We start from the raw sequence: 115,343 nt of genomic DNA, 5'->3' as shown, positions 1-115,343 counted from the left end.
TCCCATCACTGATGAGGACAATGTCGGCACCTTGTTTGAGAAATTAGCGATTGTTGGTCGTGACTTGCTTTTGGATACCCTGCCTGCTTATATTGCTGGGGAGATCAAACCTGTGGCTCAGGACCCAAGCCAAGTCACTTTCTCGCCAAATATCAAACCAGAGGAAGAAAAGTTGGACTGGAATAAGACCAACCGTCAACTCTTCAACCAAATCCGTGGGATGAATCCTTGGCCTGTTGCCCACACTTTTCTCAAGGGTGATCGCTTTAAGATTTATGAAGCCCTACCAGTAGAAGGTCAGGGAAATCCAGGTGAGATCCTCTCAATTGGCAAGAAAGAATTGATTGTCGCAACGGCTGAAAATGCTCTGTCTCTTAAGCAAGTGCAGCCAGCTGGCAAGCCTAAGATGGACATCGTATCCTTCCTCAACGGGGTTGGACGTACATTGACTGTAGGAGAACGATTTGGTGACTAAAGTAGAAACGGCTAGAAGTCTAGCTCTAACAGTGCTAGAGAATGTTTTTGTCAACCAAGCATACTCCAATATTGCCTTAAACAAATACCTCAAGGGGAGTCAACTCTCAGCACCAGACAAGGGCTTGGTGACAGAGATTGTCTATGGAACGGTAGCCCGTAAACTGACTCTGGAATGGTACCTGTCCCACTTTATCGAAGATAGGGATAAGCTAGATAACTGGCTCTATATCCTGCTCCTTCTTAGCGCCTACCAACTTCGGTATCTAGATAAGGTTCCTAATCACGCTGTAGTCAATGAAGCGGTAGAACTAGCCAAAGCCCGTAAAAAAGGCACTGAAAAATTGGTCAACGCCGTCCTGCGTCGTATCTTACGAGAAGGCTGGCCAGACATTGACAGTATCAAACGCAAAAACAAGCGTGATTCCATTGCTTATTCTCTCCCAGTTTGGCTAGTATCTAAGCTCAAGGAAGAGTACGGGGAAGAGCGAGCACAAGCCATCTTTAAAAGTCTCTTGGTACGCAACAAGGCTAGCATCCGGGTGACCAACTTGAGCCGAAAAGAGGAAATCAAAGCCTTGTTAGAGGCGACTGATTCCCCTTTGGCTGCCACTGGTCTGGTCAAGGAGCAAGGACACTTTGCGGGACATGATTTGTTTTCGGAGGGTGCTATTACCATCCAAGATGAGTCTAGTCAACTGGTTGCTCCCACTCTTGATTTACAAGGCGATGAGCAGGTTCTAGATGCCTGTGCCGCTCCGGGTGGGAAAACAGCCCATATGGCTTCTTACCTCACATCCGGTAAGGTGACGGCTTTGGACCTTTATGATCATAAGTTGAACTTGATCCAAGAAAATGCGGAGCGTTTAGGTGTGGCAGATCGAGTGCAAACGCAAAAATTGGATGCCAGAAAAGTGCATGAGTTTTTCGGTCGGGACTCTTTTGATAAGATTTTAGTAGATGCTCCCTGTTCTGGGATTGGACTTTTACGTCGCAAACCAGACATCAAATACAATAAAGAAACGGCAGATTTCACGTTCTTACAGGAAATTCAGCTGGAAATATTAGGTAGTGTTTGTCAAACGCTACGAAAAGGTGGTATAATAACTTATAGTACCTGTACTATTGTCTCTGAGGAGAACTTTCAAGTCGTTGAGGCGTTTTTAGAAAGTCATCCCGAGTTCGAGCAGGTTAAACTAGAACACGAATGTAAAGATATCCTGAAAGATGGCTGCATCCTGATTACTCCAGAATTGTATGGAAGTGATGGATTCTTCATTAGCCAATTTCGCAAGATATCAGAATAGGAAGGAACTGACACAATGGAAATAGCATTATTAACAGATGTTGGTCAGAAACGTACAAATAATCAGGACTATGTCAATCACTTTGTCAACCGAGCAGGACGCACTATGATCATCTTGGCTGACGGAATGGGAGGACACCGTGCAGGAAATATCGCTAGTGAGATGGCGGTCACAGACCTCGGTGTGGATTGGGTGGATACCCAAATTGACTCAGTCAATGAAGTTCGTGAGTGGTTTGCCCACTACCTGGAGATTGAAAATCAAAAAATTCATCAACTAGGTCAGGACGAAGCCTACAGAGGCATGGGAACAACGCTAGAAGCTGTTGCGTTTATTGACAACCAAGCCATCTATGCTCATATTGGAGATTCTCGTATCGGTTTGATTCGTGGAGAAGAATACCACCAGTTGACGAGTGACCATTCCTTGGTCAACGAATTGCTCAAGGCTGGTCAATTGACTCCAGAAGAAGCAGAAACTCATCCTCAAAAGAATATTATCACCCAGTCGATCGGACAAAAAGATGAAATCCAGCCAGATTTTGGGATGATTACACTGGAGTCAGGAGATTATCTCTTGCTCAATAGTGATGGTTTGACCAATATGATTTCAGCAAGTGAGATTTATGATATCGTAACCAGCGATATTTCCCTAGCAGACAAGGCGGCAACCCTCATTCGCTTCGCTAACAATGCAGGAGGTTTAGACAACATTACGGTTGCCCTTGTTTACATGAACGAGGAGGCGGCAGAATGATCCAAATCGGCAAGATTTTTGCCGGGCGGTATCGGATTGTCAAGCAGATTGGTCGAGGAGGCATGGCAGATGTTTACTTGGCCAAGGATTTGATCCTAGACGGGGAAGAAGTGGCAGTGAAGGTCCTGAGGACCAACTACCAGACGGACCCGATTGCTGTGGCACGTTTCCAGCGGGAAGCGAGGGCTATGGCGGATCTGGACCATCCTCATATCGTTCGGATAACAGATATCGGTGAGGAAGATGGCCAACAGTACCTGGCTATGGAATACGTAGCAGGACTTGACCTCAAGCGTTATATCAAAGAACACTATCCTCTTTCAAATGAAGAGGCGGTTCGGATTATGGGACAGATTCTTTTGGCTATGCGTTTAGCTCATGCTAGAGGAATTGTTCACCGAGATTTGAAACCTCAAAATATCCTCTTGACACCAGATGGAACTGCTAAAGTTACTGACTTTGGGATTGCAGTGGCCTTTGCAGAGACGAGTCTGACCCAGACCAACTCGATGCTGGGTTCGGTTCATTATTTGTCACCTGAGCAAGCGCGTGGTTCAAAAGCGACCTTCCAGAGTGATATCTATGCAATGGGGATTATTTTCTATGAAATGCTGACGGGACATATCCCTTATGATGGGGATAGTGCGGTTACGATTGCCCTTCAGCATTTCCAGAAGCCACTTCCGTCCGTCATTGCTGAAAACCCATCTGTCCCTCAGGCTTTGGAAAATGTTGTCATCAAGGCAACTGCTAAGAAATTGTCTGATCGCTATCAGTCTGTTTCAGAAATGTATATGGACTTGTCAACTAGCTTGTCTTATAATCGTCGGAATGAACCGAAACTGGTCTTTGACGATGCGAGTAAGGCGGATACGAAGACTTTACCTAAAGTCCCACAAAGTACATTGACCTCGATTCCAAAAGCTCCGGCGCAGGAAGAACGTCCTCAGTCAAAGAAATTAACCCCAGAGCAAGCACCTACGCAAAAGCCAACTAAAAAGCGGAAGTTTAAGGCTCGCTATATGATTCTTTTGGCTAGTCTTCTATTAGTTGCAGCCTCTTTGGTCTGGATTTTGTCAAGAACACCAGCAACGATTGCTATTCCTGACGTAGCTGGACAAACCGTTGCAGAGGCTAAGGAAGCTCTTAAAAAATCCAAGTTTGAAGCCGGTGAAGAAAAGTCAGAGGCTAGTGATACCGTAGCAGAAGGACGTGTTATTCGAACGGATCCGGAAGCTGGTAGTAGACGAAAAGAAGGAACCAAGGTCAATTTGATCGTTTCTTCTGGTAAGCAATCCTTCCAATTGAGCAATTATGTTGGACGCAAGTATACAGATGTCGTAGCCGAACTCAAGGAGAAGAAGGTTCCTGAAAATCTAATCAAGATGGAAGAGGAAGAATCCAGCGAAAGCGAACCTGGCACCGTCCTCAGACAGACCCCTGCTTCGGGTTCGACCTATGATCTCTCAAAAGCCACTACGATTACCTTAACAGTGGCTAAGAAGGTGACTAGTGTCAGCATGCCGAACTACATCGGTTCAAGTCTCGAGTTTACAAAGAATAACTTGACTCAGATTGTCGGTGTGAAGGAAGCAAATATTGAGGTTGTAGAAGTATCGAATGCTCCTGAAGGAACGGCAGAAGGAACTGTTGTAAGTCAAACGCCAAGAGCAGGAGAACAGGTTGATCTTGCAAGTACGCGTATCAAACTTTCCATCTACAAACCAAAAACACCACCGTCAACTTCATCCTCTAATCCTGCCCAACGTGGGAACCAAGGTTCTTCTACAGCTCCAAATCAGGGAAATCAACAAGGAAACACTCCTTCAACTAGTCAATCAAATAGTGAAGGAACCCGTGAAAGTTCTCGAGATTAAACGAATCTTTGTCATGATTTCATGACAAAGATTTTTTTTCATTGATTTTTGTGATAAAATATAGGAAGCAGAAAAGGAGGAGAAAATGGACGAATCGAGAGAGTTGAATGCCGTCATTGATGTGATTATGCTAGCTGGAACCATTCTCTTAAAAAGCGGTTCGGAGATTTATCGGGTTGAGGACACCATGATCCGTATCGCTCATTCACAGGGAATAGTGGATTGCAACGTTCTTGCCATGCCAGCAGCTATTTTCTTTTCTATTGAGAATACCAATATTTCTCGTATGAAACGGGTAACTTCTTCCTCCTACAACATCGAAAAAGTCTGCGATGTGAACCAAGTATCACGGGAGCTTGTCGGAGGGCAGATCGATCTCTCTACGGCTTTTGAAAGGCTAAAGGAAATCAGAAATCAAGCTCTTCCTTATACCAAGTTCCAAGTGACTATTGCAGCAACCCTCAGTGCCCCTTTTTTCTCGATTATGTTCGGGGGGAATACCTATGATGCTTTTGGTGCAGCCATTGCGACCTTACTTGGTTTTGCTTTTTCTCTCTATGTAGAGAAGTTTGTCCGCATTCCTTTTGTAACCGCCTTTGCGGGTGCCTTTGTTTTTGGTTTGATTGCCCAGTTCTGGGCCCGCTATACAGGGTTTCCTTCGACGGCAGACTTGATCATAGCGGGAGCGGTCATGCCTTTTGTTCCAGGGATTGCTCTGACAAATGCGGTTCGGGATATCATGACCAACCATATCAACTCTGGTATGAGCAAGATGTTTGAATCCTTGCTCATTACCCTCGCTTTAGGGGCCGGCACCTCCGTCGCCCTGGTTTTGATGACATAAGATGACTCTAACAAGTATTTTACTCCAAGCAGTGGCGAGTTTACTCGCCATTATCACCTTTCTAATCGTACTAAATGTTCAGCGCTCCATGCTCCTACCTGGTGGTGTTCTGGGAATGGGTGTCTGGCTCCTCTACCTCGTGCTCAAAGAACCAACCAATGTTATTGTTGCGACCTTTATTGCGGCAGTGGTTGGTTCTTGCATCAGCCAAATTTTAAGTATCATCTATAAGACGCCAGCAGTGGTCTTTGTCTTGGCCATTCTTGCCCCCTTGGTGCCCGGTTATCTATCCTATCGAACGACAGCTTTCTTTGTGACAGGCGATTACAGTCATGCCCTTACCAGTGCAACGCTAGTAGTTATGTTGGCTCTGGTCATTTCTATCGGGATGGCAAGTGGAACGGTGATTTTAAAGCTCTATTACTACATCCGAAAACAGAGAGGGATCTCCTCCTAAGGCTGTCAAAGCAAAGACTTGATTTGTTGAATCAAGTCTTTTTTCTCTCATTTGTTCCTATTTGTGATAAAATAGAATAGAACGATTTTTTACAATGAATGAAAAAACAGAGGTAAATATGACAATCGGTATTGATAAGATTGGTTTTGCGACCAGTCAATATGTCTTGAAATTACAAGACCTAGCAGAAGCAAGAGGAGTTGATCCGGATAAATATAGTAAGGGTCTCTTATTAAACGAAATTAGCATTGCACCATTGACTGAGGATGTTGTCACCTTAGCTGCCAGTGCAAGTAACTCTATTCTAACAGACAAAGAAAAAGAAGAAATCGACATGGTCATCGTGGCGACCGAGTCAGGGATTGACCAGAGTAAGGCGGCGGCGGTCTTTGTTCACGGTCTATTAGGTATTCAGCCGTTCGCTCGCAGTTTTGAAATCAAAGAAGCTTGTTACGGAGCAACAGCTGCCCTCCATTATGCCAAGTTACATGTGGAAAATTCTCCAAAGTCCAAGGTCTTGGTCATCGCCAGCGATATTGCCAAGTATGGTGTAGCGACTCCAGGTGAACCAACTCAGGGAGCTGGGAGTGTGGCGATGTTGATTACGCAAAATCCGCGTACCATGGCCTTTAACAATGATAATGTTGCCCAAACGCGTGATATTATGGATTTTTGGCGTCCGAACTATTCAACCACTCCTTATGTAAACGGCTTGTACTCAACTCAGCAATATCTTGACAGTCTTACGACGACTTGGGATGAATACAAGAAACGTTATGATTGGACTATGAATGATTTTGCGGCCATCTGCTTCCACTTACCTTACCCTAAGTTGGCCCTAAAAGGCTTGCGCAAGATGATGGATAAGACTTTGTCTCAGGAAAAAAAGGATAGTCTGCAAGCAAACTTTGACAAATCCATTCTCTACAGTCAGATGATTGGGAATATCTACACAGGTTCCCTCTTCCTAGGTCTCCTATCTCTTTTGGAAAATGCAGAAAATTTGAAGGCTGGAGATAAAATTGTCCTCTACAGTTACGGAAGTGGAGCGGTTTCAGAGTTCTTTAGTGGAGAACTGGTTGAAGGCTACGAGGCCTACCTTGATAAGGATCGCTTGAGCAAACTCAAGCAACGTACAGCATTGTCTGTTGCAGACTATGAAAAAGTCTTCTTCGAAGAGGTAGAGTTGGATGAATCTGGTTCAGCCCAGTTTGCAGGTTTTGAAAATCAAGACTATGCCTTGGTTGAAATTGTCGACCACCAACGCCGTTATAGCAAGGTTGAAAAATAATGAAGTTAAGTTGGAATGGATTTTCTAAAAAATCATACCATGAGCGCCTTGAGTTGCTGAAAGCTCAGGCGCTCCTTAGTCCTGAAAAGCAAACCAGTCTGGAGCAGGATGAACAAGTTAGCTTGGCAGTTGCAGATCAGCTGAGTGAGAATGTAGTGGGAACTTTTTCTCTGCCTTATTCTGTCATTCCAGAGCTTTTGGTGAACGGTCAGGACTACACAGTTCCCTATGTGACAGAAGAACCCTCAGTGGTTGCTGCGGCCAGCTATGCAAGTAAAATCATCAAGCGAGCAGGTGGCTTTACTGCTCAAGTACATGAGCGCCAGATGATTGGTCAGGTAGCCCTTTATCAAGTTGCTGATCCTGAACAAGCGCAAGAGAAGATTACCAGCAAGAAAGCGGAGCTCTTAGAACTCGCCAATCAAGCCTATCCGTCCATCGTTAAACGTGGTGGCGGGACGCGTGATTTGCATGTAGAGCAGATCAAAGGTGAAAGAGACTTTCTCGTTGTTTATCTCCATGTCGATACTCAGGAAGCCATGGGAGCCAATATGCTTAACACCATGCTGGAAGCCTTGAAACCAGTCTTAGAAGAACTCAGTCAGGGACAGAGTCTTATGGGAATTTTGTCCAACTACGCGACCGATTCTCTGGTGACTGCAAGCTGTCGTATCGCCTTTCGCTACTTGAGTCCCCAAAGGGACCAAGGACGAGAAATTGCGGAGAAAATAGCTTTGGCTAGTCAGTTTGCACAGGCTGATCCCTACCGAGCAGCTACTCACAATAAAGGGATTTTTAATGGTATTGATGCCATTTTGATTGCCACTGGTAATGACTGGCGTGCCATCGAAGCTGGGGCCCATGCCTTTGCCAGTCGAGATGGACGCTATCAAGGCCTTAGTCAATGGACACTGGATATGGAAAGAGAAGAATTGGTCGGTGAGATGACCCTACCCATGCCGGTAGCGACCAAGGGTGGCTCAATCGGTCTCAACCCACGTGTAGCTCTCAGTCACGAACTGCTGGGAAATCCTTCTGCCAAAGAATTAGCTCAGATTATCGTGTCTATCGGTCTCGCCCAAAACTTTGCGGCCCTCAAAGCCTTGGTAAGTACGGGCATCCAGCAAGGCCACATGAAATTGCAGGCCAAATCCTTAGCTCTCCTAGCAGGTGCTAGTGAGTCCGAAGTTGCTCCTCTCGTTGAGCGCCTCATCGCAGATAAAACCTTTAACTTAGAGACAGCCCAGCGTTATCTCGAAAACTTAAGATTGTAAAAAACTCAGACAAATCAGTCTGAGTTTTCTTGTGCTTATAGTCAATGAAAATCAAAAAGAAAACTAGGAAGCTAGCTGCAGGCTGCTCAAAGCACTGCTTTGAGGTTGTAGATAAGACTGACGAAGTCAGTTACATATATCTACGGTAAGGCGACGCTGACGCGGTTTGAAGAGATTTGCGAAGAGTATTAAATACTTTTTCCTGGTAATAGGGTGACTGGTAAGAAGTAACCAGTTGTCGCGACTTCCTTACCTTCAATCTTCTGCAAGAGGAGATCAACAGTGAGTTGGGCAATCTCTTTCATAGGTTGCTTAATCGTTGTCAAATGAGGATAGTAGTTCTCGATAAAGTAGGTCCCATCATAGCCGATGACCTTGAGCTCTTCAGGAACAGAAATTCCCAGCTCCTGAGCGATTTTGATAACCAAAATGGCTGTCAAATCATCTGAAGCAAAGATGGCATCTGGTTTCTGATGAGTCAAGATATTCTTGATTTCCATTTCTTTTCTGACGGGAGAAAAGTCACTCGAAACATTGATAATAGGCGCTTTCGGGAGAACAGAGGCAAAGCCAGCATGGCGCAGTCCAGTCGGTGAGTTAGAGTTATCATTTCCTGTAATCATGATGATAGACTGGGCGCCTGTCTTAACCAGAGTTTGGGCAGCGAGGACCCCGCCACCGTAGTTATCAGAGGAGACGACAGGGATGTCTGGCGATAGGTTTCGGTCAAAGGAAATAATCGGTGCTGTCACACGATTGTAGTCTTCGATTCCCAAGTTGTGACTTCCAGAAATGATACCGTCTACCTGATTAGCCTCCAGCATTTCAATGTACTCCCGTTCTTTTTCAGAATCGTGCTCGCTGTTACAGATGATGGTCTTGTAGCCATTCTTGAAGAGCTGGTGTTCCAACTTGTCAATCAACTCCGCATAAAAGACATGACTGATGTTTGGGAAAATGAGTCCAATCAACTTGGCAGATTTTCCTTGGAGACTTCGAGCCAGATTGTTGGGCTTGTAGCCTAGTTCTCGCATGGCTTCATTAACCTTTTGAATGGTTTTCTCAGATAGATAACCCTTTTTATTGATGACCCGTGAGACGGTAGTAGGGCTGACGCCTGCAAGTTTTGCGACATCAGTTAGTTTTGCGACCATAATCTAATTCATAGTAAGTTCCAGTTGGGTTTCCAGACTTGATGAGGATCCCATTTTGGTCCGCATGTGGGAAGACACGACCAGAAAATACTTTTTCTCCTTTATTGATGAAAATTTCAAAGACTGAGTTGTCGATGAAAATTGTAGCAGTAGTAGCCTGATTATCGATAGGGCAAGAACGAGTCGTCCCAAATTCTTGGGCATACTGTTCTCCAGCCTGGCTACGATCCACTGTCACTTGACCATTAGCAAGGTCAAAGTTGATGGAAAGTCCCTTGCCTTCTTTATCAGCAAGTAAGACAATCTCGCTCTGGCTATTGGTCTCCAAGTTGAGCTCGAGTTCATAGGTGTTATTGGTTTGAGCACGATTTGAAAAGGGTTCTTCAGAGACACGAAGTTCTTTGACGGCTGAGACAGGATATTGGTAGAGTTTGCCATCTTTGATAGTGAGTTCTTTGACCAATGAGAAGGTTCCTTGGTGGTCAAAACGATCAGATGGGTAAGAAACATCTGGTAGTCCAAGCCAACTTACTGCCAACGCACGTCCATCTGGAGCGTTGAAGGCTTGAGTTGCATAGGCTTCGAAACCATCGTCTAGATTATGAAGTTGAGACACATCTACCATTTTAGCATTTTCAGGATCAAAGGAAGCCCCGATTTTGTACATGTTTGGATAGATATTATCATAGTCTAGAACTTTTTTATCCAATCCTTGTGGACAGTAGAGAAGGACAGGTTGCTCGCCTACAAAGACCAGATTTGGGCATTCCATCATGTAGGCAGTGCGATCGTTAGCGAAGTCAAGGTCGCCAACTGCTTGCCAGTTTGTGTAGTCGTTGTCCACAGCCTTGTAGAGACGGACGAAGCCTTTTTTCTCCAAATCCTGTCCACCGACGATAGCATAGTATTGACCTTTGAAGTTAAAAATTTGCGGGTCGCGGAAGTGGTCAGTAGAGTCAGATGGTTGGTCAATCAAGATCTTGTCAATTTTCGTAATCTTACCATCTTTATCCATCAAAGCACCAATCTGGTATGGGTGACGAATCCAATTTTCATCACGGACATTTCCTGTATAGAATAGGAACAAGTTATCGCCAAATTGCATGGCAGAACCAGAGTAGGCACCGTGGCTATCTAATGGAGTATCAGGCAAAACTTTGACTCCAGTTTCTCTAAAGTGCACCAGATCATCACTTTCAAGCTGCACCCAAGACTTCAAACCATGAGCTGCACCAAAGGGGAAGTTCTGGTAAAAGAGGATCCATTTGCCATCAAAATAAGAAAAACCATTTGGGTCGTTGAGAAGCCCTGTTTTAGGCTCGACATGGTAATGAGTATGCCAAGGAGATTGTGCCATCTTTTCCTTGATTTGCTTGATTTCATCATTAGACCAATCTTCATAGCGTCTGTAACGGCGCTCGGTTGTCCATTCCATTTTATCTTTCCTCCATAAGTTCTATTCTATTATTAATAGTAAACGTTTTCGGCAAAAAAAGCAAGTCTTTTATGTTAAAAAAGAGGAAAAAATGTCAAACGATTGCCATAAAATAAGCGAAAGAAATTGAAAAAATTTTCACGAAAAAATGAAAGGAATTGAAAAACAAAAGCTTTGAATCCTCTAATTTAAGGATATTTTTATGAGTAAATAGAAGAACTCAGTCAAAAACTGTCATAAATGGATATAAAGAAGAGAAGGATAATAAAAAATCTGCAAAACGCTTGACATATTTCTAAAACATGATAAAATAATAGTCGTAAGGGTGGATAAAATCGCTTTCAAACAATAACGAAATTTTATATAAGGAGATTTTTGCAAATGAACAATCAGGAAATTGCAAAAAAAGTCATCGATGCCTTGGGCGGACGTGAAAATGTCAACAGTGTTGCCCACTGTGCGACTCGTCTTCGTGTCATGGTCAAAGATGAAGGAAAAATCAATAAAGAAGTGATTGAGAACTTGGAAAAAGTTCAAGGTGCGTTCTTTAACTCAGGTCAATACCAAATCATCTTTGGTACAGGTACAGTTAACAAAATGTACGATGAAGTTGTTGCACTTGGTTTGCCAACATCATCTAAAGATGACATGAAAGCAGAAGCTGCTAAACAAGGGAACTGGTTCCAACGTGCTATCCGTACTTTCGGTGACGTTTTTGTACCACTTTTGCCAGCAATCGTTGCTACTGGTTTGTTTATGGGAATTCGTGGTGCTATTGTTCAAGATCAAGTTTTGGCTTTGTTTGGAACAACTGCAGAAGCCTTTAAAGCAACAAACTTCTATACTTATTCAGTTGTATTGACAGATACAGCCTTCGCCTTCTTTCCAGCCTTGATCTGTTGGTCAGCCTTTCGTGTATTCGGTGGAAATCCTTTGCTTGGTTTAGTCTTAGGATTGATGATGGTTAACTCATCCTTGCCAAATGCTTGGGCTGTTGCTTCAGGTGATGCTCAACCAATTATGTTCTTCGGCTTTATCAAAGTTGTCGGATATCAGAACTCAGTTTTACCTGCTTTCTTCGTCGGATTGACCGGTGCGAAACTTGAAAAGTGGCTCCGTAAGCGTATTCCAGATGTATTAGACTTACTCCTTGTACCATTCTTGACTTTCTTAGTAATGTCTATTTTGGCCTTGTTTGTCATTGGACCTGTATTCCATGAAGTTGAAAGCTACGTCAAAGTCGCTACTGTTTGGTTGCTCAGTCTCCCAATGGGTCTAGGTGGATTAATCCTTGGTGGTGTTCATCAGGTCATCGTTGTTACAGGTGTCCACCATATCTTCAATCTATTGGAGTCTAACCTTGTTACTTCTACAGGTTCAGATCCTCTTAATGCTATTATTACAGCAGCTATGACTGCTCAACTTGGAGCAACTCTTGCTGTCGGTGTGAAAACAAAGAATCCAAAAATTAAAGCTCTTGCCTTCCCGGCTGCACTTTCTGCTGGACTTGGTATCACTGAACCAGCTATTTTTGGTATCAATCTTCGCTATGGTAAACCATTTATCATGGGGCTTATCGCCGGTGCTGCTGGTGGTTGGTTAGCAAACATTCTAGGTTTGGCAGGTACTAGCTTTGGTATTACGATCATTCCTGGAACACTTCTCTACATCAATGGTCAACTTCTCCAGTATATCTTTATGGTCCTAGTAACAACTGCCCTTGGTTTCGGATTGACTTATGCTTTTGGTTACAAAGAAGAAACAGAAGCGGCAGAAGAAACAGTTTCTGAAGAAGCTACAGAGGCAAATGAAGAAATTTCAGTAGCTCCTCAAAATGAAACAATCCAAACTCCAATTGTTGGGGACGTAGTTGCTCTTGAGAATGTTAACGATCCAGTCTTTTCAAGTGGTGCAATGGGACAAGGAATCGCTGTAAAACCAAGCCAAGGTGTGGTTTACGCACCAGCTGATGCAGAAGTATCGATTGCCTTTGCCACAGGACATGCTTATGGTTTGAAGACAGCTAATGGAGCTGAGATCTTAATCCACGTTGGTATCGATACAGTGACTATGAACGGTGAAGGCTTTGAACAAAAAGTTGCTCAAGGCGACAAGGTCAAAGCTGGTGACGTTCTCGGAACTTTTGACTCAAGCAAAATCGCTGCTGCAGGTCTTGACGACACAACAATGGTTATCGTGACTAATACAGCAGACTACACTTCTGTGACACCAGTCGCAAGTGGCTCTGTTGTCAAGGGTGATGCTATCCTCGAAGTGAAAGCCTAGTCCTCTTCGAAAATCAAATCTAAAAACAAAACGAACAAATATCATGTTTGTTCGTTTTTACTTGGATGGTAAGATTTACAGAGGAAAATCTAAAATATTGAGAAATCTAGCCCTTTAAAATGTGCTATAATAGAGAAAACAAAGATAAGAGGTTTATCATGACAAAATTATATGGAAGCTTAGAAGCGGGCGGTACAAAGTTTGTCTGTGCTGTCGGAGATGAAAATTTTAACGTTGTAGAAAAAACACAGTTCCCTACAACAACTCCAATCGAGACCATCGATAAAACCATCGAGTTCTTTTCAAAATTCGATAATCTTGCAGGCCTTGCCATCGGTTCCTTCGGTCCCATCGATATCGATAAAAACTCAAAAACCTATGGCTTTATCACAACGACTCCAAAACCTCATTGGGCAAATGTAGACCTACTTGGTGCCCTTCGCCGCGCCCTCAACGTGCCAATGTATTTCACCACGGATGTAAACAGCTCTGCTTATGGTGAAGTGGTTGCTCGTAACAATGCTGGCGGTCGTATCGAAAACTTGGTCTACTACACGATCGGTACAGGGATCGGTGCAGGTGTTATCCAACGTGGTGAGTTTATCGGTGGTGTCGGTCACCCTGAAATGGGTCACTACTATGTAGCCAAACACCCAATGGATATTGAAAAAGAATTCAACGGTGTTTGTCCATTCCACAAAGGCTGTTTGGAAGGCTTTGCGGCTGGTCCAAGTCTCGAAGCCCGTACAGGTGTTCGTGGTGAAAATATTGAACTCAACAACTCTGTCTGGGACGTCCAAGCCTACTATATCGCTCAAGCTGCTGTCAACGCTACCGTGACGTTCCGTCCAGACGTAATCGTCTTTGGTGGTGGGGTCATGGCCCAACAGCACATGCTGGACCGTGTGCGTGAGAAATTCACGGCTCTTCTCAACGGCTACCTACCAGTACCAGACGTGCGTGACTACATCGTGACTCCAGCAGTTGCTGGAAATGGTTCTGCCACACTTGGGAACTTTGTCCTTGCTAAGAGTGTCGCAAAATAAAACAAAGAAAACATCCGCTTGGGAAACCAAACGGATTTTTCTATTCTCAAAACATCTGCCAGAAGAAATCAATAATATAGGTCAAACCATAAGTATAAACCACTAGGGTAAAAGGCTTGGTCAAAATGATGATGATCATATAGCGCTTGAAGGTCATCTTGGTCAGTGCTGCCAGCATGCAGAGAAAGTCAGCTGGGCTAACTGGCCAGATCATCATAAAGATAAAGAACCGTTCGAAACGATTGCCCTTATCTAGCCAGCCTATGTATTTGTCATAGGTGCGCTTGCTGACGACGGACTGGACAAAGGCAGCTCCGTAGAGGCGTACAAGGTAAAAGATAATGGCACAGCCAATCACGATACCGATATAGTTATAGATAGTCCCGATGATGTGGCCGTAAATAAAGACCCCAGCCACTGAGGTCAAAGCTCCCGGAATGATCGGAACAACGGTTTGTAGGATCTGTAAAAAGATAAAGAGTGGAGGCCCCCAAACCCCAGCTTGCTGGATAAAGGCCGATAGGGTTTCCTTGGACTGTAAAACACCCGCCTGATAGGCCCAAATACAGAAAATCAAGGTGCCGACTCCCCCGACGATAGATGAGATATTGATGACTTGCTGTAGAAGGGGAGAAACAGCTTTCATTTGCTTATCCTGTGACATGTAAACTCCTCATAGATAGTATGATACTACTATATCATATTTTGGGAAGAAAAACTATTTGGATTATCTGACTGGTGAAATAAGTGTGGTAAAATGAGAATAAGAAAATAACGGTATAGAATGAGGGGGTATCATGTTAGGTTTAAACTTTAAAGGAAGCTGGCGCCAATACCAAAAACAGGTCTTGGATCGTTTTCAGGACTATCAAGCAGACGGTCATGTTCATCTAGTGGCTGCCCCAGGGTCTGGAAAGACAACCATTGGTATCGAGCTAATCGCTCGTTTTGGCAACCCAGCCCTCATATTAGTTCCGACTGTCACCATTCGTGAACAATGGGTAGATAGGATCCAAGCTGCTTTTCTAGAGGATGGTCAGAGACTTTCAGACCTCGTTTCCCAAAACTTAAAGGAGATGAAAGCGTTAACAATTGTGACCTATCAGGCTTTTCATAGTGCCATGAACCAACTTCAATCACAAGAAGATGGAGAAGCAGAGGATTTTGTGGGGTTTGATTTGCTTGCAAGCCTAAGAGCTCAGAAAGTTGCGACTCTTTGTTTGGACGAATGCCACCACCTGCGCAATGAATGGTGGAAAAGTCTGGAAGCCTTTCGCAAGCAGTATGGACCGCTGAAACTCATCTCCCTGACAGCGACACCACCTTATGACAGCGAGCCAGAACTCTGGGAACGCTATATCCGTATGTGTGGGGAAATCGATCAAGAAATCACGGTACCTGAACTAGTAAAGGAAGACACTCTTTGCCCTCATCAGGATTTTGTCTATATGTGTTCACCAACAGCTGAAGAGGCGGAACGTCTCAAACGGTTTGAGGAGACTAAGTGGGACTATATTCACCAACTTATAGTCGATCCTGATTTTCAAACATTTGTAGCAGGGTCTAAGGTCCTCAAAGGGGATATTTCATCTGATTTTCTCTTAGAAGATCCCAAGTACTTGTCTGCTATGTTGATTTATATGCATTCTCAGGGGTTAACGATTCCTCCCTCTTTACAAAATTTACTGGGAACCCAGAAGCTTCCAGCATTGACCTCCTACTGGCTGGAGACGCTGTTACAGAGCATGCTCTATCAGACGCCAGATTGGTATGATGATTCGGATGCATATAGGAAAAAGATAGAGGCTGACTTAAAGGCGCGTGGATTGGTGGAAAAGCGTCAGGTTTATCTGGTTAAGTCAAAGGCTTCCGATCAGCTTTTAACCCAATCTCTGGGGAAATTGTCTGCCATTGCCGATATCTTCTTGACAGAGTATGAGAGTCTAGGTCAGGAACTGAGACAGTTAGTACTAGCTGACTATATTCGCAAGGATTTTGCTAGTTATCTGGGAGATGATCAGGCGACTATTTCTCAGTTGGGGGTTCTCCCTTATTTTGAAAGCATTCGTCGAAAAGCTCAGGAGCAAGAGATACCTGTGTCTTTGGCTGTCTTGTCAGGTAGTGTCGTTATTTTGCCTACCGATGTGACAGCAGAGTTGAAGGAACTCTTGCCTCAGGTTCCTCTTAGTTTCTCATCTATTGGTCACTTGGATCCAAAAGATTATGTGCAGGTTGGTTTTCCTAGCTCAGCTAAGGGAATCGTAGCGGCAGTGACGGAGCTTTTTCAACGAGGGCGGATTCAAGTCCTAGTCGGAACCAAATCTCTCCTCGGAGAGGGTTGGGATGCTCCTTGTGTTAATTCCCTAATACTCGGAAGCTTTGTGGGGAGCTTTATGCTAAGTAACCAGATGCGTGGGCGTGCCATTCGTATCTGGCCGGGACATCCAGAAAAGACCAGCAACATCTGGCATCTGGTAGCCGTTCAAGCGCAAGCACTTATCACTCTTCCTGGTGAGGAGCCTAGACCAGAGAGCAATCAGGATCTGCAAACCTTGTCGCGACGGATGGAGCATTTTCTTGGGTTGGCTTATAATCAGGAGAGTATTGAGACCGGTTTGGATCGTTTGGATTTTCCAAAGCCCCCTTTTAAGAAAAAGCAAATTAGTGAGTACAATGAGCGAGTTAAGAGTCTCTCCAAGGATCGAGCAGGTTTGAGACAAAAATGGCAAGATGCTCTCGTCGTAGCGGATCAATTTGAGATAGTTACAGAAGTCGCAACCCCAAAAAAGAAAATCCCAGTCATGCTATTGCTTGATGCATTAAAATGGGTTCGCATGTCATTGCTCTTGTTGGCAGTAGATTTGTTGGTCTTGCTATTTAGACTGAGACTGCTCGGTGTTTGGTGGCTTACGGTAGCCTGTCTCCTCTTTCTAGCTTTTGCTACATCACGCTATCTCCTCTATAAAAGCCCCTATAGGCGTATGCAATTCCTTGGTGAGCAGATCCGAAAGGCTCTGCTAGATTCGGGGCATCTAGCGGATGATCAATCCCGTGTTCATGTAGAGGAGGACAAAGAAAACTATATGGTTTTCGCCTATCTCAAGGGAGGAAACATGAGGGACAAGGAGCTGTTTGTGCAGACTGTGGGAGAATTCTTTGCTCCAGTGGACAACCAGCGCTATCTCTTGAAGGCGGATAAGGTCCGACAAGGTCAGTCACCTTACTATGCCGTTCCTAGTCTTTTTGACAAGCGCAAGGAAGAAGCACAGAAATTCCTTGACTTTCTGACGCCAACTATCGGACGTTATCACCTCGTCTACACACGAACAGAGGCCGGACGGCAAATCCTTTTCGAAGCTCGTATCCAAGCTCTCTCTAACAAAAACGACCGTACCTTGACTAAGAAGAAGGTTAAAAGTCAGTTGGAGTAGGGGAAGTAAAATATTACCCCTCTAGAAAATAAAAAAGCAAAGGGAGAAAATATGGCAGATACTATTTTAATTTTAGGTAATGGTTTTGATATTGCTATGGGGCGAAAGACGAAGTATACCGATTTTATTGAATTTGAAAAACAATTATTCTCTAATCCAAATGAGGAGTTACTGAAGTTCCTAAAAGCTAAAAATATTAGTATTGAGAAATACAGAGATAATTTATATTTGAAATTTATTAATGAGAACAAAGATACCCTTGGAGATAATTGGTCTAATCTTGAAATCATGATTTCGCAACTTGTAGAATCAATTATGTATTTTAGGGAGAATAATGATTTACTTTTTCAAATTGCACCTGTAAATCAATTTTGGGTACTTGAAGATAAATTAGAAAGAGAAAAGAATTATAGTTCAAAAGCATTTGTTGCGAGATGTTTTATTTCCTTGTATAAAGAGGAAGACTGGAGTTCTTTAGAAAGAGAAGTTGCACTTGAAAAATTTAATAATGAATTTATCAGGCAACTTGATTTATTAATTGAACTTTTAGAAATCTATCTGTCTTATTTGGACTACCTTGATTTTGAGGTTCAAGGGCTTAAAGCAAGTCCAACAGCTTTAGATGCAGTATCGGATCTATCAAATTCCTCAGTCCTAAACTTTAATTATACCAACACATCAGGTCGTCTCTACGGAACTTCTGAGAAGAGAACTCATTGCATACATGGGCGAATTGATTTAATTAGAACTTTCAGTCGAATCAATACGATGGTTTTTGGAATTGAGGATAAAGAAAATGATGTTAACAGTGATTTAATTCCCTACCAGAAATATTATCAAAGAGTAGTAAAAGAAACGGGAAATGATTTTGAAAATTTTTTTAAACGAACTTTCTATGATATAGATGACGAATTCGGAAGTCAACTTCCAAATTCAAAGAATATCATTGTTTTTGGACACTCGGTTGACCCTTTGGATAAGGAAATATTTCAAAAATGTTTTGCATTAGCAGAAAATGGAAAGTATGATTATAGATTTATTTTCACTTATTTTAATGATTTAGCAAAACGTTCAATTATTAAGAATCTCGCAATCATCCTTGGTAAAGAAAAATTGATAGAGTTAACAGGAAAACGTAATATTGTATTTATAAAGAGTGATGATAAGGATGGTATGAAAGAAGTTCTACTACCTTAATAAAGTTAAGAATAGTTTATAGCCCACTCGCTCTAGTCAGGTCGAGTGGTTTTTCTTGAAATATGATAAAATAGAAAAGATAATACATTTATTTAATAAGGAAAGTAAAAATGGCAAGTAAAGAAAATGCAGAACGCAAGGAGCTGCATCGTAAAATTTGGGCGATTGCAGACGATGTTCGTGGAGCTGTAGATGGTTGGGATTTTAAACAATATATCCTAGGTATCCTTTTCTATCGCTTTATTTCAGAGCACATGGCAGACTATTTTGACCGTGCTGAGCATGAGGCTGGCGACTTAGAATTCCGTTATGCTGACTTAAGTGACCAAGAAGCTGAGCAAGATTTCAAACCAGGTACAGTTGAAGATAAGGGATTCTTTATCCTTCCGAGTCAATTATTTGAAAATGTCGTCAAGAACGCCTCGCAAAATGAAAATTTAAACGAAGACTTGGCCAATATTTTCCAAGCTATTGAGAAGTCAGCGATTGGCTTCAAATCAGAAGATGATATCAAAGGTCTGTTTGATAACTTGGATACCCGAAGCAACATCCTTGGTGGAACTGTTCCAGAAAAAAATAAACGCCTTTCTGATATTCTTAATGGTATCAATAGCATTAACTTTGGCAATTTTGAGGAAAATGACATTGATGCCTTTGGGGATGCTTATGAGTTCTTGATTTCTAACTATGCTAGTAATGCAGGAAAAAGCGGGGGTGAATTTTTCACACCACAGACAGTCTCTAAATTACTAGCTCGCCTAGTCATGGTCGGTAAGGACAAGATTAACAAGGTGTATGACCCGACATGTGGTTCAGGCTCTCTTCTTCTTCAAATGAAAAAACAATACGAAGATCATATCCTAGAGGGTGGTTTCTTTGGTCAGGAAATTAATATGACCAACTATAACTTGGCTCGTATGAATATGTTCTTACACAATATCAACTACAATAACTTTGATATTAAGCGAGGAGATACCCTCTTAAATCCTCAGCATTTGGAAGAGAAACCTTTTGATGCTATCGTTTCTAACCCTCCGTATTCTGTCAAATGGGTGGGAGATGGAGATCCAACTCTGATAAACGATGACCGTTTTGCGCCAGCAGGGAAACTAGCTCCTAAGTCAAAAGCTGACTTTGCCTTTATCATGCATAGTCTCAATCATCTGTCTAATAAAGGTCGAGCAGCTATTGTTTGTTTCCCAGGCATTTTCTATCGTGGAGGTGCTGAAAAGACCATTCGTCAGTATCTAGTAGATAACAACTTTGTTGAAGCGGTGATTGCTCTTCCAGACAATCTCTTCTTTGGAACTTCTATCGCAACCACGATCTTGGTTTTGGCGAAGAATAAATTAGAAAATAAAACTCTCTTTATCGATGCGAGTAAAGAATTCAAAAAAGAGACCAATAACAACGTCTTGACGGATAGCAATATCGAGCATATAGTTGAATTATTCTCTAATTATCAAAATGTTGACTATAAATCTGCTCTTGTTGATAATGAGGTGATTGGCTCAGAGCAAGATTACAATCTATCTGTCTCAACCTATGTCGAACAAGAAGATACACGTGAGAAGATTGATATTGATGAGCTCAATAAAGAAATCGCAGAGACTGTGACAAAGATTGACCACTTGCGTGCAGAGATAGATAAGATTGTAGAGGAATTGAGCCATGGCAAATGATGTGATTCTCTATAGAACAGATGACGGCAAGTCTGCGATTGAACTCCACTTGGATAATGGAACGGTCTGGCTGACCCAACAAGAACTAGCCGAGCTCTTTCAAACCTCTAAGCAAAACATTAGTAAACACATCAAGGCGATTTTTGAAGATGGTGAATTGGATGAAGCAGTGGTTGTCAACTATCAGTTGACAACCACTCGTCACGGTGCAATAGCTGGTAAAACTCAGTCAAAAAAAGTCGCCTACTACAATCTGGATATGATTTTAGCGATTGGCTACCGTGTGCGTTCCCCTCGTGGAATCCAGTTTAGACACTATGCTTCGACAGTCTTGAAAGAATATCTGATTAAGGGCTTCGCTATGGATGATGAGCGCTTGAAAAACTTGGGTGGAGGCTCTTACTTCAAAGAACTTCTTGAGAGAATCCGAGACATCCGCTCTAGTGAAAAAGTCTTTTATCGTCAGGTCTTGGATCTCTTTGCTACATCAAGTGACTACAATGCAAACTCACCAGAGGCAAAGAAATTTTTTGCGACGGTGCAAAACAAGATGCATTACGCTATTCACCACAATACTGCGAGTGAACTCATCTATAACCGTGTCGATAGCGAAAAGGAGTTTATGGGCTTGACCACTTTTAAGGGAGACCTTCCTACTCTATCTGAAGCAAAAGTTGCCAAGAACTACCTGACAGAAAGGGAACTCCGTGGACTTAATCAGCTTGTATCAGGATATCTCGATTTTGCTGAAAGACAGGCAGAGCGAGAAGAAGTCATGACTATGGCGGACTGGGTGGCTCACGTAGATCGTATCCTTCAGGCTACGGGGGAAGACTTGCTAGCTAACAGTGGTTCTATCTCTCGTGAACAGATGAAGCAGAAGGTAGATAAGGAATATAAGAGCTACCAAGCCAAAACCCTCAGTCAAGTTGAAAAAGATTACCTCAAGGAAATCAAAAGCATTGAAAATCTAGCCAAGGAAGGAGGTAAGTGATGAACATCCTAGAAGAAATCCAGAACTGTCCCGTTGAGTGGAAAGAGTTGGGGGAAGTAGTAGATTATGAACAACCAACCAAATATATTGTATCAAGTAAAGCTTATACTGACAGTAATGAAATTCCTGTTTTAACTGCGGGACAATCATTTATTTTAGGCTATACAAATGAAAAAACCGGTATTTATCAAGCTAGCAAAACCAATCCTGTTATCATTTTTGATGATTTTACTACATCAAAACAATGGGTAGATTTTAAATTTAAAGTAAAATCATCAGCAATGAAAATGTTAACGATAAAAGATGAATTTGAAAACGAAGTTTTATTACGCTATGCATGGCATTATTTGGGTACAATAACTTATAAACCAGATCAACATGGTAGACAATGGATTGGAACTTATTCAAAGTTTCTCATTCCAATCCCTCCTCTAGAAATTCAAGAAAAAATAGTTCAAACACTTGACAAATTCACTGAGTATGTTACAGAATTGACCTCAGAATTGACCTCACGTAAAAAGCAGTATTCTTATTATCGAGATAAACTGTTATCTTTTGAGGATGAGGTCTATCAGGTTGAGTGGAAGAAGTTGAACGAATGTCTAAAAAAAGGAAAAGGAACTAAAATTACAGCTAGTCAGATGAGATTACTTCACAAAGATGGTGCGCCAATCCGTATCTTTGCAGGAGGAAAGACTTACGCTGATGTGAACTATGGAGATATTCCCGATAAAGATATTCATACAGAAGAGGCAATTGTTGTAAAATCTCGTGGAATTATTGATTTTGAATACTGCACAGAACCATTTAGTTTTAAAAATGAATTTTGGTCATACAGTTCAGACAATGAAAATATCAACTTAAGATACATTTATCATTACTTAATTCATAATAAAGAACATTTTCAAAACATCGCTAATAATATGCAGATGCCACAAATTTCTAGTAATGATACTGCAAAATTCAAAATCCCAGTTCCATCTCTCGAAATCCAATCCCGCATTGTTGAAGTTTTAGACAACTTTGATACGGTTTGTCATGACTTGAACATCGGACTTCCCAAGGAGATTGAACTACGCCAAAAACAGTACGCATATTTTAGAGAAAAACTCTTGACATTCGTCGCCGAAGGCGAGTACACTGAGAGTAGAGTAGAGTAGAGGAGTGGGACAACTCTGCAATTATCAAACTTTTACAGTGGGTATTTGGTCCAATTCGAGTGAAGTTGGGACAAGTTGTCAATTTACAACGCGGGAAACGTCTTGTGAGACAACAATTAGCTACTACAGGAAGTTTTCCAGTTTATCAAAACAGTTTGACGCCCTTAGGATATTATACCGAATCAAACAGAGTGAAAAATACTAGCTTTGTAATTTGTGCAGGGGCGGCTGGTGAAATTGGGTATAGCGCTATGGACTTTTGGGCAGCAGATGATGTCTACACATTAGAGACGTCAGATAATATTTCTGATAAATTTATTTACTATGTCTTGGTAAGTAAGCAAGATAGACTCAAATCGCAAGTTCGAAAGGCAAGTATTCCGAGATTATCTAAGGATGCTATTGATAAAATTACTTTTTACTTACCATCCATTACAGAACAAGAAAGAATCGTCTCTACCCTTGACAATTTCAATACTTTAACCAACTCTCTTTCTGAGGGTCTTCCGAAAGAAATCGAACTGAGACAGAAACAGTATGAATACTGGAGAGAACAATTATTAAACTTTACTAGATAAATTCTTTAATCATTTTGAGATAGAATCTCAATTAAAACAAAAAAGGAAGCATGCAATGGTTGATTATTCAAAAGTACATGAAGTAATTGCGGAAACAAATGAAGGGATTCTCTTGGCTGAGTATCAACCAGAGTATCGCACGGATAGAGAATTTCAGTCTGAGGCAGATTTGGAAAATCAGTTAATTTCTGATTTGGTCAATCATCTCAACTATGAACGCTTAAATATTCATACACCTGAAGAGCTCTTAGCAAATGCCAAGGTGCAAATTGAAAAACTTAATAAGGTGACTTTTTCGGATGCTGAGTGGGATCGCTTTGTAGTAGAGTATTTAGACTGCCCCAATGAAGGATTAGTTGAAAAAACTCGAAAAATTCAAGAAAACTATATCTATGACTTTGTCTTTGACGATGGACGGATTAAGAATATTTTTATCATTGACAAGAAGAATATTCATAACAATAGCATGCAGGTCATCAACCAGGTGACCCAAGTGGGTAGTCATACCAACCGCTATGATGTGACCATTTTAGTCAATGGTCTACCGTTAGTTCAGATTGAATTGAAGAGACGCGGGGTTAGTCTAAAAGAAGCTTTTGAACAAATTCATAGATATAGCAAGGAAAGCTTCAATAGCGAAAATTCTTTATACAAATACATTCAAATTTTTGTCATTTCTAATGGAACTTATACACGCTACTTTGCAAATACGACAGCTCAAAATAAAAATCATTATGAGTTCACTTGCGAATGGGCAGACCGTAAAAATAAAACCATTCACGATTTAGAAGACTTTACTGTCACTTTCTTGAGTAAGCGAGTCCTCTTGGAGGTCTTGACCAAGTATTGTGTCTTTGATGCTGATAATACCTTACTCATCATGCGCCCTTATCAGATAGCAGCAACAGAGAGTATCTTGCGCAAGATTCATTCATCTAATGAAATGAAGAACTTTGGCACTATCAATGCTTGTGGCTATATCTGGCATACAACGGGGTCGGGAAAAACTTTGACCAGCTTTAAGACTGCGCGCTTGGCAACAGAGTTGGACTACATTGACAAAGTGATATTCGTCGTTGATAGAAAAGACCTTGACTATCAGACCATGAAGGAATATCAAAAATTCCAGCCAAATTCAGTTAATGGTAGCAACAATACAAAAGAGCTCCAACGCAGTATCGAAGAAAATGATGATCGAATCGTTGTCACAACCATTCAAAAGTTAAACAAGTTTATAACAGCAAATCCAAATCATGAAATCTATGCTAAGAAATGTGTCTTGATTTTTGATGAGTGTCACCGTTCGCAGTTTGGGAAGGCGCAAAAGCGTATTAAGAAGGCTTTTAAACAGTATGCTCTATTTGGCTTTACAGGAACACCGATTTTCCCAGAAAATAGCTTGACGGGTGAAACGACACAAGAAGTTTTTGGCGAACAACTTCATAACTACGTTATCACAGATGCTATTCGAGATAAAAAAGTATTGAAGTTCAAGGTTGACTATAACTATATCAAGCCTGAAATCAATAAATATAGTGATGCTGAAAAAGCAGTTGGTCAAGAGATTGATGAGAAGAAACTCAAGAAGATGGAGAAGGAGCTCCTTTTGCATCCAGAACGGATAGCAACCATCACTGAGTACCTGTTAAGAGTTTATAATGACAAGACGCGTCGGAGTAAATATTACACTCATAAACAAAAGAAGATGCAAGGTTTTAACGCCATGCTGGCTGTACAAAGTATTGAAGCAGCAAAATTATACTATGACGAACTCCAACGACAACAGGCATGCCTACCCGAAGCTAATCGCTTGAAGGTTGCAACCATCTTTAGCTTTGCACCCAACGAAGAACAGTCAGCTTATGGGGAAATTCAAGATGAAGAGCTAGAACCTCAAGATACAGCTATGCCTCTATCTTCTAAAGAGTTTCTGGCTAAGGCAATCTACGACTATAATCAAATGTTCAAGACGAACTTTTCGACAGATGGCAAAGAGTTTCAAAATTACTATCGTGATCTTTCTAAACGAGTTAAGTCCAAGGAAGTGGATTTACTGATTGTAGTGGGTATGTTCTTGACAGGATTTGATGCTCCGACCATGAATACTCTCTTTGTCGATAAAAACCTTCGTTATCATGGATTGATTCAGGCATTCTCGAGAACCAATCGAATTTTTAATAAGGTTAAGCCTTTTGGGAATATCGTTTGTTTCCGTGATTTAGAAAAGGCTACGCAAGAAGCTATTAAGACTTTTGGAGACACAAATAAACTTGAAATTATCTTAGAAAAAAGCTTTAATGAATACATGGATGGTTTCGTGGATCAAGTAACGGGTATCGAGGTCAAAGGCTATACTGAAGTCTGTCAGGAAATTCTGGAAAGATTCCCGAATCCGCAGGAAATTGAAACAGAGCATGAGAAAAAAGAGTTTGTTAAGCTCTTTGGTGAGTTGCTGAAGCTTGATAATGTTCTTCGAAATTATGACGAATTCCAAGAAATTGACAAACCTATTTCAGAAGGTTATCTTCAGGATTTAAGAAGTGTCTATGTGGAAATTCGAGATGAATTTTTGAACCTTAAAAACTATGAAAAGACCAAGGATTTGGATGTCGACCTTTCAGATGTTGAATTTGAAATCGAACTCTTAAAAACAGATGAGATCAATCTAGACTATATTCTGGCATTGATTGTTGAGAAATCGAAGAATTCTGAGTCTAAGGAAGTAATGAAAGCTGAAGTTAGTCGTGTGATTCGTTCTAGTATCGATATTCGTGCCAAAGAAGAGTTGGTTATTGGATTCATTAATGATACTGATTTAGCGAGTCTGAAAGACCATGATGGGATTATCAATGCTTTCTACGAATATGGTAAAGAACGCAAGAAAATTGCGATTCACGACCTAGCTGAGTCTGAGAAACTTGTAGCTGATTATCAATTATTCATCGACAAATCAATTCAACGAGGTTATGCTGAAAACAGTGGGACTGATTTGGATTCGATTATTCCACCAACTTCTCGTAGACAGGGAGCGCGTGAACGGAAAAAGCAAGAGGTTTTACGTAAGATTCAGTTGTTAGTAGAGACATATTCAGGTATTTAAGGATTGTCAAACAAGGTTTACTAGAAAAATCAGGCTCTACAAAAACACTCATAATTCGCTCATTTTTAAGATATAACTTTGTTTCCATATTTCCTGGAAACTGATAGAAAGTAAGGAGAAACATGGAACAAACTAACCAAAAATCCCAATGCCAACAACTCTGGGCTAGGAACAAATACCTCGTTTTGAGCCATTCTAGCAATATTTACAATGAGATTCGCCAATACTTGAAGAATGAACAGGTGGAGGTGAGTCAGGTTCAAGAGATGATTGACCGTGCCTGTCAAATCCCAGAACACAGGGGTCAGGTTTGCAATGCCTTTCAGCATATTTGGGGCTATTTCAAAAAGAAAGCGACAGATGCTGAGCGAAAGGACTATATGCTCTTGCTGGATCGCTACCGCTTTGGTCAGGCTTCCAAGGAAGACTTAGTCGCTAAAACTCGAGAGTTGCTTGAACACTATCCAAATACCTACTTGCAACATTCGACTTTACTGAAAGGAGACCCCCATGAGACTTTGGCATGAGGCTTTGATTTCACAACTTCCCCGTCCTCAGCTCCTAGGGCAACACCGAGAGTGCTGTGCCCTGCGTGGTAATGGCTGGGGCAGAAAGCATGCGACGGTGGACTATGTCTTTACCCACTCGCCTTATCGTCTCTATGCTTATCATCGCTTGATCATGGAGGAGATGGCGAACCGTGGCTACAAGGTCAGTCCAGAGTGGTTGGACAAGGACTACCGTGGTAAGACTTGTCCTTCTTATCAAGACTTAGCAGAGGAGAAGCTAGGTAAGCCCATCTATAGTGAGCATGATGCAGGATACTATGAGGAATGTCTGGCTAATCTCCGTGACAAGGGGATAGAGTTGGAGTAAGAGTCAGGATTAGCTCCACATTATAACTCTTCTCGTAATTTTTTCGAATAATAAAGATGAGACCTTTAGAATGATTTTAAGGTCTTCTTTTTAAGAGTGTTGGGATTTATTTTTAATAACTTTTGAGTTCTATTTATACGCTAAGTGCGAACGAAGTGAGCTTTTTGAGGATATTTCCCGCTATAGTGGTATTCTAGATAATAATTTATTATTATCTAGAACGGAATTTTTGAGACATTTTGGCTCAAAAATTAGGAATGAAATTACGAAGTAATTTGCTTCCGTCCGCACTTTTCAAGGGAAATATCAAAAATACCAAAGGAAAATCAACCTATAGTCTTTTCTAATAACAAACCATAGTCACTTATAAGAATTACCAATAACGCATTTGAATAGTCTAACTGAAATACCGCTATAAAACAGGTAATACAAAGGATTTGAGGCACTGTTCTCAAGTCTTTTTCTTTTGTCTAAAAGAGAGATATAGTTTCAAACTATATCAAAGCCTAATTTTTTACAATTATACAGGCGCTTTCTTTTCTGTTAAGATAGTTTCAACAACAATTTTTGGAGGACACATCATGTCAACTACGATCATCGGTTTCCCTCGTTTGGGTGAATTCCGCGAATTAAAATTTACAACTGAAAAATACTTTAGAAAAGAAATCTCAGAAGAAGAACTCCTTGCCGCAGCAAAAGACTTGCGTGCTAAACACTGGAATATTGTCAAAGATAAAGGCATCACTGAAATTCCATCAAATGACTTTTCTCACTATGATAACTTCCTAGATGCAGCCTTCCTCTTCAACGTGGTTCCAGCTTCTGTTCAAAACTTGGACTTGTCTGACTTTGAGCGCTACTTTGCTTTGGGACGTGGTTACCAAGGTGAAAAAGGGGACGTTCGTGCCCTTCCGATGAAGAAATGGTTCAACACTAACTATCACTACATCGTTCCTAAATTTGAAAAAGACACTCAAGTCAAATTGGCTGGTCATAAGATCTTTGATGAGTTCCAAGAAGCAAAAGAACTTGGTCTTAACACTCGTCCTGTCCTTGTAGGTCCATTTACTTTCCTTCAATTGTCAGACTTTGAAGAAGGCGTGAAAGCAGAAGACTTCGTAGACAGCTTAGTGGCTGCTTACCAAGAAGTTTTTGCAAAATTGGCTGAACTTGGTGCGACTCGTATCCAATTGGACGAAGCTGCTCTTGTCAAAGACTTGACAGAAGAAGAAAAAGCGCTCTTCTTGAACATTTACAACAAGCTGTTGGCTGACAAAAAAGGTCTTGAAGTCTTGCTTCAAACTTACTTCGGAGATGTTCGTGACGTATATGCTGACCTTGTAAACTTGCCAGTTGACGCTATTGGACTTGACTTCGTTGAAGGCAAGAAAACTCTTGAACTCGTTAAAGGTGGTTTCCCAGCTGACAAGACTCTCTATGCAGGGATTGTCAATGGTAAAAACATCTGGCGCAATAATTACGAAAAGAGCTTGGCTGTTCTTGAGCAAATCCCAGCTGAAAACATTGTCTTGACAAGCTCATGCTCACTTCTTCATGTGCCATTTACAACTGCTAATGAAGAATTTGAACCAGCTATCTTGAACCACTTTGCCTTTGCGGTTGAGAAATTGGATGAGATCCGTGATTTGGATGCTATCCGTAATGGTCAAGGTGAAGAAGCTCTTGCAGCCAACAAAGAACTCTTTGCGGCTGAGCGTGTGGGTGAAAATGCTGAACTTCGTTCTCGTATCGCTGGATTGACAGATGCAGACTACACTCGTTTGCCAGCCTTTGCAGAACGTGAAGCTATCCAAGAAGAAGCTTTCAAACTTCCAGCTCTTCCAACAACAACTATCGGTTCATTCCCTCAAACTAAGGAAGTTCGTGCTAAACGTTTGGCTTACCGTAAGGGTGAATTGTCACAAGAAGAATATGACACTTTCCTTGCTGAAACTATCGACGAATGGATCAAATGGCAAGAAGAAGTTGGATTTGACGTGCTTGTACACGGTGAGTTCGAGCGTAATGACATGGTTGAGTACTTCGGTCAAAACTTGTCAGGTTACCTCTTCTCTAAGAATGGTTGGGTACAATCATACGGTATGCGTGGGGTTAAACCACCAATCATCTGGGGCGATGTCACTCGTCTCAACCCAATCACTGTCAAATGGTCTAGCTACGCACAAAGCCGTACTGACAAACCTGTTAAAGGTATGTTGACTGGGCCTGTTACCATCCTCAACTGGTCATTCCCACGTGAAGACATCTCTATCAAGGATTCTACTCTTCAAATTGCCCTTGCTATCAAGGATGAAGTTCTTGACCTTGAAGCTGCAGGTGTGAAAATCATCCAAATCGACGAGGCTGCTCTTCGTGAGAAATTGCCACTCCGTCGTAGCGACTGGTACGAAGACTACCTTGACTGGGCTATTCCAGCCTTCCGCTTGGTACACTCTACAGTAGCGCCAGACACACAAATTCACACTCACATGTGTTATTCAGAATTTACAGATATTATCCCAGCTATTGACAACATGGATGCGGACGTTATTTCCTTTGAAGCAAGCCGTTCAAACCTTGAAATCTTGGACGAACTCAAAGCGAAAAACTTCCAAACAGAAGTGGGACCTGGGGTTTACGATATCCACTCTCCTCGTGTGCCAAATGAAGGCGAAATCGACCACACAATCGAAGCTATCCTTGCTAAAGTACCAAGCAAGAAAGTTTGGATCAACCCTGACTGTGGTTTGAAAACACGTGGTATTCCAGAAACAAAAGAAAGCTTGATCCGCCTTGTCGAAGCTGCTAAAGCTGCGCGTGAGAAATTGTAAGATTCGATTTCTCTCCATACAATGGTTGTTCAAAAAAATCAACTAGAAAAGGTTATTACATATGTCACGCCAAACACCGTCACTCTCATTTGAAGTGTTCCCTCCAAACCCAGCTGTGGGTAATGATAAAATTATTTTAGCCTTGCAGGATATGCGGGAGCTGACACCGCACTTTATCAGTGTGACCGCCAGCAATAATAAATTTAATATCAAGGAAACAACGGTTCGTTTGGCTGACTTTATCCAGAATGACTTGGCGATTCCCACTATTGCCCACTTGCCAGCTATCTATCTGACCAAGGACAAAGTTGCTGAAACCATTGCGGACTTGGACAAGGTTGGGGTACAGAAAATCTTGGCCCTGCGTGGAGATATTATCCCTGATGTGGAGCCACAGAAGGATTTCCGCTACGCAACGGACTTGATCGAGTTCATCAAGGAACAAGCCCCTCACTTTGATATTGTTGGCGCTTGCTATCCAGAAGGACACCCTGACTCGCCAAATCAGATCTCGGATATTCAAAATCTCAAGAAGAAAGTGGATGCAGGCTGTTCAAGCCTTGTAACGCAGCTTTTCTTTGACAATGAGCGTTTCTACGATTTTCAAGATAAGTGTACCTTGGCAGGGATTGATGTTCCTATTCATGCGGGGATTATGCCAATTCTTAACCGTAACCAAGCGCTTCGTCTCTTGAAGACTTGTGAGAATATCCACCTTCCACGTAAATTTAAGGCCATCTTAGACAAGTATGAGCATGACCCTGAGTCGCTCAGAGCAGCAGGACTTGCCTATGCCGTGGATCAGATCGTGGACTTGGTGACCCAGGATGTCGCAGGTGTGCATCTCTACACCATGAACAATGCTGAAACAGCCAAATACATCCACCAAGCAACCCATGCCTTGTTTAATCATCAGTCTTTAGGGTAATTAATTCTTTAACCACTGAGACGACAGCTTTTTATTTACATGCTTTTAAATGAAAAATGACAGTTACGAAAGCCAAAGAATTTGCTAAATAAAATATACAACAAACCATTCCTCTTTTCATGGGGGAATGGTTCCTTTTTAATAGAAAAGCCCGCACTTTTTAAGAAAAATATGATAAAATAGACTCTGTACGTACTTGATACAAAGATGAGGGTATAAAATAATACAATGCATTCAAACTGCAAGGTTTAGCGACACGAGCGAGTCAAATCGATATTATTTGACAAGGGAGTTAGTAAAGCATTTAGCTAATCGCATGATAGCGATTAGCGTGAAAGGTATAGATGCTTTAGCATCAAACCTTTCTAATGATTTGTATCCTGTGTAACTGAACACGCCTACAACTCTGTGGAAAAAGATAAATCTACCTAGGAGCAGTCGCTCCGTCGTTCGATTTCCTATTTTCCTTTGAGTTGCTTAACGGCTTAGTATCTTGTGTAATTGAACCCGGCCGAAAAGCTGTGTAAAAAAGATAAACTGTCTTGTCTTCATCGAAGACTTCGTCAGTTTCCTATTTTTACTTTGCTTTTTACGTCCTTAGTATCTTGATAGTTGAACCCGGGCTAAATCCCTAGTGAAAAAGATAGATTTCCTGGTGTGCATCGCACACTGCGTCAATCTCCTATTTTCATACGGGATTCTTTACGCCCTTTGTATCCTGATTTTTGTAGGCAAGGCGTATAATTTCATCAATCCAAAGGGGATTAAAATGACAAAACAAGTGTTTCAAACGACTTTTGCGGGTCGCGAGTTAATCGTAGAGACTGGTCAGGTTGCTAAGCAAGCAAATGGCTCTGTTGTCGTGCGTTATGGTGAGTCAACTGTCTTGACTGCGGCCGTTATGTCTAAGAAAATGGCAACTGGGGATTTCTTCCCACTTCAAGTCAACTACGAGGAAAAAATGTATGCAGCTGGTAAATTTCCTGGTGGCTTTATGAAACGTGAAGGACGTCCTTCAACAGATGCGACTTTGACAGCGCGCTTGATTGACCGTCCAATCCGTCCCATGTTTGCGGAAGGTTTCCGTAACGAAGTGCAAGTGATCAACACCGTGCTTTCTTATGATGAAAATGCCTCTGCACCAATGGCGGCTATGTTTGGTTCATCTTTAGCGCTTTCTATCTCAGATATTCCATTTGACGGACCAATCGCTGGGGTACAAGTAGGCTATGTAGATGGCCAAATCATCATCAACCCTAGTCAAGAACAAGCAGAGCAATCTCTTCTTGAATTGACAGTAGCTGGTACCAAGCATGCCATCAACATGGTTGAGTCTGGTGCCAAAGAATTGTCAGAAGAAATCATGTTGGAAGCCCTTCTGAAAGGGCACGAAGCAGTCAAAGAATTGATTGTCTTCCAAGAAGAAATCGTTGCCGCAGTCGGTAAGAAAAAAGCAGAAGTGGAATTGCTTCATGTAGATGCTGACTTGCAGGCTGAAATCATCGCAGCCTACAACAGCGACCTCCAAAAAGCGGTTCAAGTAGAAGAAAAATTGGCTCGTGAAGCTGCAACTCAAGCAGTTAAAGACCAAGTGACTGCTGTTTACGAAGAAAAATATGCAGACCATGAAGAATTTGAACGAATCATGCGTGATGTGGCTGAAATCTTGGAACAAATGGAACACGCTGAAGTGCGCCGTTTGATCACAGAAGACAAGGTGCGTCCTGACGGGCGTAAGGTCGATGAAATCCGTCCTTTAGATGCGCAGGTTGACTATCTTCCTCGTGTACATGGTTCCGGTCTCTTTACTCGAGGACAAACTCAAGCCCTTTCAGTTTTGACCTTGGCGCCAATGGGTGAAACTCAAATCATCGATGGTTTGGATCCAGAGTACAAGAAACGCTTTATGCACCACTATAACTTTCCTCAATATTCTGTAGGGGAAACAGGTCGTTACGGTGCGCCAGGTCGTCGTGAAATTGGTCACGGTGCTCTCGGTGAGCGTGCTCTTGCGCAAGTATTGCCAAGCTTGGAAGAATTCCCATATGCGATTCGCTTGGTAGCAGAAGTATTGGAATCAAACGGTTCTTCATCTCAAGCTTCTATCTGTGCGGGAACTCTTGCCCTTATGGCTGGTGGTGTGCCAATCAAGGCGCCAGTAGCGGGTATTGCTATGGGTCTCATTTCAGATGGAAATAACTACACCGTATTGACAGATATCCAAGGTTTGGAAGATCACTTTGGAGATATGGACTTCAAGGTTGCAGGTACGCGTGACGGGATTACAGCCCTTCAAATGGATATCAAGATCCAAGGGATTACCGCAGAAATTTTGACAGAGGCCCTTGCCCAAGCCAAGAAAGCCCGTTTTGAAATCCTTGATGTGATCGAAGCAACCATCCCAGAAGTTCGTCCAGAATTGGCTCCAACTGCTCCGAAAATTGATACCATCAAGATTGATGTCGACAAGATCAAGATTGTCATCGGTAAGGGTGGAGAAACCATCGACAAGATTATCGCTGAAACAGGCGTTAAGATTGATATCGACGAAGAAGGAAATGTGTCCATCTACTCTAGCGACCAAGATGCTATTAACCGTACCAAAGAAATCATCGCTGGCTTGGTTCGTGAAGCTAAAGTCGATGAAGTTTACCATGCTAAGGTTGTTCGTATCGAGAAATTTGGTGCCTTTGTCAACCTCTTTGATAAGACAGATGCACTTGTGCACATTTCTGAAATGGCTTGGACTCGCACCAACCGTGTCGAGGACTTGGTAGCTATTGGTGATGAAGTCGACGTTAAGGTTATCAAGATTGATGAAAAAGGCCGTATCGATGCCTCTATGAAAGCTCTTCTTCCTCGTCCTCCAAAACCTGAGCACGATGAAAAAGGTGAAAAGGCTGAACGCCCTCACCGCCCACGTCATCAAAAGGACCACAAACCTAAGAAAGAATTTACAGAAACACCAAAAGATTCAGAATAAGAAAAGGAGAAATGTATGGGATGGTGGCGCGAAACCATTGATATTGTAAAAGAAAATGATCCAGCGGCACGCAACAGTTTGGAAGTTTTGCTGACTTATCCAGGTGTCAAGGCCTTGGCGGCCCACCGTCTCTCGCATTTTCTCTGGAAGCATGGCTTTAAGCTTTTAGCTCGTATGCACAGTCAGTTTTGGCGCTTTTGGACGCAGATTGAGATCCATCCAGGTGCTCAAATAGAGTCAGGTGTCTTTATCGACCATGGTTCAGGCCTGGTGATTGGAGAGACAGCGATTGTTGAAAAAGGCGTTCTTCTCTATCACGGAGTGACTCTTGGTGGGACAGGGAAGGATGTTGGCAAACGCCATCCGACTGTGCGTAAAGGAGCTCTCATATCGGCCCATGCCCAAGTCATCGGACCGGTAGAAATCGGTGAAAATGCCAAAGTCGGTGCTGCTGCAGTAGTCGTGGCAGACGTACCTAGTGATGTGACAGTTGTCGGTATTCCTGCTAAGATTGTCCGTCTTCATGGCAAGAAAGATGAGCCGGTTATTCATGAGGTTGAAGAAAAACGAGAGTACTACGTCAATAAACTCGAACATGCTAGAGAAGCTAGTCACAGGTCTTCTGGTTTGTAGAGAGTTGTAATGCTTTAGGTAGGAGGTTAGGTAAATGCTGTTAGAAGAATTCGAAAATGTACCTGCTGTTATCGAACCAACTGATCGAAGTATTCGTGGTGGTGGAGAAATTTGTGATACGATTATTTTATCTTTTAATGGAGAAATCGTTGAACGAGTGAAGCAGTTTGAAGGTGTTTATGAAGCTGGCTATCTAACCAATCTAAATGGCAAATTCCCATGGTATATCTATGAAAAAGAAGGGAGAAAGGTAGCAGTTGCTATGGCTACTATTGGAGCCCCAATGGTTGTAGGACTCTTAGAAGAACTCAAGGCAAGAGGATTTAAGAACTTTATTGTTTTGGGTTCTTGCGGAGTTTTAGATCAGTCTATTCAGGCAGATAAAATAATCCTACCAAGTTCAGCTCTACGTGATGAAGGTACAAGTTACCATTATGCTCCTGCTAGTGATGAGGTAGCTTATGACGAAACTCTGCTCTTAACCATGGAAGAGGCTTTGAATAAATCTGGTATTGAGCACATTCGAACAAAGGCTTGGACTACAGATGCTTTCTATCGTGAAACAGCCGATAAGGTCAAACGTAGACTAGCAGCAGGTGCGACTGTTGTGGATATGGAAGCCTCAGCAATTATGGCTTGGGCACAATTTCGACAAGCCAAGGTTTATCAGTTTTTCTACACGGCTGATTATGTTGACTATCACAATCATGAGTGGGATGCAAGACATGAAGAAAGAAAAGCAGATGCTGTGACTTTTTTTGAGATAGCATTAATTATTGCTAGAGAGTTGGATTGAAACTACTCTCTACTAATAAGTAAGAAAGGAGACAGTGAGTGATTAAAATCTATGACACTATGTCTCGTGATTTGCGAGAATTTGTTCCGATTGAGGACGGCAAAGTCAAGATGTATGTTTGTGGGCCAACCGTGTACAACTATATCCACGTGGGGAATGCCCGTTCGACGGTGGCTTTTGATACCATTCGTCGTTATTTCGAATACCGTGGCTACGAAGTTGCCTATATTTCCAACTTTACAGATGTAGACGATAAGATTATCAACCGTGCCAAGGAAGAAGGTATCACGCCTCTGGAGGTTGCGGACAAGTACATCGCTGCCTTTCGTGAGGATGTGACAGCTTTAGGCGTGAAACCTGCGACTCGTCATCCGCGGGTGGTGGAGTTTATGGCTGACATCATCCGTTTTGTCGCTGACTTGATTGAAAAAGGTTATGCATACGAGAGTCAAGGAGATGTATACTTCCGCGTGGAAAAATCTCACAACTATGCTAAGTTGGCCAATAAAACCTTGGAAGATTTGGAGCTGGGTGCTTCAGGTCGGACAGATGAAGAAACGGCTCGCAAGGAAAATCCTGTGGACTTTGCCCTCTGGAAAGCTGCAAAACCAGGCGAGATTTCTTGGAACAGTCCTTGGGGACCTGGTCGTCCGGGTTGGCATATCGAGTGTTCGGTTATGTCAACAGAGATTTTGGGCGATACCATTGATATTCACGGTGGTGGAGCTGATTTGGAGTTTCCTCACCATACCAATGAAATTGCCCAGTCAGAAGCAAAAACAGGCAAGACTTTCGCCAACTACTGGATGCATAATGGCTTTGTCAATATCGACAATGTCAAGATGTCTAAGTCCTTGGGTAACTTTATCACAGTGCACGATGCTCTTAAAACTCTTGACGGACAGGTACTTCGATTCTTCTTTGCGACTCAGCATTACCGCAAGCCTATCAACTTTACGGAAAAGGCAGTGCGGGATGCCGAGACCAATCTCAAGTATCTGAAAAACACTTACGAGCAGCCATTTTCTGGAGCTGTAGATGCTGGGGAGTTGCAAGCTTTTAAAGATAAGTTTGTGGCAGCCATGGATGAGGATTTCAATACGGCAAATGGGATCACAGTCGTCTTTGAAATGGCAAAATGGATCAACTCTGGCAACTATGATGCAAGTGTTAAGGAAGCTCTTGCGGCTATGTTGGAAGTCTTTGGAATTGTCTTTATCGAGGAAGTTTTGGATGCAGACATTGAAGCCTTAATCAAAAAACGCCAAGAAGCGCGTGCTAATCGTGACTTTGCGACAGCTGACCAAATCCGTGACCAATTGGCGGCTCAAGGAATTAAGCTCCTTGACACCAAGGATGGAGTGAGGTGGACTCGTGATTGATGTCAATCTCATTAACGGGATTGCGCTGGCTTTTGAAGGGGATGCGGTTTATTCCATGTATATTCGTCGCCACCTCATCCTCAAAGGCATGACCAAGCCCAATAAACTCCATCAAGAGGCGACCAAGTATGTCTCAGCCAAGGCTCAGGCTCGCCTGATTGCCCTCATGTTGGAGGAGCAAGTCCTGACGGAAAAAGAAGAAGAAATCTACAAACGTGGTCGCAATACCAATAGCCACACAAAGGCTAAAAATGCTGATGTGGTGACTTACCGCATGTCTACAGGTTTTGAAGCAGTGATGGGCTATCTCCATCTGACTGAAAATGTGGAGCGTCTAGAAACCTTAATTTCTTGGTGCATCCAAAAAGTGGAGGGCTAGAATATGATTGCAAAGGAATTACAAGACTGGTTTCCTGAAGCTCAGATTTCAAATCAGCCAGTAGAGAAACCGGGCTATCTCACTCTCCCTTTAGCTTCTCAGCAGTGGATTTTACTGGAGGAAGCTGGGCTCAGCGAGCGTGAAAAGCAGCTGGTTGCCCTTTTGACCCAGCAGGAGCAGGCCCGTTCGCTCAATCCTTGGTATCCCTATCTGATTGAGGGGAAGGGGCAGGCACCGCAAACATTTAAAAAAATTCAGCTGGTTTATTGCCATCTTTCCTATTCCCAACAAGAAAATCTAGCCTCTTGGCTAGACATGATGCAAACTCTCTTTCCTAACTGCCAGACAGTGTTACAGGTCGGTGCTCAGGATTATGTTTTCGTGCTTCAACAAGATAAGTATACCTCTGTACGAGCTATTTTAAGTGATACGATTGAAGCGGTTGAGTATGACTTTGGTCTTCGTCTGTCTATCATGTTGGGGCAGGTCTGGTCACAGACAGGACATCAAGCTCTATCAGACTTAATCAAAGCGGAGCGGGACTTGTTTAAGACTTGGTGGCGTCAAGGTCATCAAGGTGTTCATACCTTTTCACAACTCTATCTTTGGAGTATGGGAGAAAGACTAGTGGATCTGAGGGTTATTAAAGAATGCCTGCATCAGATGATCTTGGACCAGGACCAGATTCAGGAAATTATTCTTTCTCTTTGGGAAAACAGTGCTGTCTTAACCAAAACTGCCCAGCAACTCTACCTGCACCGCAATTCTCTCCAATACAAGATTGATAAATGGGAAGAATTAACAGGGCTTCAGTTAAAAGAATTGACAGATTTGACCTTATGTTATCAGTTGATTTTACCAGATATTCTCTAAAGTTTTGTGCAAGTTGCACAGAACTTTTTTATTTTTTTGGTCACCTTGCCATAGAAATGTAAAGCGTTTTCATTTATAATAAGACTATCAAAAAATAAAAGGAGTTCACCTTCCATGGTAGAATTAAATCTTAAAAACATTTACAAAAAATATCCAAATAGCGAACACTACTCAGTTGAAGACTTCAACTTGGACATCAAAGACAAAGAATTTATCGTTTTCGTAGGTCCTTCAGGATGTGGTAAATCAACAACTCTTCGTATGATTGCTGGTCTTGAAGACATTACAGAAGGTACTGCATCTATCGATGGCGTGGTTGTCAACGACGTAGCTCCAAAAGACCGTGACATCGCCATGGTATTCCAAAACTACGCTCTTTACCCACACATGACTGTATATGACAACATGGCTTTCGGTTTGAAATTGCGTAAATACAGCAAAGAAGACATCGACAAACGTGTGCAAGAAGCTGCAGCAATCCTTGGCTTGAAAGAGTTCTTGGATCGTAAACCTGCTGACCTTTCTGGTGGTCAACGTCAACGTGTTGCCATGGGTCGTGCCATCGTCCGTGATGCAAAAGTGTTCTTGATGGATGAACCTTTGTCAAACTTGGATGCCAAACTTCGTGTATCAATGCGTGCTGAAATTGCGAAGATTCACCGTCGTATCGGAGCTACAACTATCTACGTAACGCACGACCAAACAGAAGCGATGACACTTGCGGACCGTATCGTTATCATGTCAGCAACTAAGAACCCTGCTGGTACAGGTACTATCGGACGTGTAGAACAAATCGGTACTCCTCAAGAAGTTTACAAAAACCCAGTTAATAAATTCGTAGCAGGATTCATCGGAAGCCCAGCTATGAACTTCATCAATGTGAAATTGGTTGGTAGCGAAATTGTTTCAGACGGTTTCCGTTTGAAAGTTCCAGAAGGAGCATTGAAAGTTCTTCGTGATAAAGGCTACGAAGGAAAAGAATTAATCTTCGGTATCCGTCCAGAAGATGTGAATGCAGAACCTGCTTTCCTTGAAACATTCCCAGAATCAGTTGTCAAAGCTACGATCTCAGTATCAGAATTGCTTGGTTCAGAATCTCACCTTTACTGTCAAGTTGGTAAAGACGAATTTGTTGCAAAAGTGGATGCTCGTGACTACTTGCAAACAGGTGCGACAGTTGAACTTGGATTTGACTTGAACAAAGCACACTTCTTCGATGTAGAAACTGAAAAAACAGTCTACTAAGATAAATAAAATAACAAAGCACTGCAGAGTCTCTCTTGCAGTGCTTTTTCTTTTAATTGCTTAGGTTAGGCATGAAAACAGGCTTTTCTAGTTTTAATATTCTTAAAAAAGTGATAAAATGGTAGGAAGAATTGGAGAGTATAGATGCCGAAAGAAGTGAATTTGACGGGCGATCAGGTAGTCGCTTTAACGAGAGAATATTTAACAAAGGAAGACGTTGCTTTTGTACAAAAAGCTTTGATTTACGCAGTGGATTGTCATAGTGGGCAGTTTCGCAAATCTGGTGAGCCCTATATTATCCATCCTATTCAGGTGGCAGGAATTCTGGCCAAGCTCAAGCTGGATGCCGTAACTGTTGCCTGTGGTTTTTTGCATGACGTTGTTGAAGACACAGATGCGACACTGGATGATCTGGAGAGAGAGTTCGGTCATGATGTTCGGATTATCGTTGATGGAGTGACCAAGCTCGGTAAGGTTGAGTACAAATCACTCGAGGAACAATTGGCTGAAAATCACCGCAAGATGCTCATGGCCATGTCAGAGGATATCCGTGTTATCTTGGTTAAATTATCGGACCGTTTGCACAATATGCGGACTCTCAAACACCTTCGAAAGGACAAGCAAGAACGGATCTCCAGAGAAACCATGGAAATTTACGCACCACTTGCTCATCGTCTAGGGATTTCCAGTGTCAAGTGGGAGTTGGAAGATCTATCTTTCCGTTACCTCAATCCAACTGAGTTTTACAAGATCACCCACATGATGAAGGAAAAACGTAGAGAACGAGAGGCTTTGGTCGACGAAGTCGTAACCAAGTTGGAGGACTATGCTACCGAACGTAATCTCAAAGGGAAAATCTATGGTCGTCCTAAGCATATCTATTCGATCTATCGCAAGATGCAGGATAAGAAGAAACGCTTTGAGGAAATTTATGACCTGATTGCCATTCGCTGTATCTTAGATACCCAGAGTGATGTCTATGCCATGCTGGGTTATGTGCATGAACTTTGGAAACCCATGCCAGGCCGCTTCAAAGACTATATCGCCAATCGTAAGGCCAACGGTTACCAGTCTATCCATACGACCGTCTATGGACCAAAAGGGCCTATTGAATTCCAGATTCGGACCAAGGAAATGCACGAAGTGGCTGAGTACGGGGTAGCAGCTCACTGGGCTTATAAGAAAGGCATTAAAGGGCAGGTCAACAGCAAGGAATCTGCTATTGGAATGAACTGGATTAAGGAGATGATGGAGCTCCAAGACCAGGCTGATGATGCCAAGGAATTTGTGGACTCTGTTAAAGAAAACTATCTGGCGGAGGAGATTTATGTCTTTACTCCTGATGGTGCAGTTCGTTCCCTTCCGAAAGATTCAGGACCGATTGACTTTGCCTATGAAATTCATACCAAAGTCGGAGAAAAAGCGACTGGTGCCAAGGTCAATGGCCGTATGGTTCCACTGACAACCAAGCTCAAGACAGGGGATCAGGTTGAAATTATCACCAACCCCAACTCTTTTGGTCCGAGTCGTGACTGGCTCAACATGGTTAAGACCAGCAAGGCGCGCAACAAGATTCGTCAGTTCTTTAAAAATCAAGACAAGGAATTATCTGTTAACAAGGGCCGTGAGATGCTGATGGCCCAGTTCCAAGAAAACGGCTATGTAGCCAATAAGTTTATGGACAAGCGTCATATGGACGAGGTCCTTCAAAAGACCAGCTACAAGACAGAGGAAGCTCTCTATGCAGCCATTGGTTTTGGAGAAATTGGCGCTATTACCGTCTTTAACCGATTGACCGAAAAGGAACGTCGTGAGGAAGAACGCGCTAAGGCCAAGGCGGAGGCAGAAGAGCTTGTCAAAGGTGGCGAAGTTAAGGTTGAAAATAAAGAAACCCTCAAGGTTAAGCATGAGGGCGGTGTCATTATTGAGGGAGCCTCAGGTCTCTTGGTTCGGATTGCTAAGTGTTGTAATCCCGTGCCGGGTGACGATATTGTTGGCTACATCACCAAGGGGCGTGGCGTGGCTATTCACCGTGTGGACTGTATGAACCTCCGTGCTCAAGAAAACTACGAGCAACGTCTCCTTGATGTGGAATGGGAAGATCAATTCTCAAGCAAGGAATACACTGCCCACATCGATATCTATGGTCTCAATCGTACAGGGCTTTTGAACGATGTTTTACAGGTTCTCTCAAACACGACCAAGAATATCTCGACCGTTAATGCTCAACCAACCAAGGATATGAAATTTGCCAATATCCATGTCTCCTTTGGTATTTCCAACCTCTCTACACTGACTACAGTCGTGGATAAGATTAAGAGTGTGCCAGAGGTCTACTCTGTCAAACGGACCAATGGCTAATTCTCCCCTCAGTTACTAGAAAGGCTATTATGAAAATCATTATCCAACGGGTTAAAAAAGCCCAAGTGAGTATCGAAGGTCAGGTTCAGGGAAAAATCAAACAGGGGCTCTTATTACTGGTCGGTGTTGGCCCAGAGGACCAAGAGGAAGATCTGGACTATGCTGTAAGAAAGCTTGTCAATATGCGGATTTTTTCAGATGCAGAAGGTAAGATGAATCTGTCTATTAAGGATATTGAAGGGGAAATCCTTTCTATTTCTCAGTTTACCCTCTTTGCAGATACTAAGAAGGGCAATCGTCCAGCTTTTATAGGAGCAGCCAAGCCGGATATGGCATCAAACTTCTATGACGCTTTCAATCAAAAACTAGTACAAGAAGTGCCTGTTCAGACAGGTATCTTTGGAGCGGATATGCAGGTGAAGCTGGTCAATGATGGACCGGTCACCATTATCCTTGATACAAAAAATAGATAAGAAAACCAAGCCCAGTCGGCTTGGTTTCTGTTTAGAAACAATCGCATAAAGAAATGTGTTTGTCGTAAAAGTCTGGATAGTTTTCTCTTAGGTGGCTAGCCGTCAGATAATAAAAAGTAGAATGGCAAGAAGTGACGATTGGCATAAGAGAGGAAAATCGCTGAGAATTAGTGAAGGCTAAAAGGACAAATAATAGAAAATCAATGGTGAGAACCCCTAAATAGTAGAAGCGAATCTTTTTATTGATTTGAGGATAAATCTCAGGGAAATGATGTTTGAGTCGGAAGACCAAGCGAGACAACAGTAGTCCCTGAGCGAGGACGAAAATAAAACCAGAGAGCAGGAGCCAGTCCAAAGATGCCTTGGGTCTAGTGGTAAAAAATGTAAATAGTAGCAAATCGGAGACTGCAATGGCTGCGAAGTGTAGTCTAAAGAGCTTTTTCATAGGATGACCTCCCTCTTTTATCTAACTTCATTTTACACCAAACGAATGGGAGTTACAACTAACATAATAAAAAATCCCTGAAAGGAACTTCTTTCAGGAATAAGGGGTTAGTTGATTTTTTCGACATAGAGTTGTTTGGCGATATCGAGACCAACTTGGAAATCTTCACCTTTGTTGACCAGTGTAAAGGTATTGGAAAAATTATCAAACTGCTTAACTTGGAGTTGGTCACCAATATGAATCTCATACTTTTCTAAGTATTTGAGCAGATCAAAGCTATCGTGAACCCGAGTCAGGAGGTAGGTACCGGCTTCTTTGGTCTCTGCTAGTGGTAAGTTGTTGATTTCGACCAAGGGCTCTCCCTTGGCTGGGATGGTTCCTCCGTGGGGGCAGGTTTTAGGGAATCTCAGTAGTTTATCCAGTCTCTCTACGAAGAGATCGGATACAGTGTGCTCTAGGACCTCAGCTTCTTCGTGGATCTGGTCACTGGTATAGTCGAGATGGTGAACTAGAAAGACTTCAATCAATCGGTGCTTGCGATAGAGTTCTGAGACCAGTTTGAGGCCAATATCTGTCAATAGATAGCCGTTCTCCTTATCCTTGAGGATGAGATTCTCACTTTTCATGCGTTTGATCATCTCTGTTACGGCAGGTGGAGAGACCTGCATACGGGCAGCAATTTCTTTATTGGTAATTTTTTGCATCTCCGTACCGATTTCATAAATACATTTTAGGTAGTCTTCTTTATTTGGCGTCATTCGTTTCCTCGTGTCTTTTCTCTCCATCTAGTATATCAAAAAAAGCTAGATTTCTCTAGCCTTCTGCCCTAATGGCTTTGATTTTAGTCCAGTTCTTTCACTGCAGCAATAGCAGCTTCAAAGTCTGGTTCCGTGTTGATGTTATCAACGTATTCTACGTAACGGATGACATTATCAGTGTCGAGAACAAAGACAGCACGTGCAAGGAGATGCCATTCGTTGATCAAGAGGGCATAATCGCGCCCGAAAGAATGGTCAAAGTAGTCTGAAAGCATGATGGCATTGTCAAGGCCTTCAGCCCCGCACCAGCGCCCTTGGGCAAATGGTAGGTCCATAGAAACAGTAAGAACGACGGTATTATCAAGGTTGGCAAGTTCTTGGTTGAATCGACGTGTTTGCGTTGAGCAGATACCAGTATCGATAGAAGGGACAACACTCAAAACTTTTTTCTTTCCATCAAAGTCAGATAGTGTTTTTTTAGAGAGATCGGTTGTAGTGAGAGAAAAGTCAAGTGCCTTGTCTCCGACTTGCAGTTGTTTACCTGTAAAGGTTACAGGATTTCCGAGAAAAGTGGTCATGAAACTACTCCATTCTTTTTTCTTTTATTTTACCGAGAATTGTCAGATTTTTCCAATGATTTGACTGGAAATTAAGAGATAAAAAACGCCTGTTCACGTGAGAACGACGTTTTTAATGGATTACTTAGACAAACCTTCAGCAATCTTGTCAAGGTTGTATTTCATCATGCTGTAGTAGCTGTCGCCTTCTTTGCCTTCTTCAGCGATTGAGTCAGTAAAGATTTGTGCGTAAATCGGGATGTTTGTGTCTTGTGAAACAGTCTTCATTGGACGGTCATCGACACTTGATTCAACAAAGAGGGATGGAACTTTTGTTTGGCGAAGTTTTTCAACCAAGGTCTTGATTTGTTCCGGTGTACCTTCTTCTTCCGTGTTGATTTCCCAGATGTAGGCACTTGGAACTCCGTAAGCTTTAGAGAAGTATTTGAAGCATCCTTCGCTGGTTACGATGAGTTTCTTTTCAGCAGGGATATTGTTAAATTTTTCTTTGGCTTCTTTGTCTAGTTTATCTAGTTTTTCAGTATAGTCTTTGAGATTTTTTTCGTAGAATTCCTTGTTGCTAGGATCTTTTGCAATCAGCTGTTTAGCGATATTTTTAGCATAAATCATCCCATTTTCAAGGTTGAGCCAAGCGTGTGGGTCTTCTTTGCCTTTTTCGTTTTGGCCCTCAAGGTAGATGATGTCTACGCCGTCACTAACTGCAAAGTAGTCTTTGTTTTCAGTTTTCTTGGCATTTTCGACCAATTTTGTAAACCAAGCATTGCCACCTGTTTCAAGGTTGATACCGTTATAGAAAATCAAATCAGCTTGAGAGGTTTTCTTAACGTCTTCAGGAAGTGGTTCGTATTCGTGTGGGTCTTGACCAACAGGAACGATACTGTGAAGATCAATCTTGTCACCAGCGATATTTTTGGTAATATCAGCGATGATTGAGTTTGTAGCAACAACTTTTAGTTTTTGACCAGAAGCTGCATCTTTTTTTCCGCTAGTACATGCGACAAGTGCAATGACGGAAAGAAAGAGTACAAGCAATGTACCTAATTTTTTCATTAGATTCCTCCAGAAAGGGTCTCCCCTTATTTATTGATTTTTTTATGTTTCAGTTTCAAATATCGTTGTTTTGGAGCGATAAAGAAGCTGATGAGAAAGAAACTGGCAGATGTGAGCACGATGCTCGATCCTGCTGCAAGATTGAAGCTATAGCCGATAAAGAGTCCCACAACAGAAGCAAGGGCTCCGAGACTTGATGAAAGGAAAATCATGCTCTTTAGGCTATTAGCATAAAGGTAAGCCGTCGCAGCTGGGGTGATCAACATGGCCACGATAAGAATGGTTCCGACACTTTGCATGGCAGTGACTGACACAAGGGTCAAGAGCACCATGAGCAGATAGTGGTAGAAATTAACGGGCATTCCCATTGCTTTAGCCAGAAGCTCGTCAAAGGATGTAATCAATAGTTGTTTAAAGAAAATCCCAATAATCAAGAGAATCAATGCCCCCATACCAATGGTAATCCACATGTCCGTATCTTGGACAGCGAGGATATTCCCAAAAAGGATATGGAAGAGGTCTGTCGAACTCTTGGCAACACTAATCAAGATGACACCTAAGGCTAAGAAAGATGAAAAGGTAATACCAATGGCAGTGTCACTCTTGATGATGGAGTTTCCCTTGATGTAGGTAATGATGATGGAAGCCATCAAACCAAAGATAATGGCTCCAATAAAGAAATCAATTCCCAGGATAAAGGAAAGGGCTACGCCAGGCAAAACTGCGTGAGAGATGGCATCCCCCATGAGAGACATTCCGCGTAGTATGATAAAACATCCCACGGCTCCAGCAACGACTCCGATGACAATAGCTGTGATCAAGGCGTTTTGTAGGAAATGGAAATGTTGCAATCCATCGATAAATTCTGCTATCATAGGTCACCTCCATTGAAAAAGAGTTTGCTACCGTAGGCCTTCTTAAGATTGGCTTCGGTAAAGGTTTCTTTAGTCGGACCAAGGTCTATTAATTCTCGATTGAGAAGCAAAACTTGATCGAAATAATGGGGGACTTTGCTGAGGTCATGATGGACGATGAGAACTGTTTTACCAGCTTTTTTAAGGTCTCTCAGCGTGTTCATGATAATCTCTTCACTAACCGAATCAATCCCGACAAATGGCTCATCTAGAAAGATGTAGTCAGCTTCCTGCACTAAACAGCGGGCAATCAACACACGTTGAAATTGTCCGCCTGAGAGCTGGCTGATTTGGCGATCAGCATAGTCTGAGAGCCCAACGATTTCAAGTGCATCTGCCACTTTTTTCCAGTGGCTTGCCTTTAAGGTGTGAAAGAGTGGGATGGATGGATAGAGTCCCAGAGAGACGCATTCCTTGACCTTGATAGGGAAATTGTAGTCGATATGGATCTTTTGCTCGACATAGGCAACTCGATGTAAAGATTTCTTGAATTCTTTGTCATCGAGGAAGGCCTGACCTTCATGTGGGATAATTCCCAACATACTTTTTAATAAAGTTGATTTTCCAGCACCGTTTGGACCAATAATTCCGGTAATAGTTGGTCCGTGGAGCACTAGTGAAATATCCTTTAGTGCCAACGTTTCTTTGTAGGAGACACTGAGGTTTTCGATACGTATCATACAGTTGTATTCCTCCTGCCTTTTAATATACCTTAAAAAAAAAATTAAGTCAAGTTAATTTTTGAAAAATTTAAAATAATAACTGAAAAATGAGAGACCATTTTTAATTGCATTCTCCTGTGTTTTTTGCTAAGCTAGGAATAAGTGAAAAAATGAAAGCGAGAACAAGATGACACGTTATCAAGACGATTTTTATGATGCAATCAATGGCGAATGGGAAAAGACAGCTGTTATTCCAGCTGATAAATCTCGAACAGGTGGTTTTATTGACCTTGATGAGGAAATTGAAGAGTTAATGCTGGCAACTACGGACAAGTGGTTGGCAGGAGAGGATGTCCCAGAGGATGCTATCCTCGCAAACTTTGTTAAGTATCATCGTATGGCACGTGATTTTGATAAGAGAGAAGCAGAGGGGATTAAACCTGTCCTTCCTCTACTCAAGGAATACCAAGACTTAGAAAGTTTTGCAGATTTTACCAGCAAACTAGCAGAGTTTGAACTAGCTGGTAAACCAAACTTCCTTCCATTTGGTGTTTCACCAGACTTTATGGATGCCAGAACCAATGTTCTCTGGGCTAGTGCACCAGGAACAATCTTGCCAGATACAACCTACTATGCTGAAGACCATCCTCAACGTGAGGAGCTCTTGACTCTTTGGAAGGAAAGTACAACGAATCTACTCAAAGCCTATGATTTTTCAGATGAGGAAATCGAAGATTTGCTAGAGAAGAGATTGGAATTGGACCGTCGTATAGCAGCAGTTGTCCTTTCAAACGAAGAAAGTTCAGAATATGCCAAACTCTATCATCCATACGCTTATGAAGATTTCAAGAAATTCGCCCCTGCCCTACCTTTGGATGATTTCTTCCAAGCCGTTCTTGGGCAAGTGCCTGACAAGGTTATCGTAGATGAGGAACGTTTCTGGCAAGCAGCAGATCAGTTTTATAGTGAAGAAGCTTGGCCTCTACTCAAAGCAACCTTGATTTTAGCTGTGGTGAATCTTTCAACCAGTTATTTGACAGATGAGATTCGTGTCCTGTCAGGTGCTTATGGTCGTGCTCTTTCAGGTGTTCCAGAAGCTCAGGACAAGGTCAAGGCAGCCTATCACTTGGCTCAAGGTCCTTTCAAGCAGGCTCTGGGTCTCTGGTATGCGCATGAAAAATTCTCCCCAGAAGCAAAGGCAGACGTAGAGAAAAAAGTAGCGACCATGATTGACGTTTATAAGGAACGTTTGGCTAAGAATGACTGGCTGACTCCTGAAACGCGCGACAAGGCCATCGTCAAACTCAATGTTATCAAACCTTATATTGGTTATCCAGAGGAATTACCTGCCCGCTACAAGGACAAGGTAGTGGATGAAACAGCTAGTCTTTTTGAAAATGCCCTAGCCTTTGCGCGTGTGGAAATCAAGCATAGCTGGAGCAAGTGGAACCAGCCAGTGGATTACAAGGAGTGGGGTATGCCAGCTCATATGGTCAATGCCTACTACAATCCTCAGAAGAACTTGATTGTCTTTCCAGCTGCTATTTTACAGGCTCCATTCTATGATTTGCATCAGTCGTCTTCAGCCAACTACGGTGGTATTGGTGCTGTGATTGCCCATGAGATTTCCCATGCCTTTGATACCAATGGTGCTTCTTTTGATGAAAATGGTAGCCTCAAAGACTGGTGGACTGAGAATGACTATGCTGCTTTCAAAGAAAAGACTCAAAAAGTTATCGACCAGTTTGATGGTCAAGAATCTTACGGCGCAAGGATCAACGGAAAACTAACCGTGTCAGAAAATGTTGCCGACTTGGGAGGGATTGCTGCGGCCCTTGAAGCTGCCAAGAGAGAACCAGACTTCTCAGCAGAAGAATTCTTCCACAACTTTGCTCGTATCTGGCGCATGAAAGGCCGTCCAGAGTTGATGAAACTCATGGCTAGTGTCGACGTGCATGCACCAGCTAAACTCCGTGTCAATGTCCAAGTGCCAAACTTCGATGACTTCTTTACAACCTATGATGTCAAAGAAGGTGATGGTATGTGGCGTTCACCAGAGGATCGTGTGATTATTTGGTAAAACAAAAACCAAGGATGATTGTCCTTGGTTTTTTACTTGCTAGAAAAAGGGGTTAAAGGTCTTTTCGTGAGCAATGGTCGTAGCTGGGCCGTGGCCAGGATAGACATCGTAGTTAGGAAGAGTAAAGAGCTGGGACCGAATACTATGGAGAAGTTGTTCCAAACTACCAGTAGGAAGGTCTGTCCGTCCAATGGTTTCGCGGAATAGAGCATCTCCCGTTAAGACTAGATGGGCATCAGGAAAGAGCAAGGAAACACCTCCGATAGAATGGCCAGGTGTTGGCAATACCGTAAAACGGAATTCCTCAAGCTGGTATTCTTGATGAAAAACAAAGGTGTGTTCTGCAGGTTTGCAGATGACATCAGCCATATCATCGTGACGAGGTAGGCCAGAGAGATTGTCTACAGGAGTATAGAGCCAGCTGGCTTCACTTTCTGCTACATAAACTGGGGGATTTCCAAAAGTATCTCTGACCAAGTCAAGGCTCATAATATGGTCGTAGTGGGTGTGGGTCAGGAGAATCGCACAGACGGGTTTGTTGATTTTTTCGATAGTTTTGCGAATAGCTTCCCAATGGCTGCCAGGATCGACCACAATCAGGTGTTGGTCTCCTTCTAGATAATAAGTATTTTCATAGGCAACGGGGTTTACGGTTTTATGGATTTTCATACTGGCTCCAATCTCAAAGAATCTACTCAACTAAGTATAGCATAGAAGAGAGAAATAAAGTAAAAAGAAAGTCCCTCTTTTTTATTAGAGGGACAAGGATCTTATTTAAACTTGAAACCTTCGTAAATGAGTTTTGCCTTGGGATTCTTTTTCTTAATCTGCTTAGCAAGGGCCTTCATCATAGGTAGAGGTCCACACATATAGACAGTAGTCTGGTCAGGGATTTCTTCTTGCTCCAAAGTCAGGTATCCATTTTCATTACTATCGACCAGATACAGGTCAAAGTTAGCATTTTGACGGGCATATTCACGAAGTAGATCTAGGTAGACAGCATTTTCCTCTCCACGGAAACTATAGTAGAAGCGAACGTTTCTGTCTAGGATAGGATGCTCTCGGATATAAGAGATGAAAGGTGTCATTCCAATACCACCTGCGATCCAGATTTGCTGCTTTGAACCATGTGCCATAGTCATATGCCCATAGGCTCGATCGACAGCAACCTTGCTACCAACTTGAAGTTTGTCATAGATATTCTTGGTGTGATCACCAGAATTTTTAATTGTAAAATAAAGAGTTCGTCCTTGTCCTCCTGAGATGGAAAAAGGGTGTGGAGCAGTCTCAAAACCTTTCTGGAAAATTTTTAGAAAAGCAAATTGTCCATATTCGTAGGTGAAAGGATGACTGAGTTCTATTTCAATTTCAGTTGTATCGTGGTTGAGGTGTTTGATTCCTACGATTTTTCCAAGATAGGTGAAACCGACCTTTTGATAAAGGAAAATAATATAAAAACCAGCAAGCAAGCCTAAAATAGCATAGATTCCAAAGATAAGACCTAGGAAACTAAAGGAGAGGAGACGATTTCCCATGATCATCAAAACATGAAAGAGTCCAAAGATATAGGCTAGATAAACCAATCGATGAATCCATCTCCAAGCTTCATACTGGATGTATTGTTCTAGATAGGCAACCAGAACAATGCTGATAAAGATATAGATAGCGATATTTCCAAACTGGGCAGCTAAATGCGAACCCCAGAGACCTCCCATGCTAAAGTTGTGTAGGGTTAGTAGGAGAATAGATAGAAAAGCGGTGAATTTGTGAGCTAGATACATCTTTTCAAGTCCGTTAAACCAAGCCTCAAGCAAGGGTAAACGGCTAGCTAGTATAAAAGTAAGTGAGAGGGTAGTAAGAGCTAAACCAGGGATTAGAAACTGACTAGCGCCTGAACTGAGCCAAGCTAGGATAGTCAGAAGCATACTAAGTCCGATAAATAAAATACCTTTTAATGATTTCATAGTAGATGTCCTTTCATAGATTAACTTACACCAGATGTAATTATGTTTGTTACAGTTTAACAAAAAAAGAATTTATCGTCAAGGTTTAGGATTTAGGTTACCTTTTCTGACCCTTTTTTCTAAAAAAGCCAACGAATCGGGTGATTCATTGACTTTCTAAACTTAACGATTTTTCCAAGCTTGGTAGCGAGTGTCGATCAAGAGTTGGGTTAGGCGTCCCATGGTTTCTCTTTCTTCGGGAGTGAGGGATTGGGCTTGGACAAAGAGATGGTGAACGTGTTCAATGACCTTGAAGGAAGAAAGATCGTTGATAGAGGAGATGCCCGCATCGAGAATGATTCCAAAAAAGAGGTCAAAGTAGAGCTGCAGTTCTTCGTCAGGAACTGTTTCAACCCATTCCTTGAAGGTTGTATCGACTTGCTGACTATCACTGTTGGTCTCGTCTAGTTGGACAAAGTGTTTGTCTTCAATCTGCCAACTAAAGGTATCGTGCTGGGCGATACCACCCAAGGCAGTGCTTCGAACGACGATTTTTTTGTCCGGAATTTCCAGCATCATCCCGATAATAGAACCTTGTGGGACAAATATTTTCGTTCTTTCCATCATGTTTTGATAGCCTGGTGTTTCGGTTAGTTCCTTGTGAAGGCCAGGGGCATCAAAAGTATAGATAGCGATAATGTTTTTCTGCAAGTTTGGATCAAGTTGACTGGCAGCATAGACGGCTAGATTGCCTCCTTTTGAATGCCCTGCTAGAATAACCTTTTGGTTAGGATGTTGGGGAAAAAAGTCCTGTAAATACTGGAGGGCATGTTTTTGAGCTGGAATTTCCTTCATATAGGTCATATGGAAATCTTCTTTCCAACCGATGATACTGTCATCAGTTCCGCGAAAAACAAGCAAAAAAGTATCGAGACTGATACGATAAGTCATAGCCGCAAACTGTTTTTGCAATTCAGGATCAATATCATTGATAAAATTTGATAGCTTGCAATTTTTAAAGCGTTTGTGTTGAGAGAGTTGATCCAACAACTGGAGGCGGTTTTTATTGGTCAACATCGTCGTGTCTCTAGGGATTTGTGGTGCTAGATCTATGAGACGCTTTGCTTCTTGGGCAACTACATCATCAAAAGGAAGATAGGTTAATTCAGTCAAGGCAAGAGCATCTAACTCGTTCATGGGAAGGTCATAAAAGGAATCGTATGCTACATCATTCAAGTAGTCAAAAATATTGGCCATAAAAGCTCCTTTCTCTATGTTTATCCTATCACATTTACCTAGAATTAGCTAGTAGGCTTGTTAGATTTTGCTACACTGCTAGCGTGCTGATTCAAATACAGCTTTGCGTTTTATCCCATTAGAAAATCTGTTATAATAATAGAAAAAGGAGGAGCGCATGCACAAGATTTTACTAGTAGAAGATGACCAAGTTATTCGACAACAAGTTGGGAAACTGCTCTCTGAGTGGGGATTTGAAGTCGTTTTGGTAGAAGACTTTATGGAAGTGTTGAGTTTATTTGTTCAGTCGGAGCCTCATTTGGTCCTCATGGATATCGGTCTGCCTCTTTTTAATGGTTACCACTGGTGTCAGGAGATTCGCAAGATTTCCAAGGTGCCCATTATGTTTCTGTCTTCGAGAGACCAGGCGATGGATATTGTCATGGCGATCAATATGGGAGCAGATGACTTTGTGACCAAGCCATTTGATCAGCAGGTCCTCCTTGCCAAGGTTCAGGGCTTGTTGCGCCGTTCCTATGAATTTGGCCGTGATGAAAGTCTGCTAGAGTATGCGGGTGTGATCCTCAATACCAAGTCTATGGATCTGCACTATCAGGGGGAAGTCCTGAGTTTGACCAAGAATGAATTTCAAATTTTGCGGGTTTTGTTTGAACACGCAGGGAATATCGTGGCGCGTGATGACCTGATGCGGGAACTCTGGAACAGCGACTTTTTCATCGACGACAACACCTTGTCTGTCAACGTTGCTCGTTTGCGTAAAAAATTGGAAGAGCAAGGTTTGGTTGGATTTATCGAAACCAAGAAAGGGATAGGATACGGACTGAAACATGCTTGATTGGAAATCATTTTTTCTAGCCTATCTGCGCTCTCGCAGTCGCGTTTTTACCTATATTTTTTCATTAGGCTTTCTCGTCCTTCTCTTTCAGTTTTTATTTGCTAGTCTAGGATCTTATTTTCTTTATTTTTTGCTGCTCAGTAGTTTTTTGACTGTTTTATTTTTGGTTTGGGATATTTTTGCAGAAGCTCAGGTTTACCGGCAGGAAGTGCTCTATGCTGAAAGAGACCCAAAGTCTCCTTTGGAATGTGTGCTAGCGGAAAAACTCGAAGAGCGTGAGTCTGAATTGTATCAAAAGAAGTCAGAAGCCCAAAGTAAACTGACGGATTTGCTTGACTACTACACCTTGTGGGTTCATCAGATCAAGACCCCCATTGCGGCTAGTCGACTTTTAGTGGCAGCAGTTTCTGATCGGGAGGTCAAGCAGCAACTGGAACAGGAAATCTTCAAGATTGACTCCTATACCAATCTGGTGTTGCAGTACCTGCGTTTGGAGAGTTTTCACGATGATTTGGTATTTGAACAGGTTCAAGTGGAGGACTTGATCAAGGAGATGGTTCGTAAGTATGCTCTTTTCTTTATCCAAAAGGGACTGACGGTCAATCTACATGACCTTGACAAAATCATCGTGACCGATAAGAAGTGGCTGTTGGTCGTCATTGAACAAATCCTCTCAAACAGCCTCAAATATACCAAGAAAGGTGGACTAGAGATTTATATGGAAGGCCAGGAGCTCTGTATCAAGGATACGGGAATCGGGATTAAAAACAGTGATGTGCTCCGAGTCTTTGAACGTGGCTTTTCAGGATATAATGGTCGCCTAACCCAGCAGTCATCTGGACTTGGACTTTACCTATCTAAGAAAATTTCTGAAGAACTGGGTCACCAGATTCGTATTGAGTCTGAGGTTGGAAAAGGAACGATAGTGCGGATTCAGTTTGCTCAAGTGAACTTAGTCCTTGAGTGAGAAGAGTAGATAAGAGCCCAGGATAAGACAACTGGGCTTTTCTATCTTTAACTGTGTATCCTAGTAAATTATTTTATCTACTATAAACAAATCTCTGAGGGATATGAAGACCACGAACGAAAAGGTAGGTCTAGATCAAAAGCAGATTAAGCGAACCATTAACAAGCAAATCTTGACAGTTTTCTTCCTTCCTGTAATTTTTGCATTTCTCCATTGGCTTTTGCTTATCATATGCTTAGTTTAGTTCTCAAGGTCATTGAAGTAGTCGATGATACCATGAGGTTGACGATAACTTTCTCTATCTGTTCAATTGATAGATTTCTTCAGAGAAAGACTGTAAAATTTTTGATATAATGCTAAGGATGGACTGACGGATAATTAAAGGATAATTTTCAAAAGAATAACAGGTGAGAATTAAAAATATGTAAGATTGGACAGAAGTCTCTCTACCATCATCCATGCAGAAACAAGATTATATGAAATAAAAGGAGTAACCAATGACCGGAAACTATTCAACACGTGAATACCGTGAGAAATTATATGATGATCTTCATGTTCGATTAAGAGATACAGTGATTTTGATGTGTGCGATTTTTATTGCCTCTATCGGCCTAAATATGAATTCAACAGCTGTCATTATTGGAGCCATGCTGATTTCCCCTCTTATGACACCGATTGTTGGACTGGGTTTTGGTTTAGCTATTTTTGATACCCGTTTAATCAAACAATCCCTAGAGGTTTTATTTACTCAAGTATTGGTCAGCTTGCTTGTCTCGGCTCTGTATTTCTGGATTTCTCCCTTATCTTATGAAAGTAGCGAATTGATTGCACGAACCTCTCCAACCATTTGGGATGTTCTCATTGCTATTGCTGGTGGGATAGCAGGCGTAATTGGTTCAAGGAAAAAAGAAGCAAACAATATCGTGCCAGGAGTAGCCATTGCAACAGCTCTGATGCCACCTATCTGTACTGCAGGCTATGGTTTAGCTAATGGAAATGTACGATTTTTATTTGGAGCTCTCTATCTTTTCTTGATCAATTGTGTCTTTATCATGCTAACCAACATTGTTGGAACAAGAATTTTGATGAGGAAATCTCCCTTAAGTTCATTTAAAGAGCTAAATATTAAAATGAGAATTGGGTTGATATCCTTGATTGTATTATTGGTTCTTCCAGCCAGCTATTCAGCAGTCACTCTGACGATAGATCAAGCGCGAAAAGAAGGAATCAAACAGTTTGTAGGAAAAGAGTTCGCCAATCATACGGTCATTAATCAAGTCTACAAGTCAAGGAACAATGAATTGGTCTTGACGGTTGTTGGAGATCCGATTTCAGAAGAAGAATTAGAAACGCTCCACCAAAAACAAGCCTCTTACGGTATTCAATCTGTTCAATTGAAAGTCAATCAAGTTCATAATTCGACAAAATTAGATAGTGAGACGACCAAGGAATTTTATGAAACCATTAACAAGTATATCGATCAAAAACTCTCTGAAAAGGATTCACAAAAAGAGCTCGTAAAAGAAAATGAAGCAGATAAGGATTGAGGATATTGACCTTATCTAACTCATGAAAGCAAATCTTGTGTGGTGGTTTGGTCAATCACTACTAGCTCGGGTTAAATAATACTCTTCGAAAATCAAATTCAAACCACGTCAGCGTCGCCTTACCGTACTTAAGTACAGCTTGCGGCTAGCTTCCTAGTTTGCTTTTTGATTTTCATTGAGTATAAAATATAAAAAGCAACAGCTGAAATAGTTGTTGCTTTTTCTGGCTCTGAAAAATGTTTCTCAGACTGTGATTGTTTTATTTCTCAACGCGTGATTTGTTGGCGATATCAGCTAGGATAGCTTGAACAAAGTCATCAACTGAGACAGTTTGTGTTTCTTTTTGGCCATAGCGACGAACATTGACTGTTCCGTCTTCCATTTCCTTGTCTCCAACGATTAATTGGTAAGGAATTTTGCTGGTTTGAGAGGCACGGATCTTGAACTGCATTTTTTCATTGCGCTCATCTACGTCTGCACGGACACCACGGTCACGGAGTTTCTTAGCAACTTCCCATGCGTAGTCCACATGTTTTTCGTTAGAAACGGGGATGAGGGTTACTTGGTGTGGGGCAAGCCATGTTGGGAAGGCACCCTTGTAGTTCTCAATCAAGATAGCTGTGAAGCGTTCCATAGTTGAGATAACCCCACGGTGAATCATGACTGGACGGTGTTCATCACCATCTGCTCCAACATATTTGAGGTCGAAGCGTTCTGGAAGCAAGAAGTCAAGCTGGATAGTAGAAAGGGTTTCTTCTTTACCGAGGGCAGTTTTAACTTGGATATCCAATTTTGGTCCGTAGAAGGCTGCTTCACCTTCAGCTTCGTAGTAGTCCAGTTCCATATCATCCATAGCTGCTTTCAACATGCGTTGTGCATTTTCCCACATCTCATCGTTGTCAAAGTATTTGTGTTTATCTTCTGGGTCACGATAAGACAAGCGGAAACGATAATCTGTCAAATTAAAGTCTTCATACACGTCGATAATCAATTGAAGAATTTTCTTGAATTCTTCCTCAATTTGTTCTGGAGCTACAAAAGTATGGCCATCATTTAGGGACATTTCGCGTACACGTTGAAGGCCTGTAAGGGCGCCAGATTTTTCATATCGGTGCATCATGCCAATCTCAGCGATACGGATTGGTAATTCACGGTATGAGTGTACATGGTGTTTATAAACTTCGATATGGTGAGGACAGTTCATTGGGCGGAGGACAAACTCTTCACCGTCTCCCATGTCCATAGTTGGGAACATATCTTCACGGTAGTGATCCCAGTGACCAGAAGTTTTATAGAGTTCCACTGAGGCAATTGGTGGAGTGTAAACATGTTGGTAGCCTGCAGCGATTTCCTTGTCAACAATGTAGCGTTCCAATTCACGACGGATAGTTGCTCCGTTTGGTAACCAGAATGGTAAACCTTGTCCGACTTCTTGTGAAATCATGAAGAGGTCAAGCTCTTTACCGAGTTTACGGTGGTCACGTTTCTTGGCTTCTTCACGCATTTGAAGGTAGTTCTTCAAGTCTTTCTTGTCAAACCAAGCTGTGCCGTAGATTCGTTGCATCATCGCGTTGTCGCTATTTCCACGCCAGTAGGCACCAGCTACGTTGAGCAGGTGGAAGATTTGGATACGACCTGTTGATGGGACGTGAGGACCACGGCAGAGGTCCACGTATTCGCCCTGACGGTAGATAGTCAAACCGCCTTCGTCTTCTGAGTGTTCTTCAATCAATTCCAATTTGTAAGGGTCGTTCTTGAAGATTTCACGGGCCTCGTCCTTAGTCACTTCTTCGCGGATTGATGGGAAGTTTTCTTTAACGATTTTCTTCATTTCTTCTTCGATACGAGGCAGGTCTTCATTGGAGATTTGACCAGCTTGGTTGTCGGTATCGTAGTAGAAACCATCTTCGATAGCTGGACCAACACCTAAGTGAATGTCTGGGAAGAGGCGACGAGCTGCTTGGGCAAACAAGTGAGCAGCTGAGTGGCGCAAGATTGGCAGAGCATCTTCGTGATCAGGCGTCACGATTTCGATGCTTCCATCTTCAGTGATAGCACGAGTAGTGTCGATGAGTTTGCCGTTAAATTTACCAGCCAAGGCTTTTTTTGATAGGGAATTGCTGATAGATTGGGCAATTTCAAAAGTAGTAACGCCAGATTCGAATTCACGAACAGCGCCATCTGGGAAAGTAATCTTAATCATGGTTTTCTCCTTATAAAGTTTTTATTAGCCTAGTTATGATGAAGGTGCCTTTGAAATATAAATAGAAATTCCTTTTGATTTCTTCGTTAATAAATCAAAAAAACGACATCCTCAAAAGGACGTCGCAACGTGGTTCCACCTTCATTTATGTTCCTCAAAAAAGAGGGACACCTCAGATTGGCTTTAACGTAGCCACCGTTTTATGTTTGCATAAAAGTCAGTAGAGTAGTATCAGTTTAGGCTTTCTATGCGTTTCCAGCAACCACGCACTCTCTAGTAGAAAGGGACTAAGTGACTTGTCTCTATGCATTATTATAGCATGATTGCGAGAATTTTCAAGGTTTTTGTATAATTTTTTTGTTTTTCTCTCTTTGGAAGACATGCTTGATACCCATGCCAGCAGCCAAGCCAAGTAAGGCAAAGAGTTCATAGGCTAGGAAGTAAAGCAGGATGAACTCACCAAAAGTGATGATGGTAAAGCAAAAGACCAGACCAATACCAAGTAGCCACCAAAGTGAGAAACGAAATCGATAGCTATAAAGTAGCGATACGATAAAGGTTACTAGGGGAGAAAAGAGGAGAATGTTATAAATGTAAAGTCCCTTCAGCGTATAAGAATCAGATATCAGCAGTAAAAGCAACTCATAGAGGGGCCAGTAAAAGAAGAATAGAACAAGGTAGTATGGAATATACTTAAGATATTTCCGCATGGCAATAGTCCTCCAATCTGCAAAAATTGAGAGATGTTGAAGACCACATAATCCTAAATGAAGGGAAACTCTCTACTTATATTATAGCACGTCTCGGAAGCCTTTACAAGTTAATCCAGTGAGTAGTGATAGGGATCTTTTCGAGTGTTTTCTGCTATAATACTAACAAAAGAAGTAAGAGGAAAAGAGGAGAAAGGATGACGAAAATAGCAGTTCTTTCAGACATACATGGGAATACGACAGCCTTGGAAGCTGTACTGGCTGATGCTAAAAAGGCAAAGGTAGATGAGTACTGGCTTTTGGGGGATATTCTTATGCCGGGAACGGGACGTAGAAGGATATTGAATCTTTTAGCGGCTTTGCCTATTACTGTAAGAGTTCTTGGTAATTGGGAGAATAGTCTCTGGCGAGGTTTGCATCGTAAGCTAGATTTGACAAAAGCTAGTCATCGCTACCTCCTACGTCAATGCCAGTATATATTAGAAGAAATCAGCCCTGAAGAAATCGAAGACCTCCACAATCAACCCATGCAAGTTCATCGTCAGTTTGGTGATTTGATGGTGGGAATCACTCACCATCTCCCTGATAAAAACTGGGGTAGGGAGTTGATTCATACGGGAAAACAAGAAGATTTTGATAGATTAGTGACGGAACCGCATGCCTCCATCGCAGTATATGGTCATATCCACCAACAGTTGCTTCGTTATGGGAGTGATGGGCAGTTGATTCTTAATCCGGGTTCGATTGGGCAACCCTTCTTTTTAGATGCGGGATTACGTAAGGACCTGCGGGCTCAGTATATGATTTTAGAGTTTGATGAAGCAGGTTTGGCTGATGTTGATTTTCGACGAGTGGATTATGATGTAGAAGCTGAATTGCAGTTGGCTAGGGATTTAAAGCTCCCCTATTTCCAGGTCTACTATGAAAGCTTGGTAAATGGGATTCACCATACTCATAACCAAGAACTTCTGTATGAGATTGCCCAAGAACAGGGGCATGATATTGAGTTGGATGCATGGTTAGATAGTAGTAATGATTGACATGACATCAAAAAGGGGTATAATGGGTATGAGAAGAGAGATGATGAGAATCTCAGGTGAAAGGGGAACAAAATGCAAATTTCAAGTCGATTTACCATTGCGACCCATATGCTAATTATCATTGCTATCAAGGGACAGGAAAGCAAGGTGACCAGTGATTTTCTCGCAGCTAGCGTTGGAGTTAATCCAGTCATTATCCGTAAGACTTTGTCGCAACTCAAAAAAGCAGGATTGATTTCAGTTGCTCGTGGGACGGGTGGTACCGAAATTATCAAAGACCTCCAAGATATTAGCCTTTTTGATGTTTATCAGGCAGTCGAATGTTTAGGAAAATCTGGTAAGCTCTTTAGTTTCCATGACAATCCCAATCCTAACTGTCCAGTAGGGGCTAATATTCATAAGGTCTTGGATCAGAAATTGCTGGATATCCAAGTAGCTATGGAAAATCAACTTCGTCAGATGAGTCTGGATCAGGTTGTGGCAGATGCAGAAGCAAGAATAGTAAAATAAGAGGACTAGGCTCCTCTTTTTCTATTGCCACAATTATGGTACAATGTAGTCATCAAAGGAGGAGACTATGTACTTTATCACAGGATTTTTTGTCCTACTTTTTCTCGTTTCGTTTTTAAGGGACAATCGCAGTCTCTGGAATCCAGCTCTCTTACTTTTGTCTCTGCTCTTTTCTTATATGTCCATTGCCAATCTTTTTTACGAAGCTGGACAGAAAGAAGTGCACATGGTTTTCTTTGCAGGGATTTTTCTTTTGCTCCCTCTTTTAGTTTTTCTAAGTGGTTTTTTCCTTATTTATAATGGATTTGTGTTATTGAAAAAAGAAGGAAAATCCAAGGCAAATTATTTGTCTCTAGGATTAGGTTGTGTGATTCTATTCTTTTTTGTGATCATGGCGATTCGAGTGAGCGATACCAAGGGCTTGTTTTATACCAATCATCTAGTGAATATTATCTTTTTCTTTTTGATTTATTCGTATTTGATTTTTGGTTTTGCCTTTGCAGGATTTCTGCTTTATTCTATCCTGTACCTTTTTATTCCTAAGAAAAAATATTATGATTTTATTATCATTCACGGAGCAGGTTTGTTGAATGGAGAAAAAGTGACTCCCTTACTGAAGAGTCGCATTGACAAGGCAGTAGAAGCTTATCACCAGTCTCTCAACCCCAATGTTCAAATCATCGCAAGTGGTGGTCGAGGTGGGGATGAGAAGATTTCCGAAGCTCAGGCAATTTGTAATTATTTGTTGGAAGAGACAGATGTTCCGAGAGAAGTGATTCTCCTAGAGGAAGACTCAACGACGACCTATGAGAATCTTCTCTTCTCAAAAGAAATGGGGGAGAAGCTGGTGGCTAGTCCACGTTTTCTCTTTGTAACCAATGATTACCATGTTTTTCGTACCAGTACCTATGCTCGTCGTATTGGGATGAAGGGAGATGGCCTTGGTTGCCGTACAGCTGCCTACTATATTCCATCGGCCTTTATTAGAGAATATATTGCTCTATGTGTGAAGATGAGATGGCTTTTTATCGCCTTCTATATTTTATTAATTTTAGCTCTGATTTTCTCCTATAGAGGTGTTCTATGGTAATATGTAAAATTCATATTGTAATTCTTGTTAGAATCTCTAAAAAATCTTGTAGTAACCCTAAGGGAAAAATTGTCACTGGTAATGAAAGAGCAGGGTAAGTGATTGTGAGTGCGGTTTTTGGAACGGCTTCATGATTGCTCGTCAATCAATTGAACAATTTCTAACCTAGTTGCAGATTTTCAGAGAGAGCCAAAAATAGGCAACTGAATATGAGTAGACTAGAATTTTACAGTCAACGACAAATAAAAATGTGAACAACAACAGAGGTTCACATTTTCTTTTTGGTCTATGGCAAAATGGCTTTTAGTTCCTTCAGGATAGTTTGCAAGGTTACGATCGCTTGCTCTCCTTGTTGTGGTTGATAGAGTAGTTGGAAATACTTGCGAATAGTTGCTTCAAATTGTTTAGGGAGGAGAGTACAATTGGTTTTTGCGTACTCCAACATTCGTTTTTCACCAGGATGGGTTTGCTCATTGAGCGCAAATAACAAGTCAAAGTAGGAAGCAAAAAATTCACTTGTACGATGATTCATACTGAGAAAATCTTGGCGTTTGATAGCTTTTTCTATTTGGTGAGAGAAGGCAGGCATGGCTTGTTCTAGCAAAAGGAGTTGCCTTTCAATGATATGCTTTTTGAGTTCCTGTGGATAGGGAATCTGGTAAGTTCTTTGGAGCGAAGCATAGTTTCCATTCGGATCGTATAGAATCTTGCTGTGGAGTAGATTATGCCACATGCAAGTTGTATAAGCATTTTGAGCTTTGTGTTGAAAAACGGTTGAGTTCAATTCTTGTTCAAACGACTCCAGAGAACGATAAATCAACTCGATTTGGATACCGTTGTTTAGTACACAGTCGTCCTCTAATTCCCAAAACTGGTTTCCAATTTCCATATAGGAGCAATAGTTGCTAAGAATGATTTGACGAGTTTTCTCGTCAATAGGTGAGTTAAGATAGACATAGACATCATAGTCAGAATTTTGATCGTAGTCTTGTCCTGCACGTGAACCACCAAGAGCGATAGCTTCTACTTGTTCCAGTTGAGAGAATTCTTTGTAAAGGTCTTGAATCATTGTTTTTCTCCTTGCTTTATGGTTTTAAAGTCATTTTACCAAAAAGTAAAACGTTTGCATAGCATTGAGTTGCCCTTTTTCATTTATAGCAAAAAATGTGAACCCTTGTTTTGAGTTCACATTTCTTTTTTTTATTCTGCGGCTTGTTGCCAACGTTTTGCTAGCATATGAGACAGGCTAGAAATGGCAAAGTTAAAGATAAAGTAAATCAAGGCAATCAGGATATAAAGACTGAAGACCTGCTCTGGTTCGAAATAACGTCCCATGAGAATTTGACTGGCGCCAAAGAGTTCTTGTAGAGCGATAACAGAGTAGAGCAGACTGGTATCCTTAATCACGGTCACAAACTGAGAAATGATAGCTGGCAGCATTTTACGGATAGCTTGTGGGAGAATGATGTAGTAGAGGATTTGGGCTGAAGTGAATCCTTGTGACATTCCTGCTTCGTACTGCCCCTTGTCCACAGCATTAAGACCACCTCGGATAATCTCAGCTAGGGCTGCTGAGGTAAAAAGGGTAAAGGCAGTGATTCCTGCTGGTGTGGACTTCATCTTAAACACCAAAAAGATAGTGAAAATCCAGAGAAGGTTGGGAACGTTACGTACAAACTCGATATAAATGCTGGAGATGATCCGCAAGACAGGATTTTTCCCATTTCTCATGACAGCTAGCACTGTTCCGATAAGGGTAGAAAGGACGATGGCAATCAGAGAAATATAGAGGGTCAAGCCGAAGCCTTTAAAGATAAAGACTAGGTTATCTGGGGTCAAAACTTCTAAAATAGATTCCATAGTAACCTCCTAAAGTGAATAGGCTTTTTTGTTGGCTTGCTCCATCTTGCGACCAAACTGGGCAACAGGGAAGCATAGAGCAAAGTAGAGTAGAGCAGCACCTAGAAAGGCTGGGATGTAGTTTCCGTTGAGAGCTGACCAAGACTTGGTCACAAACATCAAGTCCACTCCAGAGATGATAGCAACAGTTGAAGTATTCTTGATAAGGTTAACGATTTGGTTGGTCAAAGGAGGAAGGATGATACGGAAGGCCTGAGGCAAGATAATCAAGCGCATAGCACTGATATAGGTGAAACCTTGTGATAAGGCGGCCTCCATCTGACCACTAGGAATAGACTGAATCCCTGAACGAATAACCTCAGCAATATAGGCACCGTGATAGAGTCCGACGCAGAGAACAGCTGTCCAATAAATCGGAATCATGATGGTGTGTTCACTGATAAGAGGTAGACCATAAAAGACGATAACAAACTGCACCAAGAGGGGAGTATTTTGGTAAAATTCGACAAAGATGCGAGCTAGGATTCGTAAGAATGGACGTTTACTGGTCGACATAGCTCCGAAGAAGATGCCCAAAACCATGGCTAGGATAAAGGATCCAATTGCTAGGGCGAGAGTGAAGAGGAAACCATTGAAAAATTGTCCAAAATCCTGAAAATAGGCTGTCCAAGATGATAAATCTGTCATGGGGTATCCTCCTTAATCTGCAGTATGGCTAGATGGTTTAAGCTTGTAACGGTCATAAAGTTTCTGCAAACTACCATCCTTGCTCCATTTAGTGACCAAGGTATCAAGATAGTTGTTTAGCTCGGTATTTGATTTCTTGGTGACGATACCGTAGTCAGATGGCTTGAAACTATCATCTAGCAGTTCTGTACGTTTGCTGATGTAGCCAGACAGGATAGAGCGGTCCACAGAGAAGGCATCAATACGGTGAGCATGAAGGGAAGTAATCAATTCTGGGTAGGAACCAAGTTCGACGAATTTAAAGGTTAGACCTTTCTTTTTGCCCAGTTCAGTAATCAGGCGTTGGGTGATGGATCCTTGGGCAACCCCAATAGTTTTACCGTTTAGGTCCTCAATGCTTTTGATGTTGGCAGATTTATTGACCAAAAAGCCAGAAGCGTCCGTGTAGTAGGGACTTGTAAAGTTATAGAGTTTTTTGCGTTCATCTGTGATGGTGAAGGTTGCGATATCCATGTCGACTTGTTCATTGTCTAGTAGTGGACCGCGGGTTTGAGCGGTAACAGGAACGTAGCGAATCTTGACCTTGAGTTCATCCGCAATCATCTTGGCCAAGTCCGTTTCGACACCAGAATAAGTACCGGTCTTGGGATCTTTGTAACCAAAATTGGGAACGTCTTGTTTGACACCGACAACCAGTTCGCCTCTTTTTTGAATGTCTGCGACGCTGGTATCAGCCTGAACTGGTTTGGCAGCAGCAAGGCTGAAAAGGCTAATCAATAATGCGGATAAAAAGAATTTCTTTTTCATAGGCGCCTCCTTATTTGACTTTGTCACTTTCGTGGTTGATAATTTTGCTGAGGAACTGTTGGGCACGAGGTTCGCTTGGATTGTCGAAAAAGTCGTCGACATCTGTCGTATCTACTAAAACTTCTCCATCAGCCATAAAGATAATGCGGTCAGCAACCTCTCGGGCAAAGCCCATTTCGTGGGTAACGATGATCATATTCATCCCATCTTGAGCCAATTTTTGCATAACAGCCAGAACATCGCCGATGGTTTCAGGGTCAAGGGCTGATGTTGGCTCATCAAAGAGGAGGAGCTCCGGATGCATGGCAAGACCACGAGCGATGGCGATCCGTTGTTTTTGTCCACCAGATAGCATGGCTGGGTAAGAATCTTTCTTGTCCCACATATTTACAAATTCTAGATATTTTTGGGCTGTTTTTTCAGCCTCTTTTTTATCAATTCCTAGAACTTTTATGGGCGCAAGTGTTACGTTTTCTAACACAGTTTTGTGTGGATAGAGATTAAAATGCTGGAAAACCATACCGACTTCCTTGCGAAGAGGCACTAATTCTTTCTGACTAGCACCTGCTACTTGGTGTCCATTGACTAGGAGACTTCCTTTGTCAACAGCCTCTAAACCATTGATCGTACGGATAAGAGTGGACTTTCCAGAGCCTGAAGGTCCAAGCAGGACAACGACTTGTCCTTTTTCAAAACGGAGATTGATGTCGCGGAGTGCGTGGTAGTCTCCGTAATATTTTTCGACGTGTTTAAATTCTACTAAAGCCATGAGAGATCTCCTTTGTGTTAGATTTTATAACACGATTTTACAACAAAAAAATTGCCTTGTCAAATCATATCTGAAAAAGATTCACTAAAATGTTATAAAAAAGCAATCTGGATAGAGAAAATGCCTAAATCATGTTATAATGAAACGATAGAATTCTTAGAAAGAGTGGATGTTTTTTTGATAACTCCTACTTATGAATGGCAGTTTGCCCCGCAGGTTGAAGATGCGGATTTTACAAAGATAGCCAAGAAGGCTGGACTGGGTCCTGAGGTGGCTCGGTTATTATTTGAAAGAGGGATTCAGAATGAAGAAAGTCTAAAGAAGTTCTTAGAACCTTCTTTGGAAGACTTGCATGATCCCTATCTGCTCCATGATATGGACAAGGCAGTGGAGCGGATTCGTCAGGCCATTAAAGAAGGGGAAAATATCCTCATCTATGGAGACTACGATGCGGATGGTATGACTTCGGCTTCTATTGTTAAGGAAAGTTTGGAACAGCTGGGCGCAGAGTGCCGTGTTTACCTGCCTAATCGCTTTACAGATGGCTATGGCCCCAATGCCAGTGTTTATAAATATTTTATCGAGCAAGAAGGGATTTCCTTGATTGTGACAGTGGACAATGGAGTTGCGGGTCACGAAGCCATTGAACTGGCCCAATCTATGGGAGTAGATGTTATCGTGACTGACCACCATTCCATGCCTGAAACCTTACCAGATGCCTATGCGATTGTCCATCCTGAGCATCCAGGTGCGAACTATCCTTTCAAATATCTGGCTGGTTGTGGAGTTGCTTTCAAGCTGGCTTGCGCCCTTTTAGAAGAAGTGCAAGTGGAACTGCTTGATTTGGTTGCTATCGGTACCATTGCAGATATGGTGAGTTTGACGGATGAAAACCGTATCTTGGTTCAATATGGTCTAGAGATGTTGGGACATACCCAGCGCATTGGACTACAAGAAATGCTGGACATGGCTGGGATTGCTGCTAATGAAGTGACAGAAGAAACGATTGGCTTTCAGATTGCCCCTCGTTTGAATGCCTTGGGGCGATTGGACGACCCTAATCCAGCCATTGATTTGTTGACTGGATTTGATGATGAGGAAGCGCATGAGATTGCCCTCATGATTCATCAGAAAAACGAAGAGCGCAAGGAAATCGTTCAATCTATCTATGAAGACGCCAAGACCATGGTTGATCCTGAGAAGAAGGTTCAGGTCTTGGCTAAGGAAGGCTGGAATTCTGGAGTTCTGGGTATCGTGGCTGGTCGCTTGCTGGAAGAATTGGGGCAGACAGTCATCGTTCTCAATATAGAGGACGGTCGTGCCAAGGGTAGTGCTCGTAGTGTGGAAGCGGTCGATATTTTTGAGGCTCTGGATCCCCATCGAGACCTATTTATCGCATTTGGTGGCCATGCTGGTGCGGCGGGCATGACGTTGGAAGTTGAGAAACTTTCAGATTTATCTCAGGCCTTGGAAGACTATATCCGTGAAAAAGGCGCAGATGCTGGTGGCAAGAACAAGTTAAATCTAGATGAAGAGCTGGATTTGGAGACTCTTAGTTTAGAAACGGTTAAAAGCTTTGAACGGTTGGCACCTTTTGGAATGGACAATCAGAAACCTGTCTTTTATATCAAGGATTTTCAGGTCGAAAGTGCTAGAACCATGGGAGCAGGCAATGCTCACCTCAAACTGAAAATTTCTAAGGGTGAGGCGAGTTTTGAAGTGGTAGCCTTCGGACAAGGTAGATGGGCGACAGAGTTTGCTCAAACAAAAAACTTAGAATTGGCAGTCACCTTGTCTGTTAATCAATGGAATGGCCAAACTGCCCTCCAGTTGATGATGGTAGATGCGCGTGTGGAAGGTGTTCAACTCTTTAACATTCGTGGGAAGAACGCAGTCTTGCCAGAAGGGGTTCCAGTCTTGAATTTCTCTGGAAAAGTGCCAGATTTGGCGAATAGTGAAGCGGTTGTTGTAAAAACCATTCCTGAGGATATTAGCTTGCTGAAGACCATTTTTCAGGAGCAACATTTCTCTGCCGTCTATTTCAAAAATGACATTGACAAAGCCTATTATCTGACAGGTTATGGGACCAGAGAGCAGTTTGCCAAATTGTACAAGACCATTTACCAGTTTCCAGAGTTTGATATTCGCTACAAGTTGAAAGATTTGGCGGCTTATCTCAATATCCAACAAATCTTGCTGGTCAAGATGATTCAAGTCTTTGAAGAGCTAGGTTTTGTGACGATCAAAGACGGTGTCATGACAGTCAATAAAGAAGCGCCGAAAAGGGAAATTGGTGAAAGTCAGATTTACCAAAATCTCAAAGAGACCGTAAAAAATCAAGAAATGATGGCGCTGGGGACAGTGCAAGAAATGTATGACTTTTTGATGAGAAAAGAGTAGAAGTTAGGAAAGAGTTGGGTAACCAGCTCTTTTTTGAAAATAAATCTTCATTTTGAAAATAATCAAAAAAATGGTATAATGGTAGGAAAAGATTCGGCTGAAAGTTTTAGAGCTTTTAGAATAAGAGGGTGAATTCACCCTATAATCAAGATAAATTAAGTTTCGGAGGGAAAATGAGTAATATCAGTTTAACAACACTAGGTGGTGTACGAGAAAATGGGAAAAATATGTACATTGCTGAAATCGATGAATCTATCTTTGTTTTGGATGCAGGGCTTAAATACCCTGAAAATGAACAACTAGGGGTTGATGTCGTCATTCCAAACATGGACTACCTTTTTGAAAATAGCGACCGTATCGCAGGTGTCTTCTTGACCCACGGGCATGCGGATGCCATTGGTGCCCTGCCTTATCTCTTGGCAGAGGCTAAGGTGCCTGTGTTTGGTTCTGAGTTGACCATTGAGTTGGCGAAACTTTTTGTCAAAGGAAATGATACGGTTAAGAAATTCAATGACTTCCATGTGATTGATGAAAACACGGAGATTGACTTTGGGGGAACGGTGGTTTCCTTCTTCCGTACGACTCACTCCATCCCGGAAAGCCTGGGAGTTGTGTTAAAAACACCAAAAGGGAACATTGTTTACACAGGCGACTTCAAATTTGACCAGACGGCTAGTGAATCCTATGCGACGGATTTTGCACGTTTAGCCGAAATCGGCCGTGACGGTGTCTTGGCACTTCTCAGTGATTCTGCGAATGCAGACAGCAATATTCAGGTGGCGAGCGAGAGTGAAGTTGGGGATGAAATTACCCAAACCATCGCTGACTGGGACGGTCGTATCATCGTTGCAGCAGTTGCCAGCAACCTTTCTCGTATCCAGCAGGTTTTTGATGCGGCTGCGGAGACTGGTCGCCGAGTCGTTTTGACTGGATTTGATGTTGAAAATATCGTTCGTACAGCGATTCGTCTCAAAAAATTATCTTTGGCCAACGAAAGTTTGTTGATTAAACCAAAAGAAATGTCTCGTTTTGAAGACCATGAATTGATTATCCTAGAGACAGGTCGTATGGGTGAACCCATCAATGGACTTCGCAAGATGTCCGTTGGGCGCCACCGTTATGTAGAAATCAAGGATGGGGACTTGGTTTATATTGTAACAACTCCATCCACCGCCAAAGAAGCGGTTGTGGCTCGCGTTGAAAATATGATTTACCAAGCTGGTGGTGTGGTAAAACTCATTACCCAGAGTTTGCGAGTATCCGGACACGGAAATGCGCGTGATTTGCAGTTGATGATCAATCTTTTGCAACCGAAATATCTTTTCCCTGTCCAAGGGGAGTACCGTGAGTTGGATGCGCATGCCAAGGCTGCTATGGCAGTTGGAATGTTGCCAGAGCGTATTTTCATCCCTAAAAAGGGAACGACCATGTCCTATGAACATGGAGACTTCGTCCCAGCTGGAGCAGTTTCTGCAGGCGATGTCATGATTGATGGAAATGCCATTGGTGATGTTGGGAATGTCGTTCTTCGCGACCGTAAGGTCTTGTCAGAGGATGGAATCTTTATCGTGGCTATCACTGTTAACCGTCGTGAGAAGAAGATTGTGGCTAAGGCTCGTGTTCACACGCGTGGATTTATCTACCTTAAGAAGAGTCGCGACATTCTCCGTGAAAGTTCCGAATTGATTAACCAAACGGTAGAAGAGTATCTTCAAGGTGATGACTTTGATTGGGCAGATCTCAAAGGCAAGGTTCGTGACAATCTGACCAAGTACCTCTTTGATCAAACCAAGCGTCGCCCAGCAATCTTGCCAGTCGTGATGGAAGCAAAATAATAAGCAGAATACCTACAGAAAAAGTCGAAATTCGGCTTTTTCTTATAGAATAGTAAAAGGAGAGATTCATGGCGGTTATGAATATTGAGTATTACTCAGAAGTTTTGGATATGGAGTGGGGTGTTACCGTACTCTATCCAGATGGCAGTCGGGTGACTGAACCAGATTGCACAGATATTCCTGTCCTTTATCTTTTGCACGGAATGTCAGGAAATCAAAATAGCTGGCTCAAGCGAACTAATGTCGAACGCTTGTTGCGCGGGACCAATCTCATTGTCATCATGCCCAATACAAATAATGGCTGGTACACAGATACTCAGTATGGCTATAACTACTATACAGCTCTAGCAGAAGAACTCCCCCAAGTCATGAAACGTTTCTTCCCCAATATGACCAGCAAGCGAGAAAAAACCTTCATAGCAGGTCTCTCCATGGGTGGCTATGGTTCCTTCAAGCTGGCTCTCGCAACCGATCGTTTTTCTCATGCGGCTAGTTTTTCTGGTGCACTCAGTTTTCAGGAATTCTCTCCTGAAAGTCAGGATTTGGGATCGCTTGCCTACTGGAGAGGAGTTTTTGGAGAAATCAAAGACTGGACAGCTAGTCCTCATTCGCTTGAAAGCATGGCTGCAAAGTCCGATCAAAAGACCAAACTATGGGCTTGGTGTGGGGAGCAAGACTATCTCTACTCTGCCAATAATCTCGCAGTGAAAAACCTCAAAAAGCTTGGTTTTGAAGTAACCTATAGTCACAGTCCAGGTAAGCACGAGTGGTACTACTGGGAAAAACAATTGGAACGTTTTTTGGCTACTCTACCAATTGACTTTGTCTTGGAAGAGCGCTTATCTTAGTTTTAGGTTTCTTTCAGCTTTCTTCAGTAAAATAGAGAATCTATCTTGATCAAGTAGAATGTGATTTTAAGATAGGTTCTTATTTTTATGAAAGGTGGAGCGTCATGTTCTGGATTATTCGATTATTCTTTCGATTTTTTTGGGGAATTTGGCGTCTCTTCTGGCGTCTGGTTTGGACTGTGGTCATTCTACTTCTCATTGCCTTTGGAGTGCTTTGGTACCTGACTGGTGATTTTCATTCTGCAGTCAATCAGGTTGAAAAAATGAGCCAGATTGGTCAAGGTGGCTGGAATCAATGGAAGGAGACGGGAACGCTGGAAGTCTTGTCTCAGACAGACAGTCACCAACATGCAGAAGGCAGGTGGGCCCAGGCCTCGGCTCGCATCTATATTGAACCTCAAATGGATGAGACCTTTCAAGGTGCCTATGCAGAAGCTATAAAAAACTGGAATCAAACGGGAGCCTTTACCTTTGAGGTGGTTGCGGATCCTAGTCAGGCAGATATTGTGGCAAGTGAGATGAATGATGGATCGACTGCTGTAGCAGGTCAAGCCGAGAGTCAAACTAATTTGTTAACCAAACAATTTATATCCGTAACGGTTCGCCTGAATCACTATTATCTATCCAATCCAAACTATGGTTATTCTTATGAACGGATTGTGCACACGGCGGAGCACGAGCTAGGGCATGCCATCGGATTGGATCATACCAACGAAACTTCTGTCATGCAGCCAGCAGGTTCCTACTATGGAATTCAGCCTCGGGATGTGAAAGCTGTTCAAGAACTCTATACCAGTAGCGACTAGCTGAAGTTGGTACAATCTAAAATAAAATCAAAGCTCCTCCATCAAGTGATTGGTGGGGCTTTTTGTTCGTCCTGTTACGGCCTTTTTGCTATAATGGAACTATGAACAACTTGATCAAATCAAAACTAGAGCTCTTACCAACCAGCCCTGGTTGCTACATTCACAAGGATAAAAATGGTACTATTATCTATGTAGGAAAGGCTAAAAATCTGCGCAATCGCGTGCGGTCTTATTTCCGTGGAAGTCATGATACCAAGACAGAGGCTCTGGTATCTGAGATTGTGGATTTTGAATTTATCGTCACTGAGTCCAATATTGAGGCACTTCTCCTAGAAATCAATCTCATCAAGGAAAACAAGCCCAAGTACAATATCATGCTAAAGGACGACAAGTCTTATCCTTTCATCAAAATCACCAATGAGCGTTATCCTCGTTTGATTATCACCCGTCAGGTCAAGAAGGACGGAGGACTCTACTTTGGCCCTTATCCAGATGTGGGGGCGGCCAATGAAATCAAGCGACTACTGGATCGGATTTTTCCTTTTCGTAAGTGTACCAACCCGCCCTCTAAGGTTTGTTTTTACTATCATATTGGCCAATGTATGGCCCATACCATCTGTAAAAAAGATGAGGCCTATTTCAAGTCCATGGCTCAGGAGGTTTCTGATTTTCTAAAAGGACAGGATGACAAAATCATCGATGACCTCAAGGGGAAGATGGCAAAGGCAGCCAAAAGTATGGAGTTCGAACGTGCGGCGGAATACCGTGACCTGATTCAGGCGATTGGAACGCTTCGGACCAAGCAACGGGTTATGGCCAAAGATCTTCAAAATCGCGATGTTTTTGGCTACTATGTGGATAAGGGCTGGATGTGTGTTCAGGTTTTCTTTGTCCGTCAAGGCAAGCTCATTGAGCGGGATGTCAATCTCTTCCCTTACTACAACGATCCGGACGAGGACTTTTTGACCTATGTAGGACAATTCTATCAAGAAAAATCCCACCTAGTTCCCAACGAGGTATTGATTCCACAGGATATCGATGAAGAAGCTGTCAATGCCTTGGTGGATACCAAGATTCTCAAGCCCCAGCGTGGTGAGAAAAAACAACTGGTCAATCTAGCTATAAAGAATGCTCGAGTCAGCCTAGAGCAGAAATTTAATCTGCTAGAGAAATCTGTCGAAAAGACACAGGGAGCTATTGAAAATCTAGGACGCTTGCTCCAAATCCCGACTCCGGTTCGCATCGAGTCCTTCGATAACTCTAATATCATAGGAACTAGTCCGGTGTCTGCCATGGTGGTCTTTGTTAATGGTAAACCAAGTAAAAAAGACTACCGTAAGTACAAGATAAAAACGGTTGTGGGTCCAGACGATTATGCTAGCATGCGAGAGGTCATTCGCAGGCGTTATAGTCGAGTTCAACGTGACGGTTTGACTCCTCCTGATTTGATTGTCATTGATGGGGGACAAGGTCAAGTCAATATCGCTAAGCAAGTCATCCAAGAAGAGCTAGGTTTGGATATCCCAATTGCAGGTCTGCAAAAGAATGACAAGCACCAAACCCATGAACTGCTCTTTGGAGATCCACTGGAGGTGGTGGAGTTGTCTCGCAATTCTCAGGAATTTTTCCTCCTCCAACGCATTCAAGATGAGGTGCACCGCTTTGCCATCACCTTCCATCGCCAACTACGCTCGAAAAATTCCTTTTCATCACAACTGGATGGGATTGAAGGTCTGGGACCTAAACGCAAGCAAAATATCATGAAGCATTTCAAGTCTCTCACTAAAATCAAGGAAGCTAGTGTGGATGAAATTGTCGAAGTTGGTGTGCCGAGAGCAGTCGCAGAAGCTGTGCAGAGAAAGTTGAACCCTCAGGAAGAAGTGGAGTTGGCTCAAGTGGCGGAACCATTAAAAGAATTAGAATAAGTAGCTAGATAGAAAGTAGAAGAAATGAATAGGATTGAGATTGACAGAGATATACTCCTTTTTTTACGATTTGCTTACTTTGGGAATTCAAAAGATTTATTTTTGGCTGCAACTACTCGAGCCTATCTTGATTTTAATCGAACCTTGCGATTTCATGGCATGCTAGATGAACAGCGCTTGGAGATGAGAAATCGGGCCTCTAAGTGTATCAAAGAAGCGATTTTAAATCTCTTGAATCGGGACAAGCTGTGTCAAACTGATTTTGATAGTTGGCATCATAGGACTTGTGATGTTCTGATAGATTGCTATCGCTCAAATGGGATTCGATTCACTTATGGTCATGCTCAAAAGTGGATTAATATGACGTTCAAGTATCTGTATATGCTTGAAGCTGTACCCCTAGACTTCGTTTTTCCTTTTTTACACGTACCGATAGATAACATCGTGTTAGAGAGGGCTAATAAAAAGTTGTGTATCCCAAGACCTTCTCAAGTGTGGAGTAGTTGGGGAGATTACGCTTTCTATCTTCAATATCAAGAACATTTGAGACAAAAAGTAGGCAAGGAAAATCCTCTTCGTTGGGAGTTTCACAATTGGCTAGATGAAATAGAAAAAGGAAAATCATCATGAACCATAAAATCGCAATTTTATCAGATATTCATGGCAATGTGACAGCGCTAGAAGCGGTGATTGCAGATGCTAAAACTCAAGGAGCCAGTGAATATTGGCTTATGGGAGATATTTTTCTTCCTGGTCCAGGTGCAAATGACCTAGTCTCCCTGCTAAAAGGCCTTCCTATCACAGCAAGTGTTCGAGGCAATTGGGATGATTGTGTCCTTGAGGCTTTAGATGAGCAATATGGCTTGGAAGACCCACAGGAAGTTCAGCTCTTACGTATGACACAGTATTTGATGGAGCGAATGGATCCTGCAACGATTGTCTGGCTACGAAGCTTGCCTTTGCTGGAAAAGAAAGAAGTTGACGGACTGCGCTTTTCTCTCTCTCATAATTTGCCAAATAAGAACTATGGTGGTGACTTGTCTGTTGGGAATAACACAGATAAATTTGACCAACTCCTAGATGAGGAAACGGACGTGGCAGTCTATGGTCATGTCCACAAGCAGTTGCTTCGTTACGGCAGTCAAGGGCAACAAATCATCAATCCAGGTACGATTGGCATGCCCTATTTTGATTGGGAGGCGTTAAAAAATCACCGTGCCCAGTACGCCGTGATAGAAGTAGAAGATGGGGAATTGATCAATATCCAATTCCGTAAGGTTTCTTATGATTATGAAGCGGAGTTAGAATTGGCTAAGTCTCAGGGCCTTCCCTTTATCGAAATGTATGAAGAACTACGTCGTGAAGATAACTATCAGGGGCACAATCTGGAACTCTTAGCTAGTTTAATCGAAAAGCATGGGTATGTAGAGGAGGTAAAGAATTATTTTGATTTCTTGCAAAGTGAGAAATAAAATGGACGCCCTTAATTTGAAGTGAGGTTTGTAGCCGAATCGCTTAGAAAAGAGTCAGACGATAAGGAAGAAAAGATGGCTTAGCTAAAGTTTGACATTGAAATTATTTTGTTATACAATGAACTCAATTCTTAATAAAAAGGAGATCATTATGAAGAAAATTATTACAGCCAGTATGGCTCTTTTATCTGTTATTGTTTTAGCAGCATGTTCAGGGAAAACAACGTCTGATTCTTCGACTAAGGCTTCAAGCTCTATAGAACAAACTTCTTCTTCAGAGACCTCATCAACAACGTCTAGTTCAAAGACAGAAAATAATGAGGTTGTTTTGATCACCGATGAAGAAATTGACAATGCTAAAACTGTTGGAGATGTGAAGAAAATCTTTGGTAAATTAGTCGACAATTATAAAAAGCATGCAGTTGAAATTGGGGAAAAAATTCCAGAGAGTGGAAAAGAAGCATATAACGCCCAAGTTGAACCAGCGCTTAAGTCTATGGAGACTGTAAGAGAGTCATTTAACGAAAGCCTTTCAAGTATTGGTTCTGATGATACAGTAGTGCCAGAACAAACGCGTACTCTATTTGTTCAACAGTTGAAAACTGGACGTGACACAATGAAGAAAGCGCTGGAAGCGGCTTATAAAGCAATTGCTCCATATACATCTGGTCAATAATATAAGAAAGTAGGTGTTCGATCACCTGCTTTTTGATTGCTTCAAATCTAAAGCGATACCTACTTAAATAGCTCCAAATTAATAGCAGAGAGTTTGAAAGAAGTACTAACTCTATGAAAAATATCTGCAAGCTCTTTCAAAATATGGTAAAATGGAAGCAGTAGAATTAGAAAAGGAAATCGATTATGAAATTTCTTGAATTAAACAAAAAACGTCATGCTACCAAGCATTTCACTGATAAGCCAGTTGACCCTAAAGATGTGCGTACGGCTATCGAAATCGCAACTTTGGCCCCAAGTGCCCACAATAGCCAGCCATGGAAATTTGTGGTGGTTCGTGAGAAAAATGCTGAATTGGCAAAATTAGCTTATGGTTCGAACTTTGAGCAGGTGTCATCAGCACCTGTAACCATTGCCTTGTTTACCGATACAGACCTAGCCAAACGTGCTCGCAAGGTTGCTCGTGTCGGTGGTGCAAAGAATTTCTCAGAAGAGCAACTTCAATATTACATGAAAAATTTGCCTGCTGAATTTGCGCGTTATAGTGACCAGCAGGTCAGTGACTACCTAGCCCTCAATGCAGGTTTAGTTGCCATGAACTTGGTTCTCGCTTTGACAGACCAAGGAATCGGTTCTAACATTATCCTTGGATTTGACAAATCAAAAACCAATGAGGTTTTGGACATTGAAGAGCGTTTCCGCCCAGAACTCTTGATTACGGTAGGTTATACAGATGAAAAATTAGAACCAAGCTACCGCTTGCCAGTAGATGAAATCATCGAGAAAAGATAGAAGGAAGAAAAAAATGACAGCAATTGATTTTACAGCAGAAGTAGAAAAACGCAAAGAAGACCTCTTGGCTGACTTGTTTAGCCTTTTGGAAATTAACTCAGAACGTGATGACAGCAAGGCGGATGCTAATCATCCATTTGGACCTGGTCCAGTAAAAGCCTTGGAAAAATTCCTTGAAATTGCAGACCGCGATGGCTATCCGACTAAAAATGTTGATAACTATGCAGGACATTTTGAGTTTGGTGAAGGAGAAGAAGTTCTCGGAATCTTTGCCCATATGGACGTGGTGCCAGCTGGTAGCGGTTGGGACACAGACCCTTATACACCAACTATCAAAGATGGCCGCCTCTATGCGCGTGGTGCTTCAGATGACAAGGGTCCTACAACAGCTTGTTACTATGGTTTGAAAATCATCAAAGAATTGGGCCTTCCAACTTCTAAAAAAGTTCGTTTCATCGTCGGAACAGACGAAGAATCAGGTTGGGCAGACATGGATTACTACTTTGAACATGTAGGACTTGCGAAACCAGACTTCGGTTTCTCTCCAGATGCTGAATTCCCTATCATCAACGGTGAAAAAGGAAATATCACAGAATATCTTCACTTTGCGGGTGAAAATACTGGCGCTGCCCGTCTTCACAGTTTTACAGGTGGTTTACGTGAAAACATGGTACCAGAGTCAGCAACAGCAGTTGTTTCAGGTGATTTGACTGACTTGCAAGGGAAACTAGATGCCTTTGTTGCAGAGCACAAGCTTAGAGGAGAAATCCACGAAGAAAACGGTCAGTACAAGGTGACTGTGATTGGTAAATCTGCCCACGGTGCTATGCCTGCTTCAGGTGTCAATGGAGCTACTTACCTAGCACTCTTCCTCAGCCAATTTGACTTTGCTGGACCAGCAAAAGACTACCTTGATGTTGCTAGTAAGATTCTCTTGAATGACCATGAAGGTAAAAACTTAAAAGTGGCTCATGTGGATGAAAAAATGGGTGTCCTTTCTATGAATGCGGGTGTCTTCCGCTTTGATGAAGCAAGTGCTGACAATACCATTGCCCTCAACTTCCGTTATCCAAAAGGAACAAGCCCAGAGCAAATCAAGTCAATCCTTGAAAATTTGCCAGTTGCTTCTGTTAGCCTTTCTGAACGCGGTCACACACCTCACTATGTGCCAATGGAAGATCCACTTGTACAAACCTTGTTGAATGTTTATGAAAAACAAACTGGTCTTCAAGGTCACGAGCAAGTCATCGGTGGTGGTACCTTTGGTCGCTTGCTGGAACGTGGGGTTGCCTATGGTGCGATGTTCCCAGACTCAATTGACACTATGCACCAAGCCAACGAATTTATCGCCTTGGACGATCTCTTCCGAGCAGCAGCAATCTATGCAGAAGCTATCTATGAATTGATCAAATAAAACGATAGAAGTCTGAGATTTTATGCTTAGACTTCTTTTTGGAGGGAAAACAGATGTCTCAAATCGAAAGAATCAAGCAAGCTATTATGGCTGATTCACAGAATGCCAGCTACACAGAACGCGGAATCGAACCTCTCTTTGCGGCTCCAAAAACTGCTCGCATCAATATTGTCGGTCAAGCTCCGGGGTTTAAAACGCAAGAAGCTGGGATTTATTGGAAGGATAAGAGTGGTGATCGTCTGCGTGAGTGGCTAGGTGTAGATGAAGATACCTTTTACAATTCGGGCTTGTTTGCAGTTATTCCCATGGACTTTTATTTCCCAGGACATGGCAAATCAGGCGACCTTCCACCCCGTAAAGGCTTTGCCGAAAAATGGCACCCACAACTCCTCAAGGAATGTCCAAATATTGAATTGACACTTTTGATTGGGCAATATGCCCAAGCCTATTATTTACATGAGAAAATTAGTGGCAAGGTAACAGAAAGGGTAAAACATTACCAGAACTACTTGCCGACCTATTTTCCACTAGTTCATCCCTCACCACGAAATCAAATCTGGATGGCTAAAAATCCTTGGTTTGAGTCAGAAGTGGTGCCAGAGTTGCAAAGAAGAATTAAAACGATTTTAGGAGAAAAAGAATGAAAGAAATCTCCTTCGATGAATTTTATCAGCTTTACCAAAATGGTCAGCTTTCTCTAGTGGACGTGAGAGAAATAGAAGAGTTCAAGATGCTTCATTTAGAAGGTGCACACAACTTACCGCTTAGTCAACTGGCTGATACTTATGAGCAGTTGGGTAAGGAGCAGTTACATTATGTTATTTGTAAATCTGGGATGAGATCAGCTCGTGCTTGCCAGTTTTTAGAGGAGCATGGATATAAGGTCATCAATGTTCAAGGTGGCATGACGGCCTTTGAAAATCTTTAAAATTTTGCATTTCTCCTACTTGGTGTGTACTAGGTAGGAGAATTTTATTTTTAGATAATTCTTATTTTTAAAAATATTGAAAACATTCAATATTTACTTCGTGATGCTTTTTTCATACTCTTATTCGTGATATACTAGGTCAGTATTTTAGAAATATGAAGGAGATTCTTTATGGCTAAAAAAGGTGCCCTAACAGGTTTGCTCCTGTTTGGAATATTTTTTGGTGCGGGGAACTTGATTTTTCCGCCTTCTCTAGGTGCCCTATCTGGAGAACGTTTTCTTCCTGCCATTGCAGGTTTTGTCTTTTCAGGCGTCGGTATCGCCGTTTTGACTCTCATTATTGGAACTCTCAATCCTAAGGGATACATTTATGAGATTTCTAAGAAAATCTCACCTTGGTTTGCGACGCTTTATCTCGCAGTCCTATATTTATCAATTGGTCCCTTCTTTGCCATTCCACGTACAGCCACAACAGCTTACGAAGTCGGGATTAGCCCCCTTTTATCAGATGCGAATAAAGGACTTGGATTGATTGTCTTTACCGTACTATATTTTGCAGCGGCTTATTTGATTTCACTCAATCCATCAAAGATTTTGGATCGGATCGGACGTATCTTGACACCAGTCTTTGCTTTGTTGATCGTTATCTTGGTTGTACTAGGTGCCTTCAAGTATGGTGGAACAAGTCCTCAAGCGGCCTCAGAAGCCTATCAATCCTCTGCTTTTGGGACAGGTTTCCTAGAAGGGTATAATACCTTGGATGCTCTTGCTTCAGTCGCCTTTAGTGTGATTGCTGTTCAAACCTTGAAACAACTTGGATTCTCAAGTAAGAAAGAGTACATTTCAACTATTTGGGTGGTTGGAATCGTCGTAGCCCTTGCCTTTAGTGCTCTTTACATCGGTTTAGGATTTCTCGGAAATCACTTCCCAGTACCGGCAGAAGTGATGAAGGGTGGAACACCAGGCGTTTATATCTTGTCACAAGCAACTCAGGAAATCTTTGGTTCAACAGCTCAACTCTTCCTTGCTGTTATGGTAACTGTAACCTGCTTCACAACGACAGTTGGCTTGATTGTGTCTACAGCTGAGTTCTTTAATGGACGTTTCCCACAAATCAGCTACAAGGTCTATGCAACTGTCTTTACCTTGATTGGACTTGCCATTGCCAACCTCGGTCTGGATGCAATCATCAAGTACTCAGTTCCAGTATTAGTAATCTTGTACCCAATCACCATCGCCATTGTGATGATCGTGATTGTTAATAAGTTTGTGCCCCTATCAAAACCGGGCATGCAGTTAACCATTGGGCTTGTTACAGCGATTGCTCTTGCAAGCGTCCTTGGAAGTTCTTTTAAGATTGAGTTTCTAGCAAATCTCGTCAATGCTCTTCCATTTGCAGCTGCCTCTCTACCATGGTTGGTGCCAGCTATCATCGGTATCTTGCTTTCCTTGGTCCTTCCTAACAAGCAAGAGAGTGATGTTTTTGAGATGGAATAAAAAATAGAAATCACTTTTGTAAGTCAACTCTACAGGAGTGATTTTTCTTTTTTCCTCTCTACTAAAATGTGCTATAATAGGTAGCAAAAGAGGTGAAGAAATGAATCAAACGATAAACTATATCAAAGAATTAACCGCTATTGCATCTCCAACGGGCTTTACTCGTGAGATTTCAGACTACTTAGTCCGTACTTTAGAAGAGCTTGGTTACCAGCCTGTTCGCACAGCTAAGGGTGGTGTCAATGTAACGATTAAAGGTCAAAACGACGAACAACATCGCTATGTGACTGCCCATGTGGACACACTCGGAGCCATTGTACGTGCTGTCAAACCTGACGGTCGTCTCAAATTAGATCGTATCGGTGGTTTTCCTTGGAACATGATTGAGGGAGAGAACTGTACCGTTCATGTGGCTAGTACAGGTAAAACGGTATCTGGAACTATCCTCATCCACCAGACATCTTGCCATGTCTACAAAGATGCAGGAACTGCAGAACGCACACAGGACAATATGGAAGTGCGTTTGGATGCAAAAGTGACCAATGAAAAAGAAACGCGTGCCTTGGGCATCGAGGTTGGAGACTTTATCAGCTTTGATCCACGTACTGTCGTGACAGAGACTGGTTTTATCAAGTCCCGTCACTTGGATGACAAGGTCAGCGCAGCAATTTTGCTCAATCTTCTTCGTGTTTATAAGGAAGAGGGGATTGCATTGCCAGTAACAACTCATTTTGCTTTTTCAGTCTTCGAAGAGGTGGGCCACGGTGCTAACTCCAATATTCCAGCTCAGGTAGTAGAATATCTAGCTGTAGATATGGGAGCCATGGGCGATGACCAGCAAACAGACGAATATACAGTGTCTATCTGTGTCAAGGACGCTTCAGGTCCCTATCACTATGACTTCCGTCAACACTTGGTAGCTTTGGCGAAAGAGCAAGATATTCCATTTAAGCTCGACATTTATCCATTTTACGGTTCGGATGCTTCAGCGGCTATGTCATCAGGAGCAGAGGTCAAACATGCCCTCCTTGGAGCTGGTATTGAATCCAGTCACTCTTACGAACGAACACACATTGATTCGGTCGTGGCGACTGAGCGTATGGTTGATGCCTATCTCAAGAGTGCATTGGTAGACTAATATGTGCTTGATTTGTCAAAGAATTGAATGGATCAAGGCAGGGGAAAATCCCTACTTTGTAAAAGAACTAGAAACAGGCTATGTTGTCATTGGAGACCACCAATACTTTAAGGGCTATACCTTATTTCTGGCAAAAGAGCATGTCACAGAACTCCACCATATGGAGACTTCTGAAAAACTTCGTTTTCTAGAGGAAATGAGTTTGGTCCAAGAAGCTGTCGCCAAAACGTTTAAAGCTGAAAAGATGAACATCGAACTTCTAGGAAATGGGGATGCCCACGCTCACTGGCACCTCTTTCCAAGACGATCAGGTGATATGAGGGGCCATGGATTGAATGGCCGTGGTCCAGTCTGGTGGGTGCCCTGGGAAGAAATGGCGGCAGAAGATTGCCAAGTGAAATCCCATGAATTGGAACAAATGATTAAAGCCTTATCCGATGAATTAGAGAAGCACTTGGTATAAGAGAGGAAGAAAAAATGAAAAAAAGATACATCGTTTTATCTGGTTTGCTGGCAGTAACCCTAGCAGCATGTTCTCAAGAAACACCTAAAAATGAAGAAAACACTCAAAAAACGGAACAAACTAGTCAACCTGAAGGAACTGTAGGGAGCAAATCTCAAGCCTCTAGTCAGAAGAAGGCAGAAGTTGTCAATAAGGGAGACTACTATAGTATTCAAGGGAAGTACGATGAAATCGTCATAGCTAATAAGCACTATCCTTTGTCAAAAGACTATAATCCAGGAGAAAATCCAACAGCTAAAGCAGAGTTGCTGAAACTCATTGCAGCAATGCAAGCAGCTGGCTACCCAATCAGCGATCACTACAGTGGTTTTAGAAGTTATGAAACTCAGGCTAAGCTCTACCAAGACTATGTCAATCAAGATGGCAAAGAAGCAGCAGATCGCTACTCAGCTCGCCCAGGTTATAGTGAACACCAAACGGGTCTTGCTTTTGATTTGATTGGGACTAACGGAGAGTTAGTGACAGAAGAGAAGGCGGCCCAGTGGCTCTTGGATCATGCGGCTGACTATGGCTTTGTCGTTCGCTATCTCAAAGGCAAGGAAAAAGAGACTGGCTACATGGCAGAAGAATGGCACCTTCGTTATGTCGGAAAAGAAGCCAAAGAGATTGCTGCAAGTGGTCTCAGTTTGGAAGAATACTATGGCTTTGAAGGCGGAGATTACGTCGATTAAAAACGAAAGTTTTTTCTTGCATTTTTAGATAAATAGTGTATAATGGAAAGGTATGTGTAAAGCATACTTGTGGGAGGTAAAAATCTTTAATTACCGCCAAAACCACAAAGGAGGATTTAAAAATGGCTAAAAAAGTCGAAAAACTTGTAAAATTGCAAATCCCTGCTGGTAAAGCTACACCAGCTCCACCAGTTGGACCTGCTCTTGGTCAAGCTGGTATCAACATCATGGGATTCACAAAAGAGTTCAACGCTCGTACAGCTGACCAAGCTGGTATGATCATTCCAGTTGTTATCTCAGTATACGAAGACAAATCATTTACTTTCGTTACAAAAACACCACCAGCTGCTGTTCTTTTGAAAAAAGCTGCAGGTGTTGAAAAAGGATCAGGTACACCTAACAAAACTAAAGTTGCTACAGTTACTCGTGCACAAGTACAAGAAATTGCAGAAACTAAGATGCCAGATTTGAACGCAGCAAACATTGAGTCTGCAATGCGTATGATCGAAGGTACTGCTCGTTCTATGGGATTCACTGTTGTTGACTAATCAATAACACAGTAGAAAATCTCACAGCAGTCTATTAGTTGCTTTTCATACTAGGCAAGAGACTGAGGCTTGTACTTAGGTACAGTAAGGGAACTTAACGAAGTAGGAAAAGGAAAATAATAGACTGAAAACCCGCAAGACTTCATCATTTCGAGGAGTGACGTGGGAGATGAAAATCGATTGAACCACTTACAAGGAGAATAGAAAATGGCTAAAAAAAGCAAACAACTTCGTGCTGCTCTTGAGAAAATCGACAGCACAAAAGCATACAGTGTAGAAGAAGCTGTAGCACTTGCAAAAGAAACTAACTTTGCAAAATTTGACGCAACTGTAGAAGTTGCTTACAACTTGAACATCGACGTTAAAAAAGCTGACCAACAAATCCGTGGAGCAATGGTATTGCCAAACGGAACTGGTAAAACTTCACGCGTTCTTGTTTTTGCACGTGGTGCAAAAGCTGAGGAAGCAAAAGCTGCAGGTGCAGACTTTGTTGGTGAAGATGATCTTGTTGCGAAAATCAACGACGGTTGGTTGGATTTCGACGTAGTTATCGCTACACCTGACATGATGGCTCTTGTTGGACGTCTTGGACGTGTCCTTGGACCACGTAACTTGATGCCAAACCCTAAAACTGGTACTGTAACAATGGATGTTGCTAAAGCAGTTGAAGAGTCTAAAGGTGGTAAAATCACTTATCGTGCTGACCGTGCAGGTAACGTTCAAGCAATCATCGGTAAAGTATCATTTGAAGCTGAAAAATTGGTTGAAAACTTCAAAGCTTTCAACGAAACAATCCAAAAATCAAAACCAGCTACAGCTAAAGGAACTTATGTAACAAACTTGACAATCACAACTACACAAGGTGTTGGTATCAAAGTTGACGTAAATTCACTTTAATCAGTAGTTTATAAAAGAAAGGACGAGTGCGAAAGTGCTCGTTTTTTTATGAGTATGACCTTTTAGAAAAATCAGTTCATTGATCAGGTTTGTAGCAATAGTGCTTTTCCTCTTCTTCTTTCACAGAAAATATGGTATAATAGAGAGTAAAAAACTTTGAAAGAAAGAAAAAGATGAATTTAAAAGATTATATCGCAACGATTGAAAATTACCCTAAGGAAGGTATTACCTTCCGTGATATTAGCCCTTTGATGGCAGATGGAAATGCTTATAGCTACGCAGTTCGTGAAATTGTTCAGTATGCAACCGATAAGAAGATTGACATGATCGTGGGCCCAGAGGCTCGCGGCTTTATCGTGGGCTGCCCAGTTGCTTTTGAGTTGGGAATTGGCTTTGCACCCGTTCGTAAACCAGGGAAATTGCCACGTGAAGTCATTTCTGCTGACTATGAGAAAGAGTACGGTATTGATACCTTAACTATGCATGCTGATGCGATCAAGCCAGGCCAACGTGTTCTCATCGTAGATGATCTTTTGGCAACAGGTGGAACTGTCAAGGCAACGATTGAGATGATTGAAAGACTTGGTGGTGTTGTAGCCGGTTGTGCTTTCTTGATTGAGTTGGATGAGCTTAAAGGCCGTGAAAAAATCGGAGACTACGATTACAAGGTACTTATGCATTATTAATGAAAAACAGTCCTTGGGGCTGTTTTCTCTTCATCTGCTATATAAATTAACTATAGCTAGTTAGAGAAAAACTATAATTGAAAACTATATCTTCATACAGTATAATAAAGGGAAGAAGTATTTGGAGGTTTTTACTTTCAAACAGACAACATCATTCCCGAAATAGAGAACTGTTAGGAGGGTATTATGCCGATTCGAATTGATAAAAAATTACCAGCTGTAGAGATTTTAAGGACAGAAAATATCTTTGTTATGGATGACCAAAGGGCTGCTCATCAGGATATTCGCCCCTTGAAGATTTTGATTTTAAATCTCATGCCTCAAAAAATGGTAACAGAAACGCAACTCTTGCGACATTTGGCGAATACCCCTTTACAATTAGATATTGATTTCTTATATATGGAAACACATCGTTCCAAGACAACTCGTGCCGAACATATGGAAACCTTCTATAAGACCTTTCCAGAGGTCAAGGATGACTTTTTTGATGGAATGATTATCACAGGAGCACCAGTCGAGCATTTGTCTTTTGAAGAGGTGGACTACTGGGAGGAATTCAAGCAGGTCATCGAATGGTCCAAGACGCATGTTTTTTCAACCCTACATATCTGTTGGGGAGCACAAGCAGGTCTTTATGTTCGCTATGGCGTTGAAAAGCACCAGATGGATCGGAAACTATCAGGCATTTATCCACAGGACACCTTGAAAGAAGGGCACCTTCTTTTTAGAGGTTTTGATGATCGCTATGTAGCTCCTCATTCTCGTCATACTGAGATTTTAAAAGAAGAAATCTTAAACAAGACCAATCTGGAGATTCTGTCAGAAGGTCCTGAGGTTGGGGTTTCTATCCTAGCTAGTCGAGATTTGCGTGAGATTTATAGTTTTGGTCATTTGGAGTACGATCGTGACACTTTGGCAAGAGAGTATTTTCGTGATTATGAGGCGGGACTCGACCCTCATATCCCAGAGAACTACTTTAAAAATGATGATGTAAATGAGACGCCCTGTCTCTGTTGGTCTTCATCAGCTGCCCTCTTTTTCAGCAATTGGGTAAACTATGCAGTTTATCAAGAAACCCCTTTTGACTGGAGAAAGGTAGAGGATGATGCGGCTGCATTTGGATATCTATAAGAGGAATTATGACATATTTTGACGCTTTTAAATCAGGGAACTTGGTTTTGCCAAGTGCCCTGCTCTTGCATTTTAAGGAACTCTTTCCTTCCAGCGAAGATTTTCTGGTCTGGCAATTTTTCTATTTACAAAATACCACAGCCTTAGGAGATGTTTCACCTAGTCAGATTGCTGAAATCATTGGGAAAGAGGTGGCAGATGTCAACCAATCCATTTCGAATTTGACTGAAAATGGTTTACTGCAATATCGGACCATTGAACTAAATGGGGAAATTGAGCTTATTTTTGATGCTAGTCTGGCTTTTGAACGCTTAGATAGCTTGTTGGATACCCAAACTCCAGTTGTGACTGCCCCAAACCCGCAAAATCAATTGAAGGATCTGGTTGAAACCTTTCAGCAAGAATTAGGGCGCTTGCTGACGCCGTTTGAAATCGAAGATCTTTCCAAGACTGTCAAAGAAGATGGGATCAAGGCGGATTTGATTAAGGAAGCTCTCCGAGAGGCCGTCCTCAATGGCAAGCCAAACTGGAAATATATTCAGGCAATCTTACGAAACTGGCGCCATGAAGGCATTCAATCTGTTGCCCAAGTAGAAGCCAAACGAGCAGAGCGAGAAGCGAACAATCCCAAACAAGTTCAGGCTTCGGCTGATTTCCTCGATGCCATGAATTTGTGGCACGATTAGTCGCTTGAAAAATCTTGAAAATTAGAGTAAGGTTTGCAAGCTCCTTATAAATATGATAGAATAATAGTGAATAAAATGAAAAAAGAGGTATGTGAAATGTCACGTAAACCATTTATCGCTGGTAACTGGAAAATGAACAAAAATCCAGAAGAAGCAAAAGCATTCGTTGAAGCCGTTGCATCAAAACTTCCTTCATCAGACCTTGTTGAAGCAGGTATCGCAGCTCCTGCAGTTGATTTGACAGCTGTTCTTGCTGCTGCTAAAGGTTCAAACCTTAAAGTTGCTGCTCAAAATTGCTACTTTGAAAATGCAGGTGCGTTCACTGGTGAAACTAGCCCACAAGTTTTGAAAGAAATCGGTACAGACTACGTTGTGATTGGTCACTCAGAACGTCGTGACTACTTCCATGAAACTGACGAAGATATCAACAAAAAAGCAAAAGCAATCTTTGCAAATGGTATGCTTCCAATCATTTGTTGTGGTGAGTCACTTGAAACTTACGAAGCTGGTAAAGCGGCTGAATTCGTAGGTGCTCAAGTATCTGCTGCATTGGCTGGCTTGACAGCTGAACAAGTTGCTTCAACAGTTATCGCTTACGAGCCAATCTGGGCTATCGGTACCGGTAAATCAGCTTCACAAGACGACGCACAAAAAATGTGTAAAGTTGTTCGTGACGTTGTAGCTGCTGACTTTGGTCAAGAAGTAGCTGATAAAGTACGTGTTCAATACGGTGGTTCAGTTAAACCTGAAAACGTTGCTTCATACATGGCTTGTCCAGACGTTGACGGTGCCCTTGTTGGTGGTGCGTCACTTGAAGCTGAAAGCTTCTTGGCATTGCTTGACTTTGTAAAATAATCTAAGTTATTTCAGACAGACAGTTAAAGGTACTAAGTGACTTTGACTGCCTGTCTTATTTTTACTTGGAGCATTCTTGTGAAAGATGGATTTTTCTAGAATAGGAAAGTTCCTTAGGGAAAGAAAGGCGTGCAGATGCGCGCTCTTTTCTATATCAAAAAGTTATGAAAGGGGGAGTTATGCTCTATATTTGGTCTTATTTGAAAAAATATCCCAAGTGGTTATTCTTGGATTTCTTTGGAGCGGTTTTCTTTGTTATTGTCAATCTTGGACTGCCAACTGTTCTGGCTCGGATGATTGATGAAGGTGTGAATAAAGGGAATGAACAGCAATTGTATGTTTGGGCTGCAATTATGCTGGTGATTATCCTATGTGGAACCTTGGGGCGTATAGTCTTAGCCTACGCTGCTAGTAAGCTGACGACCAATATGGTCAAGGATATGAGGGATGATCTCTATGCCAAATTACAAGAGTATTCTCATCATGAATATGAAAAGATTGGAGTGTCTTCACTGGTTACTCGCATTACCAGTGATGCCTTTGTTCTCATGCAGTTTGCAGAACAGACCTTAAAACTGGGTGTCATCACCCCCATGATGATGCTGTCTAGTATCTTAATGATCTTCCTGACCAGTCCGTCATTAGCCTGGATAGTGGCCTTTGCAGTACCTTTCTTAGCTGTGGTGGTCATTTATGTAGCGGTCAAGACTCGACCATTATCAGAGAAACAGCAGGCTACCTTAGATAAGATAAACCAATATGCCAGGGAAAATCTGATGGGACTCCGTGTCATTCGTGCCTTTACCCGTGAGGAGTTTCAAGAGGAACGCTTTGCAGGACAAAATGCAGTCTATGCAGCTAATTCCAATCGTCTGTTTAAACTAACCGGTTTGACGGAACCCTTGTTTGTTCAGATTATCATTGCCATGATTGTAGCTATTGTCTGGTTTGCTCTGGACCCTATCAAACAAGGAAGCTTGCAAATTGGGGACCTAGTAGCCTTTATCGAATATAGTTTCCACGCCCTCTTGTCCTTCCTTTTTCTATCCAATCTCTTCACTATGTATCCTCGTACAGCCGTTTCGAGTGAACGTTTGAAAGAAGTCATGGATATGCCGATTTCTATTGATCCCAATGAAGGAGGCGTCAGAGAGACAGCAACCCACGGATATTTGGAATTTGAAAATGTCACCTTTGCCTATCCTGGCGAGACGGAAAATCCTGTTTTGCATAACATTTCTTTCAGCGCTAAACCGGGTGAAACCATTGCCTTTATCGGTTCAACCGGATCTGGTAAGTCCTCTCTTGTGCAATTGATTCCTCGTTTTTACGATGTCACGCTTGGGAAAATCAAAGTTGATGGTATCGATGTGAGGGATTATCGACTTAAGTCTCTTCGTCAAAAGATTGGTTTTATTCCCCAGAAGGCCTTGCTCTTTACCGGAACTATCGCTGAAAATATCCGCTATGGGAAGGAAGATGCTAGTTACAAAGATTTACATCAGGCAGCGGATGTGGCGCAAGCCAAAGATTTTATCGAAAGCCGAGAAGAAGGCTTTGCGACCCATCTAGCTGAAGGTGGAAGCAATCTTTCTGGGGGACAGAAACAACGTCTCTCAATTGCAAGAGCGGTCATAAAGAATCCTGATATCTATATTTTTGACGATTCCTTCTCAGCCTTAGATTATCGTACGGATGCTATTTTACGTCGTCGTCTCAAGGAAGTTACTCAAAATGCTACAGTTTTAATTGTTGCTCAACGTGTTGGAACGATTATGGACGCGGATCAGATCATCGTTCTGGATAAGGGAGAAATCGTGGGTCGCGGTCGCCATGAGGAATTAATGGAAACCAATGATATCTATCGTGAGATTGCTGAGTCGCAGTTGAAAAATGCATCTCTAACAGAAGAATAGGAGGAAATATGAAAACACAATCTAGTTTGGCTCGTCTGTGGAGCTATTTGAAAGCCTACCGTTTTTCTGTCTTTTTTGCAGTCTTTCTAAAAGTTTTAAGCGTAGTCATGAGTGTCTTGGAGCCTTTTGTATTGGGGCTAGCCATTACGGAGTTGACAAAGAATCTCTTAGATATGGCTAATGGTCTTGCAGGCGCTCGTATCAATACTGGCTACATCGGAAATGTTTTAATCATTTACCTCTTTAGAGGTCTCTTGTATGAACTTGGGTCTTATTATTCCAACTATTTCATGACCAATGCGGTCCAGTCTATGACTCAGGATTTGCGAAATGAAATGACCGAGAAAATCAATCGTATCCCAGTATCTTTCTTTTACAAACACCAATTTGGTGATTTGTTGGGGCGCTTTACCAGTGACGTTGAGACAGTGTCTAATGCTCTTCAACAGTCTTTTCTCCAAATTGTCAATGCCGTTTTGACGATTGTTCTCGTCATGGGAATGGTTTTATACTTGAACTTTCAACTGGCTATAGTGGTGATTCTATCCATTCCGGTGACTTATTTTGGTGCCAGAAGTATCCTGAAACGTTCTCAGCCTTATTTTAAAGAACAGGCAGCTATTTTAGGACAGATGAATGGCTATGTGCAGGAAAATCTTACAGGTTTTAATGTTTTGAAACTCTATGGTCGTGAGGAAACTTCTCATAAAGAATTTTCTAAGATTACAGACGATCTCCAACGTATTGGTTTTAAAGCCAGCTTTATCTCTGGACTCATGATGCCAGCCCTTCATGCTGTATCGGACTTGACCTATCTGATCGTTGCAGTTCTTGGTGGTTTGCAAGTGATTGCGGGGCGTTTGACAGTGGGGAATATGCAGGCCTTTGTTCAGTACGTTTGGCAGGTCAGCCAGCCTATCCAAAACATCACACAACTCGCGGGTCAAATGCAAAGTGCTAAGTCTTCGCTAGACCGCATCTTCGACATCTTGGATGAGACAGAGGAAGTCAAGGGAGAAGAACTCGAAATCCTTGAACCCTTAACAGGTCAGGTGACCTTCCAACATGTTGACTTCCAGTATGTTGAAAACAAACCATTGATTCGAGACTTTAATCTGGAAGTTCAACCGGGAGAGATGGTGGCGATTGTTGGTCCTACTGGAGCTGGTAAGACGACCTTGATCAATCTGCTTATGCGCTTTTACGATGTCACAGCAGGCGCAATCTTGGTTGACGGGCAGGATATTCGCCAGTTGTCACGTCAAGACTATCGCCGTCAGTTTGGGATGGTCTTGCAGGATGCTTGGCTATATGAAGGTACGATCAAAGAAAACCTACGTTTTGGAAATCTTGACGCCAGTGACGAGGAAATAATAGAAGCTGCCAAAGCAGCAAATGTAGACCACTTTATCCGAACTCTTCCTGGTGGTTATAACATGGAGATGAACCAAGAGTCGAGCAATATTTCCCTAGGGCAAAAACAACTTTTGACCATCGCGCGTGCCCTCCTAGCCAATCCTAAAATTCTCATTCTGGATGAAGCAACTTCCTCTGTTGACACCCGTTTGGAACTCTTGATTCAAAAAGCCATGAAACGCTTGATGAAGGGAAGAACCAGCTTTGTTATCGCTCACCGTCTCTCTACTATTCAAGAAGCGGACAAGATTCTCGTTCTTAAGGATGGACAGATTATTGAACAGGGAAATCATGAAAGTTTGCTCCAAGCAAAAGGTTTTTATTATGACCTGTACCAAAGCCAATTTTCAAGTAAATCCGAGCAAGTCGGCTAATCAAAACTGTCCAGACTATTCTTAAATTATCAGTCTATTACAATTTTTCTCAGATAGTACACTTTTCTTGCTATCGTTTTATGGTAGTAGTATACTTATACTGTAACCAATAATAGGATGGTTACAAAAAAAGGAAAGAGGTAAGAAATATGGTTGAATTGAAAAAAGAAGCAGTAAAAGACGTTACAACATTATCTAAAACAGCGCCAGTAGCATTAGCAAAAACAAAAGAAGTATTGAACCAAGCAGTAGCAGACTTGTATGTGGCTCACATTGCCCTTCACCAAGTTCACTGGTATATGCGTGGTCGTGGTTTCCTCGTATGGCATCCAAAAATGGATGAATACATGGATAGCCTTGATGGTTATCTTGACGAAATCAGCGAACGTTTGATTACCCTTGGTGGCAAGCCTTACTCAACTTTGACAGAATTCCTTCAACACAGTGAAATCGAAGAAGAAGAAGGAGAATTCCGTAACGTTGAAGAAAGCTTGGAACGTGTTCTAGCTATTTATCGCTACCTCATCAGTCTTTTCCAAAAGGCTTTGGATGTGACTGACGAAGAAGGCGATGATGTTACAAACGATATCTTTGTTGGTGCTAAGGCTGAATTTGAGAAAACAGTTTGGATGCTTGCAGCAGAACTTGGACAAGCTCCTGGTTTGTAAAATATAGTTGCTACCCCTTTTATCATGAGGTACTTGATAAGTGCCCATGACCAATCATCTTTTAAAAGTCATGTAACTGTAAACAGTTGCGTGACTTTTTTGTCTGCTAGACTTAGGACACATTGTCAAAAGTGGGATTTTACGGTATAATAGTTGCTGTTCGAGAAATTTTGATTTTCAAAGAATAGCGAAATGTTATAAGGAGAACCCATGAACAACTTACCAAATTGCCCAAAATGTAATTCAGAATATGTCTACGAAGATGGAAATCTCTTGGTCTGCCCAGAGTGTGCCTATGAATGGAATCCTGCTGAAGTTGCAGAAGTAGAAGAAGGTGTTGTCGCTATTGATGCAAACGGAAATAAATTGGCCGACGGCGATACTGTGACCCTTATCAAGGATTTGAAAGTAAAAGGTGCACCAAAGGATTTGAAACAAGGAACTCGTGTTAAAAATATCCGTATCGTAGAAGGTGACCACAACATCGACTGTAAGATTGATGGTTTTGGGGCTATGAAATTGAAGTCAGAGTTTGTTAAGAAAATCTAGCTATGAAAACGAACTACAAATTTATTTTTTATAGTCGTGTGCTTTTGTTCTTAGCGGCATTTACAGGAGTTTATTTAGAGATTACCAAGCACGGTGGTTTTGGTATGCTCCTTTACTACACGGTGCTATCTAATCTCTTGGTAATGACTTTCACGGGCTATCTACTCCGTGTGATGAGCCGTTCAGGTGAAAATTGGCAAAGTCCGACCTTGCTTCGTCTCAAGGGTGGCGTCACCATGAGTATCATGATTACCTGTGTGATTTACCATTTTATGCTTGCACCGATTGCGACAGACTTTTACCGAGTGGAAAATTTCCTTTGCCACTATATCGTTCCACTCTGGTTTTTAGCCGACACCCTCTTCTTTGATAAACAGGGTCAATACAAGATCTGGGATCCAGTCTTGTGGACTATCTTGCCCTTGGTTTATATGATTTTTGCCTTGTTTAACGGCCTGGTCTTGAAGCTCAATATTCCAAATTCCAAGGACAATCCCTTTCCATATTTCTTTTTGAATGTGAACAAGGGTTGGGATGTAGTCATCAAATGGTGTTTGATCATTTTTGCGGCTTATATGGTTGCAGGCTTCATCTTCTATCTGATCAAGCAAATCAAGCGAAAATAGTCTTCCTATTAGGAAAGTTAGGACGGAGTCTCTAGTTCAATCGGGCTCCTTCTTTTCTTGCCATCTTCCTTTTAAAAGGATAAACAGTGAGAAATATACAGAAAGAAAATCCATGAAACAATTTTTAGAACGGGCTAGTATTTTGGCCCTCTCCCTCGTTTTGATTACCTCCTTTTCCATCTCAAGTGCTCTGCCGGCCATGTTTGACTACTATCAAGGCTATCCCAAAGAACAAATCGAGCTCCTGGTCAGTCTTCCTTCTTTTGGAATCATGATGATGCTGGTTTTAAATGGGGTTTTGGAGCGTCTGTTTTCTGAGCGTCTTCAGATTAGTCTAGGACTTCTCATCCTCTCTATCGGGGGAACAGCCCCTTTCTGGTATCAGGATTACAACTTTGTCTTTGCTATGCGGATTTTATTTGGCTTGGGTGTTGGGATGATCAATGCCAAGGCCATTTCCATCATCAGCGAACGCTATCATGGAAAGACACGGATCCAGATGTTGGGTCTTCGCGGATCAGCAGAAGTTGTCGGGGCATCGATTTTGACTCTAGTGGTTGGTCAACTCTTATCCTGGGGATGGACAGTGACCTTCTTGGCCTACAGTGCAGGATTTTTAGTATTGATTCTTTATCTGCTCTTTGTTCCTTATGGGAAAGAAAAGAAAGAAACAAAGAAAAAAGAGGCTGAAACGACTCGTTTGACAGGACAGATGAAAGGCTTGATTTTTCTATTGGCTATCGAAGCAGCAGTTGTTGTCTGCACCAACACAGCTATCACCATTCGTATTCCTAGTCTGATGGTGGAAAGAGGTCTAGGGGATGCCCAGTTATCGAGCTTGGTTTTAAGTATCATGCAGTTGATTGGTATCTTGGCAGGTGTGAGTTTTTCTTTCTTCATCTCTCTGTTTAAAGAAAGGTTGCTCCTTTGGTCAGGTATCACCTTTGGATTGGGGCAGATTGTGATTGCCTTGTCTCCGTCATTGGGTGTGATGGTAGTTGGAAGTGTTGTGGCAGGTTTTTCTTACAGTGTGGCCTTGACCACTGTCTTTCAGCTTCTTTCCGAAAGAATCCCAGCCAAGCTCCTTAATCAGGCAACGTCTTTTGCTGTTTTAGGATGTAGCTTTGGGGCCTTTACGACACCTTTCATTCTTGGGGCGATTGGCTTGGTGACTCAAAACGGTATGTTGGTCTTCACCATTTCAGGATGTTGGTTGATTGTCACTTCTATCTTTGTTATGTACGTACTTCAAAAGAGAGCTTAGGATTGGTTTCCTAAGTTTTTCTTTTTGGGAATTTTGTACCCAGACAATTTATATTCTTTGAACTTGTTTGCAGGATTATTTCTTGATAAAATAGAAGTCATGACAAGATATAAAGCAATCATTTCCTATGACGGGTATGCATTTGCTGGTTTTCAGCGCCAGCCTCATGCGCGGAGCGTTCAAGAGGAAATCGAAAAAACGTTGACGAGACTCAATAAGGGGCAAGCCATCACTGTTCACGGTGCTGGTAGGACGGATAGTGGGGTTCATGCTCTTGGTCAGGTTATTCATTTTGACCTAGCCTATCAGATGGATGAGGAAAAACTCCGTTTTGCTCTGGATACTCAGTCTCCTGAAGATATCAATGTGATTTCAATTGAGATCGTGGCGGATGATTTTCATTGTCGTTATGCCAAGCACAGCAAGACTTATGAGTTTATCGTGGATAGGGGGCGTCCTAAAAATCCTATGCGTCGTCACTATGCTACTCACTTTCCCTATACGCTTGATGTGGAGCGGATGCAGATGGCCATCAAAAAGCTAGAGGGAACCCATGATTTCACCGGTTTTACAGCGTCTGGGACCAGTGTAGAAGATAAGGTTCGGACCATTACAGAAGCTAGTCTTAGTGTTGATGAGACAGGCCAGTTTTTGACCTTTACCTTTTCAGGAAATGGATTCTTGTATAAGCAGATTCGCAATATGGTGGGGACACTGCTCAAAATCGGAAATAATCGAATGCCAGTTGAGCAGATTGACTTGATTTTGGAGAAGAAGGACAGGCAGCTAGCAGGTCCAACGGCGGCACCGAATGGCTTGTATTTAAAGGAGATTCGTTATGAAGAATAATCGTATTTTAGCCCTTTCTGGGAATGATATTTTTAGTGGTGGTGGTTTGTCAGCTGATTTGGCCACCTATACCTTGAACGGTTTGCATGGCTTTGTAGCAGTGACTTGTTTGACGGCCTTGACCGAAAAGGGCTTTGAGGTATTCCCTACGGATGATACTATTTTCCAACATGAGTTGAATAGCTTGCGTAATGTCGAGTTTGCGGGGATTAAGATTGGCCTTCTTCCTACTGTCAGCGTGGCTGAGAAGGCCTTGGACTTTATCAAGCAACGTCCAGGAGTGCCTGTGGTATTGGACCCCGTCTTGGTCTGCAAAGAAACGCACGATGTGGCTGTCAGTGAACTCTGTCAGGAGTTGATTCGCTTTTTCCCTCATGTCAGTGTGATTACGCCAAATCTTCCTGAAGCAGAATTGTTAGCGGATCAAGAGATCAAAACCTTGGAAGATATGAAGGTAGCAGCACAGAAATTGCATGACTTGGGAGCACCAGCAGTTATTATCAAGGGAGGCAATCGCCTCAGTCAGGACAAGGCTGTAGATATCTTTTATGATGGACAAACCTTTACTGTCCTAGAAAATCCTGTTATCCAAGGACAAAATGCTGGTGCAGGTTGTACCTTTGCCTCAAGCATTGCCAGTCACTTGGTTAAAGGGGATGAACTTTTACCAGCAGTAGAGAGTTCTAAAGCTTTCGTTTATCGTGCTATTGCACAAGCAGATCAATATGGAGTAAGACAATATGAAGCAAACCAAAACAACTAAAATCGCCCTTGTATCTCTATTAACCGCCCTTTCTGTGGTTCTAGGTTATTTCTTAAAAATCCCGACACCAACAGGTATTCTAACTCTCTTAGATGCGGGTATCTTCTTTGCGGCCTTCTACTTTGGTAGTAAAGAGGGGGCTGTCGTTGGAGGTCTAGCAGGTTTCTTGATTGACCTCTTATCAGGCTACCCTCAGTGGATGTTCTTTAGCCTGATCAACCATGGCTTGCAGGGATTTTTCGCAGGATTTAAAGGGAAATCTCAGTGGTTAGGACTTATCTTGGCAACGATTGTCATGGTAGGGGGCTATGCCTTGGGTTCAACTTTGATGAATGGCTGGGCAGCAGCCTTACCAGAAATCCTACCAAACTTCCTGCAAAATATCCTGGGTATGGTTGTGGGATTTGTAGTCTTTCAGAGCGTCAAGAAGATAAAATAAAAAAGTCAGCTTCAATAGCTGACTTTTTGCTTGTCTAGGTTTAATCAAAATAAAGCAAATCTTTGCTGGTGCTTGTAAAGAGGTCAAAGCCATCCTTGGTAACAACACCACAGTCTTCGATACGAACTCCGACTTTACCAGGGATATAGATACCAGGTTCAACAGAGAAGCACATGCCTTCTTCGATGACCATGTCATTTCCTTCCATGATAGATGGAAATTCGTGGACATCCATACCGATACCGTGACCGAGACGGTGGTTGAAGTACTCACCGTAACCAGCTTTTTCGATGACTTCACGGGCAGCGCGGTCTACTTCATGAGCAGTCACACCAGGTTTGATAAAGTCAAGGGCAGCTTGTTGGGCTTCAAGGGTCAAGTTGTAAATATCTTTCTTGAATTGGTCTGGTTTGCCGACAGCGACTGTACGAGTCATATCTGATGCATAGCCATTGACCATAACACCCAGGTCAAAGAGGAGAAGGGCGTCTTTTTCGACCTTGTTTGCACCAGGAATTCCGTGTGGATTTGCAGCATTGTCACCAGTCAAGACCATGGTATCAAAACTCATTTCATAGCCTTCACGTTTTAAGGCGAAGTCGATTTGGGCGATGATATCTGTCTCCGTTTTATCAAGAGAGATATTGTCAAAACCAACTTTTACAGCTTTATCAGCATAGAGACCTGCAACCATCATTTTTTGGACTTCGTCAGCTGATTTGATGAGGCGCATGCGTTGGATGCGAGGAGTGAGGTTTTCAAACTCAGCCGTTTCAAAGACAGTTTTCAATCCATGGTATTTAGTCAAGATGAGATTGTCAAACTCAACAGCGACACGTTTGAAGTCGTGCTGAGGCAAAGCATTTTTGATTTTTTGCCATGGATTTTCAGAATCCACATAGCCCACTACTGGGAAGGAAACAGTGCTGGTTGCACGCTCCACTTCAAGGGCTGGGACAAAAAGGAGAGGTTCCCGGTCCGCTAGGACAAAGAGGAACATTTGGCGTTCATGGGGATCGCTGTAAAAGCCAGTGAGGTAATTAATAGTGACGGGGTCAGATACGACAGCGACGTCTAGTTTTTCTGATTCAAGATATGTTACGATTTGTTGTAATTTAGACATATGCTACCTTCTTTCTACCCCTCTATTTTGGCAAAAAAAGAGAGAAAATGCAAGGGAGAAGGGTAAAAGAACAGGCAAAAAGAACTCCGACAAGATAGTGGAGTTCTTTGATCTAATTTTCCTTAGTTTAAGAAAAGTCAGCTTTGCTTTTCACGTCGCTGTATTCTTCAGCGATTTCTTGACTGAGAATATCCTCATAGGCAGGGAGTTGGATGTCCTGACCGTATTTTTTTCGGAGGGCAGTAGTGATTAGGCGATAAGCCAGATTGGCATTGCGAGAGAGGATAGGTCCGTGGAAGTAGGAACCAAAGACATTCTTGTAATGAACCCCTTCGCCGACCTTTTCTTCGTTGTTTCCATTTCCATAGACCACCTGTCCCAGTGGTTTTTGGTCATCTGAGAGGAAGGTTCGACCTTGGTGATTTTCAAAGCCATAGTAGGTTTCATCGAATTCTTCATTATGGATCTTGATGTCACCGATAAAACGGTTGTTGGTCTGGTTGAGGGTGTAGTGGCCCATGACACCGAGCCCTTCGATACGTTTACCGGAAGCTTCAACATAATATTGCCCCAAAAGTTGAAAACCACCGCAGATGGCTAGAACTACTCCGTCGTTTTGGATGTAGTTGTCAATACTCTCTTTTTTAGCAGGAAGGTCGCCTGCGATGATGCTTTGTTCAAAGTCTTGACCGCCACCGAAAAAGGCAATATCATAGTGGTTTTCATCAAATTTATCATGAAGAGAAACGATGTCAACCGTCACATGTGCCCCCAGTTTTTCAGCCACATACTTGAGCATAAGGATGTTTCCGTTGTCCCCGTAGGTATTCATGAGGTTTCCATAGAGGTGGGCGATGTTGAGCTGATAAGGGTAGTTGCCAGCTTTTGAGGAAAGTGAAGTATAAACCATTAGTTCATCTCCTTTCTAACAATCTGACGACTAGCCAGCAGTTCGCGGAATTCCAGCATAGCAGTATAGGTAGCCAGGATATAGGCATGCTTGCAGTCTTGCTTCTCAATGGTTTTGAGAACTTGCTCCAGATTGCTTGTCTCAGTGATTTTATCAGCTGGGTAGCCTGTCACTCGTAGACGACGCGCGATTTCAGAATGACGAACACCACCAGCGTTAATTCCTGGAATGTCCATGTCAGTGATTTGTTCAAAGTCCGCATCCCAGATCCAGCTAGTATCAATTCCATCAGCATAGTTGGCATTAAGGAGAACAGATAAACTAAATGGATAAGGCGCTAGTTTGATCATCTCGATAGCTTGGGTAGCACCAACAGGATTTTTAATCAAGACAAGAGTACATTCTTTATCACCGATATGGAAGGTTTCCTGGCGTCCAAAGACAGCACGGCTCTTATCAAATCCTTGCTTGATCCGTTGCGAATCTGCACCGAGGAAACGGGCAATAGCAACCGCAGCGAGAGCATTGTAGATATTATAGAGTCCACCGATTTGGATGCCGTATTCTTGACCGTCAATGACAAAGCGGGAGCGATTGTTGGTTAATTCAACCAGTTCTGTTAAGCGATAGTCTAGATCAGGTCGTTTGCAGCCACAATTTTCGCAGATATAGGCACCCAAGTTGGCATAGGTATTGTGCTCATATTTGAGGATGCCTTGACAGTCAGGGCAGAGAATACCTTCGGTATTGTAGTGAGCCAGTTGGGCTGGCCCTTTTTCCAAGTCAAAACCAAAATACTCTACAGGATTTGGAATAGCTGGCTTGTAGAAAAGCGGACTGTCACCATTGAGGAGAACAGTAGCCGTAGGCACCTTACGGATGGCATCTAAAATCATCTTATAAGTTGTGTAAATTTCACCGTAGCGGTCCATCTGGTCACGGAAAATATTGGTGATGACAAAAAGGCTAGGCTGGATATAGTCACAGATACGAGAAAGACTGGCTTCGTCGATTTCGAGGACGGCAATGTTTTTCCCAGTTTTAGAAGATTTGGCTGTTAGGAAGGTTGTTGCAATCCCTGTAATCATGTTGGCACCGCTCGGATTGGTCAGAACCTGACCATAAACCTCTTTTAAAATGCCGACAGTAAGGGCAGTTGTCAGGGTTTTCCCGTTGGTTCCAGTGACCACGACAATCTCGTAGTTCTTAGCTAGGTTTTGTAAAATATCTTTATCAAATTGAAGGGCGAGTTTTCCTGGGAGCGTACTTCCGCGGCCAAGACGGCTTAAAACGAAGTGGGAAGAACGCCCAGCTAGGAGGCCCAAAGTAGTTTTTAATTTCATGTTTCTATTATATCATAAAAGAGGGAAAAGACAGTTTTGAGATTTCGCAGAAGTAAAAACAGCCCCAATAGGGCTGTCAGATAAGATAAGACTTCAACTTAAATCGCAAACAAGTCATTCAAGTTCTCAGCCAAGGTTGGGTGAGTGAAGATTTGTTTTGTGAAGTAAGTGTAAGGAATCTTGTTGTCCATGGCAACAGTGATGATGTTGATGATTTCTTGAGAACCTTCTGAGAAGATGCTTGCTCCAAGAATTTCTTTTGTTTCAGTGTTGACAACTGCTTTGAAGGCACCACGAAGGTCTCCATTTACGTGACCGCGAGGCATTGCTGCAACTGGAATTTCCTTCACAGCATATGGAAGTTTCAAATCTGCTGCTTGGCTTTCCGTCAAACCAACTTGTGAAAGTGCAGGTGTGATGAACATAGTGTTTGGCACATTGAGACGGTCTTCAAGTGTGTAGCTGCCATCTCCAGCAAGGTAGCTGTAGACAACGCGGAAGTCATCAAGTGAAATGTAGGTAAATTGAGGTCCACCGTTGACGTCTCCAACTGCAAAGACACCAGGAACGTTTGTTTGACAGTGTTTGTCTACTTTAATAGCACCACGCTCAGTTAGTTCAATATCTGTATTTTCAAGTTGAAGTGGTTCTACGTTTGGTTTACGTCCAGTTGCGTAGAGAAGGGCGTCGAAACGGTAAGTTTCGTTTTCAGTTACGACAAGGACTTGGTCACCGTCGTTTTTGATTTCAGTAGTACGGATATTTTGAAGCAATTCAATGCCGTCTTCTTCCATATATTGTTTAGCAAGAGCCGCGATGGAAGGTTCTGCTCGAGGTAGGAAAGTATCCAAGGCATCTAGGACTGTAACCTTGCTTCCAAGTCTGTTGTATAGGCCTGCAAATTCAAGACCGATATTTCCGCCACCAAGGACACCAAGTTTTTCAGGCAATTTGTCCAAGTTTTGGATACCTGTTGAGTCAAAGACGTTTTTGCTTGTAGCAAGTCCAGGGATTGGCAAGACGTTTGAAACAGCACCAGTGTTGATAACGATAGTTTCAGCAGTCAGTTCTTGTTTTTCATCACCAGCTTGGATTTCGATGACCTTGTTTGAAAGGAAGTGAGCTTCCGCATCAAAGATATCCACACCTGTTCCCGCAACAGTAGCATAGTTTTTACCGTTGAGGCGACTAGTGATAGTATTTTTGGTAGCAATGACTTCTTCAAAAGACAAGTCCTTCTCAGCAGCGACTAGCAAGGTTTTAGTTGGGATACATCCGATGTTGATACAAGTTCCACCGTACATAGCTTTGCTACGTTCAACGAGGGCAACTTTTTTACCAGCTGAAGCCAATTTACCAGCTAGTGTTTTACCAGCTTTACCAAATCCAATAACGATTAAATCATATGTTAACATTTATAGTCCTCCTGTTTGATTTTCATTCTAGCACAAGAAAACACTTTTTGCACAAATCTGCTACGGGAAATGAAGTACGTTTGAAATGGTCCCTTCAAATCCTTTGATAAACAAGTTTCAGGCTACTTTACAGCTAGAAAATCGTTTACATAGTTTTCCTAAAGGATTCTACTATCTTTTGCTTTGGTCTTGTGTTATACTAGATAGGTTGCAAAGAAACCAGTACTTTTCTTTCGTGGAAAAGAAGCAACACGGTATCTCGTTTTTGTTGAAGATACGTCATGAAAAGAAAAGTATGAACTAAAGCCCTATAGGGTGGCTTCGCACCACCTTTAGAAAGAAGAATAACGTGAAATTTAATGAATTTAACTTGTCTGCTGATTTGCTAGCAGAGATTGAAAAAGCTGGATTTGTAGAAGCAAGTCCTATCCAAGAGCAAACTATTCCTTTAGCGCTCGAAGGAAAAGACGTTATCGGTCAAGCTCAGACTGGTACAGGGAAAACCGCAGCCTTTGGCTTGCCAACCCTTGAAAAAATCCGTACAGAAGAAGCGACCATCCAAGCCTTGGTCATCGCTCCAACTCGTGAACTCGCTGTTCAAAGCCAAGAGGAATTGTTCCGCTTTGGCCGTAGCAAGGGAGTGAAAGTTCGCTCAGTTTACGGTGGTTCCAGTATTGAAAAACAAATTAAGGCCCTTAAATCTGGTGCCCACATCGTGGTAGGAACACCAGGCCGTCTTTTGGACTTGATTAAACGCAAGGCCTTGAAATTACAAGATATTGAAACTCTGATTCTTGACGAAGCGGATGAAATGCTCAACATGGGCTTCCTTGAAGACATCGAAGCTATTATCTCTCGTGTCCCTGAAAATCGTCAAACCTTGCTCTTTTCAGCAACCATGCCAGATGCTATTAAACGTATTGGTGTTCAGTTTATGAAAGACCCTGAGCATGTGAAGATTGCTGCCAAGGAATTGACAACAGAATTGGTTGACCAGTACTATATCCGTGTTAAGGAACAAGAAAAATTTGATACTATGACCCGTCTCATGGACGTGGAACAACCAGAGCTTGCTATCGTATTTGGTCGCACCAAACGCCGTGTGGATGAATTGACTCGTGGACTTAAAATCCGTGGCTTCCGTGCAGAAGGAATTCATGGTGATTTGGACCAAAATAAACGCCTTCGTGTCCTTCGTGATTTTAAAAATGGGAATCTTGATGTTTTGGTTGCGACAGACGTTGCTGCGCGTGGCTTGGATATTTCAGGTGTGACCCATGTCTACAACTACGATATTCCACAAGATCCTGAAAGCTATGTTCACCGTATCGGTCGTACAGGGCGTGCTGGTAAGTCAGGTCAGTCTATTACTTTCGTAGCTCCAAATGAAATGGGCTACCTTCAAATCATCGAAAACTTGACTAAGAAACGCATGAAAGGCTTGAAACCAGCGACAGCAGAAGAAGCCTTCCAAGCAAAAAAACACATAGCTCTCAAGAAAATCGAACGCGATTTTGCGGATGAAACTATTCGTGGGAACTTTGAGAAATTTGCTAAAGATGCTTGTAAGTTAGCTGCTGAATTTAGTCCAGAAGAATTGGCTATGTATATCTTGAGTCTGACAGTCCAAGATCCAGACAGCCTTCCTGAAGTGGAGATTGCGCGTGAAAAACCACTGCCGTTCAAACCGTCAGGAAATGGACGTTCTGGAGGTAATCGTGGACGCGACAATCGTCGAGGAGATAACCGTCGTGGTGGTCGCCGTGATGACTTCAAGAAAGGCAACCGCGGGAACGATCGTTTTGATAAAGACAGACGTTACCGTAATAAAGACAATAAGAAACCTCACAACACTTCAAGTGAAAAGAAAACAGGCTTTGTTATTCGTAACAAAGGAGACAAGTAGGAAAAAGCGATTCACATTGTGAATCGCTTTTATATATAAGGAGACCAAGGGTAAAAGAAGATGGTGATAGTAAAAGATAGGTGAAACGGAAAGGAATTTACCGCGTCATCTTATTATAATGTTATATTAACAAAAAATAATTCAGCTGTCAACACAAAAGAACTTATTTTTCTAAAATATTTTTGTTGTTCAAAATTGTAATTAAATAAGCAATTTTCAGATAATAATTGAAAATTCACGCTCTTTATGTTATAATGATAGCGATTAAATGCGAGGTAAAAAATGGCACACTTATTAGAAAAAACAAGAAAAATTACTTCTATTTTGAAACGCTCAGAGGAGCAACTTCAAGATGAACTTCCTTACAATGCGATTACACGCCAGTTGGCAGATATTATTGATTGTAACGCTTGTATTGTGAATAGCAAGGGACGCCTTTTAGGCTACTTCATGCGTTATAAAACGAATACAGATCGTGTAGAGCAGTTTTTTCAAACTAAGATTTTTCCAGATGATTATATTCAAGGTGCAAACATGATCTATGATACGGAAGCCAACCTTCCTGTTGAACATGATTTGACCATTTTCCCTGTAGAGAGCCGTGCGGATTTTCCAGATGGTTTGACGACCATTGCTCCGATTCATGTGTCAGGGATTCGCCTTGGTTCCTTGATCATTTGGCGCAATGATAAGAAATTTGAAGATGAAGATTTGATCCTTGTCGAGATTGCGAGCACGGTGGTAGGGATTCAACTGCTGAACTTTCAACGTGAAGAGGATGAGAAAAATATTCGCCGTCGTACTGCTGTTACCATGGCGGTTAATACCCTTTCCTATTCAGAACTTCGTGCCGTATCAGCTATTTTAGCTGAATTGGATGGAAATGAAGGGCAATTGACTGCATCAGTTATTGCAGATCGTATTGGAATCACGCGTTCTGTAATTGTCAATGCGCTTCGTAAACTGGAGTCAGCAGGAATTATTGAGAGCCGTTCACTCGGAATGAAGGGGACTTATCTCAAAGTTCTAATTGGTGATATTTTTGAGGAAGTGAAAAAGAGGGACTACTAATGACAAAGGCTTTAATCTCAATTGACTATACAGAGGATTTTGTAGCAGATCAGGGGAAATTGACAGCAGGTGCTCCTGCTCAAGCTATTTCTGAGGCGATTGCTCAGGTGACTAGACTGGCTTTTGAGCGTGGGGAATATATTTTCTTCACCATTGATGCTCATGAAGAGAAGGATGCATTCCACCCAGAAAGCAAACTCTTTCCACCTCACAACATCATTGGAACTAGTGGTCGCAACTTGTATGGAAAACTAGCGGATTTTTACCAAGCCCATGCTTCTGATAGTCGTGTCTTTTGGATGGACAAGCGTCACTATTCAGCATTTTCAGGAACAGACCTAGATATCCGTTTGCGGGAACGTCGTGTAGATACAGTCATTTTGACCGGTGTATTGACCGACATTTGTGTTCTTCATACGGCTATTGATGCCTATAACCTCGGCTATCATATTGAGATTGTCAAGCCTGCAGTTGCCTCTATCTGGCCAGAACATCATCAGTTTGCTCTTGGTCATTTTAAGAACACTCTGGGAGCCAAGTTGCTGGATGAAAATTTGGCTGAAATCCAAGAATAATTCCCTTGGAAAAATGAAAAAAATCTGAAAAAAGTGTTGACAAAGATTTTGAAAGTTGATATACTAGTAAAGTAATCGACGCGGGGATGGCGGAATTGGCAGACGCGCAGGACTAAGGATCCTGTGACCGCTTTAGGTCGTGAGGGTTCAAGTCCCTCTCTCCGCATAGGGTAAGAGTTAGCTTTGGCTAGCTCTTTTTTGTTAGCGCGCAAAGTGACAATTCAACAAGTGAGGTTTACCTTTCTTGTTTTTTTCTTTTCTTTTAAATAGTGCTATAATATAGATAGAAAGTAACAGTAAAAAGTCTTATATGAAAGATAATAGAGTAATGGATACTAATAGGTTTGGTTAAAACGGATATATAAGGTAGAAAAGGAGGAGTAGATAGTCATTTGGTATTTGAAATGAGTATTTCAAAAATGTAAAGGAGGATTACGATGGGTAATGAACTTCAACGAATAATGAGCGCCTTTATTCAAATTCTCTTTATTATTTTATTACCTTCTATCTGGTGGTTTCTGACTGTGAGGGGGAAGGTCCCATTTATGGAATGGATGGGGCTAAAAGCTATCAAAAGAGTAAAAGCTTTACAACTGATTTTATGGATGGTGGGGGGATTTTCTTTATTTACTATTTTTTCTATCCTTATCTTTCTTCTTACGCGTAGTCTAGAAACAGCCACTTCGGCTTTTTCTGCTATGGGTTCTAAGGCTTTACCAAGTATTCTAATTTACAGTATTTTGCAAACATCTTTACCAGAGGAACTATTATTTAGAGGTTTTCTACTGAAACGAATGGCAAATCACATGCCGTTTGTCTTTGCAAATACCATACAGGCCTTCGCTTTTGGATTGCTTCATGGAGTATTATTTGCTTCAGTAGTAAGTTTGGAAGTCACTTTTTTTATTGTATTTTTTACTGGAGCAATAGCAGCTTATCTTGGTTTTGTTAATGAAAAGAAAGCAGGAGGATCAATTTTACCAAGTTGGCTAATGCATGCCACAGCCAACATCCTCTCTGGTTTAGTTTCTGCATTTTCTTTGCTTTGAGTGGATAAAGTTATAAAAATGGGGCTGGTAGAAATACCAGCTTTTTTTCAAAAAATAAATCAAAAAAATTTTCGATTTCATAAACATTTCATATTTGGATTTTATAATAGTCTTACAAATATGGAGGTGACAAATGAATCCAATCCAAAGAGCTTGGGCTTATGTCAGCAGAAAACGACTGAGAAGTTTTATTTTATTTCTGATTTTATTTGTCCTCTTAGCAGGAATTTCAGCCTGTTTGACTCTGATGAAGTCCAACAAAACAGTAGAAAGCAATCTTTACAAATCACTCAATACATCTTTTTCTATCAAAAAGATAGAAAATGGACAGACCTTCAAGTTGTCTGACCTAGCATCCGTGAGCAAGATTAAGGGACTGGAAAATGTTTCTCCTGAACTTGAGACGGTCGCAAAACTGAAAGACAAGGAAGCGGTGAGTGGTGAGCAGAGCGTAGAACGTGATGATTTGTCAGCTGCAGATAAGAACTTGGTTAGCTTAACGGCTCTTGAGGATTCATCCAAGGATGTCACCTTTACCAGTTCGGCTTTCAATCTAAAAGAAGGGCGACACCTTCAAAAAGGGGACTCCAAGAAAATACTTATCCACGAAGAGTTGGCCAAGAAGAACGGTCTTTCGCTTCATGACAAGATTAGCTTGGATGCTGGTCAGTCCGAAGCTGGAAAAGGGCAAACAGTAGAGTTTGAGATTGTCGGAATCTTTTCTGGTAAAAAACAAGAAAAATTCACAGGCTTGTCTTCTGACTTCAGTGAAAACCAAGTCTTTACAGACTATGAAAGTAGCCAAAGCCTTCTGGGAAATAGTGAACCTCAAGTCAGTGCAGCGCGCTTCTATGTGGAAAATCCTAAGGAAATGGATGGACTCATGAAGCAGGTCGAAAACTTGGCTTTAGAAAGTCAAGGCTACCAAGTCGAGAAGGAAAACAAGGCCTTTGAACAAATCAAAGACTCAGTTGCAACCTTCCAAACCTTCCTCACCATCTTCCTTTATGGGATGTTGATAGCAGGAGCAGGAGCATTAATCTTGGTCTTGTCTCTCTGGTTGAGAGAAAGAGTCTACGAAGTGGGAATTTTACTCGCACTTGGAAAAAGCAAGAGCTCGATCTTCCTACAGTTCTGTTTAGAGGTAGTGTTGGTATCTCTCGGAGCTTTGCTCCCATCCTTTATCGCTGGAAATGCCATCACATCCTATCTGCTCCAAACTGTACTAGCCAGTGGAGATCAGGCAACCTTACAAGACACGCTGGCCAAAGCAAGCGGTCTATCAACTAGTCTCCTATCCTTTGCAGAATCCTATGTTTTTCTGCTCCTGATTGGTTGCTTGTCTGTAGCCCTTTGTTTCCTATTCTTATTTAGAAAATCGCCGAAAGAAATTTTATCATCTATTAGTTAAGAAGGAGAAATCATGACTTTATTACAATTGCAAGATGTTACCTACCGTTATAAGAACACTGCTGAAGCAGTTTTATATCAGATCAAGTATAATTTTGAACCCGGAAAATTTTATAGTATCATTGGTGAGTCAGGAGCAGGAAAATCCACTCTCTTGTCCCTACTGGCTGGTCTAGATAGCCCTGTTGAAGGTTCTATCCTTTTCCAAGGAGAGGACATTCGGAATAAGGGGTATTCTTACCATCGCATGCACCATATTTCCCTGGTCTTTCAAAATTATAACTTGATAGATTATCTTTCTCCGCTGGAAAATATCCGCTTGGTCAACAAAAAGGCAAGCAAGGATACACTTCTTGAGCTTGGTTTGGATGAAAGTCAGATCAAGCGGAATGTTCTCCAGTTATCAGGTGGTCAACAGCAACGTGTAGCCATCGCTCGCAGTTTAGTCTCAGAAGCTCCAGTTATTCTTGCTGATGAGCCAACAGGAAATCTGGACCCTAAAACTGCTGGAGATATTATCGAATTGCTCAAGTCACTTGCCGAGAAAACAGGTAAATGTGTAATCGTTGTCACCCACAGTAAAGAAGTGGCACAAGCGTCAGATATTACACTTGAATTGAAGGATAAGAAACTGACTGAAATATAGAATCTAGTTATTAAACTTTAAAATAGTATTAGTTGGTAACTAGATACGTGTAAAGTAATAATAAACAAAGTGAGTCTTTAACAACTATTTCCCGCAATAGTGATAGCCTAGATAATAACAGAGTTATTATCTAGGCCGGAATTTTTGAGACATATGGCTCAAAAATTAGGGATGAAATTCCTACAGGAAGTTGCTCCCGTCCGCACAATCTAAGGGAAATAGTAAAAAAATAATTTATATAAGTTATAAGACATTGAAATAGAACAAAATCTAGAAAGGGAACCTATGTTACACAACGCATTTGCCTATGTTACAAGGAAGTTTTTCAAATCGATTGTTATCTTCCTGATTATTCTCCTCATGGCGAGCTTGAGTTTGGTCGGCTTGTCGATCAAGGGAGCTACTGCCAAGGCTTCTCAGGAGACCTTTAAAAATATCACCAATAGCTTCTCCATGCAAATCAATCGTCGCGTCAATCAAGGAACGCCACGTGGTTCTGGGAATATCAAGGGTGAGGATATCAAAAAAATCACCGAAAACAAGGCCATCGAGTCTTATGTTAAACGCATCAACGCTATCGGAGATTTGACTGGATATGATCTCATCGAAACGCCAGAAACTAAGAAAAATCTCACTGCTGACCGTGCCAAACGGTTTGGAAGTAGCTTGATGATTACAGGTGTCAATGACTCCTCTAAAGAAGACAAGTTTGTTTCCGGTTCTTATAAGCTAGTCGAAGGAGAGCACTTAACCAACGACGACAAGAACAAGATCCTCATGCACAAGGACTTGGCAGCCAAACACGGCTGGAAAGTAGGAGACAAGGTTAAACTGGACTCCAATATCTACGACGCAGACAATGAAAAAGGTGCCAAGGAAACAGTCGAAGTGACAATCAAAGGACTCTTTGATGGTCACAATAAGTCGGCAGTAACCTACTCACAAGAACTATACGAAAATACAGCTATCACAGACCTCCATACGGCGGCTAAACTATATGGTTATACAGAAGAAACTGCTATTTATGGGGACGCAACCTTCTTTGTAACAGCGGACAAGAATTTGGATGATGTTATGAAAGAGTTGAATGGTATCAGCGGTATCAACTGGAAGAATTACACACTCGTTAAAAGCTCCTCTAACTACCCAGCTCTTGAGCAATCCATCTCTGGTATGTACAAGATGGCCAATCTCCTCTTCTGGGGTAGCTTGAGCTTCTCAGTCCTTCTCCTAGCCCTCTTGCTCAGTCTTTGGATCAATGCCCGTCGCAAGGAAGTGGGAATTCTCCTCTCTATCGGTCTCAAGCAGGCAAGCATCTTGGGTCAATTTATCACAGAATCCATCTTGATTGCCATCCCTGCTCTTGTTTCTGCTTACTTCCTAGCCAACTATACAGCTCGTGCAATCGGAAATACTGTTCTTGCCAATGTCACTTCAGGTGTTGCCAAGCAAGCCAGCAAGGCTGCTCAAGCCTCTAATCTTGGTGGTGGTGCAGAAGTAGATGGCTTTAGCAAGACCTTGTCGAGTCTAGACATTTCCATTCAGACATCAGACTTTATCATCGTCTTTGTCCTTGCCTTGGTTCTAGTCGTTCTCGTTATGGCACTTGCCTCAAGCAATCTCCTTAGAAAACAACCAAAAGAGCTCTTGCTCGATAGTGAATAAAAAAATTGCTACCTATTCTCCCCTAAATGGGGTATAATATAGGTAGCATTTTTATCTATTTTGCCTTGATAGGAAGAGGTCTTATCAGGATGAAATAGAAAGATTAACAAGAAATTTAAAGGAATGTGAAACGTTTTTCTATGAAAATTTTAATTGTAGAAGATGAGGAGATGATCCGTGAGGGGATCAGTGACTATTTGACGGATTGTGGTTATGAAACCATTGAAGCAGCAGATGGTCAGGAAGCTCTGGAAAAATTTTCCAGCTATGAAGTTGCTCTAGTACTGCTGGATATCCAGATGCCCAAGCTCAATGGCCTCGAAGTCCTAGCTGAGATTCGTAAAACCAGTCAGGTCCCTGTCCTGATGTTGACCGCCTTTCAGGATGAGGAATACAAGATGAGTGCTTTTGCTTCTCTGGCAGACGGATATCTGGAAAAACCCTTCTCCCTGTCTCTCTTAAAAGTGAGGGTGGATGCAATTTTCAAGCGCTACTACGATACAGGACGAGTCTTCTCCTATAAGGATACAAAGGTGGACTTTGAAAGCTATAGTGCAAGCCTAGCAGGTCAAGAAGTAGCCATTAATGCCAAGGAGTTGGAAATTCTGGACTATCTGGTAAAAAATGAAGGCCGAGCCTTGACTCGTTCTCAGATAATTGATGCCGTCTGGAAGGTGACAGATGAGGTTCCCTTTGACCGTGTCATTGATGTCTATATCAAGGAACTGCGGAAAAAGCTAGACTTGGATTGTATCCTCACTGTGCGCAATGTTGGTTATAAATTGGAGCGAAAATGAAACGAACAGGTCTATTTACTAAAATATTTATCTATACCTTCTCGATTTTTAGTGTTCTGGTTATTTGTCTTCATTTAGCCATTTATTTTCTCTTTCCATCAACTTATCTGAGTCATCGTCAGGAAACCATTGGCCAAAAAGCGACAGCCATTGCCCAGTCCCTTGACGGAAAGGATAGGCAGAGTATCGAGCAAGTCTTAGACTTGTATTCCCAGACCAGTGATATCAAAGGGTCTGTTAAGGGTGAGATGACTGAGGACAAGTTAGAGGTTAAGGATAATTTTCCACTAGATACAGCTCGCCAGACAACTTCCCTCTTTATTGAAGAACGCGAGGTAAAAACGCAAGATGGTGGAACTATGACTCTTCAGTTTCTAGCGTCCATGGATTTACAAAAGGAAGCAGAGCAGATTAGTCTTCAGTTTCTCCCCTATACCTTGTTGGCATCCTTTCTGATTTCCCTCTTGGTAGCCTATATCTATGCTAGGACCATTGTTGCCCCGATTTTGGAAATCAAGCGGGTGACCCGTCGGATGATGGAGCTAGATGCTCAAGTGCGTTTGCGCGTGGATTCCAAGGATGAGATAGGTGATCTCAAGGAACAAATCAATAGCCTTTACCAGCACCTTTTGACAGTTATTGCGGACTTGCATGAGAAAAATGAAGCTATTCTCCAGCTGGAGAAGATGAAGGTCGAATTTCTACGAGGGGCTTCTCATGAATTGAAAACTCCTCTGGCTAGTCTCAAAATCCTAATCGAAAATATGAAAGAAAATATCGGTCGTTATAAGGATAGAGACCACTATCTTGGAGTTGCCTTGGGGATTGTGGATGACCTCAGTCACCACGTTCTCCAGATATTGTCTCTTTCTTCTGTGCAGGAATTGCGAGACGAGAAAGAAGAGGTTGAGCTTCTTCAGATGACGCAAAGTCTGGTCACAGATTATGCTTTGCTCGCCAAGGAGAGAGAACTTCATGTAGACATTAGCCTAACTCATCAGCAGGCTTATATAAACCCATCTGTCATGAAACTAATCCTATCGAATCTCATCAGCAATGCTATCAAGCACTCCATTCCAGGTGGCTTGGTTCGAATTGGAGAAAGAGAAGGGGAACTCTTTATCGAGAATAGCTGTAGTCCTGAAGAACAAGAAAAACTGGCTCAGTCTTTTTCTGACAATGCTAGTCGTAAGGCCAAGGGTTCGGGAATGGGGATCTTTGTGGTCAAAAGTTTATTAGAACATGAGAAATTGCCTTATCGTTTTGAAAGTCAGAATGATCGCTTGACTTTCTTTATACGCTTTCCTAGAGTTAGCTAGGATTGAAAAGAAAGGGTTTACATTGATCGGATTAGAAGAAATTCAATCTAAAGTATGGGAAAAACTAGCTTTTTTTATCAAAAAGTGATAAAATGAACAATGTAAATGGGTTGACCCATAAAAATATACAGGAGGCCTGATAAAATGGCAATCGTTTCAGCAGAAAAATTTGTCCAAGCAGCTCGTGACAACGGTTATGCAGTTGGTGGATTTAACACAAACAACCTTGAGTGGACTCAAGCTATCTTGCGCGCAGCAGAAGCTAAAAAAGCTCCAGTTTTGATCCAAACTTCTATGGGTGCTGCGAAATACATGGGTGGTTACAAAGTATGTAAACTTCTCATCGAAAACCTTGTAGAATCAATGGGAATTACTGTACCAGTTGCTATTCACCTTGACCATGGTCATTATGAAGATGCACTTGAATGTATCCGAGTTGGTTATACTTCAGTTATGTTTGACGGTTCACACCTTCCAGTTGAAGAAAACCTTGAAAAAGCTCGTAAAGTTGTAGAATTTGCTCATGCAAACGGCGTATCAGTAGAAGCTGAAGTTGGTACTATCGGTGGTGAAGAAGACGGAATCATTGGTGATGGCGAATTAGCTCCAATTGAAGATGCTAAAGCAATGGTTGCAACTGGTATTGACTTCTTGGCAGCTGGTATCGGTAACATCCACGGTCCTTACCCAGCAAACTGGAAAGGTCTTCACCTTGATCACTTGCAAAAATTGACAGAAGCAGTTCCAGGCTTCCCAATCGTATTGCATGGTGGTTCAGGTATTCCTGATGACCAAATCCAAGCAGCTATCAAACTTGGTGTTGCGAAAGTTAACGTTAACACTGAATGCCAAATCGCATTTGCTAACGCAACTCGTAAATTTGTTGCTGAATACGAAGCAAACGAAGCAGAATACGATAAGAAGAAACTCTTTGACCCACGTAAATTCTTGAAACCAGGTTTCGAAGCAATTACAGAAGCTGTTGAAGAACGTATCGACGTATTCGGTTCAGAAGGTAAAGCATAATCTAGCTGAACAATACCTACAGAACCTGCCCATTGGGCAGGTTTTTTTTGGTGTCTTAAAGAAACGATTAAATCAGAATTTTTGATTAAAAATACCATTTTAAAAGAGAAATCTTTAATTTCATAATCCTCAGGCAAACGCTTGCATTCCGTTTTTTATTGGACTATAATAGGTTGGTATAAAGACTTTTGTATTAATATTGAGAAGGTGTAGAAAGTAAGGATTTAGAATATTTGTAGTCAAAAATACAATGTTGCTATTCCTTGCGACAGGGAGAGAGATATGGCAATGATAGAAGTGGAACATCTTCAGAAAAATTTTGTGAAGACAGTGAAGGAACCTGGTTTGAAGGGAGCTTTGCGCTCCTTTATTCATCCTGAAAAGCAGACCTTTGAAGCAGTCAAGGATTTGACCTTTGAGGTACCCAAGGGCCAAATTTTAGGCTTTATCGGGGCAAATGGTGCTGGGAAGTCAACCACCATCAAAATGCTGACAGGGATTTTAAAACCGACATCTGGTTTTTGTCGGATTAATGGCAAGATTCCGCAGGACAATCGTCAGGATTATGTCAAGGATATTGGGGTTGTCTTTGGACAACGCACCCAGCTATGGTGGGATTTGGCACTGCAAGAAACCTATACGGTTTTGAAAGAGATATACGATGTGCCAGACTCGCTCTTCCACAAGCGTATGGACTTTTTGAATGAAGTCCTGGATTTGAAGGATTTTATCAAGGACCCCGTGCGGACTCTTTCACTGGGTCAACGGATGCGGGCGGATATTGCAGCTTCCTTGCTTCACAATCCTAAGGTTCTCTTTTTAGATGAGCCGACCATTGGTTTGGACGTTTCGGTCAAAGACAATATTCGTCGGGCCATTACTCAGATTAATCAGGAGGAAGAGACTACCATTCTCTTGACTACTCACGATCTGAGTGATATTGAGCAGCTCTGTGATCGGATTTTCATGATTGACAAGGGGCAGGAGATTTTTGATGGAACGGTTAGCCAGCTCAAGGAAACCTTTGGTAAGATGAAGACACTTTCCTTTGAACTGGTGCCGGGTCAAAGTCATCTCTTTTCTAACTATGAAGGTCTGCCTGATATAACCATTGATAGACAAGGAAACAGCCTCAATATTGAATTCGATAGTTCCCGCTACCAGTCGGCTGATATTATCAAGCAAACCCTGTCTGATTTTGAGATTCGCGATTTGAAGATGTTGGATACGGATATCGAGGATATTATCCGTCGCTTCTATCGGAAGGAGCTCTAAGATGGTCAAATTGTGGAGACGTTATAAACCCTTTATCAATGCAGGGATTCAGGAGTTGATCACCTATCGAGTCAACTTTATTCTCTATCGGATTGGCGATGTCATGGGGGCTTTTGTGGCTTTTTATCTCTGGAAGGCTGTCTTTGATTCTTCGCAGGAGTCTTTGATTCAAGGCTTCAGCATGGCGGATATCACCCTTTATATCATCATGAGTTTTGTGACTAATCTTCTGACTAGGTCGGATTCTTCCTTTATGATTGGTGATGAGGTCAAGGATGGCTCCATTATCATGCGTTTATTGCGACCAGTGCATTTTGCGGCCTCTTATCTCTTCACAGAACTTGGTTCCAAGTGGTTGATTTTTATCTCTGTTGGACTGCCATTTTTGAGTGTCATTGTGTTGATGAAAATCTTATCTGGGCAAGGAGTTATAGAAGTACTGGGATTAACCATCCTTTATCTCTTTAGCTTAACGCTCGCCTATCTGATCAACTTTTTCTTTAATATCTGTTTTGGTTTTTCAGCCTTTGTGTTTAAAAATCTTTGGGGTTCCAATCTACTCAAGACTTCAATAGTTGCCTTTATGTCTGGAAGTCTGATTCCCTTGGCTTTCTTTCCCAAGGTGGTTTCAGATATTCTCTCCTTCTTGCCTTTTTCATCCTTGATCTACACCCCAGTCATGATCATTGTTGGAAAATACGATGCTAGTCAGATTCTTCAGGCGCTCTTGCTACAGTTTTTCTGGCTCTTAGTGATGGTGGGCTTGTCTCAGCTGATTTGGAAACGAGTCCAGTCATTTATCACCATTCAAGGAGGTTAGTATGAAAAAATATCAACGCATGCATCTGATTTTTATCAGACAATACATCAAGCAAATCATGGAATACAAGGTGGATTTTGTGGTTGGTGTTTTAGGTGTTTTTCTGACTCAAGGCCTGAACCTCTTGTTTCTCAATGTCATCTTTCAACACATTCCATCCCTAGAAGGCTGGACCTTCCAAGAGATTGCCTTTATCTATGGATTTTCCTTAATTCCCAAGGGATTGGATCATCTCTTTTTTGATAATCTCTGGGCACTGGGACAACGCTTAGTCCGAAAGGGAGAGTTTGATAAGTATCTGACTCGTCCTATCAATCCGCTCTTCCATATCCTAGTCGAGACCTTTCAGATTGATGCCCTAGGCGAACTATTGGTCGGTGGAATTTTACTAGCGACAACAGTATCAAGCATTGCTTGGACTCTTCCTAAATTTCTGCTTTTCCTAGTTTGTATTCCTTTTGCGACTTTGATTTATACTTCCTTGAAAATCGCGACTGCCAGTATCGCTTTTTGGACCAAGCAGTCAGGCGCCATGATTTACATTTTTTATATGTTTAATGACTTTGCCAAGTATCCGATTTCCATTTACAATTCGCTTCTTCGTTGGTTGATTAGCTTTATCATCCCCTTTGCCTTTACAGCTTACTATCCTGCCAGCTATTTCTTGCAGGATAAGGATGTCTTCTTTAATATTGGTGGTTTGATTCTGATTTCCCTTGTTTTCTTTGTTATTTCTTTAAAACTCTGGGATAGGGGCTTGGATGCCTACGAAAGTGCAGGTTCGTGAGTTAGAAATCTTTCCTGAACTTTGGGATAAAAGCAATCCTTGCTTGATTTGGGTTAAGAAATTGTGAAATTTTCTCTTGACAATTGTTCTCAGAGTGCTATACTATGAAGGTAGTTGCCGATTTAGCTCAGTTGGTAGAGCAACGCACTCGTAACGCGTAGGTCACAGGTTCGATTCCTGCAATCGGCAGAATCAAGAAGCCCTAATGGGCTTCTTTTTTTGTTGTCGATAATATTCAACCACTTAGACTGAGATAGAGACCAGATAGGCAAAAGAGCTTGTTCTGGGGTAAACCCTCTGCTATAATAATTTTTGTAAAGGGTGTGAGGCGTCAATATCAGACAACTCAAGTTCCCAAAAAAAGAAAATGGAGACAAAAAATGAAAAAATTATTGGGACTTGTATTTTTAGTAGCAGCAGCGCTAGTATTGTATTTTGGTTCTGTTGGATGGCCAAGTTTGGATATCAACCTCTGGTCACTCATTCCGGTAGGATTGTTCCTCTATTTCACGCTAGAAAACGTTTTGAAAAAAGACTACAAGTCTAGTCTTATGTGCTTGATCATTGCCTTTATCATTGCAAATGCTATTTTTGATCTGTTGCCAATTTCAAGTGGTTTGGTAATTGCTGCCGGTGTGCTAGCATGTGTAGGACTTGGCTACCTCTTTCCTGATAAAGATAAACAAGAAGACAAATAAAAAGTCTCGAGATTGAACTGCACCTCAAAAGTTAGACAGAAAAAATCTAACTTTTGGGGTGTTTTATTATGAAATTGAGTTATGAAGATAAAGTTCAGATCT

The 115,343-nt window shown here is 42.0% G+C and carries 105 protein-coding genes, 2 tRNA genes and 2 pseudogenes (1 of these 109 running past the window's edge); 86 read left to right on the top strand and 23 right to left on the bottom strand.

Annotated elements, in window-relative coordinates; translation table 11 throughout:
• From fmt to ACIY14_RS02220, 8 genes are all read left to right on the top strand, one after another.
• Positions 1–475, top strand: partial view of a methionyl-tRNA formyltransferase gene (gene fmt, locus ACIY14_RS02255; protein WP_409001365.1) — the 3' portion only. The gene continues 461 nt to the left of window position 1, outside the view; the window shows 475 of its 936 coding nt (coding positions 462–936); its start codon lies beyond the left edge, outside the window; its stop codon occupies positions 473–475.
• On the top strand, positions 468–1,781 hold the full coding sequence (gene rsmB / locus ACIY14_RS02250) for a 16S rRNA (cytosine(967)-C(5))-methyltransferase RsmB (protein WP_409001364.1): 1,314 nt from the start codon (positions 468–470) through the stop codon (positions 1,779–1,781). The genes fmt and rsmB overlap by 8 nt, the downstream gene beginning before the upstream one ends.
• Before the next feature lie 15 nt (positions 1,782–1,796).
• Positions 1,797–2,537: a Stp1/IreP family PP2C-type Ser/Thr phosphatase gene (locus ACIY14_RS02245; RefSeq protein ID WP_000401532.1), complete on the top strand. Its 741-nt coding sequence runs from the start codon at positions 1,797–1,799 to the stop codon at positions 2,535–2,537.
• Complete coding sequence (pknB, locus tag ACIY14_RS02240; RefSeq protein WP_409001363.1) at positions 2,534–4,414, top strand: Stk1 family PASTA domain-containing Ser/Thr kinase; 1,881 nt, start codon at positions 2,534–2,536, stop codon at positions 4,412–4,414. The genes ACIY14_RS02245 and pknB overlap by 4 nt, the downstream gene beginning before the upstream one ends.
• An 85-nt stretch (positions 4,415–4,499) precedes the next feature.
• The gene (locus tag ACIY14_RS02235; RefSeq protein ID WP_000344546.1) at positions 4,500–5,258 is read left to right on the top strand and encodes a threonine/serine exporter family protein; all 759 of its coding nucleotides are present in this window, start codon (positions 4,500–4,502) and stop codon (positions 5,256–5,258) included.
• Between the two features lies 1 nt (position 5,259).
• Positions 5,260–5,715, top strand: a complete 456-nt coding sequence (locus ACIY14_RS02230) for a threonine/serine exporter family protein (protein ID WP_007517796.1) — start codon at positions 5,260–5,262, stop codon at positions 5,713–5,715.
• Positions 5,716–5,833: 118 nt separating this feature from the next.
• Positions 5,834–7,006 carry a hydroxymethylglutaryl-CoA synthase gene (locus tag ACIY14_RS02225; protein ID WP_409001443.1) on the top strand — a complete coding sequence of 391 codons (1,173 nt, stop codon included), beginning with the start codon at positions 5,834–5,836 and terminating at the stop codon, positions 7,004–7,006.
• Positions 7,006–8,280 (top strand): hydroxymethylglutaryl-CoA reductase, degradative, encoded by a 1,275-nt coding sequence (locus ACIY14_RS02220; protein ID WP_409001362.1) that lies wholly within the window; start codon positions 7,006–7,008, stop codon positions 8,278–8,280. Before ACIY14_RS02225 ends, ACIY14_RS02220 begins: the two co-directional genes overlap by 1 nt.
• 188 nt (positions 8,281–8,468) lie before the next feature.
• On the opposite strand, the gene ACIY14_RS02215 is transcribed toward ACIY14_RS02220, so the two are convergent.
• Positions 8,469–9,434: a LacI family DNA-binding transcriptional regulator gene (locus tag ACIY14_RS02215; protein WP_000225991.1), complete on the bottom strand. Its 966-nt coding sequence runs from the start codon at positions 9,432–9,434 to the stop codon at positions 8,469–8,471.
• Positions 9,415–10,869, bottom strand: coding sequence for a sucrose-6-phosphate hydrolase (locus tag ACIY14_RS02210; RefSeq protein ID WP_409001361.1), 1,455 nt, complete (start codon positions 10,867–10,869; stop codon positions 9,415–9,417). The genes ACIY14_RS02215 and ACIY14_RS02210 overlap by 20 nt, the downstream gene beginning before the upstream one ends.
• Positions 10,870–11,250: 381 nt before the next feature.
• On the opposite strand from ACIY14_RS02210, the gene ACIY14_RS02205 reads away from it, so the two are divergent.
• Positions 11,251–13,155: a sucrose-specific PTS transporter subunit IIBC gene (locus ACIY14_RS02205; protein WP_409001360.1), complete on the top strand. Its 1,905-nt coding sequence runs from the start codon at positions 11,251–11,253 to the stop codon at positions 13,153–13,155.
• Positions 13,156–13,313: 158 nt separating this feature from the next.
• On the top strand, positions 13,314–14,201 hold the full coding sequence (scrK, locus tag ACIY14_RS02200; RefSeq protein ID WP_007520522.1) for a fructokinase ScrK: 888 nt from the start codon (positions 13,314–13,316) through the stop codon (positions 14,199–14,201).
• Between the two features lie 46 nt (positions 14,202–14,247).
• On the opposite strand, the gene ACIY14_RS02195 is transcribed toward scrK, so the two are convergent.
• Positions 14,248–14,865 carry a TVP38/TMEM64 family protein gene (locus ACIY14_RS02195; RefSeq protein ID WP_000076176.1) on the bottom strand — a complete coding sequence of 206 codons (618 nt, stop codon included), beginning with the start codon at positions 14,863–14,865 and terminating at the stop codon, positions 14,248–14,250.
• A 133-nt stretch (positions 14,866–14,998) separates the two neighbouring features.
• Here ACIY14_RS02195 and ACIY14_RS02190 point away from each other — a divergent pair, with 133 nt between their 5' ends.
• From ACIY14_RS02190 to dtd, 20 genes are all read left to right on the top strand, one after another.
• Entirely contained in the window at positions 14,999–17,632 is a 2,634-nt protein-coding gene (locus ACIY14_RS02190) for a DEAD/DEAH box helicase family protein (RefSeq protein ID WP_409001359.1), read from the top strand.
• Between the two features lie 51 nt (positions 17,633–17,683).
• Positions 17,684–18,829, top strand: coding sequence for an AbiH family protein (locus ACIY14_RS02185; protein ID WP_409001358.1), 1,146 nt, complete (start codon positions 17,684–17,686; stop codon positions 18,827–18,829).
• Positions 18,830–18,939: 110 nt separating this feature from the next.
• Positions 18,940–20,511 carry a type I restriction-modification system subunit M gene (locus ACIY14_RS02180; protein ID WP_409001357.1) on the top strand — a complete coding sequence of 524 codons (1,572 nt, stop codon included), beginning with the start codon at positions 18,940–18,942 and terminating at the stop codon, positions 20,509–20,511.
• Positions 20,501–21,505: a virulence RhuM family protein gene (locus ACIY14_RS02175; RefSeq protein ID WP_409001356.1), complete on the top strand. Its 1,005-nt coding sequence runs from the start codon at positions 20,501–20,503 to the stop codon at positions 21,503–21,505. The genes ACIY14_RS02180 and ACIY14_RS02175 overlap by 11 nt, the downstream gene beginning before the upstream one ends.
• Complete coding sequence (locus tag ACIY14_RS02170; RefSeq protein WP_409001355.1) at positions 21,505–22,665, top strand: restriction endonuclease subunit S; 1,161 nt, start codon at positions 21,505–21,507, stop codon at positions 22,663–22,665. The genes ACIY14_RS02175 and ACIY14_RS02170 overlap by 1 nt, the downstream gene beginning before the upstream one ends.
• 104 nt (positions 22,666–22,769) lie before the next feature.
• Positions 22,770–23,243: a restriction endonuclease subunit S gene (locus tag ACIY14_RS02165; protein WP_409001354.1), complete on the top strand. Its 474-nt coding sequence runs from the start codon at positions 22,770–22,772 to the stop codon at positions 23,241–23,243.
• A 55-nt stretch (positions 23,244–23,298) separates the two neighbouring features.
• Complete coding sequence (locus ACIY14_RS02160) at positions 23,299–26,343, top strand: type I restriction endonuclease subunit R (protein ID WP_409001353.1); 3,045 nt, start codon at positions 23,299–23,301, stop codon at positions 26,341–26,343.
• 122 nt (positions 26,344–26,465) lie between these two features.
• Complete coding sequence (locus ACIY14_RS02155; protein ID WP_409001352.1) at positions 26,466–26,870, top strand: YbgA family protein; 405 nt, start codon at positions 26,466–26,468, stop codon at positions 26,868–26,870.
• Entirely contained in the window at positions 26,854–27,219 is a 366-nt protein-coding gene (locus tag ACIY14_RS02150; protein ID WP_409001351.1) for a TIGR02328 family protein, read from the top strand. Before ACIY14_RS02155 ends, ACIY14_RS02150 begins: the two co-directional genes overlap by 17 nt.
• A gap of 581 nt (positions 27,220–27,800) precedes the next feature.
• Positions 27,801–30,050 (top strand): 5-methyltetrahydropteroyltriglutamate--homocysteine S-methyltransferase, encoded by a 2,250-nt coding sequence (gene metE, locus ACIY14_RS02145; protein WP_409001350.1) that lies wholly within the window; start codon positions 27,801–27,803, stop codon positions 30,048–30,050.
• A gap of 61 nt (positions 30,051–30,111) precedes the next feature.
• Positions 30,112–30,978: a methylenetetrahydrofolate reductase [NAD(P)H] gene (gene metF, locus ACIY14_RS02140; protein WP_409001349.1), complete on the top strand. Its 867-nt coding sequence runs from the start codon at positions 30,112–30,114 to the stop codon at positions 30,976–30,978.
• Between the two features lie 769 nt (positions 30,979–31,747).
• On the top strand, positions 31,748–33,961 hold the full coding sequence (gene pnp / locus ACIY14_RS02135; protein WP_409001348.1) for a polyribonucleotide nucleotidyltransferase: 2,214 nt from the start codon (positions 31,748–31,750) through the stop codon (positions 33,959–33,961).
• A 15-nt stretch (positions 33,962–33,976) separates the two neighbouring features.
• Positions 33,977–34,594, top strand: a complete 618-nt coding sequence (cysE, locus tag ACIY14_RS02130; protein ID WP_409001347.1) for a serine O-acetyltransferase — start codon at positions 33,977–33,979, stop codon at positions 34,592–34,594.
• 34 nt (positions 34,595–34,628) lie between these two features.
• Positions 34,629–35,390 (top strand): nucleoside phosphorylase, encoded by a 762-nt coding sequence (locus tag ACIY14_RS02125; RefSeq protein ID WP_409001346.1) that lies wholly within the window; start codon positions 34,629–34,631, stop codon positions 35,388–35,390.
• A 38-nt stretch (positions 35,391–35,428) separates the two neighbouring features.
• On the top strand, positions 35,429–36,772 hold the full coding sequence (gene cysS, locus ACIY14_RS02120) for a cysteine--tRNA ligase (RefSeq protein WP_409001345.1): 1,344 nt from the start codon (positions 35,429–35,431) through the stop codon (positions 36,770–36,772).
• Positions 36,765–37,151 (top strand): Mini-ribonuclease 3, encoded by a 387-nt coding sequence (locus ACIY14_RS02115; RefSeq protein WP_000567912.1) that lies wholly within the window; start codon positions 36,765–36,767, stop codon positions 37,149–37,151. The genes cysS and ACIY14_RS02115 overlap by 8 nt, the downstream gene beginning before the upstream one ends.
• Positions 37,152–37,154: 3 nt before the next feature.
• Positions 37,155–38,024, top strand: a complete 870-nt coding sequence (locus ACIY14_RS02110; RefSeq protein WP_409001344.1) for a helix-turn-helix domain-containing protein — start codon at positions 37,155–37,157, stop codon at positions 38,022–38,024.
• 114 nt (positions 38,025–38,138) lie between these two features.
• Positions 38,139–39,269, top strand: coding sequence for an ABC transporter ATP-binding protein (locus ACIY14_RS02105; protein WP_000229944.1), 1,131 nt, complete (start codon positions 38,139–38,141; stop codon positions 39,267–39,269).
• Positions 39,270–39,413: 144 nt separating this feature from the next.
• The gene (locus tag ACIY14_RS02100; RefSeq protein WP_409001343.1) at positions 39,414–41,630 is read left to right on the top strand and encodes a RelA/SpoT family protein; all 2,217 of its coding nucleotides are present in this window, start codon (positions 39,414–39,416) and stop codon (positions 41,628–41,630) included.
• Positions 41,631–41,659: 29 nt separating this feature from the next.
• The gene (gene dtd / locus ACIY14_RS02095) at positions 41,660–42,103 is read left to right on the top strand and encodes a D-aminoacyl-tRNA deacylase (RefSeq protein WP_409001342.1); all 444 of its coding nucleotides are present in this window, start codon (positions 41,660–41,662) and stop codon (positions 42,101–42,103) included.
• A 31-nt stretch (positions 42,104–42,134) separates the two neighbouring features.
• Here dtd and ACIY14_RS02090 read toward each other — a convergent pair whose 3' ends face one another.
• The 6 genes from ACIY14_RS02090 to ACIY14_RS02065 all read right to left on the bottom strand — a co-directional run bounded on the left by ACIY14_RS02090 (position 42,135) and on the right by ACIY14_RS02065 (position 46,528).
• Positions 42,135–42,548, bottom strand: coding sequence for a hypothetical protein (locus ACIY14_RS02090; protein ID WP_409001341.1), 414 nt, complete (start codon positions 42,546–42,548; stop codon positions 42,135–42,137).
• A 107-nt stretch (positions 42,549–42,655) separates the two neighbouring features.
• The gene (locus tag ACIY14_RS02085) at positions 42,656–43,306 is read right to left on the bottom strand and encodes a metal-dependent transcriptional regulator (protein WP_409001340.1); all 651 of its coding nucleotides are present in this window, start codon (positions 43,304–43,306) and stop codon (positions 42,656–42,658) included.
• An 83-nt stretch (positions 43,307–43,389) separates the two neighbouring features.
• Positions 43,390–43,884: a thiol peroxidase gene (gene tpx / locus ACIY14_RS02080; RefSeq protein WP_070696520.1), complete on the bottom strand. Its 495-nt coding sequence runs from the start codon at positions 43,882–43,884 to the stop codon at positions 43,390–43,392.
• Positions 43,885–44,004: 120 nt separating this feature from the next.
• A complete protein-coding gene (locus ACIY14_RS02075) occupies positions 44,005–44,934 on the bottom strand; it encodes a metal ABC transporter substrate-binding lipoprotein (RefSeq protein ID WP_409001339.1) in 930 nt (309 codons plus the stop codon).
• A 26-nt stretch (positions 44,935–44,960) separates the two neighbouring features.
• Positions 44,961–45,809: a metal ABC transporter permease gene (locus ACIY14_RS02070; RefSeq protein ID WP_268719907.1), complete on the bottom strand. Its 849-nt coding sequence runs from the start codon at positions 45,807–45,809 to the stop codon at positions 44,961–44,963.
• On the bottom strand, positions 45,806–46,528 hold the full coding sequence (locus ACIY14_RS02065; protein ID WP_409001338.1) for a metal ABC transporter ATP-binding protein: 723 nt from the start codon (positions 46,526–46,528) through the stop codon (positions 45,806–45,808). The genes ACIY14_RS02070 and ACIY14_RS02065 overlap by 4 nt, the downstream gene beginning before the upstream one ends.
• Positions 46,529–46,697: 169 nt before the next feature.
• Here ACIY14_RS02065 and ACIY14_RS02060 point away from each other — a divergent pair, with 169 nt between their 5' ends.
• Positions 46,698–48,590: a M13 family metallopeptidase gene (locus tag ACIY14_RS02060; protein ID WP_409001337.1), complete on the top strand. Its 1,893-nt coding sequence runs from the start codon at positions 46,698–46,700 to the stop codon at positions 48,588–48,590.
• Between the two features lie 39 nt (positions 48,591–48,629).
• Here the strand turns inward: ACIY14_RS02060 and ACIY14_RS02055 are convergent, their stop codons facing one another.
• The 3 genes from ACIY14_RS02055 to ACIY14_RS02045 form a co-directional block, all read right to left on the bottom strand.
• Positions 48,630–49,259 carry an MBL fold metallo-hydrolase gene (locus tag ACIY14_RS02055; protein WP_409001336.1) on the bottom strand — a complete coding sequence of 210 codons (630 nt, stop codon included), beginning with the start codon at positions 49,257–49,259 and terminating at the stop codon, positions 48,630–48,632.
• Positions 49,260–49,360: 101 nt separating this feature from the next.
• Complete coding sequence (locus tag ACIY14_RS02050) at positions 49,361–50,554, bottom strand: oxidoreductase (protein ID WP_409001335.1); 1,194 nt, start codon at positions 50,552–50,554, stop codon at positions 49,361–49,363.
• 162 nt (positions 50,555–50,716) lie between these two features.
• Positions 50,717–51,790 carry a DUF2974 domain-containing protein gene (locus ACIY14_RS02045; RefSeq protein ID WP_409001334.1) on the bottom strand — a complete coding sequence of 358 codons (1,074 nt, stop codon included), beginning with the start codon at positions 51,788–51,790 and terminating at the stop codon, positions 50,717–50,719.
• 157 nt (positions 51,791–51,947) lie between these two features.
• On the opposite strand from ACIY14_RS02045, the gene ACIY14_RS02040 reads away from it, so the two are divergent.
• The 4 genes and pseudogenes from ACIY14_RS02040 (at position 51,948) to ACIY14_RS02025 (ending at position 55,139) form a co-directional block, all read left to right on the top strand.
• The gene (locus ACIY14_RS02040; protein ID WP_000548982.1) at positions 51,948–52,625 is read left to right on the top strand and encodes a response regulator transcription factor; all 678 of its coding nucleotides are present in this window, start codon (positions 51,948–51,950) and stop codon (positions 52,623–52,625) included.
• Positions 52,618–53,592 (top strand): sensor histidine kinase, encoded by a 975-nt coding sequence (locus tag ACIY14_RS02035; RefSeq protein WP_409001333.1) that lies wholly within the window; start codon positions 52,618–52,620, stop codon positions 53,590–53,592. Before ACIY14_RS02040 ends, ACIY14_RS02035 begins: the two co-directional genes overlap by 8 nt.
• 75 nt (positions 53,593–53,667) lie before the next feature.
• Positions 53,668–53,946: pseudogene (locus ACIY14_RS02030) on the top strand (ABC transporter permease); the annotation flags it as partial.
• Positions 53,947–54,089: 143 nt separating this feature from the next.
• The gene (locus ACIY14_RS02025) at positions 54,090–55,139 is read left to right on the top strand and encodes a DUF389 domain-containing protein (protein ID WP_409001332.1); all 1,050 of its coding nucleotides are present in this window, start codon (positions 54,090–54,092) and stop codon (positions 55,137–55,139) included.
• A 259-nt stretch (positions 55,140–55,398) separates the two neighbouring features.
• Here ACIY14_RS02025 and thrS read toward each other — a convergent pair whose 3' ends face one another.
• Positions 55,399–57,342, bottom strand: a complete 1,944-nt coding sequence (thrS, locus tag ACIY14_RS02020) for a threonine--tRNA ligase (protein WP_409001331.1) — start codon at positions 57,340–57,342, stop codon at positions 55,399–55,401.
• 335 nt (positions 57,343–57,677) lie between these two features.
• Positions 57,678–58,052: a hypothetical protein gene (locus ACIY14_RS02015; protein ID WP_409001330.1), complete on the bottom strand. Its 375-nt coding sequence runs from the start codon at positions 58,050–58,052 to the stop codon at positions 57,678–57,680.
• Positions 58,053–58,249: 197 nt separating this feature from the next.
• On the opposite strand from ACIY14_RS02015, the gene ACIY14_RS02010 reads away from it, so the two are divergent.
• The 3 genes from ACIY14_RS02010 (at position 58,250) to ACIY14_RS02000 (ending at position 60,692) form a co-directional block, all read left to right on the top strand.
• Positions 58,250–59,092: a metallophosphoesterase family protein gene (locus ACIY14_RS02010; protein ID WP_409001329.1), complete on the top strand. Its 843-nt coding sequence runs from the start codon at positions 58,250–58,252 to the stop codon at positions 59,090–59,092.
• Positions 59,093–59,164: 72 nt separating this feature from the next.
• Positions 59,165–59,602 (top strand): Rrf2 family transcriptional regulator, encoded by a 438-nt coding sequence (locus ACIY14_RS02005; protein WP_409001328.1) that lies wholly within the window; start codon positions 59,165–59,167, stop codon positions 59,600–59,602.
• A gap of 67 nt (positions 59,603–59,669) precedes the next feature.
• A complete protein-coding gene (locus ACIY14_RS02000; RefSeq protein WP_409001327.1) occupies positions 59,670–60,692 on the top strand; it encodes a YdcF family protein in 1,023 nt (340 codons plus the stop codon).
• Between the two features lie 286 nt (positions 60,693–60,978).
• Here ACIY14_RS02000 and ACIY14_RS01995 read toward each other — a convergent pair whose 3' ends face one another.
• The 5 genes from ACIY14_RS01995 to ACIY14_RS01975 form a co-directional block, all read right to left on the bottom strand.
• Positions 60,979–61,761 (bottom strand): DUF4037 domain-containing protein, encoded by a 783-nt coding sequence (locus ACIY14_RS01995; RefSeq protein WP_409001326.1) that lies wholly within the window; start codon positions 61,759–61,761, stop codon positions 60,979–60,981.
• A 131-nt stretch (positions 61,762–61,892) separates the two neighbouring features.
• The gene (locus tag ACIY14_RS01990) at positions 61,893–62,552 is read right to left on the bottom strand and encodes an amino acid ABC transporter permease (RefSeq protein WP_084944379.1); all 660 of its coding nucleotides are present in this window, start codon (positions 62,550–62,552) and stop codon (positions 61,893–61,895) included.
• A gap of 9 nt (positions 62,553–62,561) precedes the next feature.
• Positions 62,562–63,239 carry an amino acid ABC transporter permease gene (locus ACIY14_RS01985; protein WP_000131124.1) on the bottom strand — a complete coding sequence of 226 codons (678 nt, stop codon included), beginning with the start codon at positions 63,237–63,239 and terminating at the stop codon, positions 62,562–62,564.
• Between the two features lie 12 nt (positions 63,240–63,251).
• Positions 63,252–64,046 carry a transporter substrate-binding domain-containing protein gene (locus tag ACIY14_RS01980; protein ID WP_409001325.1) on the bottom strand — a complete coding sequence of 265 codons (795 nt, stop codon included), beginning with the start codon at positions 64,044–64,046 and terminating at the stop codon, positions 63,252–63,254.
• Between the two features lie 10 nt (positions 64,047–64,056).
• Positions 64,057–64,815, bottom strand: a complete 759-nt coding sequence (locus tag ACIY14_RS01975) for an amino acid ABC transporter ATP-binding protein (protein WP_409001324.1) — start codon at positions 64,813–64,815, stop codon at positions 64,057–64,059.
• Between the two features lie 177 nt (positions 64,816–64,992).
• On the opposite strand from ACIY14_RS01975, the gene recJ reads away from it, so the two are divergent.
• The 31 genes from recJ (at position 64,993) to ACIY14_RS01820 (ending at position 95,406) form a co-directional block, all read left to right on the top strand.
• Positions 64,993–67,215: a single-stranded-DNA-specific exonuclease RecJ gene (recJ, locus tag ACIY14_RS01970; RefSeq protein ID WP_409001442.1), complete on the top strand. Its 2,223-nt coding sequence runs from the start codon at positions 64,993–64,995 to the stop codon at positions 67,213–67,215.
• Between the two features lie 173 nt (positions 67,216–67,388).
• On the top strand, positions 67,389–69,050 hold the full coding sequence (locus ACIY14_RS01965; protein ID WP_084852593.1) for a ribonuclease J: 1,662 nt from the start codon (positions 67,389–67,391) through the stop codon (positions 69,048–69,050).
• Between the two features lie 68 nt (positions 69,051–69,118).
• A complete protein-coding gene (locus tag ACIY14_RS01960) occupies positions 69,119–69,898 on the top strand; it encodes an alpha/beta hydrolase (protein WP_409001323.1) in 780 nt (259 codons plus the stop codon).
• A gap of 104 nt (positions 69,899–70,002) precedes the next feature.
• Positions 70,003–70,704, top strand: a complete 702-nt coding sequence (locus ACIY14_RS01955) for a M57 family metalloprotease (RefSeq protein WP_409001322.1) — start codon at positions 70,003–70,005, stop codon at positions 70,702–70,704.
• A 101-nt stretch (positions 70,705–70,805) separates the two neighbouring features.
• The gene (gene uvrC, locus ACIY14_RS01950; protein WP_409001321.1) at positions 70,806–72,629 is read left to right on the top strand and encodes an excinuclease ABC subunit UvrC; all 1,824 of its coding nucleotides are present in this window, start codon (positions 70,806–70,808) and stop codon (positions 72,627–72,629) included.
• Positions 72,630–72,653: 24 nt separating this feature from the next.
• Positions 72,654–73,259 (top strand): hypothetical protein, encoded by a 606-nt coding sequence (locus ACIY14_RS01945; RefSeq protein WP_409001320.1) that lies wholly within the window; start codon positions 72,654–72,656, stop codon positions 73,257–73,259.
• On the top strand, positions 73,256–74,101 hold the full coding sequence (locus tag ACIY14_RS01940; protein WP_409001319.1) for a metallophosphoesterase family protein: 846 nt from the start codon (positions 73,256–73,258) through the stop codon (positions 74,099–74,101). The genes ACIY14_RS01945 and ACIY14_RS01940 overlap by 4 nt, the downstream gene beginning before the upstream one ends.
• 151 nt (positions 74,102–74,252) lie before the next feature.
• A complete protein-coding gene (locus tag ACIY14_RS01935; RefSeq protein ID WP_409001318.1) occupies positions 74,253–74,777 on the top strand; it encodes a hypothetical protein in 525 nt (174 codons plus the stop codon).
• Between the two features lie 185 nt (positions 74,778–74,962).
• Complete coding sequence (locus ACIY14_RS01930; protein WP_409001317.1) at positions 74,963–75,568, top strand: nitroreductase family protein; 606 nt, start codon at positions 74,963–74,965, stop codon at positions 75,566–75,568.
• A gap of 13 nt (positions 75,569–75,581) precedes the next feature.
• Positions 75,582–76,982 (top strand): dipeptidase PepV, encoded by a 1,401-nt coding sequence (gene pepV / locus ACIY14_RS01925; RefSeq protein ID WP_409001316.1) that lies wholly within the window; start codon positions 75,582–75,584, stop codon positions 76,980–76,982.
• 53 nt (positions 76,983–77,035) lie between these two features.
• Positions 77,036–77,626, top strand: coding sequence for a uracil-DNA glycosylase family protein (locus tag ACIY14_RS01920; RefSeq protein WP_409001315.1), 591 nt, complete (start codon positions 77,036–77,038; stop codon positions 77,624–77,626).
• Positions 77,623–77,910: a rhodanese-like domain-containing protein gene (locus tag ACIY14_RS01915; protein ID WP_409001314.1), complete on the top strand. Its 288-nt coding sequence runs from the start codon at positions 77,623–77,625 to the stop codon at positions 77,908–77,910. Before ACIY14_RS01920 ends, ACIY14_RS01915 begins: the two co-directional genes overlap by 4 nt.
• A 171-nt stretch (positions 77,911–78,081) precedes the next feature.
• Positions 78,082–79,407: a branched-chain amino acid transport system II carrier protein gene (gene brnQ, locus ACIY14_RS01910; RefSeq protein WP_409001313.1), complete on the top strand. Its 1,326-nt coding sequence runs from the start codon at positions 78,082–78,084 to the stop codon at positions 79,405–79,407.
• Positions 79,408–79,507: 100 nt separating this feature from the next.
• Positions 79,508–80,545: a M42 family metallopeptidase gene (locus ACIY14_RS01905; protein WP_409001312.1), complete on the top strand. Its 1,038-nt coding sequence runs from the start codon at positions 79,508–79,510 to the stop codon at positions 80,543–80,545.
• Position 80,546: 1 nt separating this feature from the next.
• Positions 80,547–81,008, top strand: a complete 462-nt coding sequence (locus ACIY14_RS01900) for an HIT family protein (protein WP_215804446.1) — start codon at positions 80,547–80,549, stop codon at positions 81,006–81,008.
• A gap of 14 nt (positions 81,009–81,022) precedes the next feature.
• Complete coding sequence (ldcB, locus tag ACIY14_RS01895; RefSeq protein ID WP_409001311.1) at positions 81,023–81,739, top strand: LD-carboxypeptidase LdcB/DacB; 717 nt, start codon at positions 81,023–81,025, stop codon at positions 81,737–81,739.
• A gap of 122 nt (positions 81,740–81,861) precedes the next feature.
• Positions 81,862–82,287: a 50S ribosomal protein L11 gene (rplK, locus tag ACIY14_RS01890; RefSeq protein WP_001085808.1), complete on the top strand. Its 426-nt coding sequence runs from the start codon at positions 81,862–81,864 to the stop codon at positions 82,285–82,287.
• Positions 82,288–82,494: 207 nt separating this feature from the next.
• Positions 82,495–83,184: a 50S ribosomal protein L1 gene (gene rplA / locus ACIY14_RS01885; protein WP_001085676.1), complete on the top strand. Its 690-nt coding sequence runs from the start codon at positions 82,495–82,497 to the stop codon at positions 83,182–83,184.
• A gap of 173 nt (positions 83,185–83,357) precedes the next feature.
• Positions 83,358–83,870, top strand: a complete 513-nt coding sequence (locus ACIY14_RS01880; protein WP_001049316.1) for an adenine phosphoribosyltransferase — start codon at positions 83,358–83,360, stop codon at positions 83,868–83,870.
• 186 nt (positions 83,871–84,056) lie between these two features.
• Positions 84,057–85,001, top strand: a complete 945-nt coding sequence (metA, locus tag ACIY14_RS01875; protein WP_409001310.1) for a homoserine O-succinyltransferase — start codon at positions 84,057–84,059, stop codon at positions 84,999–85,001.
• Between the two features lie 8 nt (positions 85,002–85,009).
• Positions 85,010–85,687, top strand: a complete 678-nt coding sequence (locus tag ACIY14_RS01870; protein WP_409001309.1) for a DnaD domain-containing protein — start codon at positions 85,010–85,012, stop codon at positions 85,685–85,687.
• 96 nt (positions 85,688–85,783) lie between these two features.
• Positions 85,784–86,542 (top strand): triose-phosphate isomerase, encoded by a 759-nt coding sequence (gene tpiA / locus ACIY14_RS01865; protein WP_000087900.1) that lies wholly within the window; start codon positions 85,784–85,786, stop codon positions 86,540–86,542.
• 179 nt (positions 86,543–86,721) lie between these two features.
• Positions 86,722–88,458 carry an ABC transporter ATP-binding protein gene (locus tag ACIY14_RS01860; RefSeq protein ID WP_409001308.1) on the top strand — a complete coding sequence of 579 codons (1,737 nt, stop codon included), beginning with the start codon at positions 86,722–86,724 and terminating at the stop codon, positions 88,456–88,458.
• 8 nt (positions 88,459–88,466) lie between these two features.
• Complete coding sequence (locus ACIY14_RS01855; protein ID WP_409001307.1) at positions 88,467–90,248, top strand: ABC transporter ATP-binding protein; 1,782 nt, start codon at positions 88,467–88,469, stop codon at positions 90,246–90,248.
• Positions 90,249–90,397: 149 nt separating this feature from the next.
• Complete coding sequence (locus tag ACIY14_RS01850) at positions 90,398–90,916, top strand: Dps family protein (RefSeq protein WP_409001306.1); 519 nt, start codon at positions 90,398–90,400, stop codon at positions 90,914–90,916.
• A 210-nt stretch (positions 90,917–91,126) separates the two neighbouring features.
• Positions 91,127–91,465 carry a zinc ribbon domain-containing protein YjdM gene (locus tag ACIY14_RS01845; RefSeq protein WP_001061598.1) on the top strand — a complete coding sequence of 113 codons (339 nt, stop codon included), beginning with the start codon at positions 91,127–91,129 and terminating at the stop codon, positions 91,463–91,465.
• A gap of 2 nt (positions 91,466–91,467) precedes the next feature.
• Positions 91,468–92,091 carry a Pr6Pr family membrane protein gene (locus ACIY14_RS01840; RefSeq protein ID WP_409001305.1) on the top strand — a complete coding sequence of 208 codons (624 nt, stop codon included), beginning with the start codon at positions 91,468–91,470 and terminating at the stop codon, positions 92,089–92,091.
• A gap of 112 nt (positions 92,092–92,203) precedes the next feature.
• Positions 92,204–93,355: an MFS transporter gene (locus tag ACIY14_RS01835; protein WP_409001304.1), complete on the top strand. Its 1,152-nt coding sequence runs from the start codon at positions 92,204–92,206 to the stop codon at positions 93,353–93,355.
• Positions 93,356–93,454: 99 nt separating this feature from the next.
• On the top strand, positions 93,455–94,204 hold the full coding sequence (gene truA / locus ACIY14_RS01830; RefSeq protein WP_409001303.1) for a tRNA pseudouridine(38-40) synthase TruA: 750 nt from the start codon (positions 93,455–93,457) through the stop codon (positions 94,202–94,204).
• Complete coding sequence (locus tag ACIY14_RS01825; RefSeq protein ID WP_409001302.1) at positions 94,194–94,967, top strand: bifunctional hydroxymethylpyrimidine kinase/phosphomethylpyrimidine kinase; 774 nt, start codon at positions 94,194–94,196, stop codon at positions 94,965–94,967. Before truA ends, ACIY14_RS01825 begins: the two co-directional genes overlap by 11 nt.
• Positions 94,945–95,406 (top strand): ECF transporter S component, encoded by a 462-nt coding sequence (locus tag ACIY14_RS01820; RefSeq protein WP_409001301.1) that lies wholly within the window; start codon positions 94,945–94,947, stop codon positions 95,404–95,406. Before ACIY14_RS01825 ends, ACIY14_RS01820 begins: the two co-directional genes overlap by 23 nt.
• Before the next feature lie 40 nt (positions 95,407–95,446).
• Here ACIY14_RS01820 and ACIY14_RS01815 read toward each other — a convergent pair whose 3' ends face one another.
• The 4 genes from ACIY14_RS01815 to ACIY14_RS01800 form a co-directional block, all read right to left on the bottom strand.
• Positions 95,447–96,529, bottom strand: a complete 1,083-nt coding sequence (locus ACIY14_RS01815; protein WP_409001300.1) for a M24 family metallopeptidase — start codon at positions 96,527–96,529, stop codon at positions 95,447–95,449.
• Positions 96,530–96,656: 127 nt separating this feature from the next.
• Entirely contained in the window at positions 96,657–97,439 is a 783-nt protein-coding gene (gatD, locus tag ACIY14_RS01810) for a lipid II isoglutaminyl synthase subunit GatD (RefSeq protein WP_409001299.1), read from the bottom strand.
• On the bottom strand, positions 97,439–98,782 hold the full coding sequence (gene murT, locus ACIY14_RS01805; RefSeq protein ID WP_409001298.1) for a lipid II isoglutaminyl synthase subunit MurT: 1,344 nt from the start codon (positions 98,780–98,782) through the stop codon (positions 97,439–97,441). The genes gatD and murT overlap by 1 nt, the downstream gene beginning before the upstream one ends.
• A 98-nt stretch (positions 98,783–98,880) precedes the next feature.
• Entirely contained in the window at positions 98,881–100,197 is a 1,317-nt protein-coding gene (locus ACIY14_RS01800; RefSeq protein WP_409001297.1) for an FAD-containing oxidoreductase, read from the bottom strand.
• A 349-nt stretch (positions 100,198–100,546) separates the two neighbouring features.
• Here ACIY14_RS01800 and ACIY14_RS01795 point away from each other — a divergent pair, with 349 nt between their 5' ends.
• The 17 genes and pseudogenes from ACIY14_RS01795 to ACIY14_RS01715 all read left to right on the top strand — a co-directional run bounded on the left by ACIY14_RS01795 (position 100,547) and on the right by ACIY14_RS01715 (position 115,241).
• Complete coding sequence (locus tag ACIY14_RS01795; RefSeq protein ID WP_409001296.1) at positions 100,547–102,103, top strand: DEAD/DEAH box helicase; 1,557 nt, start codon at positions 100,547–100,549, stop codon at positions 102,101–102,103.
• A gap of 282 nt (positions 102,104–102,385) precedes the next feature.
• Positions 102,386–103,174, top strand: coding sequence for a GTP-sensing pleiotropic transcriptional regulator CodY (gene codY / locus ACIY14_RS01790; protein WP_000940727.1), 789 nt, complete (start codon positions 102,386–102,388; stop codon positions 103,172–103,174).
• The gene (locus ACIY14_RS01785; protein ID WP_409001295.1) at positions 103,174–103,749 is read left to right on the top strand and encodes a cysteine hydrolase family protein; all 576 of its coding nucleotides are present in this window, start codon (positions 103,174–103,176) and stop codon (positions 103,747–103,749) included. Before codY ends, ACIY14_RS01785 begins: the two co-directional genes overlap by 1 nt.
• An 80-nt stretch (positions 103,750–103,829) precedes the next feature.
• Positions 103,830–103,915: transfer RNA gene (locus ACIY14_RS01780), tRNA-Leu, on the top strand.
• A 271-nt stretch (positions 103,916–104,186) separates the two neighbouring features.
• The gene (locus ACIY14_RS01775) at positions 104,187–104,798 is read left to right on the top strand and encodes a CPBP family intramembrane glutamic endopeptidase (protein ID WP_409001294.1); all 612 of its coding nucleotides are present in this window, start codon (positions 104,187–104,189) and stop codon (positions 104,796–104,798) included.
• A 133-nt stretch (positions 104,799–104,931) separates the two neighbouring features.
• Positions 104,932–106,209, top strand: a complete 1,278-nt coding sequence (locus tag ACIY14_RS01770; RefSeq protein ID WP_409001293.1) for an ABC transporter permease — start codon at positions 104,932–104,934, stop codon at positions 106,207–106,209.
• A 12-nt stretch (positions 106,210–106,221) separates the two neighbouring features.
• Positions 106,222–106,854, top strand: a complete 633-nt coding sequence (gene vex2, locus ACIY14_RS01765; RefSeq protein ID WP_000173734.1) for an ABC transporter ATP-binding subunit Vex2 — start codon at positions 106,222–106,224, stop codon at positions 106,852–106,854.
• A 285-nt stretch (positions 106,855–107,139) separates the two neighbouring features.
• The gene (gene vex3 / locus ACIY14_RS01760; protein ID WP_409001292.1) at positions 107,140–108,519 is read left to right on the top strand and encodes an ABC transporter permease subunit Vex3; all 1,380 of its coding nucleotides are present in this window, start codon (positions 107,140–107,142) and stop codon (positions 108,517–108,519) included.
• A gap of 140 nt (positions 108,520–108,659) precedes the next feature.
• Entirely contained in the window at positions 108,660–109,316 is a 657-nt protein-coding gene (gene vncR, locus ACIY14_RS01755) for a response regulator transcription factor VncR (protein ID WP_084932977.1), read from the top strand.
• Positions 109,313–110,635 carry a sensor histidine kinase VncS gene (gene vncS, locus ACIY14_RS01750; RefSeq protein ID WP_409001291.1) on the top strand — a complete coding sequence of 441 codons (1,323 nt, stop codon included), beginning with the start codon at positions 109,313–109,315 and terminating at the stop codon, positions 110,633–110,635. The genes vncR and vncS overlap by 4 nt, the downstream gene beginning before the upstream one ends.
• A 144-nt stretch (positions 110,636–110,779) precedes the next feature.
• Positions 110,780–111,661, top strand: coding sequence for a class II fructose-bisphosphate aldolase (locus ACIY14_RS01745; RefSeq protein ID WP_001019007.1), 882 nt, complete (start codon positions 110,780–110,782; stop codon positions 111,659–111,661).
• Between the two features lie 282 nt (positions 111,662–111,943).
• Positions 111,944–112,936 (top strand): ATP-binding cassette domain-containing protein, encoded by a 993-nt coding sequence (locus ACIY14_RS01740; protein ID WP_409001290.1) that lies wholly within the window; start codon positions 111,944–111,946, stop codon positions 112,934–112,936.
• Position 112,937: 1 nt separating this feature from the next.
• Positions 112,938–113,756: an ABC transporter permease gene (locus ACIY14_RS01735; protein WP_409001289.1), complete on the top strand. Its 819-nt coding sequence runs from the start codon at positions 112,938–112,940 to the stop codon at positions 113,754–113,756.
• 1 nt (position 113,757) lies between these two features.
• Complete coding sequence (locus ACIY14_RS01730; RefSeq protein WP_409001288.1) at positions 113,758–114,543, top strand: ABC transporter permease; 786 nt, start codon at positions 113,758–113,760, stop codon at positions 114,541–114,543.
• Positions 114,539–114,610, top strand: a pseudogene (locus ACIY14_RS01725) (GNAT family N-acetyltransferase); the annotation flags it as partial. The gene ACIY14_RS01730 and the pseudogene ACIY14_RS01725, both read left to right, overlap by 5 nt.
• Positions 114,611–114,659: 49 nt before the next feature.
• Positions 114,660–114,732: transfer RNA gene (locus ACIY14_RS01720), tRNA-Thr, on the top strand.
• A gap of 191 nt (positions 114,733–114,923) precedes the next feature.
• Positions 114,924–115,241, top strand: coding sequence for a hypothetical protein (locus ACIY14_RS01715; protein ID WP_409001287.1), 318 nt, complete (start codon positions 114,924–114,926; stop codon positions 115,239–115,241).
• Positions 115,242–115,343: the final 102 nt, after the last annotated feature.

This window comes from Streptococcus sp. ST16, assembly GCF_046098135.1.
Classification (GTDB): domain Bacteria; phylum Bacillota; class Bacilli; order Lactobacillales; family Streptococcaceae; genus Streptococcus.
Note: the sequence above shows the minus strand (reverse complement) of the source record. Positions and strands in the feature narration are given on the sequence as shown.

Bases quoted from the DNA above. Each gene is read 5' to 3' on its own strand.
- ACIY14_RS01920 (WP_409001315.1), top strand. From the start codon at position 77,036: ATGTCTCAAATCGAAAGAATCAAGCAAGCTATTATGGCTGATTCACAG.
- ACIY14_RS02000 (WP_409001327.1), top strand. From the start codon at position 59,670: ATGTACTTTATCACAGGATTTTTTGTCCTACTTTTTCTCGTTTCGTTT.
- vncR (WP_084932977.1), top strand. From the start codon at position 108,660: ATGAAAATTTTAATTGTAGAAGATGAGGAGATGATCCGTGAGGGGATC.
- ACIY14_RS01985 (WP_000131124.1), bottom strand. From the start codon at position 63,239: ATGACAGATTTATCATCTTGGACAGCCTATTTTCAGGATTTTGGACAA.
- ACIY14_RS02195 (WP_000076176.1), bottom strand. From the start codon at position 14,865: ATGTCACAGGATAAGCAAATGAAAGCTGTTTCTCCCCTTCTACAGCAA.
- ACIY14_RS01850 (WP_409001306.1), top strand. From the start codon at position 90,398: ATGGTTGAATTGAAAAAAGAAGCAGTAAAAGACGTTACAACATTATCT.
- ACIY14_RS02235 (WP_000344546.1), top strand. From the start codon at position 4,500: ATGGACGAATCGAGAGAGTTGAATGCCGTCATTGATGTGATTATGCTA.
- ACIY14_RS02175 (WP_409001356.1), top strand. From the start codon at position 20,501: ATGGCAAATGATGTGATTCTCTATAGAACAGATGACGGCAAGTCTGCG.
- ACIY14_RS01990 (WP_084944379.1), bottom strand. From the start codon at position 62,552: ATGGAATCTATTTTAGAAGTTTTGACCCCAGATAACCTAGTCTTTATC.
- ACIY14_RS02100 (WP_409001343.1), top strand. From the start codon at position 39,414: ATGCCGAAAGAAGTGAATTTGACGGGCGATCAGGTAGTCGCTTTAACG.
- vex2 (WP_000173734.1), top strand. From the start codon at position 106,222: ATGACTTTATTACAATTGCAAGATGTTACCTACCGTTATAAGAACACT.
- ACIY14_RS02150 (WP_409001351.1), top strand. From the start codon at position 26,854: ATGAGACTTTGGCATGAGGCTTTGATTTCACAACTTCCCCGTCCTCAG.
- ldcB (WP_409001311.1), top strand. From the start codon at position 81,023: ATGAAAAAAAGATACATCGTTTTATCTGGTTTGCTGGCAGTAACCCTA.
- ACIY14_RS02105 (WP_000229944.1), top strand. From the start codon at position 38,139: ATGGTAGAATTAAATCTTAAAAACATTTACAAAAAATATCCAAATAGC.
- ACIY14_RS02035 (WP_409001333.1), top strand. From the start codon at position 52,618: ATGCTTGATTGGAAATCATTTTTTCTAGCCTATCTGCGCTCTCGCAGT.
- ACIY14_RS01900 (WP_215804446.1), top strand. From the start codon at position 80,547: ATGTGCTTGATTTGTCAAAGAATTGAATGGATCAAGGCAGGGGAAAAT.
- ACIY14_RS02245 (WP_000401532.1), top strand. From the start codon at position 1,797: ATGGAAATAGCATTATTAACAGATGTTGGTCAGAAACGTACAAATAAT.
- ACIY14_RS02050 (WP_409001335.1), bottom strand. From the start codon at position 50,554: ATGAAATCATTAAAAGGTATTTTATTTATCGGACTTAGTATGCTTCTG.
- ACIY14_RS02055 (WP_409001336.1), bottom strand. From the start codon at position 49,259: ATGAAAATCCATAAAACCGTAAACCCCGTTGCCTATGAAAATACTTAT.
- ACIY14_RS01825 (WP_409001302.1), top strand. From the start codon at position 94,194: ATGAAGAATAATCGTATTTTAGCCCTTTCTGGGAATGATATTTTTAGT.
- ACIY14_RS02065 (WP_409001338.1), bottom strand. From the start codon at position 46,528: ATGATACGTATCGAAAACCTCAGTGTCTCCTACAAAGAAACGTTGGCA.
- truA (WP_409001303.1), top strand. From the start codon at position 93,455: ATGACAAGATATAAAGCAATCATTTCCTATGACGGGTATGCATTTGCT.
- ACIY14_RS01940 (WP_409001319.1), top strand. From the start codon at position 73,256: ATGAACCATAAAATCGCAATTTTATCAGATATTCATGGCAATGTGACA.
- ACIY14_RS02210 (WP_409001361.1), bottom strand. From the start codon at position 10,869: ATGGAATGGACAACCGAGCGCCGTTACAGACGCTATGAAGATTGGTCT.
- ACIY14_RS01930 (WP_409001317.1), top strand. From the start codon at position 74,963: ATGAAATTTCTTGAATTAAACAAAAAACGTCATGCTACCAAGCATTTC.
- ACIY14_RS02005 (WP_409001328.1), top strand. From the start codon at position 59,165: ATGCAAATTTCAAGTCGATTTACCATTGCGACCCATATGCTAATTATC.
- ACIY14_RS01960 (WP_409001323.1), top strand. From the start codon at position 69,119: ATGGCGGTTATGAATATTGAGTATTACTCAGAAGTTTTGGATATGGAG.
- ACIY14_RS02010 (WP_409001329.1), top strand. From the start codon at position 58,250: ATGACGAAAATAGCAGTTCTTTCAGACATACATGGGAATACGACAGCC.
- ACIY14_RS01740 (WP_409001290.1), top strand. From the start codon at position 111,944: ATGGCAATGATAGAAGTGGAACATCTTCAGAAAAATTTTGTGAAGACA.
- ACIY14_RS01880 (WP_001049316.1), top strand. From the start codon at position 83,358: ATGAATTTAAAAGATTATATCGCAACGATTGAAAATTACCCTAAGGAA.
- codY (WP_000940727.1), top strand. From the start codon at position 102,386: ATGGCACACTTATTAGAAAAAACAAGAAAAATTACTTCTATTTTGAAA.
- ACIY14_RS01745 (WP_001019007.1), top strand. From the start codon at position 110,780: ATGGCAATCGTTTCAGCAGAAAAATTTGTCCAAGCAGCTCGTGACAAC.
- ACIY14_RS01715 (WP_409001287.1), top strand. From the start codon at position 114,924: ATGAAAAAATTATTGGGACTTGTATTTTTAGTAGCAGCAGCGCTAGTA.
- ACIY14_RS02110 (WP_409001344.1), top strand. From the start codon at position 37,155: ATGATTGCAAAGGAATTACAAGACTGGTTTCCTGAAGCTCAGATTTCA.
- ACIY14_RS01870 (WP_409001309.1), top strand. From the start codon at position 85,010: ATGACATATTTTGACGCTTTTAAATCAGGGAACTTGGTTTTGCCAAGT.
- ACIY14_RS02040 (WP_000548982.1), top strand. From the start codon at position 51,948: ATGCACAAGATTTTACTAGTAGAAGATGACCAAGTTATTCGACAACAA.
- pknB (WP_409001363.1), top strand. From the start codon at position 2,534: ATGATCCAAATCGGCAAGATTTTTGCCGGGCGGTATCGGATTGTCAAG.
- ACIY14_RS01905 (WP_409001312.1), top strand. From the start codon at position 79,508: ATGAATCAAACGATAAACTATATCAAAGAATTAACCGCTATTGCATCT.
- ACIY14_RS02220 (WP_409001362.1), top strand. From the start codon at position 7,006: ATGAAGTTAAGTTGGAATGGATTTTCTAAAAAATCATACCATGAGCGC.
- ACIY14_RS01800 (WP_409001297.1), bottom strand. From the start codon at position 100,197: ATGTTAACATATGATTTAATCGTTATTGGATTTGGTAAAGCTGGTAAA.
- ACIY14_RS02075 (WP_409001339.1), bottom strand. From the start codon at position 44,934: ATGAAAAAATTAGGTACATTGCTTGTACTCTTTCTTTCCGTCATTGCA.
- ACIY14_RS02125 (WP_409001346.1), top strand. From the start codon at position 34,629: ATGCTGTTAGAAGAATTCGAAAATGTACCTGCTGTTATCGAACCAACT.
- ACIY14_RS01945 (WP_409001320.1), top strand. From the start codon at position 72,654: ATGAATAGGATTGAGATTGACAGAGATATACTCCTTTTTTTACGATTT.
- tpx (WP_070696520.1), bottom strand. From the start codon at position 43,884: ATGACCACTTTTCTCGGAAATCCTGTAACCTTTACAGGTAAACAACTG.
- vex3 (WP_409001292.1), top strand. From the start codon at position 107,140: ATGTTACACAACGCATTTGCCTATGTTACAAGGAAGTTTTTCAAATCG.
- ACIY14_RS01995 (WP_409001326.1), bottom strand. From the start codon at position 61,761: ATGATTCAAGACCTTTACAAAGAATTCTCTCAACTGGAACAAGTAGAA.
- ACIY14_RS01815 (WP_409001300.1), bottom strand. From the start codon at position 96,529: ATGTCTAAATTACAACAAATCGTAACATATCTTGAATCAGAAAAACTA.
- ACIY14_RS01835 (WP_409001304.1), top strand. From the start codon at position 92,204: ATGAAACAATTTTTAGAACGGGCTAGTATTTTGGCCCTCTCCCTCGTT.
- ACIY14_RS02025 (WP_409001332.1), top strand. From the start codon at position 54,090: ATGACCGGAAACTATTCAACACGTGAATACCGTGAGAAATTATATGAT.
- ACIY14_RS01980 (WP_409001325.1), bottom strand. From the start codon at position 64,046: ATGAAAAAGAAATTCTTTTTATCCGCATTATTGATTAGCCTTTTCAGC.
- ACIY14_RS01770 (WP_409001293.1), top strand. From the start codon at position 104,932: ATGAATCCAATCCAAAGAGCTTGGGCTTATGTCAGCAGAAAACGACTG.
- ACIY14_RS02170 (WP_409001355.1), top strand. From the start codon at position 21,505: ATGAACATCCTAGAAGAAATCCAGAACTGTCCCGTTGAGTGGAAAGAG.
- ACIY14_RS02190 (WP_409001359.1), top strand. From the start codon at position 14,999: ATGTTAGGTTTAAACTTTAAAGGAAGCTGGCGCCAATACCAAAAACAG.
- ACIY14_RS01735 (WP_409001289.1), top strand. From the start codon at position 112,938: ATGGTCAAATTGTGGAGACGTTATAAACCCTTTATCAATGCAGGGATT.
- ACIY14_RS02155 (WP_409001352.1), top strand. From the start codon at position 26,466: ATGGAACAAACTAACCAAAAATCCCAATGCCAACAACTCTGGGCTAGG.
- ACIY14_RS02090 (WP_409001341.1), bottom strand. From the start codon at position 42,548: ATGAAAAAGCTCTTTAGACTACACTTCGCAGCCATTGCAGTCTCCGAT.
- ACIY14_RS01935 (WP_409001318.1), top strand. From the start codon at position 74,253: ATGAAGAAAATTATTACAGCCAGTATGGCTCTTTTATCTGTTATTGTT.
- murT (WP_409001298.1), bottom strand. From the start codon at position 98,782: ATGAAATTAAAAACTACTTTGGGCCTCCTAGCTGGGCGTTCTTCCCAC.
- ACIY14_RS02185 (WP_409001358.1), top strand. From the start codon at position 17,684: ATGGCAGATACTATTTTAATTTTAGGTAATGGTTTTGATATTGCTATG.
- ACIY14_RS01915 (WP_409001314.1), top strand. From the start codon at position 77,623: ATGAAAGAAATCTCCTTCGATGAATTTTATCAGCTTTACCAAAATGGT.
- ACIY14_RS01860 (WP_409001308.1), top strand. From the start codon at position 86,722: ATGCTCTATATTTGGTCTTATTTGAAAAAATATCCCAAGTGGTTATTC.
- ACIY14_RS01965 (WP_084852593.1), top strand. From the start codon at position 67,389: ATGAGTAATATCAGTTTAACAACACTAGGTGGTGTACGAGAAAATGGG.
- rplA (WP_001085676.1), top strand. From the start codon at position 82,495: ATGGCTAAAAAAAGCAAACAACTTCGTGCTGCTCTTGAGAAAATCGAC.
- uvrC (WP_409001321.1), top strand. From the start codon at position 70,806: ATGAACAACTTGATCAAATCAAAACTAGAGCTCTTACCAACCAGCCCT.
- ACIY14_RS02045 (WP_409001334.1), bottom strand. From the start codon at position 51,790: ATGGCCAATATTTTTGACTACTTGAATGATGTAGCATACGATTCCTTT.
- ACIY14_RS02070 (WP_268719907.1), bottom strand. From the start codon at position 45,809: ATGATAGCAGAATTTATCGATGGATTGCAACATTTCCATTTCCTACAA.
- ACIY14_RS02160 (WP_409001353.1), top strand. From the start codon at position 23,299: ATGGTTGATTATTCAAAAGTACATGAAGTAATTGCGGAAACAAATGAA.
- metE (WP_409001350.1), top strand. From the start codon at position 27,801: ATGTCAACTACGATCATCGGTTTCCCTCGTTTGGGTGAATTCCGCGAA.
- ACIY14_RS02205 (WP_409001360.1), top strand. From the start codon at position 11,251: ATGAACAATCAGGAAATTGCAAAAAAAGTCATCGATGCCTTGGGCGGA.
- vncS (WP_409001291.1), top strand. From the start codon at position 109,313: ATGAAACGAACAGGTCTATTTACTAAAATATTTATCTATACCTTCTCG.
- cysE (WP_409001347.1), top strand. From the start codon at position 33,977: ATGGGATGGTGGCGCGAAACCATTGATATTGTAAAAGAAAATGATCCA.
- ACIY14_RS02085 (WP_409001340.1), bottom strand. From the start codon at position 43,306: ATGACGCCAAATAAAGAAGACTACCTAAAATGTATTTATGAAATCGGT.
- ACIY14_RS01975 (WP_409001324.1), bottom strand. From the start codon at position 64,815: ATGGCTTTAGTAGAATTTAAACACGTCGAAAAATATTACGGAGACTAC.
- scrK (WP_007520522.1), top strand. From the start codon at position 13,314: ATGACAAAATTATATGGAAGCTTAGAAGCGGGCGGTACAAAGTTTGTC.
- ACIY14_RS02230 (WP_007517796.1), top strand. From the start codon at position 5,260: ATGACTCTAACAAGTATTTTACTCCAAGCAGTGGCGAGTTTACTCGCC.
- ACIY14_RS01845 (WP_001061598.1), top strand. From the start codon at position 91,127: ATGAACAACTTACCAAATTGCCCAAAATGTAATTCAGAATATGTCTAC.
- ACIY14_RS01785 (WP_409001295.1), top strand. From the start codon at position 103,174: ATGACAAAGGCTTTAATCTCAATTGACTATACAGAGGATTTTGTAGCA.
- ACIY14_RS02060 (WP_409001337.1), top strand. From the start codon at position 46,698: ATGACACGTTATCAAGACGATTTTTATGATGCAATCAATGGCGAATGG.
- metF (WP_409001349.1), top strand. From the start codon at position 30,112: ATGTCACGCCAAACACCGTCACTCTCATTTGAAGTGTTCCCTCCAAAC.
- pepV (WP_409001316.1), top strand. From the start codon at position 75,582: ATGACAGCAATTGATTTTACAGCAGAAGTAGAAAAACGCAAAGAAGAC.
- rplK (WP_001085808.1), top strand. From the start codon at position 81,862: ATGGCTAAAAAAGTCGAAAAACTTGTAAAATTGCAAATCCCTGCTGGT.
- ACIY14_RS02015 (WP_409001330.1), bottom strand. From the start codon at position 58,052: ATGCGGAAATATCTTAAGTATATTCCATACTACCTTGTTCTATTCTTC.
- gatD (WP_409001299.1), bottom strand. From the start codon at position 97,439: ATGGTTTATACTTCACTTTCCTCAAAAGCTGGCAACTACCCTTATCAG.
- ACIY14_RS02225 (WP_409001443.1), top strand. From the start codon at position 5,834: ATGACAATCGGTATTGATAAGATTGGTTTTGCGACCAGTCAATATGTC.
- brnQ (WP_409001313.1), top strand. From the start codon at position 78,082: ATGGCTAAAAAAGGTGCCCTAACAGGTTTGCTCCTGTTTGGAATATTT.
- ACIY14_RS02180 (WP_409001357.1), top strand. From the start codon at position 18,940: ATGGCAAGTAAAGAAAATGCAGAACGCAAGGAGCTGCATCGTAAAATT.
- metA (WP_409001310.1), top strand. From the start codon at position 84,057: ATGCCGATTCGAATTGATAAAAAATTACCAGCTGTAGAGATTTTAAGG.
- ACIY14_RS02215 (WP_000225991.1), bottom strand. From the start codon at position 9,434: ATGGTCGCAAAACTAACTGATGTCGCAAAACTTGCAGGCGTCAGCCCT.
- ACIY14_RS01955 (WP_409001322.1), top strand. From the start codon at position 70,003: ATGTTCTGGATTATTCGATTATTCTTTCGATTTTTTTGGGGAATTTGG.
- ACIY14_RS01855 (WP_409001307.1), top strand. From the start codon at position 88,467: ATGAAAACACAATCTAGTTTGGCTCGTCTGTGGAGCTATTTGAAAGCC.
- dtd (WP_409001342.1), top strand. From the start codon at position 41,660: ATGAAAATCATTATCCAACGGGTTAAAAAAGCCCAAGTGAGTATCGAA.
- ACIY14_RS01820 (WP_409001301.1), top strand. From the start codon at position 94,945: ATGAAGCAAACCAAAACAACTAAAATCGCCCTTGTATCTCTATTAACC.
- ACIY14_RS01775 (WP_409001294.1), top strand. From the start codon at position 104,187: ATGGGTAATGAACTTCAACGAATAATGAGCGCCTTTATTCAAATTCTC.
- tpiA (WP_000087900.1), top strand. From the start codon at position 85,784: ATGTCACGTAAACCATTTATCGCTGGTAACTGGAAAATGAACAAAAAT.
- thrS (WP_409001331.1), bottom strand. From the start codon at position 57,342: ATGATTAAGATTACTTTCCCAGATGGCGCTGTTCGTGAATTCGAATCT.
- pnp (WP_409001348.1), top strand. From the start codon at position 31,748: ATGACAAAACAAGTGTTTCAAACGACTTTTGCGGGTCGCGAGTTAATC.
- ACIY14_RS01840 (WP_409001305.1), top strand. From the start codon at position 91,468: ATGAAAACGAACTACAAATTTATTTTTTATAGTCGTGTGCTTTTGTTC.
- ACIY14_RS01730 (WP_409001288.1), top strand. From the start codon at position 113,758: ATGAAAAAATATCAACGCATGCATCTGATTTTTATCAGACAATACATC.